The sequence below is a fragment of the Variovorax paradoxus genome, assembly GCF_024734665.1.
Classification (GTDB): domain Bacteria; phylum Pseudomonadota; class Gammaproteobacteria; order Burkholderiales; family Burkholderiaceae_C; genus Variovorax.
Genome location: NZ_CP102931.1, coordinates 5,871,548 through 5,985,452 on the forward strand (window position 1 = coordinate 5,871,548; position 113,905 = coordinate 5,985,452).

The 113,905-nt window shown below is 66.4% G+C and carries 103 protein-coding genes, 1 pseudogene and 2 riboswitches (2 of these 106 cut by a window edge); of the genes and pseudogenes, 42 read left to right on the plus strand and 62 right to left on the minus strand.

Features of this window, described 5'->3' with window-relative positions:
• The 5 genes from NWF24_RS27695 to NWF24_RS27715 form a co-directional block, all read right to left on the minus strand.
• A protein-coding gene (locus NWF24_RS27695; RefSeq protein WP_258351329.1) for a 3-hydroxyacyl-CoA dehydrogenase/enoyl-CoA hydratase family protein crosses the window boundary here: on the minus strand, positions 1-869 show its 5' portion. Its footprint begins 1,531 nt before the window's first position; the window shows 869 of its 2,400 coding nt (coding positions 1-869); it begins with the start codon at positions 867-869; its stop codon lies beyond the left edge, outside the window.
• Positions 870-908: 39 nt separating this feature from the next.
• Positions 909-1,343 carry a DUF2147 domain-containing protein gene (locus NWF24_RS27700; protein ID WP_093057294.1) on the minus strand — a complete coding sequence of 145 codons (435 nt, stop codon included), beginning with the start codon at positions 1,341-1,343 and terminating at the stop codon, positions 909-911.
• A gap of 43 nt (positions 1,344-1,386) precedes the next feature.
• The gene (locus NWF24_RS27705; protein WP_258351330.1) at positions 1,387-3,183 is read right to left on the minus strand and encodes an acyl-CoA dehydrogenase C-terminal domain-containing protein; all 1,797 of its coding nucleotides are present in this window, start codon (positions 3,181-3,183) and stop codon (positions 1,387-1,389) included.
• 75 nt (positions 3,184-3,258) lie between these two features.
• The gene (locus NWF24_RS27710; RefSeq protein ID WP_258351331.1) at positions 3,259-3,945 is read right to left on the minus strand and encodes a TetR/AcrR family transcriptional regulator; all 687 of its coding nucleotides are present in this window, start codon (positions 3,943-3,945) and stop codon (positions 3,259-3,261) included.
• A 146-nt stretch (positions 3,946-4,091) separates the two neighbouring features.
• A complete protein-coding gene (locus NWF24_RS27715) occupies positions 4,092-4,850 on the minus strand; it encodes an SDR family oxidoreductase (protein WP_093057291.1) in 759 nt (252 codons plus the stop codon).
• A gap of 114 nt (positions 4,851-4,964) precedes the next feature.
• Between NWF24_RS27715 and NWF24_RS27720 the strand changes: the two genes are divergently transcribed.
• Positions 4,965-5,852, plus strand: a complete 888-nt coding sequence (locus tag NWF24_RS27720) for a LysR family transcriptional regulator (RefSeq protein ID WP_258351332.1) — start codon at positions 4,965-4,967, stop codon at positions 5,850-5,852.
• Between the two features lie 3 nt (positions 5,853-5,855).
• Here NWF24_RS27720 and NWF24_RS27725 read toward each other — a convergent pair whose 3' ends face one another.
• The 4 genes from NWF24_RS27725 to NWF24_RS27740 are packed head-to-tail and all read right to left on the minus strand — an operon-like array spanning position 5,856 to position 9,089.
• On the minus strand, positions 5,856-6,686 hold the full coding sequence (locus NWF24_RS27725) for an AraC family transcriptional regulator (protein WP_258351333.1): 831 nt from the start codon (positions 6,684-6,686) through the stop codon (positions 5,856-5,858).
• A gap of 27 nt (positions 6,687-6,713) precedes the next feature.
• On the minus strand, positions 6,714-7,562 hold the full coding sequence (locus tag NWF24_RS27730; RefSeq protein ID WP_093057288.1) for a fumarylacetoacetate hydrolase family protein: 849 nt from the start codon (positions 7,560-7,562) through the stop codon (positions 6,714-6,716).
• A gap of 31 nt (positions 7,563-7,593) precedes the next feature.
• The gene (locus NWF24_RS27735) at positions 7,594-8,358 is read right to left on the minus strand and encodes an SDR family NAD(P)-dependent oxidoreductase (RefSeq protein ID WP_258351334.1); all 765 of its coding nucleotides are present in this window, start codon (positions 8,356-8,358) and stop codon (positions 7,594-7,596) included.
• On the minus strand, positions 8,355-9,089 hold the full coding sequence (locus NWF24_RS27740) for an SDR family oxidoreductase (RefSeq protein ID WP_258351335.1): 735 nt from the start codon (positions 9,087-9,089) through the stop codon (positions 8,355-8,357). The genes NWF24_RS27735 and NWF24_RS27740 overlap by 4 nt, the downstream gene beginning before the upstream one ends.
• Before the next feature lie 134 nt (positions 9,090-9,223).
• Between NWF24_RS27740 and NWF24_RS27745 the strand changes: the two genes are divergently transcribed.
• Genes NWF24_RS27745 through NWF24_RS27760 form a run of 4 tightly spaced genes read left to right on the plus strand, consistent with a single transcriptional unit; the run spans position 9,224 to position 13,521 of the window.
• Positions 9,224-9,940, plus strand: coding sequence for a FadR/GntR family transcriptional regulator (locus NWF24_RS27745; protein ID WP_258351336.1), 717 nt, complete (start codon positions 9,224-9,226; stop codon positions 9,938-9,940).
• A gap of 29 nt (positions 9,941-9,969) precedes the next feature.
• Positions 9,970-11,496 (plus strand): UxaA family hydrolase, encoded by a 1,527-nt coding sequence (locus NWF24_RS27750; protein WP_258351337.1) that lies wholly within the window; start codon positions 9,970-9,972, stop codon positions 11,494-11,496.
• Positions 11,497-11,526: 30 nt separating this feature from the next.
• Positions 11,527-12,459, plus strand: coding sequence for an SMP-30/gluconolactonase/LRE family protein (locus tag NWF24_RS27755; RefSeq protein WP_258351338.1), 933 nt, complete (start codon positions 11,527-11,529; stop codon positions 12,457-12,459).
• A gap of 3 nt (positions 12,460-12,462) precedes the next feature.
• Complete coding sequence (locus NWF24_RS27760) at positions 12,463-13,521, plus strand: malate/lactate/ureidoglycolate dehydrogenase (protein ID WP_258351339.1); 1,059 nt, start codon at positions 12,463-12,465, stop codon at positions 13,519-13,521.
• 17 nt (positions 13,522-13,538) lie between these two features.
• On the opposite strand, the gene NWF24_RS27765 is transcribed toward NWF24_RS27760, so the two are convergent.
• The 4 genes from NWF24_RS27765 to NWF24_RS27780 form a co-directional block, all read right to left on the minus strand.
• Entirely contained in the window at positions 13,539-14,426 is an 888-nt protein-coding gene (locus NWF24_RS27765) for a DMT family transporter (RefSeq protein WP_258351340.1), read from the minus strand.
• Between the two features lie 132 nt (positions 14,427-14,558).
• A complete protein-coding gene (gene slmA / locus NWF24_RS27770) occupies positions 14,559-15,209 on the minus strand; it encodes a nucleoid occlusion factor SlmA (protein WP_093057280.1) in 651 nt (216 codons plus the stop codon).
• Positions 15,210-15,274: 65 nt separating this feature from the next.
• Positions 15,275-16,168: an acetylglutamate kinase gene (gene argB, locus NWF24_RS27775; protein ID WP_258351341.1), complete on the minus strand. Its 894-nt coding sequence runs from the start codon at positions 16,166-16,168 to the stop codon at positions 15,275-15,277.
• 56 nt (positions 16,169-16,224) lie between these two features.
• The gene (locus tag NWF24_RS27780) at positions 16,225-17,322 is read right to left on the minus strand and encodes a glycosyltransferase family 4 protein (protein ID WP_258351342.1); all 1,098 of its coding nucleotides are present in this window, start codon (positions 17,320-17,322) and stop codon (positions 16,225-16,227) included.
• Positions 17,323-17,367: 45 nt separating this feature from the next.
• On the opposite strand from NWF24_RS27780, the gene NWF24_RS27785 reads away from it, so the two are divergent.
• Complete coding sequence (locus NWF24_RS27785) at positions 17,368-18,114, plus strand: glycosyltransferase (RefSeq protein ID WP_258351343.1); 747 nt, start codon at positions 17,368-17,370, stop codon at positions 18,112-18,114.
• A 1-nt stretch (position 18,115) separates the two neighbouring features.
• Here NWF24_RS27785 and NWF24_RS27790 read toward each other — a convergent pair whose 3' ends face one another.
• Together NWF24_RS27790 and NWF24_RS27795 are read right to left on the minus strand one after the other, a co-directional pair.
• Entirely contained in the window at positions 18,116-19,099 is a 984-nt protein-coding gene (locus NWF24_RS27790; RefSeq protein ID WP_258351344.1) for a glycosyltransferase family 2 protein, read from the minus strand.
• Positions 19,099-20,961, minus strand: coding sequence for a glycosyltransferase family 2 protein (locus NWF24_RS27795; protein ID WP_258351345.1), 1,863 nt, complete (start codon positions 20,959-20,961; stop codon positions 19,099-19,101). The genes NWF24_RS27790 and NWF24_RS27795 overlap by 1 nt, the downstream gene beginning before the upstream one ends.
• 209 nt (positions 20,962-21,170) lie before the next feature.
• Here NWF24_RS27795 and NWF24_RS27800 point away from each other — a divergent pair, with 209 nt between their 5' ends.
• Genes NWF24_RS27800 through NWF24_RS27810 form a run of 3 tightly spaced genes read left to right on the plus strand, consistent with a single transcriptional unit; the run spans position 21,171 to position 24,094 of the window.
• On the plus strand, positions 21,171-22,589 hold the full coding sequence (locus NWF24_RS27800; RefSeq protein ID WP_258351346.1) for a mannose-1-phosphate guanylyltransferase/mannose-6-phosphate isomerase: 1,419 nt from the start codon (positions 21,171-21,173) through the stop codon (positions 22,587-22,589).
• A 32-nt stretch (positions 22,590-22,621) separates the two neighbouring features.
• Entirely contained in the window at positions 22,622-23,389 is a 768-nt protein-coding gene (locus NWF24_RS27805) for an ABC transporter permease (RefSeq protein ID WP_258351347.1), read from the plus strand.
• 3 nt (positions 23,390-23,392) lie between these two features.
• Positions 23,393-24,094, plus strand: a complete 702-nt coding sequence (locus tag NWF24_RS27810) for an ABC transporter ATP-binding protein (RefSeq protein WP_258351348.1) — start codon at positions 23,393-23,395, stop codon at positions 24,092-24,094.
• A 3-nt stretch (positions 24,095-24,097) separates the two neighbouring features.
• On the opposite strand, the gene NWF24_RS27815 is transcribed toward NWF24_RS27810, so the two are convergent.
• A complete protein-coding gene (locus NWF24_RS27815) occupies positions 24,098-26,260 on the minus strand; it encodes a glycosyltransferase family 4 protein (protein ID WP_258351349.1) in 2,163 nt (720 codons plus the stop codon).
• Positions 26,261-26,423: 163 nt separating this feature from the next.
• On the opposite strand from NWF24_RS27815, the gene NWF24_RS27820 reads away from it, so the two are divergent.
• From NWF24_RS27820 to NWF24_RS27835, 4 genes are all read left to right on the plus strand, one after another.
• The gene (locus NWF24_RS27820; RefSeq protein WP_258351350.1) at positions 26,424-27,722 is read left to right on the plus strand and encodes an FkbM family methyltransferase; all 1,299 of its coding nucleotides are present in this window, start codon (positions 26,424-26,426) and stop codon (positions 27,720-27,722) included.
• Entirely contained in the window at positions 27,722-31,477 is a 3,756-nt protein-coding gene (locus tag NWF24_RS27825) for a glycosyltransferase (protein WP_258351351.1), read from the plus strand. Before NWF24_RS27820 ends, NWF24_RS27825 begins: the two co-directional genes overlap by 1 nt.
• Before the next feature lie 110 nt (positions 31,478-31,587).
• Positions 31,588-32,625 carry a GDP-mannose 4,6-dehydratase gene (gene gmd / locus NWF24_RS27830; RefSeq protein WP_258351352.1) on the plus strand — a complete coding sequence of 346 codons (1,038 nt, stop codon included), beginning with the start codon at positions 31,588-31,590 and terminating at the stop codon, positions 32,623-32,625.
• Complete coding sequence (locus NWF24_RS27835; RefSeq protein ID WP_258351353.1) at positions 32,622-33,500, plus strand: NAD-dependent epimerase/dehydratase family protein; 879 nt, start codon at positions 32,622-32,624, stop codon at positions 33,498-33,500. The genes gmd and NWF24_RS27835 overlap by 4 nt, the downstream gene beginning before the upstream one ends.
• Here the strand turns inward: NWF24_RS27835 and NWF24_RS27840 are convergent.
• The 19 genes from NWF24_RS27840 to rfbB are packed head-to-tail and all read right to left on the minus strand — an operon-like array spanning position 33,493 to position 52,870.
• On the minus strand, positions 33,493-33,882 hold the full coding sequence (locus NWF24_RS27840; RefSeq protein WP_258351354.1) for a GtrA family protein: 390 nt from the start codon (positions 33,880-33,882) through the stop codon (positions 33,493-33,495). The genes NWF24_RS27835 and NWF24_RS27840 overlap by 8 nt on opposite strands.
• A gap of 8 nt (positions 33,883-33,890) precedes the next feature.
• On the minus strand, positions 33,891-35,225 hold the full coding sequence (locus NWF24_RS27845) for an NAD(P)/FAD-dependent oxidoreductase (RefSeq protein ID WP_258351355.1): 1,335 nt from the start codon (positions 35,223-35,225) through the stop codon (positions 33,891-33,893).
• Between the two features lies 1 nt (position 35,226).
• Positions 35,227-36,156, minus strand: a complete 930-nt coding sequence (locus NWF24_RS27850; protein WP_258351356.1) for an NAD-dependent epimerase/dehydratase family protein — start codon at positions 36,154-36,156, stop codon at positions 35,227-35,229.
• 33 nt (positions 36,157-36,189) lie between these two features.
• A complete protein-coding gene (locus NWF24_RS27855) occupies positions 36,190-38,220 on the minus strand; it encodes a hypothetical protein (protein WP_258351357.1) in 2,031 nt (676 codons plus the stop codon).
• A 17-nt stretch (positions 38,221-38,237) separates the two neighbouring features.
• Entirely contained in the window at positions 38,238-38,987 is a 750-nt protein-coding gene (locus NWF24_RS27860) for an SDR family oxidoreductase (protein ID WP_258351358.1), read from the minus strand.
• 10 nt (positions 38,988-38,997) lie between these two features.
• Positions 38,998-40,320, minus strand: coding sequence for an FAD-binding oxidoreductase (locus NWF24_RS27865; protein WP_258351359.1), 1,323 nt, complete (start codon positions 40,318-40,320; stop codon positions 38,998-39,000).
• Complete coding sequence (locus NWF24_RS27870; protein WP_258351360.1) at positions 40,317-41,780, minus strand: UbiA family prenyltransferase; 1,464 nt, start codon at positions 41,778-41,780, stop codon at positions 40,317-40,319. Before NWF24_RS27870 ends, NWF24_RS27865 begins: the two co-directional genes overlap by 4 nt.
• A 17-nt stretch (positions 41,781-41,797) precedes the next feature.
• Positions 41,798-42,340 carry a dTDP-4-dehydrorhamnose 3,5-epimerase gene (rfbC, locus tag NWF24_RS27875; protein ID WP_258351361.1) on the minus strand — a complete coding sequence of 181 codons (543 nt, stop codon included), beginning with the start codon at positions 42,338-42,340 and terminating at the stop codon, positions 41,798-41,800.
• 23 nt (positions 42,341-42,363) lie between these two features.
• Positions 42,364-43,104, minus strand: coding sequence for a cephalosporin hydroxylase family protein (locus tag NWF24_RS27880; protein ID WP_258351362.1), 741 nt, complete (start codon positions 43,102-43,104; stop codon positions 42,364-42,366).
• Positions 43,101-44,162 (minus strand): class I SAM-dependent methyltransferase, encoded by a 1,062-nt coding sequence (locus NWF24_RS27885; protein ID WP_258351363.1) that lies wholly within the window; start codon positions 44,160-44,162, stop codon positions 43,101-43,103. Before NWF24_RS27885 ends, NWF24_RS27880 begins: the two co-directional genes overlap by 4 nt.
• Positions 44,152-45,006 carry an NAD-dependent epimerase/dehydratase family protein gene (locus NWF24_RS27890; RefSeq protein WP_258351364.1) on the minus strand — a complete coding sequence of 285 codons (855 nt, stop codon included), beginning with the start codon at positions 45,004-45,006 and terminating at the stop codon, positions 44,152-44,154. The genes NWF24_RS27885 and NWF24_RS27890 overlap by 11 nt, the downstream gene beginning before the upstream one ends.
• A complete protein-coding gene (locus tag NWF24_RS27895; protein ID WP_258355366.1) occupies positions 45,003-46,229 on the minus strand; it encodes a class I SAM-dependent methyltransferase in 1,227 nt (408 codons plus the stop codon). Before NWF24_RS27895 ends, NWF24_RS27890 begins: the two co-directional genes overlap by 4 nt.
• Before the next feature lies 1 nt (position 46,230).
• The gene (gene rfbC, locus NWF24_RS27900) at positions 46,231-46,785 is read right to left on the minus strand and encodes a dTDP-4-dehydrorhamnose 3,5-epimerase (protein WP_258351365.1); all 555 of its coding nucleotides are present in this window, start codon (positions 46,783-46,785) and stop codon (positions 46,231-46,233) included.
• Positions 46,772-47,842: a CDP-glucose 4,6-dehydratase gene (gene rfbG, locus NWF24_RS27905; RefSeq protein WP_258351366.1), complete on the minus strand. Its 1,071-nt coding sequence runs from the start codon at positions 47,840-47,842 to the stop codon at positions 46,772-46,774. The genes rfbC (NWF24_RS27900) and rfbG overlap by 14 nt, the downstream gene beginning before the upstream one ends.
• A complete protein-coding gene (rfbF, locus tag NWF24_RS27910) occupies positions 47,839-48,612 on the minus strand; it encodes a glucose-1-phosphate cytidylyltransferase (protein ID WP_258351367.1) in 774 nt (257 codons plus the stop codon). The genes rfbG and rfbF overlap by 4 nt, the downstream gene beginning before the upstream one ends.
• A 28-nt stretch (positions 48,613-48,640) precedes the next feature.
• Complete coding sequence (locus tag NWF24_RS27915) at positions 48,641-49,990, minus strand: glycosyltransferase family 2 protein (protein ID WP_258351368.1); 1,350 nt, start codon at positions 49,988-49,990, stop codon at positions 48,641-48,643.
• Complete coding sequence (gene rfbA, locus NWF24_RS27920; protein WP_258351369.1) at positions 49,987-50,883, minus strand: glucose-1-phosphate thymidylyltransferase RfbA; 897 nt, start codon at positions 50,881-50,883, stop codon at positions 49,987-49,989. The genes NWF24_RS27915 and rfbA overlap by 4 nt, the downstream gene beginning before the upstream one ends.
• 20 nt (positions 50,884-50,903) lie before the next feature.
• A complete protein-coding gene (gene rfbD / locus NWF24_RS27925) occupies positions 50,904-51,794 on the minus strand; it encodes a dTDP-4-dehydrorhamnose reductase (protein ID WP_258351370.1) in 891 nt (296 codons plus the stop codon).
• Positions 51,791-52,870: a dTDP-glucose 4,6-dehydratase gene (gene rfbB / locus NWF24_RS27930; protein ID WP_258351371.1), complete on the minus strand. Its 1,080-nt coding sequence runs from the start codon at positions 52,868-52,870 to the stop codon at positions 51,791-51,793. Before rfbB ends, rfbD begins: the two co-directional genes overlap by 4 nt.
• Positions 52,871-52,986: 116 nt before the next feature.
• Positions 52,987-53,087: riboswitch (glycine riboswitch) on the plus strand.
• Between the two features lie 3 nt (positions 53,088-53,090).
• A riboswitch (glycine riboswitch) is annotated at positions 53,091-53,207 on the plus strand.
• A gap of 92 nt (positions 53,208-53,299) precedes the next feature.
• Between rfbB and NWF24_RS27935 the strand changes: the two genes are divergently transcribed.
• Positions 53,300-54,601 carry a D-amino acid dehydrogenase gene (locus tag NWF24_RS27935; protein ID WP_258351372.1) on the plus strand — a complete coding sequence of 434 codons (1,302 nt, stop codon included), beginning with the start codon at positions 53,300-53,302 and terminating at the stop codon, positions 54,599-54,601.
• 6 nt (positions 54,602-54,607) lie between these two features.
• Here the strand turns inward: NWF24_RS27935 and NWF24_RS27940 are convergent, their stop codons facing one another.
• From NWF24_RS27940 to NWF24_RS27950, 3 genes are all read right to left on the minus strand, one after another.
• Positions 54,608-55,888: an FIST signal transduction protein gene (locus NWF24_RS27940; protein ID WP_258351373.1), complete on the minus strand. Its 1,281-nt coding sequence runs from the start codon at positions 55,886-55,888 to the stop codon at positions 54,608-54,610.
• Between the two features lie 45 nt (positions 55,889-55,933).
• Positions 55,934-56,683: a PhaM family polyhydroxyalkanoate granule multifunctional regulatory protein gene (locus tag NWF24_RS27945; RefSeq protein WP_258351374.1), complete on the minus strand. Its 750-nt coding sequence runs from the start codon at positions 56,681-56,683 to the stop codon at positions 55,934-55,936.
• A gap of 92 nt (positions 56,684-56,775) precedes the next feature.
• Complete coding sequence (locus tag NWF24_RS27950; protein ID WP_258351375.1) at positions 56,776-58,221, minus strand: aminotransferase-like domain-containing protein; 1,446 nt, start codon at positions 58,219-58,221, stop codon at positions 56,776-56,778.
• Positions 58,222-58,334: 113 nt separating this feature from the next.
• On the opposite strand from NWF24_RS27950, the gene NWF24_RS27955 reads away from it, so the two are divergent.
• Genes NWF24_RS27955 through NWF24_RS28000 form a run of 10 tightly spaced genes read left to right on the plus strand, consistent with a single transcriptional unit; the run spans position 58,335 to position 66,648 of the window.
• Positions 58,335-58,934 carry a LysE family translocator gene (locus tag NWF24_RS27955; protein WP_258351376.1) on the plus strand — a complete coding sequence of 200 codons (600 nt, stop codon included), beginning with the start codon at positions 58,335-58,337 and terminating at the stop codon, positions 58,932-58,934.
• A gap of 8 nt (positions 58,935-58,942) precedes the next feature.
• A complete protein-coding gene (locus tag NWF24_RS27960) occupies positions 58,943-59,881 on the plus strand; it encodes a DMT family transporter (protein WP_375338420.1) in 939 nt (312 codons plus the stop codon).
• A 60-nt stretch (positions 59,882-59,941) separates the two neighbouring features.
• Positions 59,942-61,144, plus strand: coding sequence for an aminotransferase-like domain-containing protein (locus NWF24_RS27965; protein WP_258351378.1), 1,203 nt, complete (start codon positions 59,942-59,944; stop codon positions 61,142-61,144).
• A 23-nt stretch (positions 61,145-61,167) separates the two neighbouring features.
• Positions 61,168-61,806 (plus strand): LysE family translocator, encoded by a 639-nt coding sequence (locus tag NWF24_RS27970; protein ID WP_258351379.1) that lies wholly within the window; start codon positions 61,168-61,170, stop codon positions 61,804-61,806.
• Between the two features lie 12 nt (positions 61,807-61,818).
• The gene (locus NWF24_RS27975) at positions 61,819-62,655 is read left to right on the plus strand and encodes a PhzF family phenazine biosynthesis protein (RefSeq protein ID WP_258351380.1); all 837 of its coding nucleotides are present in this window, start codon (positions 61,819-61,821) and stop codon (positions 62,653-62,655) included.
• A gap of 35 nt (positions 62,656-62,690) precedes the next feature.
• Complete coding sequence (locus tag NWF24_RS27980; RefSeq protein WP_258351381.1) at positions 62,691-63,332, plus strand: glutathione S-transferase family protein; 642 nt, start codon at positions 62,691-62,693, stop codon at positions 63,330-63,332.
• A gap of 5 nt (positions 63,333-63,337) precedes the next feature.
• The gene (locus tag NWF24_RS27985; protein WP_258351382.1) at positions 63,338-64,261 is read left to right on the plus strand and encodes a PhzF family phenazine biosynthesis protein; all 924 of its coding nucleotides are present in this window, start codon (positions 63,338-63,340) and stop codon (positions 64,259-64,261) included.
• 21 nt (positions 64,262-64,282) lie between these two features.
• Entirely contained in the window at positions 64,283-64,975 is a 693-nt protein-coding gene (locus NWF24_RS27990; protein ID WP_258351383.1) for a VOC family protein, read from the plus strand.
• An 8-nt stretch (positions 64,976-64,983) separates the two neighbouring features.
• Complete coding sequence (locus NWF24_RS27995) at positions 64,984-65,616, plus strand: LysE family translocator (protein WP_258351384.1); 633 nt, start codon at positions 64,984-64,986, stop codon at positions 65,614-65,616.
• Positions 65,617-65,625: 9 nt separating this feature from the next.
• Positions 65,626-66,648 carry a threonine dehydratase gene (locus NWF24_RS28000; protein WP_258351385.1) on the plus strand — a complete coding sequence of 341 codons (1,023 nt, stop codon included), beginning with the start codon at positions 65,626-65,628 and terminating at the stop codon, positions 66,646-66,648.
• Here NWF24_RS28000 and NWF24_RS28005 read toward each other — a convergent pair.
• The 8 genes from NWF24_RS28005 to NWF24_RS28040 all read right to left on the minus strand — a co-directional run bounded on the left by NWF24_RS28005 (position 66,609) and on the right by NWF24_RS28040 (position 75,568).
• Positions 66,609-68,225, minus strand: a complete 1,617-nt coding sequence (locus tag NWF24_RS28005; protein ID WP_258351386.1) for a phospholipase D family protein — start codon at positions 68,223-68,225, stop codon at positions 66,609-66,611. The two genes, NWF24_RS28000 and NWF24_RS28005, sit on opposite strands and share 40 nt — an antisense overlap.
• Positions 68,226-68,236: 11 nt before the next feature.
• Positions 68,237-70,465, minus strand: a complete 2,229-nt coding sequence (locus NWF24_RS28010; protein ID WP_258351387.1) for a xanthine dehydrogenase family protein molybdopterin-binding subunit — start codon at positions 70,463-70,465, stop codon at positions 68,237-68,239.
• Positions 70,466-70,479: 14 nt separating this feature from the next.
• Entirely contained in the window at positions 70,480-71,466 is a 987-nt protein-coding gene (locus NWF24_RS28015; RefSeq protein ID WP_258351388.1) for an FAD binding domain-containing protein, read from the minus strand.
• Positions 71,463-72,107 (minus strand): aldehyde dehydrogenase iron-sulfur subunit PaoA, encoded by a 645-nt coding sequence (gene paoA, locus NWF24_RS28020; RefSeq protein WP_258351389.1) that lies wholly within the window; start codon positions 72,105-72,107, stop codon positions 71,463-71,465. The genes NWF24_RS28015 and paoA overlap by 4 nt, the downstream gene beginning before the upstream one ends.
• A gap of 25 nt (positions 72,108-72,132) precedes the next feature.
• Complete coding sequence (locus tag NWF24_RS28025; RefSeq protein WP_258351390.1) at positions 72,133-72,480, minus strand: DUF4148 domain-containing protein; 348 nt, start codon at positions 72,478-72,480, stop codon at positions 72,133-72,135.
• 112 nt (positions 72,481-72,592) lie between these two features.
• Positions 72,593-73,978, minus strand: coding sequence for a sensor histidine kinase (locus tag NWF24_RS28030; RefSeq protein ID WP_258351391.1), 1,386 nt, complete (start codon positions 73,976-73,978; stop codon positions 72,593-72,595).
• A complete protein-coding gene (locus NWF24_RS28035; RefSeq protein ID WP_258351392.1) occupies positions 73,975-74,634 on the minus strand; it encodes a response regulator in 660 nt (219 codons plus the stop codon). The genes NWF24_RS28030 and NWF24_RS28035 overlap by 4 nt, the downstream gene beginning before the upstream one ends.
• A gap of 85 nt (positions 74,635-74,719) precedes the next feature.
• Positions 74,720-75,568, minus strand: coding sequence for a creatininase family protein (locus NWF24_RS28040; RefSeq protein ID WP_258351393.1), 849 nt, complete (start codon positions 75,566-75,568; stop codon positions 74,720-74,722).
• 291 nt (positions 75,569-75,859) lie between these two features.
• Between NWF24_RS28040 and pgaA the strand changes: the two genes are divergently transcribed.
• The 5 genes from pgaA (at position 75,860) to NWF24_RS28065 (ending at position 83,201) form a co-directional block, all read left to right on the plus strand.
• Positions 75,860-78,442, plus strand: coding sequence for a poly-beta-1,6 N-acetyl-D-glucosamine export porin PgaA (gene pgaA / locus NWF24_RS28045; protein WP_258351394.1), 2,583 nt, complete (start codon positions 75,860-75,862; stop codon positions 78,440-78,442).
• Positions 78,442-80,484 carry a poly-beta-1,6-N-acetyl-D-glucosamine N-deacetylase PgaB gene (gene pgaB / locus NWF24_RS28050; RefSeq protein ID WP_258351395.1) on the plus strand — a complete coding sequence of 681 codons (2,043 nt, stop codon included), beginning with the start codon at positions 78,442-78,444 and terminating at the stop codon, positions 80,482-80,484. The genes pgaA and pgaB overlap by 1 nt, the downstream gene beginning before the upstream one ends.
• Entirely contained in the window at positions 80,481-81,758 is a 1,278-nt protein-coding gene (gene pgaC / locus NWF24_RS28055; RefSeq protein ID WP_258351396.1) for a poly-beta-1,6-N-acetyl-D-glucosamine synthase, read from the plus strand. The genes pgaB and pgaC overlap by 4 nt, the downstream gene beginning before the upstream one ends.
• Positions 81,748-82,320: a poly-beta-1,6-N-acetyl-D-glucosamine biosynthesis protein PgaD gene (gene pgaD, locus NWF24_RS28060; protein ID WP_258351397.1), complete on the plus strand. Its 573-nt coding sequence runs from the start codon at positions 81,748-81,750 to the stop codon at positions 82,318-82,320. Before pgaC ends, pgaD begins: the two co-directional genes overlap by 11 nt.
• Before the next feature lie 83 nt (positions 82,321-82,403).
• Complete coding sequence (locus NWF24_RS28065) at positions 82,404-83,201, plus strand: SDR family oxidoreductase (protein ID WP_258351398.1); 798 nt, start codon at positions 82,404-82,406, stop codon at positions 83,199-83,201.
• Positions 83,202-83,472: 271 nt separating this feature from the next.
• On the opposite strand, the gene NWF24_RS28070 is transcribed toward NWF24_RS28065, so the two are convergent.
• A complete protein-coding gene (locus tag NWF24_RS28070; RefSeq protein ID WP_258351399.1) occupies positions 83,473-84,381 on the minus strand; it encodes a LysR family transcriptional regulator in 909 nt (302 codons plus the stop codon).
• Positions 84,382-84,466: 85 nt separating this feature from the next.
• Here NWF24_RS28070 and NWF24_RS28075 point away from each other — a divergent pair, with 85 nt between their 5' ends.
• Both NWF24_RS28075 and NWF24_RS28080 read left to right on the plus strand, forming a co-directional pair.
• A complete protein-coding gene (locus tag NWF24_RS28075; RefSeq protein ID WP_258351400.1) occupies positions 84,467-85,477 on the plus strand; it encodes a zinc-binding alcohol dehydrogenase family protein in 1,011 nt (336 codons plus the stop codon).
• 18 nt (positions 85,478-85,495) lie between these two features.
• Positions 85,496-86,065, plus strand: coding sequence for a GNAT family N-acetyltransferase (locus tag NWF24_RS28080; RefSeq protein ID WP_258351401.1), 570 nt, complete (start codon positions 85,496-85,498; stop codon positions 86,063-86,065).
• A gap of 7 nt (positions 86,066-86,072) precedes the next feature.
• Here NWF24_RS28080 and NWF24_RS28085 read toward each other — a convergent pair whose 3' ends face one another.
• Entirely contained in the window at positions 86,073-87,446 is a 1,374-nt protein-coding gene (locus tag NWF24_RS28085; protein ID WP_258351402.1) for a PQQ-dependent sugar dehydrogenase, read from the minus strand.
• 129 nt (positions 87,447-87,575) lie between these two features.
• Between NWF24_RS28085 and NWF24_RS28090 the strand changes: the two genes are divergently transcribed.
• From NWF24_RS28090 to tcuC, 4 genes are all read left to right on the plus strand, one after another.
• A complete protein-coding gene (locus NWF24_RS28090) occupies positions 87,576-88,349 on the plus strand; it encodes an alanyl-tRNA editing protein (RefSeq protein WP_258351403.1) in 774 nt (257 codons plus the stop codon).
• Positions 88,350-88,392: 43 nt separating this feature from the next.
• Positions 88,393-90,621, plus strand: coding sequence for a protein-disulfide reductase DsbD family protein (locus NWF24_RS28095; protein WP_375338421.1), 2,229 nt, complete (start codon positions 88,393-88,395; stop codon positions 90,619-90,621).
• Positions 90,622-90,715: 94 nt separating this feature from the next.
• Positions 90,716-91,408, plus strand: a complete 693-nt coding sequence (locus tag NWF24_RS28100; RefSeq protein ID WP_258351404.1) for a thioredoxin family protein — start codon at positions 90,716-90,718, stop codon at positions 91,406-91,408.
• A 134-nt stretch (positions 91,409-91,542) separates the two neighbouring features.
• On the plus strand, positions 91,543-92,880 hold the full coding sequence (tcuC, locus tag NWF24_RS28105; RefSeq protein WP_258351405.1) for an MFS transporter: 1,338 nt from the start codon (positions 91,543-91,545) through the stop codon (positions 92,878-92,880).
• A gap of 16 nt (positions 92,881-92,896) precedes the next feature.
• Here the strand turns inward: tcuC and NWF24_RS28110 are convergent, their stop codons facing one another.
• Positions 92,897-93,616 (minus strand): SDR family oxidoreductase, encoded by a 720-nt coding sequence (locus NWF24_RS28110; protein ID WP_258351406.1) that lies wholly within the window; start codon positions 93,614-93,616, stop codon positions 92,897-92,899.
• Between the two features lie 80 nt (positions 93,617-93,696).
• Here NWF24_RS28110 and NWF24_RS28115 point away from each other — a divergent pair, with 80 nt between their 5' ends.
• Together NWF24_RS28115 and NWF24_RS28120 are read left to right on the plus strand one after the other, a co-directional pair.
• A complete protein-coding gene (locus NWF24_RS28115; protein WP_258351407.1) occupies positions 93,697-94,632 on the plus strand; it encodes a LysR family transcriptional regulator in 936 nt (311 codons plus the stop codon).
• Positions 94,633-94,763: 131 nt separating this feature from the next.
• Positions 94,764-95,744: an AraC-like ligand-binding domain-containing protein gene (locus NWF24_RS28120; protein ID WP_258351408.1), complete on the plus strand. Its 981-nt coding sequence runs from the start codon at positions 94,764-94,766 to the stop codon at positions 95,742-95,744.
• A 161-nt stretch (positions 95,745-95,905) separates the two neighbouring features.
• Here the strand turns inward: NWF24_RS28120 and NWF24_RS28125 are convergent, their stop codons facing one another.
• Positions 95,906-96,355 (minus strand): hypothetical protein, encoded by a 450-nt coding sequence (locus NWF24_RS28125; RefSeq protein WP_258351409.1) that lies wholly within the window; start codon positions 96,353-96,355, stop codon positions 95,906-95,908.
• Positions 96,356-96,611: 256 nt separating this feature from the next.
• On the opposite strand from NWF24_RS28125, the gene NWF24_RS28130 reads away from it, so the two are divergent.
• Entirely contained in the window at positions 96,612-96,914 is a 303-nt protein-coding gene (locus NWF24_RS28130) for a hypothetical protein (protein WP_258351410.1), read from the plus strand.
• Between the two features lie 9 nt (positions 96,915-96,923).
• On the opposite strand, the gene NWF24_RS28135 is transcribed toward NWF24_RS28130, so the two are convergent.
• The 10 genes and pseudogenes from NWF24_RS28135 to NWF24_RS28180 form a co-directional block, all read right to left on the minus strand.
• Positions 96,924-97,631, minus strand: coding sequence for an ABC transporter ATP-binding protein (locus NWF24_RS28135; protein WP_258351411.1), 708 nt, complete (start codon positions 97,629-97,631; stop codon positions 96,924-96,926).
• 7 nt (positions 97,632-97,638) lie between these two features.
• Complete coding sequence (locus tag NWF24_RS28140; protein WP_258351412.1) at positions 97,639-98,346, minus strand: ABC transporter ATP-binding protein; 708 nt, start codon at positions 98,344-98,346, stop codon at positions 97,639-97,641.
• Positions 98,343-99,416, minus strand: coding sequence for a branched-chain amino acid ABC transporter permease (locus NWF24_RS28145; protein WP_309148846.1), 1,074 nt, complete (start codon positions 99,414-99,416; stop codon positions 98,343-98,345). The genes NWF24_RS28140 and NWF24_RS28145 overlap by 4 nt, the downstream gene beginning before the upstream one ends.
• Positions 99,413-100,282: a branched-chain amino acid ABC transporter permease gene (locus NWF24_RS28150; protein WP_093178267.1), complete on the minus strand. Its 870-nt coding sequence runs from the start codon at positions 100,280-100,282 to the stop codon at positions 99,413-99,415. Before NWF24_RS28150 ends, NWF24_RS28145 begins: the two co-directional genes overlap by 4 nt.
• Before the next feature lie 12 nt (positions 100,283-100,294).
• Positions 100,295-101,563 carry an ABC transporter substrate-binding protein gene (locus tag NWF24_RS28155; protein WP_375338422.1) on the minus strand — a complete coding sequence of 423 codons (1,269 nt, stop codon included), beginning with the start codon at positions 101,561-101,563 and terminating at the stop codon, positions 100,295-100,297.
• A 38-nt stretch (positions 101,564-101,601) separates the two neighbouring features.
• Positions 101,602-103,104 carry an aldehyde dehydrogenase family protein gene (locus tag NWF24_RS28160; protein WP_258351413.1) on the minus strand — a complete coding sequence of 501 codons (1,503 nt, stop codon included), beginning with the start codon at positions 103,102-103,104 and terminating at the stop codon, positions 101,602-101,604.
• 49 nt (positions 103,105-103,153) lie between these two features.
• On the minus strand, positions 103,154-103,543 hold the full coding sequence (locus tag NWF24_RS28165; RefSeq protein ID WP_093178263.1) for a nuclear transport factor 2 family protein: 390 nt from the start codon (positions 103,541-103,543) through the stop codon (positions 103,154-103,156).
• 40 nt (positions 103,544-103,583) lie between these two features.
• A complete protein-coding gene (locus NWF24_RS28170; protein ID WP_258351414.1) occupies positions 103,584-104,384 on the minus strand; it encodes a molybdenum cofactor biosynthesis F family protein in 801 nt (266 codons plus the stop codon).
• A gap of 18 nt (positions 104,385-104,402) precedes the next feature.
• On the minus strand, positions 104,403-105,212 hold the full coding sequence (locus NWF24_RS28175; protein WP_258351415.1) for an SDR family NAD(P)-dependent oxidoreductase: 810 nt from the start codon (positions 105,210-105,212) through the stop codon (positions 104,403-104,405).
• Positions 105,213-105,291: 79 nt separating this feature from the next.
• A pseudogene (locus NWF24_RS28180) lies at positions 105,292-106,884 on the minus strand (GMC family oxidoreductase); the annotation flags it as partial.
• 127 nt (positions 106,885-107,011) lie between these two features.
• Between NWF24_RS28180 and hemE the strand changes: the two are divergent.
• Positions 107,012-108,121: a uroporphyrinogen decarboxylase gene (gene hemE / locus NWF24_RS28185; RefSeq protein WP_258351417.1), complete on the plus strand. Its 1,110-nt coding sequence runs from the start codon at positions 107,012-107,014 to the stop codon at positions 108,119-108,121.
• Between the two features lie 453 nt (positions 108,122-108,574).
• The gene (gene priA, locus NWF24_RS28190) at positions 108,575-110,674 is read left to right on the plus strand and encodes a replication restart helicase PriA (protein ID WP_446001733.1); all 2,100 of its coding nucleotides are present in this window, start codon (positions 108,575-108,577) and stop codon (positions 110,672-110,674) included.
• Between the two features lie 39 nt (positions 110,675-110,713).
• Here the strand turns inward: priA and NWF24_RS28195 are convergent, their stop codons facing one another.
• A complete protein-coding gene (locus NWF24_RS28195) occupies positions 110,714-110,923 on the minus strand; it encodes a hypothetical protein (RefSeq protein WP_093057220.1) in 210 nt (69 codons plus the stop codon).
• Positions 110,924-111,163: 240 nt separating this feature from the next.
• On the opposite strand from NWF24_RS28195, the gene NWF24_RS28200 reads away from it, so the two are divergent.
• Positions 111,164-111,844, plus strand: coding sequence for a hypothetical protein (locus NWF24_RS28200; protein ID WP_258351419.1), 681 nt, complete (start codon positions 111,164-111,166; stop codon positions 111,842-111,844).
• Here NWF24_RS28200 and NWF24_RS28205 read toward each other — a convergent pair.
• Positions 111,833-112,858 (minus strand): AEC family transporter, encoded by a 1,026-nt coding sequence (locus NWF24_RS28205; RefSeq protein WP_258355369.1) that lies wholly within the window; start codon positions 112,856-112,858, stop codon positions 111,833-111,835. The genes NWF24_RS28200 and NWF24_RS28205 overlap by 12 nt on opposite strands.
• Before the next feature lie 147 nt (positions 112,859-113,005).
• On the opposite strand from NWF24_RS28205, the gene NWF24_RS28210 reads away from it, so the two are divergent.
• Positions 113,006-113,905: the 5' end (the start) of an ATP-dependent helicase gene (locus NWF24_RS28210; RefSeq protein ID WP_093057218.1), read on the plus strand. The gene runs 1,206 nt beyond the window's last position; only the first 900 of its 2,106 coding nucleotides appear in the window; it begins with the start codon at positions 113,006-113,008; the stop codon falls past the right edge of the window.

A 113,905-nucleotide genomic window follows, 5' to 3' on the forward strand; every position in this document is an offset into this window, starting at 1 on the left:
TTGGCCTTCTGCCCCAGGTTGCCCAGTTCGAGCAACTTTGCGAGCACCGGGGGCGTCGCGAAGTTGGCGTAGAACGGGTCGGTCTCGGCATTGAGGTTGTCCTGCAGCGTCTTCACGACGTGGGCCATTGTGTCGAGGCCCACCACGTCGGCGGTGCGGAAGGTGCCCGAGCTTGCGCGGCCCAGCTTCTTGCCGGTGAGGTCGTCCACCACGTCGGGCGTGAGACCGAACTTCTCGACTTCCTTCAGCGTGGCCAGCATGCCGGCGATGCCAACGCGGTTGGCAATGAAGTTGGGCGTGTCATGCGCGCGCACCACGCCCTTGCCCAGCGTGCTGGTGACGAAGGCTTCGAGGTCATCGAGCACCTGCGGCTGCGTGGTGGGCGTGTTGATCAGTTCCACCAGGAACATGTAGCGCGGCGGGTTGAAGAAGTGAATGCCGCAAAAGCGCGGCTTCAGTGCTTCAGGCAGCGCCTCACTGAGCTTGGTGATCGACAGGCCCGAGGTGTTCGAGGCCAGGATCGAATGCTTGGCCACATGGGGCGCGATCTTCTTGTACAGATCGAGCTTCCAGTCCATGCGCTCGGCAATGGCTTCGATGATGAGGTCGCACTCACCGAGCTTGGCGAGGTCGTCTTCGTAGTTGGCCTGTTCGATCAGGCCCGCGTCGGCCACGTCGCCGAGCGGCGCGGGCTTGAGCTTCTTGAGGTTGTCGATGGCGCGCGTGACGATGCCGTTCTTCGGGCCTTCTTTTGCGGCCAGATCGAACAGCACGACAGGCACGCGCACGTTGACGAGGTGGGCGGCAATTTGCGCGCCCATCACGCCGGCGCCGAGCACGGCGACCTTCTTCACTTGAAATCGGGACATGTTGCTTGGTATTTCTTGGATTGGTTGCGCGCAGGCTTGTTACTGCACGCGGTTCCAGGTTTGAGTGCGCCAGAAGGGGCCCAGATAGCCACGCACTTCGAGCTTCTTGCCGCCGTCGACGGGCGTGTAGCTCGCGCGGTATTCCTTGCCGTTCTCGGGGTCGAGGATCTTGCCGCCTTCCCAGACTTCCTTGCCTTCGGCCTTCTTGCCGCCGCGGATGATGTCCAGGCCCACCATGGGCTTGCCCTTGCGGTCGTCGCTGCATTCGTCGCAGGTGGCGCCGGGCTTGGCGTCCTTGCCCAGTGCCTTTTCGATGCGGCCGAGCAGTGCACCGTTGGTTTCATCGATGCGGATCTCGGCCTTGACCTCACCGGTCTTGTCGTCAACGTTGCGCCACAGGCCGACCGGCGTGACCTGGGCCATGGCCGAGGCTGCGGTGACTGCGAACAGAACGGCGGCGAATGTTTTCTTCATGCGTGTCTCCCGGCGAAGTGAAGGAAAAGGCAACGGGCTTGCTTCAGGCCAGTGCCGCGTCGGTGTCCATCAGCACCTTGCTGCCGGCGCGCGCGGTACGCATCAGCGTTGCAGTCTCGGGGAACAGCTTGGCGAAGTAGAAGCGCGCGGTCTGCAGCTTGGCGACGTAGAACGGGTCGGTGTTGCCGGCGGCGATTTCGCGCAGGGCCACTTGCGCCATGCGGGCGAACAGGTAGCCGAACACGAAGTGGCCGGCCACGCGCAGGTAGTCGACAGCAGCGGCGCCCACTTCGTCGGGGTTCTGGAAGCCCTTGAAACCGATCTCGGTCGTGAACTTGGTTAGCTGGTCGCCCAGCATCGCGATCGGGTTGATGAACTCGGCCATCTTCTCGTTGACGCCCTCTTCTTCCACCAGCTTCGCAACCAGCTTGCCGAACTTCTTCAGCGAGGCACCGTTGTTGCCCAGCACCTTGCGGCCCAGCAGGTCCAGCGACTGGATGGTGTTGGTACCTTCATAGATCATGTTGATGCGGTTGTCGCGCACGAACTGCTCCATGCCCCATTCCTTGATGAAGCCGTGGCCGCCGAACACCTGCATGCACGAGTTGGTCGCAATGTGGCCGTTGTCGGTGATGAAGGCCTTGACGATGGGGGTCAGCAGCGCGACCAGTTCGCCCGAGTCCTTGCGCACCTTTTCGTCGGGGTGGTTGTGTTCCTTGTCGAGCAGCAGCGTGCAGAAGATCTGCAGCGCGCGGCCGCCTTCGGCATACGCCTTGGCGGTGAGCAGCATCTTGCGCACGTCGGGGTGCACGATGATGGGGTCGGCTTCCTTGTCCTTGGCCTTCACGCCGGAGAGCGAGCGCATCTGGATGCGGTCCTTGGCGTAGGCCAGCGCGTTCTGGTAGGCCACTTCGGTCAGGCCCAGCGACTGGTTGCCCACGCCCAGGCGCGCGGCGTTCATCATCACGAACATCGCGGCCAGGCCCTTGTTGGGCTCGCCCACCAGCGTGCCGGTGGCGCCTTCGATCACGATCTGCGCGGTGGCGTTGCCGTGGATGCCCATCTTGTGCTCCAGGCCTGCACAGAAGATCGGGTTGCGCTCGCCGAGCGAGCCGTCGGCCTTGACCTTGAACTTCGGCACCACGAAGAGGCTGATGCCCTTGCTGCCCTTGGGCGCGTCGGGCAGGCGGGCCAGCACCAGGTGAATGATGTTGCTCGTCATGTCGTGCTCGCCAGCCGAGATGAAGATCTTGCTGCCGCTGATGCGGTAGGTGCCGTCCGCCTGCGGCTCGGCCTTGGTGCGCAGCAGGCCGAGGTCGGTGCCGCAATGGGGTTCGGTCAGGCACATGGTGCCGGTCCATTCGCCGCTCGTGAGCTTGGGCAGGTAGGTCTTCTTCTGCTCGTCGGTGCCGTGGGCCGCCAGCGCCTCGTAGGCGCCGTGCGAGAGGCCGGGGTACATGGTCCAGGCCTGGTTGGCGCTGTTGAGCATTTCGAACAGGCACTGGTTCACCACGAACGGCAGGCCCTGGCCGCCGAAGGCCGGGTCGCACGACAGCGCGGGCCAGCCGCCTTCGATGTACTTGGCGTAGGCGTCCTTGAAGCCCTTGGGCGTCTTGACTTCGTGCGTGGTCTTGTCGAGCGTGCAGCCCTCTTCGTCGCCGCTGATGTTCAGCGGGAAGGTCACTTCGGCGGCGAACTTGCCGGCCTCTTCGATCACCGCGTTGATGGTGTCGGCATCGGTCTCGGCATGGGCCGGAAGCGCCTTGAGTTCCTCGGCGACGTTGAGCACTTCGTGCAGCACGAACTGCATGTCGCGCACGGGTGGGTTGTAGGTAGGCATCCGGAACTCTCCTGGTCGAAGCTAGATAGAAAAAGAAAAAGGGGAAAACGAAAACGGGACGGGCCGCGCGCTTCTTCAGCGCACGGTCTTGAGGCGGCGGCCGGCCGGCGCAGCCGTGTCAGCCTTGGGCGCATCGGGCGTGGCGCTGCGCGCGAGGATGTTGTCGAAGCCGACGTTGGCGCGGCCGATGGAGCCGGGCACCTGCAGGAAGCGCGCTTCGTAGTGCAGCGCGAGGATCAGGCCGTGAATCTCGAACGCCACCTGGCGCTCGTCGGCATCGGCGCGCAGATGGCCTTCGCTCTGCGACTGCACGATGGCGCGCAGCACTGCCGCCTGCCAGATGCTGACCGACTCGACCAGCGCGTCGCGCACCGGGCCCGGGCGGTCGTCGAATTCGGAGGCGCCGCTGATGTAGATGCAGCCCGAGTCGATTTCGGTCGAGGTGCGCTTCATCCAGTTGGCGAACATGGCGCGCAGGCGCGGCAGGCCGCGCGGCGCCTTCAGGGCGGGAAAGAACACTTCCTGCTCGAAGCGCGCGTGGTATTCGCGCACCACCGAGATCTGCAGTTCTTCGCGCGAGCCGAAGTGAGCGAACACGCCCGATTTGCTCATCTTGGTGATTTCAGCCACCGCGCCGATCGACAGGCCCTCGAGCCCGATCTGCGCGGCCAGCGCCAGCGCGGCGTCGACGATGACGGCCTTGGTCTGCTGGCCCTTCTGGGCGGCACGAGCGGGCTTGGCGGGAACGGCTGCTGCGGTCATCGTGGAATTTCCATGCAAAAACGAACGGTCGTTCTATTTTGCAGGGCTTTACCACTTTCGCCCGCAAGAAACCTTCAGGTATTGAAGGTTAATTGATGCGGGACGGGGCGCAATCGGCCCCATCCCTACCCCTCCGGAAGCTCTCTTCAGAACTCCTGCGACACCGGCCGCAGCACGACTTCGTTGATGTCCACGTTGGCCGGCTGCTCCACCGCGTAGACGATGGCGCGCGCCACCGAATCGGACGGGATCTGGTTGGCGTCGTAGAACGCTTTCACGCCCGCAGCAGACTCGGCATCGCTGCTGCCGAACTTCAGCTCCGACTCGACCGCGCCGGGCGACACGATGGTCACGCGCACGCCGCTGTTGCCCACTTCCACGCGCAGGCCTTCGGAGATGGCGCGCACCGCGTGCTTGGTTGCGCTGTAGACGGTGCCGATGGGCGTGAACACCTTCAGCCCGGCAATGGATGCGACGTTGACGATGTGCCCGCTGCCCTGCGCCTGCATGCGCGGCAGCACGGCGGCAATGCCGTAGAGCACGCCCTTGATGTTGACGTCGATGGTGCGGTCCCACTCGTCGACCTTGAGCTTGTCGAGGGGCGACAGCGGCATCACGCCCGCGTTGTTGACCAGCACGTCGATGCGGCCGAAGGCCTCGACGGTGGCGGCGGCGAGCTTGTCGAGGTCGGCGCGCTTGGCCACGTCGGTGGCCACGGCGATGGCCTCGCCGCCGGCTTCGCGGATCTCGGCGACGACCTTGTCGAGCCGGTCGGTGCGGCGGGCGGCCAGCACTACCTTTGCACCGCGCGCGGCCAGGTGGCGCGCCGTCGATTCGCCGAGCCCGCTGCTCGCGCCGGTGACGATGGCGACCTTGCCTTTGATGTTGTCTTGAACGGATGTCATGGGAAATTCCTTTCGGGTGTGTGGAAGAAGTGCCTCCAGTGTGGAAAATCCTCGTGTTCCCGTAAATGAAACTCTGGCGACTTCAGAATTCCTGAAAGAGGAACCCTCAACACCATGTCCAACCGTCTCGAAGCCCTGCGCGTGTTCTGCGCCGCCGCCGATGCCGCCAACTTCCGCGACGCGGCGGCGCGGCTTTCGGTATCACCGCAGGTGGTGACGCGCGCGGTGCGCGAGCTGGAAGACGAGCTGGGCGAGCCCCTCTTCCACCGCAGCACGCGCGGCGTGCAGCTCACCGACTTCGGCCGGCAGCTCTCGGAGCGGGCGCGCACCGCCCTGAGCGGAGTCGACGAACTCTTCCATCGCACCGACCGCCGCGCACTGTCGCAGCACGAGGGCACGGTGCGGGTCACGGCGCCGGGCATCTTCGGGCGCCAGCTCATCCCGCGGGCACTGGCGCCGATGCTCGCCGCGCATCCGGGCCTGGTGCTCGACCTGCGCGTCTCGGAGTCGCATGCCGACGTGGTCGGCGAGCAGATCGACATCGGCGTGCGCGTGGGCCCGCTGCGCGATGCCCGCTTCGTCGCGCGGCCGGTCGGCCGGATGGCGCTGCACGTGGTGGCCGCGCCCTCGCTGATCGCGCGCACCGGCGTGCCGAAGAAGATCGAGGCGCTGGCCTCGCTGCCGCTCACCGCATTGATCGACCGCAAGTCGGGCCGTCCCTGGCCGATGATGTTCCGCAAGGAGCGCCAGCTGGCCGTGACCTCGCCAGCCTTCGTCACCGACGACTTCGACACCGAGTGCGCCGCGGTGCTCGCGGGCCTGGGCTTCGCCCAGCTGATCGGCTCGCTGGCCGAGCCCTGGATCGAGCGCGGCGCGCTGGTGTCGGTGCTGGAGGCCGAGGCGCCCGAGCCGTGGCCGATCTACGTGTACCGCTCGCAACGAGCGCCTGTGCCGGCGCGCGTGCGGCTGGTGTATGACGAGCTGATCCGCGTGTTGCGCTGAACGCTACGCCCGCTGCCAGGCGCCGGGCGTGAAACCGAAGTGGCGCGTGAAGATGCGCGTCATGTGGCTCTGGTCCGCGAAGCCGCTTGCAGCGGCGGTGTCCGCGAGGCTCGTGCCGCGGCGGATCAAGGCGCGTGCGCGTTCGGCACGCTGCAGCAACAGCCATGCGTGGGGCGGCACGCCGTAGGCCTTCTGGAAACGACGCAGCAGCTGGAACTTGCCGAGGCCGGCCATCGCGGCGAGTTCGTCGAGCGTGGGCGCAGCGAGCAGGTCGTCGGCGATGCGCTCGCGCACCAGCCGCACGTCGCCGTCGATCTCGGGCTGCGGCACGGCGGTGGAATGGCCTCCAAGCAGCAGGCCGCAGACTTCGACCAGCGACTCTTCGCAGGCGAGGGCTTCGGCGCTTGCAGAGGTGCTCGCGGCGCGGTTACGCCAATCGTCGAGATGGGTGAACAGACGGCGCAGTGTTTGGACCAGCCGCAAGTCCTTGAGCACGGGCCGTGTGAATTCAACGCTGCCGTCCATCGCAGCGCCGCCCAGCATGCCCGCCATCACTGACACATCGAAATACACCATGCGCCAACGCCGCGACGGGCCGCCGAGCGGTCGGCCGTCGTGCACTTCGCCAGGGTTGGTGGTGATCAGGTCGCCGGCATAGGCATCGACCTTGCCGCGACCGCTGGCCGAGCTTTGCGCGCCATGGTCGAGCAGGCCGACGCCGTAGGTCGAATGCCAGTGCCGGCCGTAGTGGCGGGCACTGTCCATCGCGGTGCCATGGACGCCCTCCCAGGGCGTTCCGAAAACCTGCGAGCGATGGTCCGGCGGCGTCTGCATCCGCCGGATGATCTCAGAGAACCGCGTTCAGAGCTTGAACGGAATCACTTCCTGGCGCTGCTCGCCCAGGCCTTCGATGCCCAGCGTCATCACGTCGCCCTTCTTGAGGAACAGCGGCGGCTTCATGCCCATGCCCACGCCGGGCGGCGTGCCGGTGGTGATGACATCGCCGGGCATCAGCGTCATGAACTGGCTCACGTAGCTCACGATCTTGGCCACGCTGAAGATCATGGTCTTGGTGCTGCCGGTCTGCACGCGCTGGCCGTTCAGGTCGAGCCACATCGAGAGCTTCTGCGGATTCTCGATTTCGTCGCGCGTCACCAGCCAGGGGCCGAGCGGGCCGAAGGTGTCGCAGCCCTTGCCCTTGTCCCAGGTGCCGCCGCGCTCGATCTGGTATTCGCGCTCGCTGATGTCGTTGATGGTGCAGTAGCCGGCCACGTAGTCGAGCGCGCTCTTTTGCGACACGTAGCGTGCGCGCGTGCCGATGACCACGCCGAGCTCGACTTCCCAGTCGGTCTTGACCGAGCCCTTGGGCAGCATCACCGGATCGTTCGGGCCCTGGATGCAGCTGTTGGCCTTGGTGAACACCACGGGCTCCTTGGGCACCGGCAGGCCGGATTCGGCCGCGTGGTCCGCATAGTTCAGGCCGATGGCGATGAACTTGCCGACGTTGGCCACGGGGCTGCCGAAGCGCGGCTTGCCCTTGACCAGCGGCAGCTTGTCGATCTTCTGCTTGCGCAGCTTGGCAATGGCAGCATCGCCCAGTTGCTCGGGGCCGATGTCCTTGACGACGGCGCTCAGGTCGCGCAGCTGGCCCTTGTCGTCGATGAGGCCGGGCTTTTCCTTGCCGGGGTTGCCATAGCGGACGAGTTTCATGCTTTCCTTTCAGTGCATTGAATTGAATTGATCAGTACGTGGAGCGGCCACCGGAGAGGTCGAACACAGCGCCGGTAGAGAACGAACAATCTTCGGTGCAGAGCCAGCCGACCATCGCAGCCACCTCCTCCACCGTGCCGAAGCGGCCCATGGGAATCTTCGAGAGCATGAAGGCGATGTGCTCGGGCGTCATCTGGTCGAAGATGGCCGTCTTCACCGCCGCGGGCGTCACGCAGTTCACGCGGATGCCGGTGTCGGCCAGTTCCTTGCCGAGCGACTTGGTCAAGCCGATGACGGCCGCCTTGCTCGCGCTGTAGGCGCTGGCGTTGGGGTTGCCGTCCTTGCCGGCCACCGAGGCGATGTTGACGATGCGGCCATAGCCACCGCTACCGCCGGTGCCCTGCTTGCGCATCTGCACAACCACCTCGCGGCAGCACAGGAACACGCCGTTGACGTTGACGTCCATCACCTGGCGCCAGTCGTCCACGGGGTAGTCCCACAGCTTGGTGTTGGGGCCTGTGATGCCGGCGCTGTTGATCAGCGCGTCGATGCGCGGCGCGTGCGCCAGCGTCGCGGCCACGGCCTTGGCGACAGAGGGCTGCTGCGACACGTCGACCTTCAGTGCAAAGGCCTTCTCGCCGAGTGACTCTGCCGCCTTCGCGGCGGCGTCTTCATCGCGGTCCCACAGCGTGACGCTGCCGCCCGAGGCCACGAGCCGCTGCGCAATGCCGAAGCCGAGCCCCGTGGCGCCGCCGGTGACGACCGCGTGGCGGCCCTTGAAGTCGAGCTGGTTCATATGGTAACGCCGCCGTCGACGGTGAAGGCCTGGCCCGTGGCGAAGACCGATTCGTCGCTGGCCAGGAACACCACCACCGGCGCGATTTCCTCGGCCTGCGCGAGCCGGCCCATGGGCTGGCGCGCGATGAAGGCCTTGCGCGCGGCTTCGGGGTCGGCATTGGCGTTGATGCGGTCGCCGAGCGAGGGCGTATCGACCGTGCCCGGGCACACGGCATTGCAGCGGATGCCCCGGGCCACGTAGTCGGCCGCCACGCTCTTGGTGAGGCCCAGCACCGCGGCCTTGGTGGTGCCGTAGACAAAGCGGTTGGGCAGGCCCTTCATGCTGGAGCACACGCTCGCCATGTTGATGATGCTGCCGCGCCCCGCCGCCAGCATGCCGGGCAGCACGGCCTGGATGGTCCACATCTGGGCGCGCACGTTGAGGCTGAAGGCGAAGAGCAGCTCGTCGTCGGTGGCCTGCTCGATGGTGCCGTTGTGCACCACGCCCGCGCAGTTGAAGAGGACGTCGAGCGCGGGCAGCTTCGCCACCACCGCGCCGATGGCGGCCTTGTCGAGCACGTCGAGCTTGAGCGCGGTGACGTTGGGCACGCCCGCGTAGCGTTCGAGCAGCTTCTCGTTGACGTCGGTGGCCCAGACCTGCGCGCCCTCGGCGGCCATGGCCAGCACGCTGGCGTAGCCGATGCCCTGGCCGGCGGCGGTGACCAGCGCGGTCTTTCCCTGCAATCTCATCGGTGTCTCCTCTGGTCGTGTCTTCGGGTTAGGCCCGATGATGGCGCGGGCGGTGTATCGTATTCTGAATTGGCCTTACCACTTGTCCAATTCAGGACAACCCTTAAGCCCCTCGACCTCCTTTTTTCGCTCCCGTGCCGATCCAGCCCCTCGAACCCCAGCGCCTCTACCGCCAGATTGCCGAACAGTTGCGCGAGCTCATCGGCAAGGGCGAGTTCGCGGTGGGCGCGCGCATTCCGGCCGAGCGCGATCTGGCCAAGCAGCTGGGCGTGAGCCGACCCTCGGTGCGCGAGGCGCTGATTGCGCTGGAGGTGGAAGGCTGGGTCGAGATCCGCACCGGCTCGGGCGTGTACGTGCTCGACCGCTCGCACCGCACGGCGCCGCCCGTCAACGGAGCGGCTGGCGCCGAGTGGGGGCCGCTCGAAATCATCCGCGCGCGCCGCCTGGTCGAAGGCGAGACCGCCGCCACGGCGGCCCAGTACGGCAAGCGCAAGGACGTGGACGCCATACGCCGCGCCATCCAGATGATGCGAGAGCTGGCCGCGCGCAGCGAAGTACCGCACGAGGGCGATCGCGCCTTCCACCTGGCCATCGTCAATGCCTGCGGCAACGTGGTGCTGACCGAGACGGTGCAGGGCTTCCTGGAGTCGCGCCACGGGCCGATCTTTGCGCGGATGATCGATTACTTCGAGACCATGGACTCGTGGCAGGCCGCCATCGGCGAGCACGAAGCCATCCTCGACGCCATCGCAGCGCGCGACCCGGCCGCGGCGCGCGAGGCAATGCACGAGCACATGGACAAGTTCCACCAGAGATTCAGCGCGAGCTGGCGCCGCGCGAAGACCTCCTGACAAACAAACAAGCGCCGACAGGCACCACGATGACCCCCTACATCCGACTCCACCCCGCCGATGACGTCGTCATCGCGCGCTCGCAACTGCTCGGCGGCACCGTCGTCGAAGGCGTGGCCGTGCGCGGCCTGATTCCGCCGGGCCACAAGATCGCGATGCGCGACATCGCCCAGGGCGAGCCGGTGCGGCGCTACAACCAGATCATCGGTTTCGCGAGCAAGCCCATCGCCGCCGGCGAGCACGTGCATACGCAGAACCTGAACATGGGCCCGGACAAGGGAGACTTCGAACGCGACTACGCCTTCGGCGCCGACGTGAAGCCCGCCCCCGCGAAGCGCGAAGCCACCTTCATGGGCATCAAGCGCGCCGACGGCCGCGTGGCCACGCGCAACTACATCGGCGTGCTGACCAGCGTGAACTGCTCGGCCACGGCCGCGCGCGCCATTGCGGACCACTTCTCGCGCAAGACCAATCCGCAAGCACTCGCGGCATTTCCGAACGTGGACGGCATCGTCGCGCTCACGCACGGCACCGGCTGCGGCATGGACACGCAGGGTATGGGCATGCAGATCCTGGAGCGCACGCTCACAGGTTACGCCACGCACCCCAACTTTGCGGGCGTGCTGGTGGTCGGGCTCGGCTGCGAGGCCAACCAGATCAACGCCTGGCTCGCGACCGGCCACCTGGCCGAGGGCGAGAACTTTCGCACCTTCAACATCCAGGACACGGGCGGCACCCGCAAGACGGTCGAAAAGGGCGTGGCACTCATCAACGAGATGCTGCCGCGCGCCAACGCGGCGAAGCGCGAGCCGTGCAGCGCGGCGCACATCACCATCGGGCTGCAGTGCGGCGGCTCCGACGGCTACTCGGGCATCAGCGCCAACCCGGCGCTTGGCGCAGCGGTCGACCTGCTGGTGGCGCATGGCGGCACGGCCATCCTCAGCGAGACGCCCGAGGTGTACGGTGCCGAGCACCTGCTGACGCGCCGCGCGGTGAAGCGCGAAGTGGGCCAGAAGCTGGTGGACCGCATCAAGTGGTGGGAGCACTACACCGCCATCAATGAAGGCGAGATGAACAACAACCCCTCGCCGGGCAACAAGGCGGGCGGGCTCACGACCATTCTCGAGAAGTCACTGGGCGCGGTGGCCAAGGGCGGCACCAGCAACCTCGAGGCGGTGTACGAATACGCAGAGCCCGTCACCGCGCATGGCTTCGTCTACATGGACACGCCGGGCTACGACCCGGTGAGCGCCACGGGCCAGGTGGCCGGCGGCGCCAACCTGATCTGCTTCACGACCGGGCGCGGCTCGGCGTATGGCTGCGCGCCCTCCCCCTCGCTCAAGCTCGCGACCAACTCCGCGCTGTGGCAGCGGCAGGAAGAAGACATGGACATCAACTGCGGCGAGATCGTGGACGGCACGGCGTCGATCCAGGAGATGGGCCAGCGCATCTTCGAGCTGGTGCTGGCCACCGCTTCGGGCGCGCAGTCGAAGAGCGAGCAGCATGGCTACGGGCAGAACGAGTTCGTGCCGTGGCAGGTCGGCGCGGTGATGTGACGTGATGTGAATCCATCGGCAAGGAACGACATGGCCAACCTCCCCTTCGGCTTTCTCGAGGGCACCGGCTTCGAGCACCGAGACCCTCGCTTCAAGTCTTGCATTCCCGGCCCCGAACGCGTGCAGCGGCTGTGGACCGGCGCGCGCTGGTGCGAAGGCCCCGCCTGGTTTGCGGCGCACCGCACGCTGGTGTGGTCGGACATTCCGAACAACCGCATGCTGCGCTACGACGAGGTCAACAGCACGGTCGGCGTGTTCCGCGAGCCGTCGAACAACACGAACGGCAACACGGTCGACCGCCAGGGCCGGCTCGTGAGCTGCGAGCACCTCACGCGACGCGTGACGCGCACCGAGCATGACGGCACGATCACCGTGCTGGCCTCGCAATGGCAGGGCAAGCGGCTCAATTCGCCAAACGACGTGGTCGTGCATTCGGACGGGGCCGTGTGGTTCACCGACCCGAGCTACGGCATCCTCTCCGACTACGAAGGTCTGAAGGCAGACAGCGAGATCGGTGCCTGCCATGTCTATCGCATCGACCCGGCGAGCGGCGAGGTCGAACGCATGGCCGACGATTTCGTGAAGCCCAACGGCCTGGCGTTCTCGCCCGACGAATCGACGCTGTACATCGCCGACACGGGTGCGAGCCACGCGGCGGACGGGCCGCGGCACATCCGCCGCTTCAGTGTCGGCCCCTATGCCAGGAGACTTGACGGCGGCGAGGTATTCGCCGAGTGCACCAACGGACTGTTCGACGGCTTCCGGCTCGACACCGAAGGCCGCATCTGGACCAGCGCGCTCGACGGCGTGCACGCCTACCACCCCGACGGCACGCTGCTCGGCAAGATCCTGATCCCCGAGCGCGTGGCCAACGTCTGCTTCGGCGGGCCCAAGCTCAACCGCCTTTTCATCTGCGCGACCACGTCGCTCTATGCCATCACGCTGAACGCGAAGGGAGTCTGATCCATGTCCAGAACACTGGAGGCCAACGGCCTGCAAGCCACCGTTGCCCGCATCCTCGAGGCCGCGGGCAGTTCGCCGGCCGAAGCGCAACAGGTGGCTGCCAACCTCGTGCTGGCGAACCTGAGCGGCCATGATTCGCACGGCGTGGGCATGTTGCCGCGCTACGTCGATGCAGTGGCCGAGGGCGGGCTGAAGCCGAATGCTGCCGTGCGCGTCAACCTCGACATCGGCACGCTGATGGGCCTGGACGGCCAGCACGGCTATGGGCAGATCGTCGGCGTGCAAGCGATGGAGCTCGGCATTGCGCGGGCGAAGCAGCACGGCAGCTGCATCTTCACGCTCTCGCACGCGCACCACCTGGGGCGCATCGGGCACTTCGCGGAAATGGCGACGGCCCAGGGGCTGGTGACCATGCACTTCGTCAACGTGCTGTCGCGCCCAGTGGTCGCGCCCTGGGGCGGCGGCGACGGGCGCTTTGGCACCAACCCGTGCTGCATCGGCATTCCACTGGCTGGCGCCGAACCCTTCGTGCTCGACTACGCAACCAGCCGCGTGGCACAGGGAAAGATGCGCGTGGCGCACAACAAGGGCGAGCGCGTGCCCGACGGCTACCTCATCGACGAGAACGGCGCGCCGACCAACGACCCGGGCGTGGTGGTGGTGCCGCAGGGCAACGGGCTCTTCGGCGCGCTCATGACTTTCGGTGAGCACAAGGGCTACGGGATGGCGGTGGCGTGCGAGCTGCTCGGCGGTGCGCTCACTGGCGGTGGCACGTGGCACCGGCCGGCGGACACGGCGCGCACGGTGTTGAACGGCATGCTGACTGTGCTGATCGACCCGGCGCGTCTGGGCACGCAGAAGTCCTTCGACGAAGAGGCGCGGGAGTTCGTCGACTGGCTGCGGCAGAGCCCGCCGATGCAAGGCTTCGACGAAGTGCAGATTGCCGGCGAACCGGAGCGCAAGGCGCGCGCGGCACGGCGCAAGGACGGGATCTGGGTGGACGACGCGACGTGGGGAGAAATCGTCGCGGCGGGAGCCAAGGTAGGCGTGGCCGTCGCGTAGGGCTTTGGCGCTGATAGCTATCGGCGGGCACTTCGCGACTTCTGGCTCAGCACCAGCGCGATGCCTCCCAGAATTGCCACCGAAGCAGCCGCCAGCCGCGGCGTGATCGCCTCCGACAGGAACAGCACGCCGCCGAACGCGGCCAGCAGCGGCACCGACAGCTGCACGGTGGCCGCGCGCATGGCCGAAAGGCGGCTCAGCGCCGCATACCAGACCACGTAGCCGAGGCCCGAAGTCAACGCGCCGGAAGCCACGGCAAGCACAAGGCCGGTCGCGTCCACGCGAGCGCTGGCAGCAAACACCAGGCTCAACGCCAAGGCAAGCGGTACGGCCCGCGTGAAGTTGCGTGCCGTGGCGGCCAGCGGGTCAGCCACCCCACGGCCACGCAAGGAATACACGCCCCACGCCACACCCGCGATCGCCATCAGCACGGCGCCGAGAAGCGGCGGCGCGGCGATGCCAGGAGACACCAGGTAGACGAGTCCGCTCGCCGCCAGGACGAAGCCGAACCACGCGAGAGCCCCGAAGCGCTCGCCGCCGGAGCGCAAGCCCACGCCGAACATCGTCAGCTGGACCGCGCTGAACAGGATCAGCGCGCCCGTGCCTGCGGGCAGGCTGAGGTAGGCGAAGGAAAAGAACGCGACATAGCCGAACAGCATGACGGCGGCCAGCCAGTCGACGCGGGCGGACGTGGCCGACGGCTGCGCCCTGAACCGCACGATGAGCCCCAGCATGAGCGCTCCCGCCACGAGCCTGACGCTGCCGAAGCTCGCTGCATCAATGCCTTTGTGCTGCAGCGCGAGCCGGCACAGCAGCGAATTGGCCGCGAACGCGAGCATGGCCACCGCCGTGAGGAGGATCGTCTGCAGCGTGGGCTGCCGGGTGTCGCGCGCGTCATCGGGCATGCGCCCTCCGTCGAGGAACTGCGCAAACATTGGCTTGCCACCGAGGCCCGGCGGCAAGGGGCGAGTTGATGCTACCCCGCTCGAAGACTCAAGGCGAGCCGGTCGACGCCCCCCGGAAGGGGCGAGGACGAATCAAACGATCAAGGCGATCGTGGCTTCGAGGTGTTCGGAAGGCGCGCGGCGGAAACCCGAGCGCGCAAAGCGCTGCAGCTGGCCCACCACGAAGGCCGTGAGCGCCGCTGCGCGCACCTGGGCGTCGACGCTGGGCGTGGCCGAGCCGTCGGCCGCGGCGGCCCCACGCAGCACCTGGCGCAGCGTGGCTTCGATCTTGTCGAAGAACTGGTTCATACGCTGCTGCAGGCGTTCGTTTTCGTAGACCAGCGCGTCGCCCACCATGACGCGGGTCATGCCGGGGTTGCGCTCGGCGAACTGGACCAGCAGCGTGAGGATCTTGGCGGCCTGCTGGGCACCGGTGGCGCCCTCGCGCTCGAGGATCTGGTTGACCAGCGTGAAGACGCTCTGCTCGATGAAATCGATCAGGCCCTCGAACATCTGGGCCTTGCTGGCGAAATGGCGATAAAGCGCGGCCTCGCTCACTTCGAGCCGGGCGGCCAGCGCGGCGGTGGTGACCCGCTCGGCACCGGGCTGCTCGAGCATGGCGGCGAGCGCCTGCAGGATCTGCACGCGCCGCTCACCCGGCTTCGGGCGCTTGCGCGCCGGGGGAGTGAGCGTGTCCGCGGGGGTCTCTACGCCGGAAGCACTGGTCGTCTCTTCGTTCTGCATGGGAGCGCGTGCAAAGATGTAATCAATTGATTCTCGCACAGCGCAGTGAGCACGCGCCCACCCGTTCAGCGGGCGCGGATCATCGTCCCGTAGGCCTGGTCGGTCAGGATCTCCAGCAGCATCGCGTGCGGCACCCGGCCGTCGATGATGTGCACCGCATTCACGCCGCTCTTGGCCGCGTCGAGCGCGCCTTCGATCTTGGGCAGCATGCCGCCTGAGATGGTGCCGTCGGCGAACAGGTCATCGATTTCTCGCGCGCTCAGGTTGGTGAGCAGCTTGCCGTTCTTGTCGAGCACGCCGGGCGTGTTGGTCAGGAGCATGAGCTTCTCGGCCTTGAGCACGGTGGCCAGCTTGCCAGCCACGACGTCGGCGTTGATGTTGTAGCTTTCGTTGTCCTCGCCGAAGCCGATGGGGCTTACGACGGGGATGAAGGCGTCGTCCTGCAGCGCCTTCACCACGCTGGGGTCGATGGAGACGATGTCGCCGACCTGGCCCACGTCATGGTGCACGTTGGGATCGGCGCGGTCGGCCAGCTTGAGCTTCTGCGCGCGGATCAGGCCGCCGTCGCGCCCCGTGAGGCCCACCGCCTTGCCGCCGGCCTGGTTGATCAGGCCCACGATGTCCTGCTGCACCTCACCGGCCAGCACCCATTCGACGACCTCCATGGTCTCGGCGTCGGTAACGCGCATGCCCTGGATGAAACTGCCCTTTTTGCCCAGGCGATTGAGCGCCGCCTCGATCTGCGGACCGCCGCCGTGCACCACCACCGGGTTCATGCCAACCAGCTTGAGCAGCACCACGTCTTCGGCAAAGTCGGCCTGCAGCGCCGGATCGGTCATGGCATTGCCGCCGTACTTGATGACGATGGTCTTGCCGTGGAACTTGCGGATGTACGGCAACGCCTGGGCCAGGATCTCGGCCTTGTCGCGCGGGGGGATGTTGAGGACGGGGTCGGTCATGGGCGGTCAGGCTCCAAAGCGAAGGACAGGGGAAATTCTCGCAAAGAAAGATGTCGTCAGGGGCGCAACCAGCGGGGCACCTTGAAGCGCACGATCATCAGGTATGCACCCACATAGGTGGTGACGAACAGCAGGCAGAAGAACATCAGCACGATCGTGTTGTTCCAGAACAGCACGGCCGGCACCACCGACAGCGCGGCAAACATCCAGAGGTACGGCGAGGTGCGGTTGTTGCGCGCCAGCAATTGCCGGGCCTCGTCGTCCGCGAAAGCCACGCGCACGATGCGGCGGAAGATCAGCTGGTGGAAATGCAGCGCATCGGCCGTGCCGGGCGACTGGCCACGCGCCAGCTTGCGGTAGATGGAGAACAGCGTTTCCCACACCGGGTAGATCAGCAGCAGCATCGGGAACCAGGGCGACACCACGCGGTGCCGCTGCACCAGCGTCACGCAGGCCACGGCAATCACCATGCCCCAGACGTAGGCCCCGCCGTCGCCGGCGAAGATCTTGCCGCGCGGGTAGTTCCAGACCAGGAAGCCGAAGGTGGCACCGACCAGGCAGATCACCATGGCCGCCAGTTGCCGGTCGCCCACCTGCAGCGCCACGTGGGAAATGGCCAGGCAGACCAGCACGGCGACCGTGCCCGCGAGCCCGTTGTAGCCGTCGATGATGTTGAAGGCATGCGGCAGGCCGCCGATGGCCAGGGCTGCGAACAGCACGGTGGCATAGGGAATCATCGCCAGCCAGCCGTCGACCGTCTCGAAGCCGGTGCGCGCCACGCCCAGCCCCAGCAGCCAGCACACGAGCAGCGCCGAGCCGATGGTGAGCCCCAGCCGGTAGCGCACCTTCACGTTCTGGGTGACGTCTTCGACAATGCCGCCCAGCACCGCCGGCGCGATGCACAGCAGCGTGAGCATCGAGGTCTTGACCGGCCACGACACGTTGAACGGATCGGTGCCGGTGATGCCGGCGGCCAGCCAGGCCACCCCCATGCCAAGCAGGATGCCCGCACCGCCCAGGCGCGGCACGTGGCCTTTGTGGAAGCGCTGGGGCATATCGGCGCCATAGAGGCGGGCATGCCTGCGCGCGCGGCGCATGAACAGCTGAACCGAGAAGGCAGCGACGAAGAAACTGATGACGATCAGAGCAATCATGTGTGGGGGTTGGGGAACCCTAGAATTCCCGAGCGAAATTAGACCATGCCCACGCCCCCCTCCCCCCGCCCCCCGATCACCATTTCAATCGTGAGCCACGGCCAGCTCGCGCTGGTGCTGCCGCTGCTCGAGCAGCTGGACCGGCACAGCCGCGAAGTCATCGACAAGGTTTTGCTCACATTGAACATTCCCGAGCCCGATGTGCTCGCTGGCCGCAACTGGGGCTTCGAGGTAGAGCGGATCGAGAACGCGAGCCCCAAGGGCTTCGGTGCCAATCACAACCAGGCCTTCGAGCGCTGCGGCACGCCGTGGTTCCTGGTGCTCAACCCGGACATCCGCTTCGACAGCGACGTGCTGACGCCGCTGCTCGCGCAGGCCGCGGCCGACGCCGGGCTGCTCACGCCGCGCATCCTGGAGCCCGGCAAGGCCGAGCCGGAGCCGCACCGGGCGATGCTCACGCCACTTGAAATCGTAGGAAGAAAGAAGCCCGGCTATGTGCGGCCGACGGTGCCGGCGTGGATTCCGGGGCTGTTCATGCTGTTTCGCAGCGAGGTCTACCGGCAGCTCGGGGGCTTCGACGAGAAATTCTTCATGTACGGCGAAGACTTCGACATCTGCGCCCGCACCCGGCTCGCGGGCTGGAAGCTGCAGGTCGGCGAAGACCTGGTCGCCCGGCACGACGCGCAACGAGAAAGCCACCGGAGCAAGAAATACCTGTACTGGCACGTGACCAGCCTGCTGAAGGTGTGGCTGTCGGGGTCGTTCTGGCGGTACTGGCGGCTTCGCAGCTGACTCAGCCGCGTTCGAGCAAGTCCTGCGCGATGGCGTGCCCGCCGCGGCCGAACCGCGCATAGCGGCCACGCGCCGCCTCGATCAGGATCGGCAGCAGACGCAGGGGGCGCGCCGCCGGAAGCTCGGCCCGGAACCGCTGGTGCGCGACCTTGGCGCGCTGCGCCTCCAGTAAAGCAGCCGGCACCCGGGCGCCGAGCTGCTGCAGGCGCTGCAGCAGCGCTTCGGCCCGGCGCAGCCGCGCTACGTGCTTGTCGCCGCGCTCGGCAAAGGCCTTGGCCATCTTCTCGGACAGCGAGAGCCGCCGTGCGCCGATCTGGTTGCTGGCGTGCTGGCGGTAGTCGATGGTCGGCTCGGGCAGCACATCCACGCGGCCGATGGCTGCCGCCACAGCGGCCAGCCATTCGTCGTGCACCCACTCCGGCGCGAACGGCAGCGCCGTGTCGAGCAGGGTCTTGCGGAACATCGTGGTGGCGCCGGTCACGAGGTTGCGGCGCAGCAGCACACCGAAGGCCTCGCCGTTCGCGATGGCTGCCAGTTCGGCCGGCTGCACTTCGAGCGCGTGGAAGAGCGTGGAGCCCAGGGGCTTGAGTTCGGCATCGACAAGGCGCGCGTCGGTGTGCAGCAGCAGCAAGTCGGGCCGCGCCTCGAACTGCGCCACCATTCGCGCGAGCCGGCCCGGGTGCCAGACGTCATCCTGGTCGCACAGTGCGATGAGGTCATGGCTGCAGGCACGCACGGCCTGCTCGAAGTTGCGCGTGACGCCCAGTGGAGGCGTGTTGTTGAACACGCGCAGCGCGACCTGGTCCGCCACGCCGCACTGCGCGAGGGTGTCGCGCACAACGGCCAGGGTGTTATCGGTGGAGCCGTCGTCGGACAGCACGATCTCCCGCGGCAACGGCGTCTGCGCGCAGATGCTTCTGACCTGCTCGGGGAGATAGCGCGCGCCATTGCGAGTGCAGAGCGCGACGGAAACGTCGAGGGCCATCAGACCGGAGGCAGGCGGGGCGGCCAGGCGTAGCTGAAGTCTTCGCGGGCCAGCATGAGATTGGGGCTGTAAGCCGGGTCGTTCTGGATGATGGCGCCCCAGCGTTGGTGCATGTAGGCGGCTTCTGCCTGGAACTGTGCCTGCTTCTGAGGCGAGACATCCTTGGCGCGGGTGGCGGACTCGTAGTGGAACAGCTCCGCGTAGGGCGTCCAGACGTTGCGCAGGCCCGCTTCGCGCAGCCGGAGGCAGAAGTCGATGTCGTTGAAGGATTCCTTCAGGTGCACCTCGTCGAGGCCGCCGACTTCGAGGTAATGACTCTTCTGAATCACGAGGCAGGCCGCGGTGACCGCGGAGAGCGTCTGGATCAGTGCCGCGCGGCCCGCGTAGCCTTCTCGACCCATCGGCATGCGGCGGTGCGAATGCGCGGCGATGCCCCCCACGCCCAGGATCACGCCGGCATGCTGCAGAGTCTTGTTGGGGAACCACAGCCGCGCCCCCACGGCGCCGACACCCGGCTGCAGCGCCAGGCTCACCATCTCGCTCAGCCAGTCCGGCGTGATGACTTCGATGTCGTTGTTGACCAGCGCCACCAGTTCACCGTTGGCCGAGGCAACCGCCCCGTTGTTCAGCGCCGCGTAGTTGAAATCGCGGTCGTCGCGGAGCACGCGGACATTCGGCTTCTCCGTGGCAATGCGCTTGAACCACGCCAGCGTGTCCGGATCGTCGGAGCCGTTGTCGACGATGATGATTTCGTAGTTCGAATAGCTGGTTTTCTCCAGGATCGATTCGACGCATTGCCGAGTCAGCCGCAAGGCATTGCGCGTCGGGATGATCACGGAAACCAACGGTAAGACATCGGGCAAGGCGTAATGCACGCGGTACCCGAAATCGAGGTGTTCGGCTGTGGCGCGCACGCCGGTGCGCATGAAATGCTCGTTCAGCGCGCGCTCGCCTGCGATGGCCGCATAGGGCTTGGCGCTCATCGAACGGGCCGTGCTCTCCACGTGCACGCGCCAGTGGTACAGCACGCGCGGAATGTGCTGGATCTGGCTGGGCTGTATCCGCTCCATGCAGCGCAGCACCAGGTCCCAGTCCTGCGAGCCTTCCATGCCCACGCGGAAGCCGTTGACTGAACGCATGAGTTCGGTCGAGAGCACGCCCAGATGGCTGAACATGTTCTGCGAGCGGAAGAGATCGACGTTCCAGTCGGACTTGAAGTAGGGCCCGAAACGGTGCCCCCCCTCGTCGACCTTGTCTTCGTCCGAGTAGATCAGCTTCACGTCAGGATGGGCCGCGATGCAATCGGCCACCCAGAAAAGCGCATGGCCCGGCAGCAGATCGTCGTGGTCCATGAGCGCAACCCAGGAGCCCGAGACCAGTTCCAGCGCACTGTTGGAAGCGGCCGAGATGTGACCATTTTTCGGGCGAAATACCACCTTGATGCGCGGGTCGCTCTCGCTGTACGACTTGAGGATCTCGCGCACCTCGGCCGAAGGCGATGCGTCGTCGGCGATGCAAAGCTCCCAGTTCGGATAGATCTGGCTGCGCACCGACTCGATAGCCTCGCGCAGCCACGCGGGGTTGGGGTTGTAGGTGGGCATCACGACCGAGATCAGCGGCCGGTCTTTCATGGCGGCCAGGCGCTGGGCGATCTTGTCGCGCAATTCGGGAGTAAGGGTGTCATAACGCTGCACCCACTTCGTATAGTCGTTGTAGCCGCCGAATCGCCTGCCCAGTTCCCAGCGAATGCCCGCCCAGCCCGACCTCTTGAACATTCGCCATGCCCGCTGCACGCGCCCCATCATTCCGGGGCCTTGCCAGAGTCCGGCCAGGCCGAGGATGAATCGATAGACAGATTTCATAGATTGCGCACCCGCGAGGCGGATGAGGCGGAGCTTGTGGGAGAAATGCCGGAAAAAGCGGCGCCGAAACAATGCGTCACCGGCCGCGCGGGAGGGGATTATCTTCGCAACCAGCCGCAACAAAGGACAGCGGCGCCCGTTTCACCTCCACGCCGGCCCTCGAAAGGCTGCCCGTAAAATTGACCGGTTAAAAAAGCTAAAGGAAAACAATGAGGCTACTCTCTGTGGTGCTCTCGGGAGGCGCCGGTTCCAGGCTCTGGCCTGCTTCGCGCCAGGCTTTCCCCAAGCCATTCATGAAGATCGGCAACTCCACGCTGCTCCAGCAGGCCGTCGAGCGCGGACAGGCTTGCGGGACCGGTGACCTGATGGTTGTGACCAACAAAGACCACCTGTTCCTCACGAAGGACGTGCTCGGGCAGATGAGCGACCCGCCAACCACTACCTTTCTCCTCGAGCCCAAAGGGCGCAACACCGGTCCGGCCATCGCGCTGGCAGCGCTTCAATGTGCGCGCCAGTTCAGCGGCGACACCGTCATGCTTGTTCTCTCGGCCGATCACTTGGTGCCTGACGTACATGCTTTCGTCGCCAGTGCGACCGAGGCCTTCCGCTTGGCGCAAGAGGGCAATCTCGTGGTTTTCGGCGTGAGCCCGACGAGCCCCGACACGGGCTTCGGCTACATCGAGGTCGAGCATGTCTCGCGCGAGAGCCAGGCAGTCAAGCGCTTCGTCGAGAAACCCGACCTCGAGACGGCGCAAAAGTACCTGGCCACCGGCCGCTACTACTGGAACAGCGGCATGTTCGCGTTCACTGCCGACACCATCATCGCGGCACTCGAAAAGCACGCCCCCGATGTGATCAGGGCGGCAAGGCATGCGCTCGAAACCGCCAAGACCTCCGGTGCCTCCGTCAACTTCGATCTGCATGCGTTCGGCCTCCAACCAGACATCAGCATCGACTATGCGGTGCTGGAGCGCGCCTCGAATGTCCATGTGGTGCCCGCCAAGTTCAGCTGGAGCGACGTGGGCTCGTGGCCCGCGGTGTCCAACGCGCTGACGCCAGACGCCAGCGGCAACACGCTTCCTGACGACGTCGTGGCCCTCGACACGACCGGCACCCACGTGCAGGTCGAAAGCTATGGCCCGAAGGTCGTTGCCACCGTTGGCGTTCACGACCTCGTGATCGTCGACACGCCCGACGCGCTGCTGGTCCTGCACAAGGACAGCGCACAAAAGGTGAAGAAGGTCGTCGACGTGCTCAAGGCCCGCAAGCACGACACGGTGCACCTGCCGCCGGTGGTCCACCGTCCCTGGGGCACATACGCCTCGCTCAAGGAAGAAGAAGGCTACAAGGTCAAGCGCATCACCGTGAGACCCGGCGAAGCGCTGTCCTTGCAATACCATCACCAGCGCGCAGAGCATTGGGTAGTCGTGCAGGGCCGCGGCATCGTGCAGATCGGAGAGACCGAGCATGAGACGCTTCCAGGCCAGTATCGCTACATTCCCCTGAAGGAAAAACACCGTCTGACCAATATTGGCGACGAGGAGCTCGTGCTCATCGAAGTCCAGTGCGGCGGCTACCTGGGCGAAGACGACATCGTCCGCCTCGCAGACACTTACGGCCGTACATGAGTCAAGTCCACTCCAATCTTCACCGAAGCGCCTTGTCCGACTGGTGGCAAGGCACCCGCCGCACCGATATCTGGTGGACCCTTGCCTGGTTCGACATCGTCCTGCGCTATCGCCGCTCCATGCTCGGCCCGATGTGGCTCACCCTGAGCATGGGCGTGATGATCGGTGGCATGGGGCCGCTGTACAGCTCGCTGTTCGGCACCGAGCTCTCGCGCTTCTTCCCGCACCTGGCACTGGGCATCATCTTCTGGGGCTTTTTCTCCAGCATCGTGACCGATGCCTGCAACGCCTTCGTCGGGTCGTCGAACTACCTCAAGCAGGGTTACTTCCCGATCAGCCTGTTCGTCTGGCGAAGCCTGGCGCGCAATCTGATCCAGTTTGCACACCAGATCGTGCTCTACATTCCAGTGGCGATCTGGGCCGGCATTTCGCTGTCCTGGTCGGTGCTGCTCGTGCTGCCGGCCTTCGCCATCCTGATCGTCAACGCGCATGCACTGGGCCTGTTGCTGGGGCTGATCTGCACCCGCTACCGCGACGTCACGCAGATCGTCACCAGTGTGATGCAGATGCTGATGTTCCTCACGCCAGTGTTTTGGCTACCCGAAAGTCTTCCTGGACGTGCCAAATACGTACTCTGGAACCCGTTTGCACAAATGCTGGACTTGCTTCGAACCCCATTGATGGGGGGAGTGGCGCACATCCACAGTTGGCTGGGCATCCTGTTCTGGACGGTCCTGTGCCTTGCCGCAGCCACACTCCTGTTCTCGAAGTACCGCCGTCGCGTCGTCTACTGGCTCTGATCCATGGCATTCATTTCACTCAAAAACGTCGCCGTCAACTTCCCGATCTATGGCGCTGGCGCCAACTCCCTAAAGAAAACGCTTGCAGCCTCCGTGACCGGTGGGCGCTTCGGCAAGGAAACCGGCGTGACAGTGGTGCAGGCGCTCAGCGGCATCAACCTCGAGCTCAAGAGCGGTGATCGGCTCGGTCTGGTGGGCCACAACGGCGCCGGCAAGTCGACATTGCTGCGTACGCTGGCCGGCGTCTATGAGCCGTCCTCGGGAGAGTTCGCGCGCCAAGGCTCGGTCGCCAGTCTGATCGACCCATCGCTGGGCATCGAGATGGACGCGACGGGCGTGGAGAACATCATGCTGCGCGGCCTTGTGATGGGCATGAGCAAAAGCCAGATCGACCGGCTCACACCTGACATCTGCGAGTTCAGCGGCCTGGGCGAGTATGTGAACATGCCCGTGCGCACCTACTCAACCGGCATGATGATGCGCTTGGCGTTCTCGATCTCGACCAGCGTCGAAGCCGATATCCTGCTGATGGACGAATGGCTGTCCGTCGGCGATGCCGCCTTTACAGAAAAGGCAGAAAAAAGGATGAAGGACGTGGTGGCCAAATCCGGCATTCTGGTGCTCGCCTCGCACTCGCCGGATCTGATCGCCAAGGAGTGCAACCGGGTGATCCACCTCGAGCATGGGCGGATAGTCGAACGATAGTCGTCACCCACGCGACGCACGCCGTCGAAGCGCCCCAATTTCATCAAGGCGCCCGGCAATACGACGTCCTGCCGCGTCGAGCGACAGATTGACTTCAGCGCTTTGCTTGCCGCGAGCCCCAATCTCGCGCGCCCATTGCTGATCATCGTACAAGCGGCGCATCAACCGGGCCGCATGTTCGACCGAAGGTTCGGCCCACTCCAGATCGGCGTCGTACGGTGGAATAGGCCGGCCGACCTTCACCCGCTCGTAGGGCACCAGAAGACTGTTCTCGTCGTTCATGAAGTCCATGTTTCCCGAGAAGGCCGTTGCAATTACGGGCTTTCCCATCAGCATCGCTTCAGCCATGGTCAACCCAAGTCCTTCGCTGCGATGGAGCGAAACATACGCATCACATGCATTCATGAGCGAAAGCACCTCGTCGGAACTCAAGACTTGGTCAATGATCTTGATCGTCGGGAAATCGGCGGCAGCATCGCACAACTCCTGAAACTGGACGGGATACCGATCCCCGAACGATGTCTTCAACACCAGCGTCACTGCCTCGTCGCCGCGAAACGCCATCTTGAATGCGCGAATGAGTCCGAGCGGGTTCTTGCGCTCCATCACACTCACCATGTGAAAAGTGAAGAGGAAGGTGAAGCGCCTCTCATCCAGGTTGAAGTACGCGCGATCACGAACCTGGAAGGGAGCCAGGGTCACGCCAGGAAAAAGTGTTCGCACGGGCACGGACAACTGCTCGCGCAGACCGCTTGCGATGAACTCCGTCGCAGTCCAGACCTCGTCGACCTGATCAGCGTGAGCACACCATGACTGCGGTATCGAATCGAATTCCCAGTACCAATAGGCGATGCGATAGGTGCGTGGCGTACGTTCAGCCAGGTCCGCCCTGGCGTAGGCTCGTGCAAAGAACGGCTCGGGCTGCACGTGGATGATCGTAATGTCGGCCGACTCAAGTCCAGTGAAGCGCACGTGGCGCGGATCATCGCGCGCATCCGTCCGGACATCGCGCAACGATGTCTGAATGCCCACCCGCGCCATAGCCTCGGTCATGGCCTCTACGGAAACACGCAACCCTGAGGGATAGCAGAAATGGCCAATGACATTGACTCCACCATGAACCAAGCCGGGGATCAGTGTGTCGATATCGAGCCCGGCACACCACGTGTGCGCCTCCGGCGCAATGGATCCCTCCGCGCCGGACGCGAGCCATTCGAGCAACGCCCGAGCGGCAGCGACGCTCGAAAATGCATCGGGATGTGCACGCTGCCATGCAGCTTGCGCCAAATACCCCATACGCACTTGCAGTGCTGGCTCCGGAAACCCAGAAATCTCGGTCGAGCCCGACGGAAACCGGTCAGCGCCATAGGTATTCGCAACCCAGGCCGAAAATCGGGTCCAGCCAAAAACTGTCAGTGCGTCAGGGAAGCGCTGCTGCCATCCCGGTGTAAACAGAAAGGCCCGCACCAACTCGGCTTGCGGGTTCTCCTGCGCCTGCAGGAACAGCCACCAGACTTCTTCGAGCGCCAAGTCACCAGTTTCCAACCCGTGCTGCATGAACCACCGAAAAAGACCACGTCGGCCCGACGGCATCAGCCCGTGTGGCATGACCGCGCGAACATCGTCATTCGACAGAAAAAACTGCCTCGCCCGCTCGGCAAAGTCGTCCGAAAGAAGTGCAACCAGATGCTGCATGCTCTCGGGGGTCAACTCCAGAGCCTGTTGTCCGTTGCGACTGTGCAGCCATTCGGCAAAGCCATTTCCGCCTGGGGCGGAGAACACGTAGGGAAAACGATCACGAAGATCCCCTCGCTGACGTAGCGTATCCATCAAGAAGCGCGCTGCACTCTTTCGATCTACGACTGACCGGGCGTTCGTCTGCGGCCAGAAAACCTGGTCTCGAGGCAAACCCGCGGCTTCGAGGACGTCGTCGGCACTATAAAGATCGAGGGCGGCAACGAAAGTCCCCCCTCCTTCCTGCTGCAGAGCCTTTTGGCGTGAGTGCTCCTCATCAAACAACAGCTTCAGAGACTGCGCTCTTGCCTCACGGATAGCGCGTTCCCGAAGAAACTGCAGTCGTTCCGGCATGCGCCAAGGCGTCATCAGCCAGTAAGCGGCCTTGGGAACCTTGCGCGCGGCTCGGCGCAGCACATCAAGCCTTCGCATAGCGGCACAGCAATTTCGCTAACAAACGTAACTTCATCATGGCGGGTCTTATTCGAGTGCGGTCATCATGCTAATGATCACCTGTTTCCGCCTCGTAAAATGGCGGTATGCGCGAAAGCATGCATTTCCCTGGGAGGACCATCGGCTCAGCCGCAAGTCGCACATGACTCAAAACAACAGTTCCAAGGTTTTTACTTCGTACGCACAGAACTTCGAGGACGTAATGCTCTGGCGGGCGCTGAAGCATGTGCCTGCGGGCGTCTACGTCGACATCGGTGCCCAGCACCCCGTGGTGGACTCCGTCAGCAAGGCTTTCTATGAGCAGGGGTGGCGCGGCGTGCACGTCGAACCTGTTCCGCGCTATGCGGAATTGCTGAGGCAGGACAGGCCCGACGAGGTCGTCCTGCAGGTTGCGCTTTCTGACGCGGCGGGCATCCTTGAACTCCACGTGATCGAGGATACGGGTCTCAGTACGGGTGTGAAGGCCTATGCCGACATCCATCAAGCCGAGCATGGCTTTGCATACAAGACAGTACCGACACCCATGCTGCCGATGAAGACCGCCTTGGCATCGCTGGACGGCCGTCCTGTGCATTGGCTGAAGATCGACGTCGAGGGGCTGGAGGAAGAGGTGCTTCGAGGTTGGGACAGCAAGACGCTGCGGCCCTGGATCATCGTGATCGAGGCCACCGTGCCGATGTCGACCGAACTCCGCTACGACGGCGCTGAACGTATTCTGGTCGACGCAGGCTATCAATTCGCCTACTTCGATGGGCTCAATCGCTTCTACGTGGCTGTGGAACATGCGAATCTGCTGCCAGCACTGAAGATCCCGCCCAACGTGTTCGATTACGCCGAACTCAGCGGGCAATCCGGAACGTGGTGCAACGGCCTCATCGCGCGCCACAAGGAAGAATTGCGCGTGTGTGCGGCTCAGCTCGAAGCCGAGCGTGCCGAACGGGTACAACTCGAACTGAGATTCCACGCCGAACTCCATAGCGCACGCACAGCGCTCGAGGATGCAAAGAATCGGGCCCACGAAGCAGCCATGCGCACCGTCAAGGCCGAGGCGCGGGCAACCATTGCTGAAGCAAGTGCCACCCATGCAAACGAGCGGGCCCTCGATGCCGAGGCGCGCGCGTCGCTAGCGGCGACGACACCGCTGCGGCGGCTGGCTTCCGCTGCGATGGAAGGCCGCATTACCAGTGGCATCAAGCGTCGCATCAAGACTGCCCTTCGCGTTGTGGCGATTACGGTAGGCCGCCACCCTCAGCTCAAGCGAGCGGCAATACTCACCTTAAGCTGTGTCCCACCGCTGAGGCGGCGCCTGCAAGCGATGCTCGCGCCCCCCCCTTCTTCTGCATCGCATAGCCCGTTGGAGAAACCTCTGTCCATGTCTCCCGACACCGCCCTGGTGTACCGGCAGCTGCGTCAAAGCCAGCAAAGTTCGGGGCACGCCTGATGCGGATCCTCATTGACCTTCAGGGCGCCCAATCCACCGGCAACAGACATCGCGGCATTGGACGTTACTCCCTGTCTCTGGCGCAGTCGATGGCGCGGCAAGCGGGAAAGCACGAGCTTCTGCTTGCGTTGAATGGACGTTTCCCAGAAGCGGTGGACGACATCCGAACCGCCTTCAACGGGCTGATCGATCCGGCGAACATCAAGGTTTGGTACCCAGCCGCGCAGTCAGGCGCCGGCGCCCGGGCGCCGAGCGAAGTACTTGCCGACGAGAAACTCTACGAAGCATTCCTGGCCAGCCTTAAGCCCGACGCGGTGCATGTGTCGAGCCTGTTCGAAGGCTTGGGCGATGCCACGGTCACCAGCGTAGGCCGCTTCACACGCACACCCACGGCCGTCACGCTCTACGACCTCATCCCGCTGATCAACCCGCAACCCTACCTCGACAATCCGGTCATGCGCGACTGGTACATGGGCAAGGTGGAGGCGATGCGCAAGGCGAACCTCTGGCTCGCCATTTCGGAGTCGTCGAGACAGGAAGGCCTTTCCCACCTGGACCTGGACGCGACACGCTGCGTCAATGTGTCCACGGCCGCGGGCGGCCATTTCAGGAAGCTCGACGTGGCTCCCGAGCGCGCACATGCATTACGTGCCCGGTACAACCTTCACAAGCCGTTCGTGATGTACACAGGCGGTATCGACCATCGCAAGAACATTGATGGGCTGATCCGGGCGTTCGCGTTGCTTCCTCCTGAATTGCGTTCTGAGCACCAACTCGCGGTGGTGTGTTCAGCGCGACCCGAGGACCGCGAGGCGTTGATGGCGCTGGCCCGCCAGCAAGGGCTGGCTAAAGAAGACGTCGCAGTCACGGGGTTTGTGCCGGAAGAAGACCTGGTCGGCCTCTACAACCTGTGCGCGCTGTTCGTTTTTCCATCGTGGCACGAAGGGTTCGGGCTGCCGGCGCTCGAAGCGATGTTATGCGGTGCCCCCGTGATCGGTGCCAACACGTCCAGCCTGCCTGAAGTCATCGGGTGGGAAGACGCGATGTTCGATCCGCGAGACGACAAATCCATTGCAGCAAAGATGTCGCAAGCGCTCAGTGATGACGCTTTCCGACGCACCCTGGTCGCGCACGGCGAGCAGCAAAGCAAGAAGTTCTCGTGGGATGAGTCGGGACGGCGCGCGCTGCGGGCCTTCGAGCAGTTGCACGATTCGACACACACTGCGAAGCCCGGTGCCATGGGCACTCCAGCCGGTGCAGCGCGCCCTCGTTTGGCGTATGTGTCGCCGTTGCCACCTGAGCGCAGTGGCATCTCGAACTACAGCGCCGAGCTGTTGCCGGAGCTTGCCAAGTTCTACGACATCGAACTGGTGACCGACCTCAAGGCCATCGACAGGCGCGAACTGAGCAAGTCGTTTCCGCTGCGCAGCGTCGAATGGTTCCGCCACAACGCATCCGCTTTCGATCGGGTCCTCTATCACTTCGGGAATTCCGAGTTTCACCAGCACATGTTTTCGCTGCTGGAAGAGATTCCCGGGACCGTTGTGCTGCATGATTTTTATCTGAGCGGAATCCAGGCACACAGAGAGAGCGTCGGCGGCGAAGCGTTTGCATGGACACGCGCACTCTACGAGTCCCACGGGTATGGTGCCGTCGCCGAGCGTGCAAAGGCAGCAGACACGGCGGACGTGATCTTCAAATACCCGTGCAACTTCGACGTGCTGCGGCTTGCGTCGGGTGTCATCGTTCATTCGCCCTACTCGCTGGAGCTTGCAAGGCAATGGTTCGGCAGCAAGAGCACGGACAACTGGACACTGATTCCCCTGCTGCGTGTGATGCCTGAATCGATCGACGAGGCAAGACGTCGCGCACGCACGGAATTGGGCCTGGACGACTACCAGTTCATGGTTTGCGCATTTGGCCTGCTCGGGCCGACCAAGTTGAACCACCGCCTGCTCGACGCATGGCTGCAATCGTCCCTGGCCACGGACCCAAAATGCCGGCTCGTGTTTGTCGGAGAGAACGACAAGGGACGCTACGGGGCGCAGCTCGAGCAGGTCGTTGCCCGTCGCGACCGAGCCGCGCAGGTGAGCATCACCGGCTGGGTTGACTCCGCAACATTCCAGCGCTACCTGAGTTCGACAGATGTCGCGGTTCAACTGCGAACACTTTCGCGCGGCGAAACCTCGGCCGCCGTCCTGGATGCCTTGGGTCGAGGCGTTGCCACGGTGGTCAACGCCAACGGATCGATGGCATATCTGCCGTCCGACGCAGTCGTGATGCTGCCTGAAGAGTTCAGCGACGAAGCGCTGATCAAGGCACTGGAAAATCTACGCCAATCGCCTCCCACCGCGCGCGCTCTTGGAGAGAAGGGCAAGGAGTTGATCAGCACGGCGCATGCGCCGGCCGATTGTGCTCGGCAGTATGCCCAGGCGATCGAGTTGTTCGCATCGCGCGCGAAGTATGCACGCACGGGGCTGATCAAGTCGATCGGGGCAGACACTTCGCTATCCGACGAAAGCTTGACCGAAGCCGCGCAGAGCATTGCACGGGCCCTGCCAATGCCAGCCGCGAAGCGCCAATTCTTTGTCGATGTGTCGGAGTTGGTGCAACGCGACTGGCAAAGCGGCATTCAACGGTTGGTTAGGTCATTGCTCCGATCGTTATTCGACAGCCCGCCGGAGGGCTATCGGATAGAACCGGTCTACGCCTTGAAGGGCGAACCAGGATACAACTACGCACGGAAATTCTCGTTGCGTTTTCTCGGTTGCTCGCCACAGGGCCTCGATGACGCGCCCATCGACGCGCGAGATGGCGACATCTTTGTAGGCTTGGATCTGCAACCACACATCGTCCCGGAGCAAGCCGATTTCTACAAGGCACTGAGGCAACAGGGAGTCCGTGTCGAATTCGTGGTGTACGACCTGTTACCGGTCTTGTTGAGTCATCGATTTTTCCAGGACGCAAAGGCTGTGCACGAGCGTTGGTTGAAAGTGATTGCCGAGAGCGATGGTGTTCTTGCGATCTCCAACGCAGTCGCGGACGAGTTCACGGCATGGGCTTCCGAGAACGCGCCAGAACGTATCGGGGCAGGTCTCAAGGTGCGTGCCTTCCACTTGGGCGCGGACATTTCGTACTCGTTGCCGACGAGCGGTCTGCCGCTCGCTGCCAAGTCAACGCTGGCCCAGATCGCGGCTGCGCCGGCCTTCCTGATGGTCGGCACAGTCGAGCCTCGCAAGGGGCATGCACAAACGCTCGATGCGTTCGAACAGCTCTGGCGCAACGGCATCAACGTCAATCTCGTGGTTGTAGGCAAGACAGGCTGGATGGTCGAGGAAGTCATCGAGCGGCTGCAACAACACCCGCAGCGGGGCCGACGGCTGTTCTGGCTCGAAGGGATCAGCGACGAATACCTGGAGCAGCTCTACGACGACAGCGCTTGCCTGATCCTGGCCTCCGAGGGCGAGGGCTTCGGACTACCGTTGATCGAAGCCGCTATCCACAAGCTGCCGATCCTCGCGAGGGATCTACCCGTCTTCAGGGAGGTCGCAGCAGACCACGCACTTTACTTCGACGGCATGAAGGGCGAAGACATTGCAGCAGCCGTGATGCGATGGCTCGAACTATTTAAGTTGGACCAGCATCCGCGCTCGGAGACAATGCCGTTCCTGACTTGGCAGCAGAGTGCAGAACAGTTCAAGGCTGCTCTTTTTGACCAGTCTTGCCCCCGGACTGCGCCACAACGGTCCAATTGATTTCAATCAGAGGTGCATTGCGCAGATCTTGAATCGGCATCCAAGAGATGTCGCCCCAGGCTGCTCATGCACAACCCAGTCATTCAGTTAGAAAAGGAAAGAGGACTTCGATGAAAAAGCGCGCTGTTGTAACAGGCATCACAGGCCAGGATGGTGCCTATCTGGCGGAATTGTTGTTGACCAAGGGCTACGTGGTCTACGGAACCTATCGCCGCACGAGTTCCGTCAACTTCTGGCGCATTGAAGAACTCGGAATTCAAGGCAATCCCGATCTTCACCTCGTGGAATACGACCTGACTGATTTGGGCAGTTCGATCACGCTGATCAAGGATGCGAATCCTGACGAGATCTACAACCTCGCCGCACAGAGCTTCGTTGGCGTGAGCTTCAACCAGCCTGCCGCAACCGCCCAGATCACCGGCGTCGGCGCACTCCATCTGCTTGAGGCCATTCGCCTAGTCAACCCGAAGATTCGTTTCTATCAGGCATCGACCTCCGAGATGTTCGGCAAGGTTCAGGCCATTCCACAGATCGAGAGCACGCCGTTCTATCCGCGCAGCCCCTACGGCGTGGCAAAGCTCTACGCTCACTGGATGACGATCAACTACCGCGAGAGCTACGACATCTTCGGCGCCAGCGGTATCCTGTTCAATCACGAGAGCCCGCTGCGCGGCCGCGAGTTCGTCACGCGCAAGATCACCGACAGCGTCGCCAAGATCAAGCTCGGCGAGCTCGACGTGCTTGAGCTCGGCAACCTCGACGCCAAGCGCGACTGGGGCTTTGCCAAAGAATACGTCGAAGGCATGTGGCGCATGCTGCAGGCCGACGAACCCGACACCTTCGTGCTGGCCACCAACCGCACCGAGACCGTGCGCGACTTCGTCAAGCTCGCGTTCAAGGGCGCGGGCATCGATGTCGAGTTCAAGGGCGCCGCGGAATCCGAGATCGCGGTCGACACCGCCTCCGGCAAGACCGTGATGCGCGTGAATCCCAAGTTCTACCGGCCGGCGGAGGTCGAGCTGCTCATCGGCGACCCCGCCAAGGCCAAGGCCAAGCTGGGCTGGGCGCCGGCCACCACGCTGGAACAACTGTGCCAGATGATGGTCGAGGCCGATCTGCGGCGCAACGCCCAAGGCTTCTCGTTTTGAAGATCCTGCTGACCGGGGCGGAAGGGTTTACCGGTCGCCTGTTTGCCGAGCATGCAACCGCGGCGGGCCACACCGTGGTCGCGCTGCAGGCCAACCTGACGAACGCGGACGCCCTGCGTGACGAAGTCCTGGCCACCGCGCCGGATGCCGTCGTGCATCTTGCCGCGATCAGTTTCGTCGGCCATGCCCACGACGAAGCGTTCTATGCCGTCAACGTGATCGGCACGACCAACCTGCTCAACGCGCTGGTGCAGCTACCGGTTCGCCCGCGGCGCGTGCTGCTAGCCAGCAGCGCCAACATCTACGGCAATACGGCCGAGTCGCCCATTGGCGAGACGCACGCACCGGCACCTGTCAACCACTACGGCATGAGCAAGCTCGCCATGGAGTACATGGCGCGAACGTATGCCGACCGGCTGGATCTCGTGATCACGCGCCCGTTCAATTACACGGGGCCCGGCCAGGACGACCATTTCCTGATTCCCAAGCTTGCGATGCACTTCGCGGCCCGCGAGCCTTCCATCGCGCTGGGCAACCTGGACGTGGAGCGCGAGTTCAACGATGTGCAAATGGTCTGCGACGCGTACCTGCTGCTGCTTTCGCACGGCGAGCCCGGCGAAACCTACAACATCTGCTCCGGCCAGCCCTACGCACTGCGTTTCGTCATCGACACCTTTGCGCGTCTGACGGGATATTCGCCGCGCATCGAGGTGAACCCCGCGTTCGTCCGGGCCAATGAGGTGCACCGGCTTTGCGGCAGTGCGACGAAGCTGCAGGCACTTTTTGCAACGCACGGCGTCACGCTGCTCAGTCCGCCGCTGGAGGAAACGCTGCAGCGAATGCTGCAGGCGGCCGGATCCGGCAAGGCTACTTGAACGTCAGCATCCGGTGGCCGAAGTAGCTCGTGACGACCGGCACGAGAACACCGATCAGGTGCGCCACGGCCTCGGCATGCTCGACGATGCCCAGCTTCGGAAACACCCAGCGGGCAAGAACGAGGCTGATAGCCAGCGTCTGCAGCACAGCGAGCACATTCACGCCGACGAACTTCATGATCTGCGGGCCGAGCGCGCTCTTCTTTGCGTCAAACACATGCTGGCGCATCAGCACGAAGGCGACCACCATCCCCACCAGGTAGGCCAGGACAATGGCCGTGCCGTAGCCCAGCCAAAAACTGAACAGGAAGCGCGACCCATAGTTTGCGGCGGCGGCAATGCCGCCGGCCATAAGAAACCGGAGGAACTGCGGCGTCAGCAACGCGCTATTCATCGGGTTTGCGCGGCCGCGGCCGACTTCGCCAGTTCGCGTCCGAATCCGATGCTCTCCGAGATGCCTCGGTCTTCGGGGTAGTAGTACGACGTATCCGCCACCCACAAACCCTGTACCGGCAAGGCGGCAGGCGGAAGGCGATCCAGATAGCCCGGGTCACAGATCGGCTGCGCGTAACGGTAGCGGCTGGCGCGCATGTCGATGAAGTCGTCTTCCGTCAGCGCCGGATTGATCTTCATGCAGTACCGGCGAACCTTGGCCAGGAAGACTTCGTCCGCGTCCTGGAACTTCGGATGCTCACCCGGCATGTAAAACGGAACGTACAAGACATGAGGGTCCAGGGGCCGCAAATTGCTGTACTCCACCAACCCCGGAATGTCCATCTCGGGGTCGTTAATGTTTAGCCAGAAATTCTCGGTCAGGGGCTTGCGCAGCTTGGCGATGACGCAGACCACGGCGATGTTCTTCAGTGCGGCAAAAGCTTGCAACGTCTGCGCCGGCAGCTCCGGCATCAGGCGCGGCACATAGGGCAAGGGAACGGTGCTGACGATCTTGTCGAAGACCTCCATCCCCGCCGCCGTTTGCACCCCCTTCACGGCGCCATCTTCGATCACCACCTTGGAGGCAGGAGACGCGAGACGGACCTCGCCGCCCTTGGCCTCGATCGCCGCCTTCAGCGCATCCAGCAACGTTTGCGATCCGCCGTCCAGGTAGCCGAGCTTTTCCTTGAACAGGCTGTAGCGGGAACGCCCGATGCGGCGAATGCGGCTCCAGATCCACGCGGCCGACAGGTTGGAGCTGTGCTCGTAGAACTTGTAGTCGAACAGACGCTTCCACAGCACCTCGTAGGCTTCGGCACCGACCCATCGCTTGATCCAGCCGGTGGCCTCGACGTGGTCGAGCGGCTTCCAGTCGTTTCGCTTGGTTGAAAGAAAAGCGTGCAGGCCGTAGCGGAACTTGGCGACCAACCCCAAGCCTTTGAACGTCAGCAAGGCCATCGGATTTCCCCATGGCTGAAGACGGTTCTGGTACCAGTAGCCCATCTTCGTGGCCACCCAGTGCATCTTCGAGGAGAGGCCGAGTTCTTCGAGCATCTGGAAAAAGGCCGTGTCCGAGGTGCAATGAAAATGGTAGTAGCGCTCGATCCGCAGCCCGCCGAAATCAAAGGCCGCGGTCATTCCGCCCACGCGGTCGTCGGCTTCGAACACGACGGGCCGATGCCCGTCGAGGGCCAGTTGGTAGGCGACAGCCAGACCCATAGGGCCGGCTCCCAGAACGGCGATGCGTTGCCCGTGCGGCGAGCCCGGAGCGACAAGGTTCGATTCCGCCACGTCAGAACTCCAGTGCGATCTTGCTGTAGACCGGATGATTGAACGTCTCCTCGACAGCCTCATTGAACGGCGTGCTGCGCACACCGAAGATTCCGGGCCAGTCGATCACCTCGAACTCGTCGCGCGCCACCAGAGCCTGGAGCTGCTGTGTGGTGAACGGCGGATTGCGATCGAACAACGACCAAGTCCACAGCAAGCCGTAGAACAAGCCATAAGGAATCTTGACGATCCGAGCCTTCGCCTTGGTGGCGCGCTTGATCTCGCGAATGATGTCGATGTAGTCGACCTGCTGATGCCCGGTGATGTTGAAGATTCCGGTGCGGACGGTGTTTTCGATGCAACTGATGATCACGTTGCAGAAGTCGCCGACGTACAGCGGCTGGCGCATGAACTTGCCGTTTCCCGGCACGGGAAACACGGGCACCTTCGCCATGAAACGCGACAGCCATCCGAGATGCTTTCGATCAAACCAGCCGAACATCAGGGTCGGTCGCAGGATCGGGCATTCGATGCCGCTGTCCAGGACCATGCGCTCCTGGTCCTTCTTGCTGCGGGTATAAAAATCGTCGGCCACGGACTCCACCACCGACGAGCTGATATGGACCAACTGGGGCACCCTGTTCTTCTTGACGGCCTCGAGGATGAGTTCCGTGGAAGTCACGTTGTTGTCCACGAATTCCTGGTAATCGATGCCGCCGATCTGCGCTTGCAGCATGACCACCACGTCAGCACCTTCGAAATGCGCAAGCCAGTCGCCGCGCTTGGAAACATCCGCGTATTCTGCAACCACGTCGGGATGCGCTCGCGCCAGCACCTCGAGGTTGGGACGGTGCTTGTCCAGCACGACGATCTGCGTGAATTTTTCGCGATTCAGGCGGGCAACCAGGTTTTGCCCGACGAGACCGGCCCCTCCAGGAAGAATTATTTTCATACCGAAACCCTAACAAACAAAATGAGGCACATGCTATTGCGCGTAGCGAACGCCAACGCCGAGCAATCCGATGGAGAGGCGCCGGTCGTCGCCGGAAAGACCCAGCTCTTTGGGAGACTGCTTTCCATCGAGCTTCAGCACGACCGTCGTGATGGGAGATCTGTTCCACAGCGACGGGGCGACGCTCACATGCACGACGCCCTGACCTGAAACTTCCTCGCTGCCGATTTCCTCGCCATTGACAAGTACACCCACGTGCTGCGACTTGATCTTTCCGTTGCCCAGATAAGGAAAGACCTCAAAGCTCAGGTCGACCGGCTTCGACGCGCTCTTTGACTTGAATTGCAACGCGATCATGTTGGTAGACAACCATTCCCATTCGTCCGGCTTGCCAGGACGCGGGGACGGTGCAGCAACGATTTCGCATTTCGCTTTCAGTGGATTGAATTTTTCGATCTCGCCGCGGGTGTCCAGGGTCGGCGAATCGTCACGGATCCGGCAATAGTCGCTTTCGGTGAACTCGGGAGGAAGATGGTCCACCTTCGCGGTCCAGATTTCCATCGAGTTGTTCTTGTTTATCAAGCGCTCTTCGGTGTAGCCGGTTCCCCAGCCGAAGACATAGGTCCAGTCGTTCGGGACGAAGTAGGGAACGTTCGATCGGGTCAAGCGCACGGCCAAGCCTGTATTGATGCCCCAATCCTGTCCGTCGATCTGGTTGATGGCGATCCGGCTGCCGGGATTCTCAAGATGAACCGACTCGCTGCCGCCCAGCATCGTCGAGTGCTTGCTGAAAACCTCGAAGTTCGCGTTGTACCGCGGCACGATGAAAAAGGCGGCCACGATCCAGAGAAGCGAAAAAACCAGCAACACCGGGCGAGGCAGCCGCGCGATGAGGCAGTAGACGACCAGCAATCCCAGCAGGCCGACGATCGAGTACACGAAGAAGGAGTTGAATTCGTAGAGCGGCCCCGTGATCCGAAGCGCCCACAGCGTCGAGAACGCCAAGGCCAGAATGCAGAACAGGGCCAGGCGCTGCAGTTCGACCCTCGACGCCCTCAGGTTCAGCAGCCACTTCGTCGGAAGCACGAGTGCGGCGGCCACCATGAGCAGTTCGAAAAGAACCTTGAGGCTGCCCAGCTTCACGTCTCGGGCAGTGTCCAGCCACTCCGGCTTTCTGTCGAAGATGAAATAAGAAGCGACGTAGTTCATCGCCTGGTTGAATTTGGGCGTCTGACCATGGTTCGACTTCATGTACGTCAGGACTCGCACCGCGTTGCAATCCGGGCAACGGGTCAGGTCGATGATGATGGGAATCAGGAAGATGCCCATGATCACGAACGAGGCAGCAAAAACCCCTGTGCGCTTGCGGCCGGAAGTCCACGCAGGATCGATCACCTGCCGCGCCTTCGCCGCCCATGCAAAGCTCAGGATTGCGGCAAGAAAAACCGGGAACGTGAGCACCGGCTGCGCGATGTGCCCGTGGCACAGGACGCAGACACAGAAGACGCACACGGGCAGGAAGCGGAACCAGCCCAGGCTCAGCGCCGCCGAAGAAATCAGGAGCAGCAGATACGGGCCGAACAGCACATGCGGCGCCCAGATGCTCGATACCGCGATGTAGCCAATGCCCGCGCCCAGGCACGCCACCAGAATCCAAGCGAGAAGAATTCTCTTGTCGCGCACCAGAAACAATGAAATGGCGACCGAACTCGCAATGAATCCGCTCTGGAGAATGATGCCGAAGAACACATGCGCCTGATGCGGCGAGGGAACGAAATGCAAGAGGTCGACCAGAACCATCTCGCCGAAGGCATACACATAGAAGAAGAACGGGCCCGGATGGTTGAACTGCCATCTCGAGTAGTTCCCGTAGATCTCATGGAAACTCTTGGCGCGGATGATGTTCAGTGCATTGGCCGCAAAATCGCCCGCCTCCAACCTGTAGGGGCCGAAGACGAAGCCAGCCGCAGTTGCCAGGACGATCGCAAAAACGGCAAGAAATACGATCCACCAATATCGCCATTCGACACGGGCTGCAGCATTGCTTCGAACTGACTCACTCATCAGGTTATCCCTCACCCTTACAGCCCAAGTTTCTTGAAAATGAATGTCGGAATCATCTTGATGATCGTCATGATGATTTGCCAGAACCAGGGCACGTAGATGACGGCCTTCCTTGCGCTCACCGCATCGACGATCGTGCGGGCCACGCGCTCCGGCGTCGCAGTCAACTTCTTGGGCAGATCGAGCCCGGCCGTCATGGGCGTGGCAACGAAGCCCGGCTTGATCAGCAACAGGTTGACGCCGCGCTTGAAAAGCCTTCCCCGCATGCCGGAAGCAAAAGCCTCCACGCTGCTCTTTGCGGCGCCATAAAGGAAGTTGCTCGGCCGGCCGCGATCTCCGGCCACGGAGCCGATCACCGCCAGCGTGCCCCTTCCTTGCGTTTCGAACCGAGGCGCCAGCGCGAGCATGCAGATGATCGCGCTTTCGCCGTTGGTACGGAACTGCTCGATGGCGTAGTCGAGGTCTACTGCCGCACGCGCCTGATCGGGCAGCGTGCCGTGGGCAATCAGCGCCACGTCGACCTCGCCGAGGTCGCGCCATGCGCGCTCGACGACATCGGGGAACTGCTTTGGCTCGGCCGCGTCCCACACATAGCTGAACATCCCCGTGGCGCCACGGGCGCTCAGGTCGCTTGCGACGACCTCGAGTTTGTCCTGTGCGCGCGCCACAAGCGCAAAGGTACAGCCTTCGGCGGCATATTGCCGCGCCACGGCCTCGGCGATACCGGAGGTCGCACCGACGATGAGGATCTTTTTTCTTGTTGACATGGAATGGGTCTCAGGGAGTTACACGGTTCCAGAACCGCGATTTCAGGTGCGGGTCGCGAAGCGCTTCGACTTGGGGCCAGGCCGGGTAGGCTTGCTGAAAATGCACCGCGCTCATGTGCGCGTCCTTCGCCGGGTAGAGGCGTCCTCCGGCCTCGTGAATCAATGCATCGAGCTTGGCGAACAACCGTGCGTTGGCAATGTCGCGCTGCGCAAAGTCGAGCGCCAGCGAGACGCCCGGCAAGGGGAAGGACAGAAGTCCGGGCGACGGAACATCGCCGCACCGCTTGAGCACCGCGAGGAAAGAGCCGCTGCCGCTGCGCGCGATCTCTGCGAGCACCGCACGAATCGCGTCCCGCGAACTGGCGAATGGCACAACGCACTGGTATTGCTGAAACCCGGCTCGCCCGTACATCCGGTTCCAGTGCAGCAGCTTGTCGAGCGGATAGAAGAACGGGTCATAGCCGACCGTCGCGTGGACCTGCCTGGCTTGCTGCCGGTGGTAGTAGAGCGTGTTGAAGACCCGCAGGCTGGCTGCATTGACGAGCGACACAGGAGGATCGACCGGCATGCTCTTGGGCTTTGCGGAAGAGACCTGCAAGCCACCTTCCTGTGCATGGTTGCCCACGATGTAGTGCCCTCGCCCCGCCTGCCGGCCGGTGGCGAGGCAGTCGACCCAGGCCACGGCATATTCGTGCTGCGCATCGAGCTGCTCGGACAGGTCGAAAAACTCGTCCAGTCCACCGAACTTGATTGAGCGCTGCGCCATGTAGGCAGAAGGCACGCGACGCAGCTGGATTTCAACCGACAGCACAATGCCGGTCAGGCCCAACCCCCCGACGCTCGCACGGAACAGCTCGGCGTTGTCCTGCGGCGAGCAGTCGACCACCCCGTCCTGCGTCCTGAACAGCGCCAGCCGCCTGATGTGGCAACCGAAGGTGCCCATCACATGGTGATTCTTGCCGTGCACGTCGTTGGCCACGGCGCCGCCGAGCGTGACGAACTTGGTTCCCGGTGTGACCGGCAGGAACCAGCCCCGAGGCAGCGCGATGTCGATGAGCGCTCCCAGGGTGAGGCCGGCTTGTGCGACGACCACGCCGGTTTCCCAGTCCGCTGCGATCACGCGGTCCATGCCTGCCATCGCCACGACATGGTCGGACGCCGCCATACAGGAGTCGCCGTAGCTGCGCCCCATGCCGAACGCGAGCGTGCCACCGCTGCCTTGCGCCAGCGCGGATGCGGCAGCGCCTTCGACCTCGGACGGCCAATGAACGGCGTGCGCCGTTTGCGGGTGGTGGGGATACCGCCCCCACGACAGGCGTGCGGACGAGTTCAAAATGCGGCTGCAACAAAAGTGGCGGCGAACGCAATGCCGATCCAGCGGCTGACACGGTCACGCAGTGCGAAGACGATCGGATCGTCATTCATGCGCCCCCGGTGCGCGATCAACCAGACCCGGCTCAACCAGAACAACAGCAACGGGCACGCCACCCACAGCACCTTCGGGTGTCCATACAGGTGCAGCGAGGCCACGTCGTTGATGTAGAGGGCGAGCACGAGCACCGACAGATACCCCGACGACCCGCCCAGGGACGCCAGAAGCTCGAAATCCTGGACCTCGTAGCCTCGCCCCGGTGCGGCGTCGTCCCGCCCTTGCTCCCTGGCTTCATAGAGTTCGGTGTACCGCTTGACGAAGGCCAGGCTCAGAAACATGAAAATGCAGAACGCCAGGATCCAGAACGTCAACGGCGCGACGATCGCGGCGGCGCCGGCGACGACGCGCACCGTGTACAGCATCGCCAGCGTAACCACGTCGAGCATGACCACGCGCTTGATCCAGAGCGAATACGCCAGCGTCAGGAGGTAGTACACCCCGAGGACCACCGCGAATCTCGCTGGCAGCCACAGCAGCGACGCACCGAACGCGAACACCAGCAGCGCGGGCATCCAGACCATGGCGTGGAAGACCGGAAATGTCCCGGCCGCCAGCGGCCGATTGCACTTCGTGCGGTGCCTTCGGTCGTCCTTGAGGTCGAGCAGGTCGTTCAGCAGGTACACGCTGGAGGCACAAGCACCGAAGCACAGGAACGCGAGCACACAATCGCCCAGCAGTTGCCAGTGGCTCAACTTGTGCGTTGCCAGCAATGGTACAAACACGAGAAGGTTCTTGGCCCATTGGTGCAGCCGCAGCGCCTTGCGCAACACACGCAGGTATCCCACGCGATCGTCGAACACCTCGCCCAAGCGTCCGAGACGGCGCGCGCGCGCCAACACATTGAACTCGGGGTTCACCACGTGGGCGACGTTCGCGGAACGCCAGACGTCCAGGTCGGCGGTCGAATTGCCGACATATTCGAAGCGCTGTTCGCCGTAGCGGGAAACCAGGGCATCCCGCTTGTGTGCAGAAGCAAGGTTCTTCGCCTCGGTGCCGAGCACCTCGTCGAAGATACCCAGATGGTCGGCCACCTGGCGTGCAAGCCGCGCGTCGGAAGCCGTTGCGAGCACCAGATGCACGTCGCCCAGGGTTTTCTGGCTCTCGAGCCAGGCCACCAGAGGCTTGTTGTAGGGAAGCGTGGCGATGACCGGCGTTGCCACGTCGGCGACGCGCCGCTTGAAATAGGCTTTTCCCTTCAACAGCCAGAACAGCGCCTTCAGGAACAGCAGGGGCTGGTAGCGCAGCATCAGGAAGACGCTCTCGACCAGCAGGTCCGATCGAATCAGCGTTCCGTCGAGGTCGACCGCGATAACCCGGCGGCCCGCAGTGGCGCGGCCCGATCGTGTATCGCCCAGGCTCATCGTTTGCTCAAACGCAGTCATGGGAACAGATCGGCCTTTTCCAGCGAAACGCCGGCGGCATCCTTGGCGGACAGTTGAGGGGACATGTCAGGCCAGGCGATGTTCAAGGTCGGATCATTCCACGCGATGCAGCGCTCGTATGCCGGCGCGTAGTAATCGGTGGTCTTGTAGAGAAACTCGGCCGTGTCGCTCAACACCAGGAACGCATGGGCAAACCCGGCAGGCACCCAGAGCTGCTTGTGGTTTTCGTCCGTCAACTCCACGCCCACCCAGCGCCCAAAGGTCGGAGACGACTTGCGGATGTCGACGGCGACATCGAACACCGCCCCGCGCACGACACGCACCAGCTTGCCCTGCGGCTGTTGGATCTGATAGTGAAGACCGCGCAGCACGCCCTTGGCCGAGCGCGAATGGTTGTCCTGGACGAACTCGACGTGCTTCCCGACGGCCTCGTCGAAGGCCTTGCCGTTGAAACTCTCGAAGAAGAAGCCGCGCGCGTCACCGAAGACCTTGGGCTCGATCACCAGCACGTCGGGTATGGCGGTCGGTGTTGCTTTCATGATTTGTCCAAAACTCAAATGGGTCAGGCCACGCGGCGAAGGTAGCCGTCCGGGGCCACGCTGACGAGAAGCTTGTTGTCGATGGCCCGGTCGATCTCGAACGCATGCGCATGCGTTTTGAGGAATTCGTGAACCGCTGTCTTCGGATTGTCGCCGGGGCCCCATGGGCGGTCGGGAAACAGGCTGTCGGGCAGATCTTCCACGATGGTGTCGAACACGACGCAGTAGCTGCCGACGCTCACCAGCGGCGCGTAGGCGCGTAGTTCGTCGAGCACGTGGGCATGGGTGTGGTTGCTGTCAAGGCAGACCAGGACGGACTGCTTGTCCGAAGCCGCGGCCTTGACCTTGTCGATCACGTCCTGCGCGATGCTCGAGCCTTCGATCATGGAAATGCGCTTCATCATGGGATGCGCCTCGATGGCCTTGCGATTGTGCGAACGGATGTCGATGTCGATACCCAGCACCCGTGCATCGGCCGGGCCGCCGCACGCCGCATTCAGCTCCAGCATCGCCGCGGAGAAGATCAGCGAGCCGCCGTGCGCGATGCCCGTCTCGATGATCAGGTCAGGCTGCACACGCCAGATGAGCTCCTGCATTGCCACGATGTCCTGCGGATACTGGATGATGGGGCGCCCCATCCAGGAGAAGTTGTAGGAATAGCCTGCGCGGATGGAGGAGCCGATCAGCGCCTTGGCGTCCGCCTGCAAGGTCGAATTGGTTTCGTTGGCCGCAACGCGTGCGGCCACTTCATCGTCAAACGTCATTTTTTGTCTACCTTTACGAGTCGAAATCTGCCGCAGGACTGTGCCACGATCTCTTCGAAATAATTGGAGTTCATCACGAACACGTGCGCGCCCGGCGGCAGCGACTCGAGCGCGCGATCGGGAGAGACGATGGCCAGCCCCGTGCCGGCCAAGTACTTGCCTTGCTTGACCGGGTTGATGTCGATCGCCACGTCGAATTTCACGCCTGCGGCGCGAAGGTGGTGCGAAAAGATGACGCCCTTGGAAGAGGCACCCCAGATCGCCATGGGCCCGGAATCGGCGAGCGCAAGGGCCTTGCACTGTTCGACACCGGCCATGAAGTCGGCCGGCAACGCGATCGACTCGCGCGGCGGCGCCACAGCCTGCCGCAACGATGCGAGGTCTGCGACGACATAGAGATACTGGCCGCCGAACACGTGTCCCGCCTCATGGATGCATTCGAACATCCTCTCGAAGTCCGTCGCGCGAAAGTAGTTGACGTGCTCGTAGAAGATGTCGAACCAGGCACCGTGCCGGCAGATCCAGTCGAAGCACGGCACCTCGATGTATATCTTGCCCTGCCCCCCATTGGCGTCGGCGATCTCCTTCAGGAATTCGAAGGGTCGCGGAATGTGCTCGAGCACGTGGCGAAGCACGATGGCGTCCGCGGACAGCCCGAGTGCTCGCGAGAAGGGAGCGGCAACGACATGCGGGCTCTCACCCTCGAAGGCGGGGTCGATGCCGGTCGCTTCGTAGCCGGCTTCGCGCAGGTGGTTCAGAAAGTAGCCCTTGCCGCAGCCGACCTCGATCAGCGACGGCGTCTGAAAGTGACGCCTGATGATGCTCAGCACGGCGTCCAGGTGCTCTCGGAAGACCGACGAGCATGCCTGCTCGTTCTGGTAGTCGGCGTCATAGGTCAGCAGCGCCGGGTCGAATGCCTCGTTGAAGACAAGCCCCGTGACCTCGTCCCGCACCAGGACCATGTCGCCCCGGGCCGAGCCGATGCCCGCCTCGACGCTGTCGAACACGCGGTTCTGCAGGACGGGCAGCCCCTCGATGCGCAAGAGTTCACGATGCATCGGCCACCTCCCGCGTCAGTCGAATCAGTTTTGCATTGCTGCCCCAGAACGCCATCGGCTCGTAACTCGGATAGGGAAAGTGTCCCAGGGCGAGCTCGATCGGCGAGCCAAGGGAATCGCGCCAGCCCTCGACGAGCGAGCGCACCGAGGTGGGCCGGCCCGAGCAGATATTGACGATCCCGTGCGCCGCGTGGCCGAGGGCCAGGGCCACGAGGTGCTGCGCCACGTCGGCCACGGGCAGGAAATCGCGCAACTGCTCGCCGCCAGACATCCGGAACTCGGCATCGCCACGCCCGGCGGCCGCCATGAACTGGGTGTACAACGCGCCCGGCGCCTGCCCTTCGCCGTACATGTAGAACAGCCGCGCCCACGTCAGGCGAACCTGGCTGTCCGCGGCCAGGAACTCGAGCTCCCGACGCAATGCATCCTTCGCGAAGCCGTAGGGGTTGCGAGGATCCGTCGGAAGCGATTCGTCGAGCTCGCCGGATTGCATGCCGTATTCGAAGCAGGTGCCGGCACACACCAGCGTTGACAGCCCGGCCTTCACGAGCTGTTCGAGAAAACGGTACTGCTCGCCCAGGTGCGTGTCGAAATGATGCCGCGATTGGTAGTTCGGCAAGCCGCTCCACGCCAGATGAATGAGTGCATCGGGCCGCCCCAGCCATTCGAAGGCGCCTTCGGAAGCCGCGCTCATGTCGGCCGCCACATGCGCGACGCCCTCCGGCAGCCAGGCACCCGCGCCGCGCCTCGACACGGCGACGACGTGGACGCCGGGCAGCAAGGACAACCGGCGAACCACGTGCCGGCCGATGAAACCGCTGGCACCGGTGACTGCGACCTTCATAGGACTTCCAGGCCGGGCACGGCGCAGACAAATTGCCCACCCCACTCGCGGATGTAGGCCAGCTGGCTCATCACTTCCGCCTTGAGGTTCCAGGGAAGGATCAGCACGTAGTCGGGCTTTTCGCGCTGAAGGCGCGCCTCGTCCACGATCGGAATGCGGCTGCCGGGCATGTACTGGCCCTGCTTGGCGGGATTCCTGTCGACGACCCAGGGCAGCAGGCCGGACCGAATGCCGGCGTAGTTGAGCAAGGTGTTGCCCTTGGCCGCGGCGCCATAGGCGCCGACGCGCTTGCCGGCCCTGCGGGCCTCGATCAGGAAGGTGACGAGGCCGTCGCGCACGTCGTCGGCCCGCGACTGGAAGCCTTCGTAGTAGGCCGGGGTCGTCAGTCCGGCATTCAATTCGACGGCCAGCAGGCGCGCCACGGTTGCCTCGACCGCATGCTCGCCCGTGTCGCGACGTTGCGCGAAGACCCGCAGGCTGCCGCCATGCGTGGCGAGTTCCTCGACGTCGAAGACGCACAAGCCATTGGCCTCGAACAGTCGATGCACCGCGCTCAGGGACAGGTAGGAAAAATGCTCGTGATAGATGGTGTCGAACTGACAGTCGGCCACCAGCCGCATCAGGTGCGGAAACTCGAAGGTGGCCACGCCATGCGGCTTCAGCAGCTCAGCAAAGCCGGCCACAAAGTCGTTGATGTCCGGCACGTGGGCCAGCACATTGTTGGCAGCGATTAGGTCCGCGGCCTTACCCTCGGCAACAAGTTGCCGGGCCAGTGCCACGCCGAAGAACGCCTCGACCACGCTCAGGCCCTTCTCGCGCGCAGCGCGTGCAGTGCTGGCCGTCGGTTCGATGCCTGTGCAGGGGATACCGGCCTGCTGCACATACTGGAGCAGGTAGCCGTCGTTGGCAGCCACCTCGACCACGTGCGATGCTGGTGACAGTGCAAAACGCCGCACGACCTCATCGACGTAGCGCTTGCTGTGCGCGAGCCAACTCGTCGAATACGAACTGAAGTAGGCGTAGTCACTGGAGAAGAGCTCCGCGTAGTGCGCGTAGTCCTCGGTCTGGACGAGCCAGCATTGGGAACAGGCAAGCACGCGCAACGGATACCACTTTTCGGGTGCTGCGAGTTGCGCGGCGCCCAGGTAGGCATTCGAAGGCGGGGATGAGCCCAGGTCCATGAGTTGCAGCGACAGTTCTGCGTGGCAATGGCGGCACTTCATGTCAGACACCGCGGAAGTCGGAAGGGATGAAAGGGTGCGCGGCATCGCGTGCGGACAGGTCTGCGAACGCGAGCGGCCAGGCGATAGCAAGCGCGGGGTCTGCGGGGTTCAGCCCGCCTTCGGCGCCTTGCACGTAGGGAGTGGTATGTAAATACAGCAATTCGGTGTCGTCGGCGAGTGTCTGGAAGCCGTGTGCGAATCCCTTGGGGATGAACAGGCTGCGCGCGTTCTCGGCGCTCAATTCTTCGGCGTGCCAGGCCAGGAAGGTCGGCGAATCCCTGCGCAGATCGACGGCAACGTCGAAGACCTTGCCGCGCAGGCAACTGACCAGCTTGTCCTCGGCATGCGGCGGGTACTGGAAATGCAGCCCGCGCACAGATCCGCGCCGGTGCGTCAAGGTGTGATTCATCTGGGCGACCGGCTGCGAAAACCCCGCAGAGGCCAGTTCCTCGGCACAGAAGAAGCGGCTGAAGAACCCGCGCGAGTCCTCCAGCTTGTGCCGCTGTATCAGCTTGAGCCCGCTGAGGCGGGTGGCGGTGACGTCAAACCGCGACATGCGCTGCCCCGCGTTCGTGCGCCGCGATCTGCCCCAGGCTGATCGCCTGCATGTCTTCACCCGCACGCCAGGCGCGATCCCATTCGACGATCCTGTCGAGCGCCTCGTCGAGCCTCCAGCGGGGATGCCATCCCAGTTCGCTGCGTGCCCTGCTGCTGTCGAGCTTGAGGTAGCCGGCCTCGTGCACGGTCTTGGCATGCGTTTCCCGCCACTGCGTGCCTGGCACCTTGCCGACCAGGCGGTCCAAGAGCTGGCGCACGGGGATGGCGTCCTCGTCGGCGGGGCCGAAGTTCCAGGCGGAGGCCGCCAGCGCGTCGCCCTGGACGAGGCGCTCGGCCAGCATCAGATAACCCGAGAGCGGCTCCAGCACATGCTGCCAGGGTCGGATGGCACCGGCATAACGCACATCGAGCGCACGTTGTGCCTGGAGAGCGCGGAAGAAATCGGGAACGAGTCGATCGTCGGCCCAGTCGCCGCCGCCGATCACGTTGCCGGCCCGTGCTGTGGCGACCGCCACGCCGGCCTGCGCGAGGAAAGAAGTCCGGTAGGCAGCTGTCACCAGCTCGGCGCACGCCTTGCTGCTCGAATAGGGGTCGGCCCCGCCAAGCGCTTCGCTTTCCCGGTAGCCCCAAAGCCACTCGCGGTTGTCGTAGCACTTGTCGGTCGTGACATTCAAGACCGCGCGCACGCCCTCGCAGGCGCGGACAGCCTCCAGCAGGTTGACGGTGCCCATCACGTTGGTGGCATAGGTCTCGGCCGGTTCCTGGTAGGAGTACCGAACCAGGGGCTGCGCGGCCAGATGAAAAACGATCTCCGGCATCGCCTCGCGAACGGCATGTTTGAGCGCTTGGCCGTCGCGCACGTCCGCAATCGCATGGCTCTGCAGCAGATCGGCGACGCGTGCCTGCGTGAACAGGTTGGTCGGCGTTGGCGGCGGCAGCGAGAAGCCGTGGACTTCGGCACCGAGCGCATGCAGCCACATCGCCAGCCAACTTCCCTTGAAGCCGGTATGCCCGGTTACCAACACGCGGCGGCCCTGCCAGAACGAGGGGGTCACGGCCACACCTTCCACGGCGCCGAATGGGTGGACCAGAGCTGCTCCAGGTGGTTCTTGTCGCGCAGCGTGTCCATCGGCTGCCAGAAGCCGGCGTGTTCGAAGGCCATCAGCTGGCCCTCCCCGGAGATGCGGGCCAGCGGTTGCCCTTCCCAACTGGACTGGTCACCTTCGATGTAGTCAAGGCATCGGGGCGACAGGACGAAGAACCCGCCGTTGATCCAGCCGCCGTCGCCGCGCGGCTTCTCGATGAACCCCCGCACGACATCGCCATCGCGTTCGATCGCGCCATAGCGCCCGGCGGGCTGCACCGCCGTGACCGTGGCCAGGCGCCCGTGGGCGCGATGAAAGTCGATCAGCTTGTCGATTCGCAGATCGGCCACGCCGTCGCCATAGGTGAAGCAGAAGGCATCGTCGTCCTTGAGGTATTCGCCGACGCGCTTAAGGCGTCCACCCGTCATAGTCTCGTCGCCGGTGTCGACGAGCGTGACTTTCCAGGGTTCGGCCTTGCGCTGGTGAACGTGCATTTCGTTGCTGCGCATGTCGAAGGTCACGTCGGACATGTGCAGGAAGTAGTTGGCGAAGTACTCCTTGATGACGTAGCCCTTGTAGCCGCAACAGATAATGAAGTCGTGGATGCCGTAGGCCGAGTACAGCTTCATGATGTGCCACAGCATGGGCTTGGCACCGATCTCGATCATGGGCTTCGGCTTGAGATGCGTCTCTTCGGAAATGCGCGTACCCAGGCCGCCCGCCAAAATGACTGCTTTCATGCGACTAAGACCCTTTGCGTTCTTGCAACTAAAGAAGCCTCAGCTTCTTTCCGATTTTTACGAAGATGCGTCCGTTTAGCTCGTTCAATTGCCGTTCAGCTGCCAAGCGCCCCTGCTCAGCCCCCTCGGACAACGAGAAAGCGGCGCGCTCCCGATTCCTTGATGCAGAAAGTTCCGCAACCAACTCATCATGCTGACGTGACAGTCGAAGGATCTCGTTAGAAAGCTCTGCATGCATATCCGATCTTTGCTGTGCAGCCACGCCGATCTCTCGCTCCAGAAGCTCTGCGTTCTGAGCGGCCGATTTCATCCAGGCAATGACCGATTCGATCAAGTCTGCTGGCTTGTCCGCCGTGCCAGCCAGTTGAGTTGGCATTTTGCGACCGGCAGCGGGAAACCGGAAAACATCGCTGCCCGTCGAGGTGAACTCAGTTCGCTCGGCGTCAATCAATGAAAAAGCCGTGTCCCAATCACCGAGTCGAAATCCAACGGCCGATGCAGCAGAGCTTCGCTCCTTGGCAGATAGCTCAATTTTTGCGGGTGCTCGCCAAGCACCCCGATACCGTTCCTCAAGCAGCTTTCGAAGTGGCAGATACTCCTCTAGCGTGAAGATCTTTCGCCGACTGATCTCTCGGTCCAGTCGTTGAAACAACAAAGCCCAGGAATGGATGTGAGAAACGTCAAAATCGTGACTAGCTTGGCCCGCGTGGATCAAATAAACAGCGCCTGGCCGTTTGCACAAGTAGACTGGATATTGACAAAAAATCTGAACCTGAAAATCAACATCGCTTGGCAGTCCCGTACATAGATACGGGTGCCCCACGCTGGCCAAGGCTTCTCTGCGCCATAGGACAGAACTCCATCCGTAGTGAAGATGAGTCATCCAATCGGTCAGATGCTCGCGCGGCTGCAACAAGCCAAAGTGCAACTTGTCGAGAGGCGCAGGATAGGTGTGAAGAAGCGCGCCAGTCCCATCCCGTGCCTCCGTCACGAATACGGCAGCCCCAGCCTCCCGATACTCCTCAAGGATTTGGTAGGCATCATGCAAAAAATCGGGCAGCAACCAGTCGTCGTCCGCCAAGGGTACGAAATAGGCCGTCGAAACATGCGCCAGCGCGTCCTGGTAGTTACCGGTGGAGCCGATATTCTCGGGCCGCCTCAGGTAGCGTACGCGAGGGTCCTGCGCCATGAGAGAACACACGTACGCCTCGGTTTCGTCCGTCGAGGCGTTGTCGAACACGTGCACCAGCACCGGCACACGGCGTTCCTGCAGGACGCTTTCAATTGCCTTCTGCAGCTGCACCCGCCGATTGAAGGTGGGAATGATGACCGTGATTGTGTGAGTTGACTCCTTGGTCAGCAACTCATGACCGCTCACGAACGCACCTTGTCCGTCAACAGGTGCCTCAGGTATTTGCCATACCCGCTCTTCTCAAGCGGCGCGGCGAGCTTCTCGAGCTGGGCACTATCAATGAATCCATTGCGCCACGCGATCTCTTCCGGGCAGGCAATCTTCAACCCCTGCCGATGCTCCAGCGTCGCAATGAACTGCCCCGCTTCCAGCAGACTGTCGTGCGTGCCTGTATCCAGCCATGCGTAGCCTCGCTGCATGATCTGCACATTCAACTGGTCGCGGTCGAGATAGGCTTGGTTCACTGCGGTGATCTCCAACTCGCCTCGCGCGCTGGGCTTCACGGCCTTGGCAATATCCACCACATGGTTGTCGTAGAAGTACAGCCCCGTGACAGCGTAGTTGCTCTTGGGCTTGAGTGGTTTTTCCTCGATGCTGCTGGCCTTGCCATTGGCATCGAACGCGACCACGCCATAGCGCTCAGGGTCCTGCACGTGGTACGCAAACACGGTGGCACCGCTCTGCTTGGTATCGGCGTCCGACAGCAGATGCGCGAAGTCGTGCCCGTAGAAGATGTTGTCCCCCAGCACGAGCGCACTGGGATCGTTGCCCACGAACTTGTCCCCGATGATGAACGCCTGCGCCAGGCCATCGGGGCTGGGCTGCACCGCGTACTGCAGGTTGATGCCCCACTGGCTCCCGTCCCCCAGCAGTTGCTGGAACCGCGGCGTGTCCTGCGGCGTGCTGATGATCAGGATGTCGCGCATGCCGCCCAGCATCAAGGTGCTCAGCGGGTAATAGATCATCGGCTTGTCGTACACCGGCAGCAGCTGCTTGCTGAGTGCCAGCGTGGCGGGGTGCAGGCGGGTGCCCGAGCCCCCAGCGAGGATGATGCCTTTGCGTTGCGTCGTCTTGGTCATGTTCTTTTTCTCGTGAAAGTTCAAAGAATCTCGCGCAGCATGCGCGCAACGCCTTCCTGCCAAGGCGGCAGGCGCAGGCCGAACGTGGCCTGCAGCTTGGTGGTGTCCAGGCGCGAGTTGTGCGGGCGCTTGGCCGGGGTCGGGAAGGCGCTGGTCGGCACGGCCTCGACGGCCTCCGGCCCGGCCTTGAGTTCGACACCCGCCGCCTTGGCTTGCTCGAGCACGAAGCGCGCGTAGCCATGCCATGTCGTTTCACCGCCGGCAATCGCGTGATACAGCCCCGCCTTCCCAGGGTCCCGCAGCGTCGCCCGGATGGCATGCGCCGTCACGTCAGCCAACAGCTCTGCACCCGTAGGCGCGCCGAACTGATCGTCGATGACGGTCAGCTTGTCGCGCTCCTTCGCCAGCCGCAGCATCGTCTTGGCGAAGTTGCCCCCGCGCGCGGCGTACACCCAGCTGGTGCGGAAGATCAGGTGCTTGGCGCAGTTCTGGGCCACCAGTTGCTCGCCTTCGAGCTTGGTGCGCCCGTACACGCTGAGCGGGCCGGTCGCATCGTCTTCCTTCCAGGGCTTCGTGCCGCTGCCGTCAAAGACGTAATCAGTCGAGTAGTGAACCATCAGCGCGCCGATCTGCTGGGCCGCCTCGGCCACGATTCCCGGCGAGGTGGCGTTGAGCTTGCGCGCAAACTCGGGCTCGCTCTCGGCCTTGTCGACGGCCGTATGCGCCGCCGCATTGACGATCACGTCGGGGCGAACCTTCAATACTGTCTCGGCCAGTTGCTCGGGGCGGCTGAAGTCGGCGTTGAAATCGGTGCTGTCGAAGTCGAGCGCGACCAGTTCACCCAGGGGCGCCAGGCTGCGCTGCAGCTCCCAGCCGACCTGTCCGCCCTTGCCCAGCAGCAGCAACTTCATGCCGCGGCCTTCGCAGGTGCTGCGTCGTATTGCTTCTCGACCCACTCGCGGTAGGCGCCGCTTTGCACATTGCGCACCCACTCGCCATTGGCCAGATACCACTCGACGGTCTTGCGGATGCCGGTGTCGAAGGTCTCGGCGGGCTTCCAGCCGAGCTCGGCCTCGAGCTTGCGCGCGTCGATGGCGTAGCGGCGGTCGTGGCCGGGGCGGTCGGTGACGTAGGTGATCTGTTCCTTGTAGGGCTTGCCGTCAGCCCTGGGGCGCAGCTCGTCGAGCAGCGCACACACGGTGTTGACGATCTCGATGTTGGGCTTCTCGTTCCAGCCGCCCACGTTGTAGGTCTCACCGAGCTTGCCGGCTTCGAGCACGCGGCGGATGGCGCTGCAGTGGTCCTTCACGTAGAGCCAGTCGCGCACCTGCATGCCGTCGCCGTACACGGGCAGGCTCTTGCCGGCCAGCGCGTTGACGATCATCAGCGGGATGAGCTTCTCGGGAAAGTGGAAGGGGCCGTAGTTGTTGGAGCAGTTGGTGGTCAGCACCGGCAGGCCGTAGGTGTGGTGCCAGGCGCGCACGAGGTGGTCGCTGGCGGCCTTGCTGGCCGAGTAGGGGCTGTTGGGTTCGTACTTGTTCTCTTCGGTGAAGGCGGGGTCGGTCTTGGAGAGCGAGCCGTAGACCTCGTCGGTGGACACGTGCAGGAAGCGGAAGGCGGTCTTCTGCTCGGCCGGCAGCGCGCTCCAGTGGCCGCGCACGGATTCGAGCAGGCGGAAGGTGCCCAGCACGTTGGTCTGCACGAAGTCTTCGGGGCCGTGGATGGAGCGGTCCACGTGCGATTCGGCGGCAAAGTTCACGACTGCACGCGGCTTGTGCTCGGCCAGCAGGCGGTCGACCAAAGCGCTGTCGCCGATGTCGCCCTGCACGAAGATGTGCCTCGGGTTGTTCTTGAGCGACGCGAGTGTCTCGAGGTTGCCTGCGTAGGTCAGCTTGTCGAGGTTCACGACCGGCTCGTCGCCGTTGGCGATCCAGTCGAGTACGAAATTGGCGCCGATGAAGCCGGCGCCGCCAGTAACCAGGATCATGAAGTCCCCTGCTGATATATGGAACGATCGCCTTGCGGCAAATCAACAGGCGATTATCCCATCGGGCCAGAGGAGAGAAATCAAAGGTTGGCGCCCGCGCAGGCCCCGCCTACAATCGCCCCACTGCAGGAGAGCGGGCCACCCCGGTGGCCCCACCGAAGGCGCAAACTCCCATAAACGCTCAGGTCGGTCCGAACAAGGGACCTGTACTGCACCAACTGAAACGCCGTCTGGAGAGCCATCACACCGCCCAACGTGGTCGTGATGCACCGAAGGAGCAAACCCTCTGCGGGCGCAGCGGGTGAATCTCTCAGGTACCGAGGACAGGGGGAGCGGCAACTTGGACTACGGTCGTCCGGTTGCTTTGCTATTCATTCAATAGCACACCACGCCCGTCGCTCAAGCGCTGCAACCTCAAAGGTACTTGAAATGCGCGTGATCGTTCTTGGCGCCGGCCTGCTCGGCGTGACCTCGGCTTACTACCTCCAGCAACTCGGCCACGAAGTGACCGTGATCGACCGGCAGGCCACCCCGGCCGCCGAAACCAGCTTCGCCAACGGTGGGCAGATCTCCGTCAGCCACGCCGAGCCCTGGGCCAACCCCAGCGCACCGCTCAAGGTGCTGCAATGGCTGGGCAAGGAAGACGCCCCGCTGCTCTTCCGCATCCGCGCCGACATGCGCCAATGGCTCTGGGGCCTTCAGTTCCTGCGCGAATGCACGCCAGCGCGCACCCGTCACAACATCGAGCAGATCGTGCGTCTCGGAACATACAGCCGCTCGATGTTGCAACAGTTGCGCCGCGACACCGGCCTCAACTACGACCAGCGCACGCAGGGCATCCTGCACTTCTACACGACGCAAAAAGAGTTCGACGGCGCCCTCGCGCCCGCCGAGCAGATGCGTGCCCTGGGCTGCGAGCGCCAGGTCATCTCGGCCGACGAGGCCGTAAAGATCGAGCCCGCCCTCGCCCACATCCGCCCGCAGCTGGCCGGCGCCACCTACACGGCCGAGGACGAGTCCGGCGACGCCAACCGCTTCGCGCGTGAGCTTGTGGGCCTGGCCACTGCGGCGGGCGTGAAGTTCCTGATGAGCCACACCGTGACCGCGCTGCGCGAGGCCGGCGGCAGCATCGACCACGTCGAAGCCACCGACAGCGAAGGCCGCTTCCAGCGTATTCGCGGCGATGCCTTCGTGCTGGCGATGGGTTCGCTGAGTCCGCTGTATGCGGCGCCGCTGGGCATCCGCCTGCCGATCTACCCGGCCAAGGGCTATTCGGTGACGCTGCCGGTCAAGGACGCATCGAAGGCCCACCAGGTCTCGCTGACCGACGACGAATTCAAGCTCGTGTTCTCGCGCTACACCTCGGAGTCGGGCGACCGCCTGCGCATTGCCGGCACGGCCGAACTCAACGGCTACGACCGCGACCTGAACCGCGTGCGTTGCGAAGCCATCGTGCGCCGCGTCGAAGAACTGTTCCCCGGCGCCGGCGACACCACGCAAGCCCAGTTCTGGACCGGCCTGCGCCCCGCCACGCCGAGCAACGTGCCCCTGATCGGCAAGACAAAACTGCCGAACCTGTTCCTCAATACGGGCCACGGCACGCTCGGCTGGACGCATGCCTGTGGCTCGGGCAAGTCGATTGCGCGGATCGTGAGCGGGCTGGCGCCGGAGGTCGATTTCACCTTTACGGGAATGCCGGCGCCCGCGCCGCGAACGCTGCAACCGGCCTGACCGCGTTCAATCGTTGGCAGTGAACACCGTCAACACCCCGGTATAGCCATACAGATGGTGTCGGGCAATCTCGCCCGCAGCGAAGAACCCGACCAGCGGCACATCGCCCAGCGCATGCCGCACGATCTGCAATTCGGCGCCCGGTGCGCCGAAGTGCGGCCCGCCGCGCCCGGAGCAGCTCACATACACCGCCCCTGCGATGCGCCGTGCCGGATGCGGCGCCGCCTCGGCCTCGCCCGCAGCCACGGCGCGCGCGGTGGCGAGCGTCTGCTCTTCGGGCTCCAGCTCCTCGCGGATTTCCGCGCAGATGCGCATCAGGTCGGCCCGCGCGGCCTGCGCGTTGCGGCGGCAGAAGGTCAGCCGCATGCCGGCTTCGGCCACGTCGGCAATGGCGATGCCGCGCCGCGTCGGGTCCAGCCCGATGATGTGGCGCACCAGCACGTCGGCGCCCAGGTCGCCGGTGCGGCGGATGCCGTCGCTACCGGCATCGGCCAGGCCGACCAGCGTGTTGCGCACGGCGTCGATGGCCTCCTGTGGGCGTTCGAGCGACACCTGCAGATCGGCCAGCAGCACGTCGAGCGCAGGCTCGCCGTCGAGCTTCAGCAGCAGATTGCCGTCGGCCTCGGTGATCTCGCGCTCGCGCACCGCCCCCGAGCGCAGCGGCTGGCAGCCCTGCGTGACGCGCGACACCAGCCGCACGCCTTCGCCGAACACCACGCCCGACAGGCCGCCCGAAAACACCCCGCCCGCCGCCCCGTGCCCGCGGATGTTGCCGTTACCGCCAACGGCGAACTGCAGCGCACTGCCGCGCCCCGAAGACAACCCGCCGAACAGATAGCCTGTATCGGTGCGCCCCGCCATCTCGGCGATCAGCTCGGCCAGGTCGGGCGTTGCCGGGTCGGCATGCACCAGCGCCGTGTGCGCCTCGAAGCCGCTCATTTCCGAATTGCCCAGCGGTGCCACGCCGGAGAACACGCGGTACTGGTCGCTCGGCAGCGCGCAGAGCATCAAGGTCATGCCGGGTTCGTCGAAATACTCGGCGTTGTTGGCCGACACGCCGATGCCGACGGTGCCCGACCAGTCGGTCACTTCGGGCAGCTCGGCGCTCAGGTGGTCGAGGATGTCCTGCGCCTCGCTCGCATAGTGGTCGGTGATGTAGAGCAGCCCCAGCGTCGGCGACGAGGCGTAGTCGGGCAGGGCCATCTGTGCGCGCAGCTGGGCCAGCACGAGGCCGGCCGCCATGCGCCATTGCGGATGGGTGGCATGACCGGAGGGAAACAACTTCATGATGCGTGCCAACCCGTTCTCTTCAACAAATGGATGTGTATGACGTCAACGCCGGGCGGAGGTTCGCTTGCGCGCGGCTGTCGATGTCTTCTTTTTGGCAGCCGGCGCTGCAGCCTTCTTGGCCGCAGCAGGCTTGCGGGCGGCCGTTGTTGCCGGCTTGCCCATGACCTTGCCGACCGCATCGGCCAGCGGCTGGGCCATGGCCGGCACCTTCAGCTGGGCCGCGTCCTGCAGCGCCGAGCTGGCGATCTGCTGGAACTGTTCGGTGAGCGAGCCCCACCACTGCATGGGATCGACCACGCCGGCGCCGTCGGCCGCCGCGGTCTTTGCCTTGGCCGAAGCCGGCCTGCTGCGCGGCTTCGTCGGTGCTGGAGCCTCTTCTTCGGGCATCTCGTCCTCTTCCTCGACCTCTTCGGGTTCGGGCTCCGGAGCTGCCGCGGCAGGCGCCGGCGCCATCGCGGCTGCCTGCTTGGTGAACGCGCTGGCGATGTCTTCCATCCGCACGTTCATGCCGCGCAGCGTCGACAACGTCATCTTCTGCACTTCGAGCGCCTGGATCGTGGCCTTGAGGGCATGGCCGTTCTGCTCGAGCCAGTACTGCACCGTCTTGAGCTCCTGGATGCGCTTGTCGACTTCTTCCACGCTCAGCGTGGGCGCCACCCAGCTCGCGAGGCTCGGGATTCCCGGCACAGAACCGGCTCCCGTGCCCGATGCGGCGCCACCGGCGAGGTTCTTCAGGAAGTCGAATCCGGGGACGAACTGGCTGAAGTCGAAGGGCTTGCTGGCGGTGCTCATGCGGGTGGTCTCCTGGGTGGGTTTTCTTGTGTTGCCAGCTTACTCCAAGCCTCCGGCCTTTTGGCCTGGACCTCCCCACCTTTTACCTGCCGTCAGAGCTCGTTTCGGACCTTGCTGAAGACCTTCCAGAAGGTCGCATCCTGCGACGTGGCGAAGTTGATCCGCATCATGGTGCTCGGCGGCCGGCGCGCATGGAACAGCGAGCCTGGCGCCAGCAGGTAGCCCTGGTCGAGCATGCGCTGCGTGAGCGCATCGGTGTCCACGCCCGTATCGACCCAGCCGAACAGCCCAGCCGGCTCCGAGGCGAAGGTGCAGCCGTGCGACATCGCCAGCTTCACCGCCCGCCCCCGCGCCCCGTCGAGGCGGATGCGCACGCGCTCCGAGTGCCGGCGCAGCTGCCCCTGGTCGATGCACCACGACAAAGCCCGCTCGAACAGCGTGGGCGAGGTGAGCGTGGCCAGCAGCTTGGTTTCCAGCAGCCGCTCCTTCAGCGCGGGCGGCGCCGCCAGGAAGCCGATTCGCCAGTTGGGCGCCAGGATCTTCGCGAAGCCGCTCACGTAGATGGTGCGCTGCAGCCCGTCGAGCGCGCTGAGCCGGGTGGCGTGCTCGGGCGCAAGGTGGCTGTAGGTGTCGTCCTCGACGATGTGGAAGTCGTATTCGTTGGCCAGCTTCAGCACGCGGTGCGCGCTGCCCGGCGTGAGGCTGTAGCCGGTCGGGTTGTGCAGCACGCTCACACTGACGAAAAGCTTTGGGCTGTGCAGCGCGCAGTACTGCGCCATCACCTCCAGGTCGGGCCCGTCGGCGCGCCGCGGCACCGGCAGGATGCGCATGCCCAGCGCCTCCAGCCGCGCGAACTCCAGCGCCCAGCCCGGCTCCTCGACCATCACCGGGTCGCCCGCGCGCAGCAGCGTGCGGCTCACGATGTCCAGCGCATGCGTGGCGCCGATGGTGGTCACTATCTGGTCGGGCGAGGCCGGCACGTTGATGCCCACCAGCTTCTGCGAGAGGCTGCGCCGCAGGCTCATGTCGCCGGCCGGCTCGCCGTACTGGAGCGACAGCTCCTGCAGGGCGGCTGTACTGGTCATGCGCCGCACGGCCGTGGGCATGAAGGTGGACGACATCCAGTCCGGCGGAAACACGCCCATGCCCGGCTGCGGCTTGTCGCTCGGGCGGTGGAACATGCTGCGTATCAGCGAGCTCGCGTCGGCCGGTATGCGCGAGGCCATCATCTGCACCGCCATCGCCGCTGGCATGCCGCTCGCGCCACCGGCGTCCGCGCCGTGGTTCGGGCGGCCGTCCTGTACCGGCGCCGAATCCCGCACATAGAAGCCGCGCTGCCGGCGGGCCTCGACCAGCCCCTGCGCCAGCAGCTGGTCGTACGCGGCAACGACGGTGTACGGGCTCACGCCCTGCTGCCGGGCGCATTCGCGCACCGAGGGCAGGCGGGCGCCGGGCGGCAGCAGGCGGGTGCGGATGCGCTCGGCCAGGCGGTCGGCCAGTTGCCCCGTCAGCGACTGTGTGGAGGTGCGTGTCAGCATGCGTTTTTTGGGCTGTGCCGGCTTCTGTGTCGAAGGAGTGACCAATACAGATTGCCCGATTGTTCGACCAACTGTACTGGAACTGTAATGGTCTCAAGTTTAGAGTGTGTGTCATGAACTGGCAAGAATTCACCGCGCTGCTGGTGCTGGCCACGGCGATGAGTTTCTCGCCCGGTCCCAACACCACGCTCTCCACCGCCCTGGCGGCCAATGGCGGCCTGCCGCGCGCCATGCGCTTCGTGGTCGCGGTGCCAGTCGGCTGGACGCTGCTGCTGGCGCTGTGCGCCGCCGGCATCGGCGCGCTGGTGGTGGCAATGCCTTCGCTGCGCCTGGCCATCAAGGCGCTGGGCATCGGCTACCTGCTGTGGCTCGCGTACAAGCTCAGCGGCAGCGCCACGCTCGGCAAGGCCGACGGCGCCAAGCTGTCAGTCGGCTTCGGCCAGGGCGTGATGCTGCAGTTCGTGAACATCAAGGCCTGGCTGCTGGCGCTCACGCTGGTGGCCGGCTGGATCGCCGGGCAGCCCGATGCGCTGCGCCGCTTCGCCATCGTGGCGCCGGTGATGCTGACCTATGCCTTCGTCAGCAACTTCGCCTATGCACTGGTCGGCGCGCTGCTGCGCGAATGGCTGGCCAAGGGTTCGCGGCTGCTGTGGTTCAACCGCGCGATGGGCCTGGTACTGGTGCTGACAGCCTGGTGGATGGTGAGCGTATGAAGCTCGCCATGAAAGACGAAACGCTGGGCATGTGGCTCGGCGTTGTCGGCGTGGCCATGTTCGCCGTCACGCTGCCGATGACGCGCCTGGCCACCGGCACGCAAGACGCACCGCAGCTGTCGCCGTGGTTCGTCACGCTCGGGCGCGCGGCGCTGGCGGGCGTGCTGTCGGCCATCTTCCTGCTGGTAACGCGCTCGCCGCGGCCTGCTGCGCACCAGTGGAAGCCGCTGGCCTTCGCGGTGCTGGGCAATGCCATCGGCTTTCCGCTGCTGCTGGCATATGCGCTGCGCGTGGTCACCGCCAGCCACGCGGCAGTGGTGACTGCCCTGCTGCCGCTGGTCACGGCCGCCGTCGCGGCCTGGGTGCTGCACCAGCGAGCGCGGCTCGGCTTCTGGCTCTGCGCCATCGCGGGCAGCCTGCTGGTGGTGGCTTTCTCGGTGCTGCGCGCGAGCCAGAGCGGCCATGGCTTCGGCTTCGAGTGGGCCGATCTGCTGCTGGTCGGCGCGGTCATCGCCGCCTCCATCGGCTACATCTACGGCGCGCAGGTCACGCCGTCGCTGGGCGCCGAGCGCGTGATCTGCTGGGTCTGCGTGATGGCGCTGCCCTTCACGCTGCCGGCCACGCTGGCGCTGTGGCCGCAACAGCCCGTTGCCACGGCCTCGTGGCTGGGCTTTGTCTACGTCGGCACGTTCTCTATGTGGATCGGCTTCTTCGCCTGGTATCGCGGCCTGGCCCTGGGCGGCGCGCTGCGCGTGAGTCAGACCCAATTGCTGCAGCCCTTTCTCTCGATCCTCGCGTCGATCCCGCTGCTGGGCGAGCCGCTCGACATGGTCACGCTGGGCTTTGCCGTCGCGGTGGTGGCCACTGTGGTCATCGGCAAGCGCCTCTCGCAGCCGCAAGACAACAAGGCCCGCGTCGTATACCGTGGCGACATCCAGCCGGATTGAGCGCCGCTGCGCCCGCCTGCATTATTCGAATCTCACCTCACCGCCTGAAAGAAGAAAGCCATGAACTGGAAACTCGCCGCCCGCGCCGCCAAGATGAATCCCTCGGTGCTGCGCGAAATCCTCAAGGTCACCGAGCGCCCCGGCATCATCAGCCTGGCCGGCGGCCTGCCCTCGCCCAAGACCTTCCCGATCCAGGCTTTTGCCGACGCCTGCGCCGAAGTGCTGCACAACGACGGCCAGGCCGCCCTGCAATACGCCGCCAGCGAAGGCTACGCGCCGCTGCGCCAGGCCGTGGCCGACATGCTGCCGTGGGACGTCGACGCCTCGCAGGTGCTCATCACCACCGGCTCGCAGCAGGGCCTCGACCTCGTGGCCAAGGTGCTGATCGATCCGGGCAGCAAGGTGCTGGTCGAAACGCCCACCTACCTCGGCGCGCTGCAGGCCTTCGGCCCGATGGAGCCGCACCCCGTGGGCGTGGCCAGCGACGACGACGGCGTGATCGTCGAAGACCTGGTGGCCAAGGCCAGGGACGCACGCTTCGTCTACCTGCTGCCCAACTTCCAGAACCCCACCGGCCGCACCATGACCGAAGAGCGACGCGCTGCCGTGTCGGCCGCCGCCGCTGCTGCCAACCTGCCCATCGTCGAGGACAACCCCTACGGCGAACTCTGGTTCGACGAAGCCCCGCCGCTGCCGCTGGCCGCGCGCAACCCCGAAGGCGTGATCTACCTGGGCTCGTTCTCGAAGGTGCTGGCCCCCGGCCTGCGCCTGGGCTTCCTGGTGGCGCCCAAGTCCATCTACCCGAAGCTGCTGCAGGCCAAGCAGGCGGTCGACCTGCACACGCCGATCTTCACGCAGCGCATGGTCTCGGCCGTGATGAAGGACAAGTTCCTCGACCGCCACGTGCCCACCATCCGCGCCCTCTACAAGCGCCAGCGCGACGCGATGATCGCCGCGCTCAAGCGCGAGATGGCCGGCCTGGACGTGAAGTTCAACGCGCCCAAGGGCGGCATGTTCCTGTGGGCGCGCCTGCCCGAGGGCATCGACACCGTGACGCTGCTGCCCAAGGCGGTGGAGCGCAACGTGGCCTTCGTGCCCGGCGCGCCGTTCTACGCGGGCGAAGGCGATCCGCGCACGCTGCGCCTGTCGTTCGTGACGGCCAGCGAGGACGAAATCGACACCGCCATCGCCGCGCTGGCGCAGACGCTGCGCGAAGAGCTGGTGCTGCTCGGCGACACAAAGCTGGCCGCCGCGCAGGTCTGAAAGCACAACCCAGGAGCCTTCCCTTGATCGGCCTCGCAACGCTGTCGCTCTTCCTGCTCGCGGTTCTGGCGCTGTTCCTGTCGCCCGGCCCGAACATGGCTTTCGTGCTCTCGCACGGCGTGGCCCACGGCCCGCGCGGCGGTTTTGCGGCGGCCATCGGCATCTCGGCGGCAGACCTGGTGCACACGCTGTTCGCGGCCACCGGCGTCACCGCGCTGGTGGCTGCGTGGCCGCCCTCGTTCGATGTGCTGCGCTATGCGGGCGCGCTGTACCTGATCTGGCTCGCTGCGCAGGCGCTGCGCAACGGTGGCGGACTTCGCATCAGTGCGCAGGCGCAGCCCGCCGGCTTTGGCCGCATCGTGCGCATGGCGCTGCTGAACAACCTCGTCAATCCGAAGGCGCTGCTGTTCTTCATGGTGTTCCTGCCGCAGTTCGTCGACCCCTCGTGCGGCAGCGTGCCGCTGCAGCTGGTGCAGCTCGGCGTGGTGCTGTCGATGGCCGCGCTGGCCTTCAACACGCTGCTGGGCGCATGCAGCGGCCAGGTCGGCCGCTGGCTGCACAACCGGCCCGGCGCGGCGCGCTTCCAGAGCGGCCTGCTGGCCGCCGTGATGCTGGGGCTGGCCGTGCGCCTGCTCTTCCTCGATCGTCCTTCACCTCGCTGAAGAAGGTTTTCTATGAACGTTCTGAAAATCGCGGCCTTCTCGGATGGCGAGACGGGCGGCAACCCCGCCGGCGTCGTCATCGCCGATGCGCTGCCGCCCGCGGGGCAGATGCAGCGCGTTGCCGCCGAAGTCGGCTTTTCGGAAACCGCGTTTGCCGCCCGCGCCGATGACGGCGGCTGGCGCGTGCGCTACTTCGCCCCGCAGTCCGAAGTGCCCTTCTGCGGCCACGCAACGATCGCGCTGGGTGCCGCGCTGGCAATGCAGCAAGGCGACGGCGTATTCCCGCTGACGCTCAACAATGCGCAGATCACCGTGGAAGGCCGGCGCAGCGGCGGCTTGGTCGAGGCCGCGCTGCAGTCGCCGCCCACGCGCAGCGCCGCTGCGTCGCCCGAGCTGCTGTCCGAGGCGCTGGCCCTGTTCGGCTACGCGCGGCAAGACCTGGATTCGCGCATCCCGCCGGCCGTCGCCCATGCGGGTGCCGACCATCTGGTGCTGGCCCTGAAAAGCCGCGCGGCGCTGTCGGCGATGCACTACGAGCTGGAGGTCGGCCGTGCCCTGATGGCCCGCGCCGGACTCACGACCATCGTGCTGGTCTTTGCCGAGACCGCGCAGCTGCTGCACACGCGCAATCCTTTCGCGTCCGGCGGCGTGTACGAAGACCCCGCCACCGGCGCCGCCACGGCCGCGCTGGCCGGCTACCTGCGCGACATCGACTGGCCACACGGCGGCGCCATCGACGTGGTGCAGGGCGAAGACATGGGCATGCTGTCACGCCTGCATGCCGACATTTCGCCCACGCCAGGCAGCTCTATCCGCGTGTCGGGCACCGCGCGCATCATGCGGGCCTGAGTCGCCGAAGAACCAAGGAAAGAAAGAACCAAACCATGCTCAACATCTGGGGCCGCATCAGTTCGATCAACGTCCGCAAGGTGGTGTGGTGCGCGCAGGAGCTCGGGCTCGACTTCCAGCGCACCGAGGCCGGCGGCAAGTTCGGCGTGGTGCAGACGCCCGAATACCTCGCGCTCAATCCGAATGCGATGGTGCCCACCATCGACGACGGCGAAGGCGCCGAGCGCGTGACGCTCTGGGAGTCGAACGTGATCGTGCGCTACCTCTGCGCCAGGCATTCGCACGGCAACTTCTACCCGAGCGAGCTGCCCGCGCGCTTCGACGCCGAGCGCTGGATGGACTGGCAGCAGACCACGCTCAACCGCACGAGCCGCGATGCCTTCATCCAGTGGGTGCGCACGCCGCCGTCGGAGCGCCAGAGCGCGCTCATCGAGGCGTCCGTCCGCGACAGCGAAGCGCTGTTCTCGATGCTCGACGCGCATCTTGCGAGCCAGCCGTACATGGCCGGCCAGCGCTTCACCATGGCCGACATTCCCGTTGGCTGCGAGGCGCACCGCTGGTTCAACCTGCCGGCTGCCGAATACCGCAGGCCGAACTGGCCGAACGTCGAACGCTGGTATTCAGAACTGCTTTCCCGCCTGGGCACGCGCGGCGTGCTCGACCTCCCCCTCGAATGAATCCGATGAAATCCCGCCCCTTCAAGCAAGTCGACGTCTTCACCGCCACCGCCTACTACGGCAACCCGCTCGCGGTGGTGATCGATGGCCAGGACCTCGACGACGCCGCCATGCAGCGCTTTGCGCAGTGGACCAACCTGTCCGAAACCACCTTCCTGCTGCCGCCCACCGATCCGGCCGCCGACTACCGCGTGCGCATCTTCACGCCCGGCGGCGAGCTGCCCTTTGCCGGCCACCCGACCATCGGCAGCTGCCATGCCTGGCTGCAGGCCGGCGGCAAGCCCAAGGTTGCGGGCCTGGTGGTGCAGCAATGCGGTGCCGGCCTCGTGCCGCTGCGCCGCGACGGCGAGCGCCTGGCATTCGCCGCGCCGCCCCTGAAGCGCAGCGCCCCGAGCCCCGCGCTGCTGGCCAAGGTCGCCGGCGCGCTGGGCCTGAAAGCGCAGCAGGTCATCGCGGCGCAGGTGCTCGACAACGGTCCGGTCTGGTTCGGCCTGCTGGTGAACGACGCCGACGCCGTGCTGGCGCTGCAGCCCGACCACCGCGCCCTGAAGGAGCTGGGCGTGAAGGCCGGCGTGGCGGGCGTGCCCGCGGCGCACGACACCTCGCTGCTCATCGGCCGCTCGAACCGCGAGGCGCGCGCCTTCGGCAACCGGCCCGCGACCCCGAACGAAGACGGCGCGAAGATCGACCTCGAAGTGCGCGCCTTCGCCGAGCCCATCGGCGTGCAGGAAGACCCGGTCACCGGCAGCCTCAACGCGAGCCTGGCCGAATGGCTGATCGCCGACGGCCACATGCCCGAGCGCTACCTTGCCGCGCAGGGCCAATGCCTGGGGCGCGCGGGCCGCGTCTACATCGAGCGCGATGCCGAAGGAAAGATCTGGGTCGGCGGCGATGCCGTGACCTGCGTCGACGGCCAGGTCACGCTGTAAGCACAACGCCCCAGGCCCGCCATGCACGCGCAGCTCGACCACCTCGTGATTGCCGCCGCCTCGCTCGCCGAGGGCGTGGCCTGGTGCGAGGCAACGCTCGGCGTCACGCCGGCCCCGGGCGGCTCGCATCCGCTGATGGGCACTCACAACCGCCTGCTGAACATCGCGAGCGACGCCTTTCCGGCGGCCTACGCGGAAATCATCGCGATCGAGCCGGGCAAGCAGCCCTCGCGCCCCAAGACGCACCGCTGGTTCGACCTCGACGACGCCGCGCTGCAGGCCGGGCTCGCACAGCATGGCCCGAAGCTGATTCACTTCGTCGCCCGCGTGCCCGACGCGCATGCCGCAATACGCGCGCTCGCACGCGAAGAGCATGCGCACATCGATCGCGGCCAGCTGCTCGAAGCCTCGCGCGACACGCCCGCCGGCCGGCTCGAATGGCAGATCACCGTGCGCGACGACGGCCAGCGGCTGTTCTACGGCGCACTGCCCACGCTGATCCAGTGGGGCCCCGTGCACCCGACCGACGCCATGCCGAAGTCGGGCCTCGCCATGCGCGCGCTGCGCGCCGTGCATCCGCGCGCGCCCACGCTGGCCGCCGCGCTGTCGGCCATCGGCATGACCGGCATGGAGGTCGATGCCGGCCCGCCCAATCTCATCGCCGTGCTCGACACGCCGCGCGGCCCCGTCACGCTCGAATCGCAAGGACTCTGACCCCGATCATGCTGAGCCTCACTGAAATCGCCTGGTTCGCCCTCGCCTCGCTGCTGCTGGCGCTCACGCCGGGGCCGAACATGATCTATTGCGTCTCGCGCACGCTGGTGCAGGGCCGACGCGCCGGGCTCATCTCGCTGGGCGGCGTGCTGCTGGCGTTTCTGGCGCACCTGTTCGCCGCGGCGCTCGGGCTCACCGCGCTGCTGCTGGCCGTGCCGCTGGCCTTCGACGCGATCCGCATCGCTGGCGCGGCCTACCTGCTGTGGCTCGCATGGCAGGCGGTCAGGCCTGGAGGCAATGCACCTTTCGAGGCGCGCGCACTGCCGGCCGACCCGCCGGGCAAGCTGTTCCGCATGGGCTTTCTCACGAACCTGCTGAACCCGAAGGTGGCGATGTTCTATCTCTCATTCTTTCCGCAGTTCATTCACCCAGAGCGCGGCTCGGTGCTGCTGCAGAGCCTGCAGCTGGGCATCGCGCAGATGGCAACCAGCGCCGTGGTCAACACGGTGATGATCGTCGGCGCCGCCAGCATCACGGCCGTGCTGTCGCAAAGCGCGGGCTGGCTGCGCGCGCAGCGCTACATCATGGGCAGCGTGCTGGCCGCGCTGGCCGTTCGCGTGGCACTCACCGAACGCAAGTAAGGACATCCCGTGAAGTTCACCCGCGAAGAAATCGAAGCCGCGCGGCGCACCGTGCATGCGGCCATGCCGCCCACTCCGCAGTACGCCTGGCCGTTGCTCTCGCAGCGCCTCGGTGCCACCGTGTGGGCCAAGCACGAGAACCACACTCCGGCCGGCGCCTTCAAGATCCGCAGCGGCCTGACCTACTTCGAAACCCTGGCGCGCGAGCAGCCCGGAGTGCGCCACGCCATCAGCGCCACGCGCGGCAACCACGGCCAGTCGGTCGGCTTCGCCACGCGGCGCCACGGGCTGGCCGCGACCATCGTGGTGCCGCACGGCAATTCGACCGAGAAGAACGCCGCGATGCGCGCGCTCGGCGTCACGCTGGTCGAGCATGGCGACGACTTCCAGGCGGCTTCAGAACACGCTGCCGTGCTGGCCGAGCGCGACGGCCTGCACCGGGTGCCTTCGTTCCATCGCGAACTGGTGCGCGGCGTTTCGACTGCGTATGTGGAGTTCTTCGACGCGTTGAAAGACACCCCGCCCGACGTGCTGTTCGTGCCCATCGGCCTGGGCTCCGGCTTTGCCGCCGCGGCGGCGGCGCGCGCGCATTGCGGCGTGTCGACCAAGCTCATCGGCGTGGTGTCGGCGCATGCCACGGCGTATCGCGATTCCTTCCGCGCCGGCAAGCCGGTCGAGTCGCCCGTCACCACGCGGCTGGCCGACGGCATGGCCTGCCGCGTCCCGGTGCCCGAATCGGTCCAGGTGATCCTGCGCGAAGCCGACGACGTGGTCACCGTCACCGACGACGAGATCGCCGAGGCCATGCGCATCCTGTTCAGCGACACGCACAACGTGGCCGAAGGCGCGGGTGCAGCCGCGCTGGCCGCCGCGCTCCAGCAGCAGGAACGCTGGCACGGCAAGACGGTGGGTGTGTGCGTGAGCGGCGGCAATGTCGACACCGGCATGTTCGCCAGCGTGCTCGGGCGCAACGCGTCCTGGCGCCCTCTTCCCTACAGCATCGACTCGGGAATCACGAGCGACTGCAGGTAGAGCTTCGCGCGCGTCGCCAGGTCGGCGCCGGGCTCCTCGTCGGTCACCTTGACCGGCTGGTCGCCGTCCACGCGCCACCATTCCAGCTCGCTGTCGCTGCCCGGCTTGAGGCGCACCTGGAAGGCCGAGTGCTGCATGAGTTCGCCGAAGAAGGCGCGCGCTTCCTCGGCCAGCGCGGGGCAATCGATGCGCAGGCCGAACTCGGTGTTCAGCGCGTCCGAGCGCGGGTCCATGTTGACCGAGCCCAGGAAGAGGGTCTTCCTGTCGATCACGAGCGCCTTGGTGTGCAGCCGCACCTGCGTGCCTGCTCCGATGCTGCCGACGAACAGCGCGCGGCCCGCGTTCGGGTGGATCTCGTAGATCTGCATGCCGTCGCCCAGCAGCCGGGCGCGGTAGCGGCGGTAGCCGGTGTGCACCACCGGCTCGTCGGTGGCGGCCAGCGAGTTGGTTATGAGCGTCTGGCGGATGCCCCGCGCCGCGTTGCGGCGCATGCCTTCGAGCGCCGCCGGGCCGGGCACGAAGTACGGCGACGAGGTGATGATCTCGGACTGCGCCTGCTGCGCCGCCTCGCCCAGCAGGCGGCGGCTGGTGTCGATGAGCGCGCCGCTCGGCAGGCGCTGCGTCTCCGCCTGGCCCCAGGCCTTGGCCGGCGAATCGGCAAAGGCCTGCGCGCGACCGAACGCGAGCTTCACATGGCCCGCCTGCAGCTCGTCGCCGAGGGTGACGCGGCCCAAGGGATCGACAGTGCGGAACGGCACCGGTTCGGGCGTGTCTGCCCCGTCCACCCGCGCGTCGAAGGCCCGGCGCACGGCTTCTATGTCGCCCGACGGGTGCAGCACTGACGCCGCGGTGCGCACCTGCGGCGCGTTCCAGTACTCGTCGAAGATGCTCGCCATCTGCGGCAGCACGGCGCCGGCCACCAGCACGTCGTAGTCGAAGAAGTTGTCGTCGGTGTCGCGCATGAAATAGACGTCGCCGAGGTTGCGTCCGCCAGCCACGGCCAGCATGCCGTCCGCCACGAACAGCTTGTTGTGCATGCGGCGGTTGACCCGCGAGAAGTCGAACAGCGCGAGGCCGAAGCGGGTGGCCATGCCGCCGCGCGTGGGAAAGGGATTGAAGATGCGCACTTCCACGTTCGGATAGGCGCCCAGGCCCTCGAGCAGCGGCCCGATGTCTTCCGTGTAGAGATCGTCCACGAGCAGCCGCACGCGCACGCCGCGCTGGGCCGCGTTGCGCAGCTCCCGCAGCACCAGCCGACCGGTCGCGTCGTCGTGCAGGTGGTAGTACTGCAGGTCGAGCGAGCGTTGCGCGCCGCGCAGCAGCACGAGGCGGGTGTCCATGCTGGCAAGGCCCAGCATCAGGCGAAAGCCGCTGGCTCCAGGCTCTGCCCCCTCCATCGACGCGGTGGCGATCCGGTCGAGCGGCGTGGCGGGGCCCTGCACGGGCAGCGAGGTGCTGGCGGTGCGCGGCCCTTCCTCGGAAAGCGTCGCGCATCCGGCGAGCGACAGGGCAACACAGGCCGCCGCGGCCAGAAGGAGCTTGCGGGTCAGTGCGACAAAAGAGACTGCGGCAGGCATGGCGGTGCCATTCAAGCACGCATCGGCAGCCCGGGCAGCAGTTTGTCGAGCGTGATCGGGTAGTTCCGCACGCGCACGCCGGTGGCGTTGTAGATCGCGTTCGCCACCGCCGCGCCCGAGCCGCAAGTGCCCAGCTCGCCGATGCCCTTCGACTTGATCGGACTCGCGAGATCGTCGGCGTCCTGCAGATACACGGCGTCGATGTCCGGAATGTCGGCGTGCACCGGCACCAGGTACTCGGCCATGTCGTGGTTGACGAAGTAGCCGTGGTGCACGTCGACCACTGCCTCTTCCGTGAGCGCCGCGCCCACGCCGAACACCATGCCGCCGATGGCCTGGCTGCGCGCGGTCTTCATGTTGAGGATGCGGCCCGCCGCGAACACGCCGAGCATGCGGCGCACGCGCGTCTCGCCGGTGTCGATGTCCACCCCCACCTCGCAGAAGTGGGCGCCGAACGCGGCCTGCGCGTAGCGGCGGTGCAGGTCGCCGGGCTCGACATTGCCGAGCACGCTGAGGCCTTCCGCGCCGGCCAGCGCGCCGAGCTCGTGCGAGCGGCGCCCAAGGGCGATGCGGCCGCGCTCGAAGCGCGCCTTCTGCGCGTCGAAGCCGGCACGCTCGGCGAGCAGGCGGCACAGCTGCTGGCAGCCATCGAAGACCGAGGCGCCGGCGCTCGACGCGCCTATCGAGGCGATCGAGCCCGCGCCCATGGGAAACGCGGTGTCGCCGAGCCGCACGCCGATACGGTCCATCGGAATGCCCGTCATCTCGGCCGCGATCTGCGCCAGCACGGTGTAGGTGCCGGTGCCGATGTCGGTCATCGACGTCTCGATCAACAGCCGGCCCTGCGCGTCGAGGCTCAGCTTCGCGCTCGACGGCCGCACCGAGTGGTGGTGGATGGCGCTGGCCACGCCCATGCCGACCAGCCAGCGGCCATCGCGCACCCGCCCCGGCATGGGGCTTCTCTTCGCCCAGCCGAAACGCTGCGCGCCTTCTCGCAGACACTCGACCAGCTTGCGCCCCGAGTAAGGGCGCGATGGCCCGCGTTCAGGGTCGTGCTGGCTGTCGTTGAGGATGCGCAGCTGCACCGGGTCGATGCGCAGCTTCTCGGCGAGTTCGTCGAGCGCCACCTCGAAGGCCAGCTGGCCGCTGGCAGTGGCGGGTGCGCGCATGGCCGCGGCCTCGGGCAGGTCGAGCGCGGCCAGGCGGTGCGCCGTCATGCGGTTGGGGGCGGCGTAGAGCAGGCGCGTCTGGCGCGATGCGCCCTCGTAGTAGTTGCGGCCCGGCAGGTTGCTGGTCCAGGTCTCGTGGCCGATGGCGGTGAGCCGGCCGTCGGGCGTGGCGCCGAGCCGCACGCGCTGGATGGTCGCTGCGCGGCGCGTCGTGTGGTTGAGCAGTTGCTCGCGCGCCAGCGCCGTCTTCACCGGCCGGCGCAGTTCGCGCGCCGCGAAGGCGGAGAGCACCGCGTCCGCATGCGTGCGCAGCTTGGAGCCGAAGCCGCCGCCGACGAAGGCCGAGACCACGCGCACCTGCGCGACCGGCACGTCCAGCATGGCAGCCACGTCGCCTGCGGCCCAGTTCGGCATCTGGTGCGATGTGTAGAGCGTGAGGCGGTCGCCGTCCCAGCGCGCGGTGGTGGCCTGCGGCTCCATCATCGCGGGATGCTGGTCGGGCGTGGTGTAGGTCGCATCGAGCGTGACGGGCGCGGCGTCGAATGCGCCCTGGAAGTCGCCCACCGCCGTGTCGGCCGCGCTCTCGCTGCCTGCGCTCGGGTCGTCGCCGGGCTTGGGGGCGCTCGCCTGCGCGGCCGCAAGATCGAAGCGCCCCGCGCTGCGCTCGTAGTCGATGCGGATCATGAACGCGGCCGCGCGCGCCTGTTCGAAGGTCTGCGCCACCACGAAAGCCACCGCCTGGCCGTGCTGCTGCACTTCGGGCCCTGAAAGCTGCGACACCACGTTGGCGCGCCCCTTCGGCACCATGCGCGGAACGTTCGCGTAGGTGTAGACCAGCAGCACGCCCGGCGCGCGCTGCGCCTCGGCGGTGTCGATGCGCGTGATGCGGCCCTTGGCGATGCCGGCGAGCACGACCCAGCCGTAGGCGGCATCGGGTACTTCGTCGTGGCACTCGTAGCTGTAGTGCGCGCGGCCGCTGACCTTGAGCGGCCCGTCGATGCGGTCCAGCGGGCGGCCAAGCACGCGCTCGCGGTCCAGGGCGCTCGGCCCTGCGGCTTCGGTGAATTGCATGGTGCCTGCTCCCTTCAGGTGGTTGCGATCGCCTGCGCCAGCGTGGCGTGCAGGGTGCGGCGCAACAGCGGAATCTTGAAATCGTTGTGCCCGTGGCCACGCGCGTCGGCCAGCAGCAGGTCGGCAACCGCATCGCTTGCCTGCGCGCCGCCGTCGGTGCCGATCAATCGCCGCTCGGCTTCCTCGTTGCGCCACGGCTTCGCGGCCAGGCCGCCGAAGGCCAGGCGTGCGGCGGTCACCGTGCGGCCCTCGCGCACCACCACGGCCGCGACCGAGACCAGCGCGAAGGCATAAGACGCGCGGTCGCGCACCTTGCGGTAGAGCTGCACGCCGCCCAGCGGTGGCGGCAGGGTCACGCCGGTGATCAGCTCGTCCGGTGCCAGCACGGTCTCGACCTCGGGCGTGCTGCCCGGCAGGCGATGCAGCTCGGCAATGGGTATGCGGCGCACGGCACCGCTGGCCGACACGGTCTCCACCTGCGCATCGAGCGCGCGCAGCGCCACCGCCATGTCGGACGAATGCACCGAGATGCACTGCGCGCTCGCGCCGAGGATCGCGTGGATGCGGTTGAAGCCTTCCATGGCCGCGCAACCGCTGCCCGGCGTGCGCTTGTTGCAGGGCTTGGTCGTGTCGTAGAAGTAGAAGCAGCGCGTGCGCTGCAGCAGGTTGCCGGCCGTGGTCGCCTTGTTGCGCAACTGCGCGCTGGCGCCGGACAGCAAGGCGCGCGACAGCAGCGGATGGCCGCGCCGCACGCGCGCATCGGCGGCGAGGTCGCTGTTGCGCACCAGCGCGCCGATCTTCAGCCCGCCGTCGGGCAGGGCCTCGATGCGGTCGAGCCCCAGGCGGTTGATGTCGATCAGGTGCGTGGGCTGCTCGATGTCGAGCTTCATCAGGTCCAGCAGGTTGGTGCCGCCCGCGATGAAGCGCGCGCCCGGATGCTGCTGCATTGCCAGCGCCGCGGCGGCCGGCGTGGCGGCGCGCTCAAAGGTGAAGGCTCTCATGTCCGTGCTCCCGCCACTTCGCGGATGGCCGCGATGATGTTCGGATAGCCCGCGCAGCGACAGATGTTGCCGCTCATGCGCTCGCGCATTTCCTCGCTGCTGAAGACCGTGGGCGCCGCGAGATCCCGTGTGACATGGCTCGGCATGCCGCCGCGCATCTCGCCAAGCATGCCTACCGCCGAACAGATCTGGCCCGGCGTGCAGTAGCCGCACTGGTAGCCGTCGTGCTTGACGAAGGCAGCCTGCATCGGGTGCAGCTTCTTCGGCTCGCCCAGGCCCTCGATGGTCGTCACCTCGTCGCCCTCGTGCAGCACCGCCAGCGTGAGGCAGCTGTTGATGCGCCGCCCGTTGACCAGCACCGTGCAGGCGCCGCACTGGCCGTGGTCGCAGCCTTTCTTGGAGCCTGTGAGGTGCAGCTGCTCGCGCAGCAGGTCGAGCAGCGTGACGCGTGGGTCGATGGAGATGGCGTGCAGTTGGCCGTTGATGCGCAAGCTCACATCCGTTGTCGGGCCCTGCACGGCGGCGTCATGCGTCACCGGCTCGGCATCCACCGCCAGCGGCAACGCGGCAGCCGCCACACCGGCCGCGCCGGTCACCAGCACCGTGCGGCGGGTGTAGCCGTCTGGGGTTTCGGGATTCATCGTGGGTTCCCCCGGTGTTTTTGCTTCAGAGTCGGCTGTCGTTCACGGCGCTTGCGGCCGACCGCGCGGGCGGCATCGTGGAGATGACGACGCTGTTGACGCGCGAGCCGCTGGTCACGTTCTGGTCGGGCGCATTGGCGGCCGCCACCGCGACCTGGCGCATGGCTTCGCGCGAGACGGTGGAGGTGAAGGGATCGGGCCCGCGCGAGCCGCGCGTCACGTTCTGGTCGGGGGCGTGGGCCGTGGCCACGGCCTGGGCCGCCACGTCATCGCGCGCGAGCAGGCCGGGGCCCTGGTGCACGCCGTCGTAGCTTTCTGCATGGGCTGCACCGGCCAGGGTCAGGATGGCCAGGAGGCCGAGGGTCTTTCGCATGTGAACTCCTTTTGAAGACTGGGTTGGCGCCTTGCGGCGCGACCGCTTTCGCGGCTGGAGTCACTGTAGGAAGCCCGCTTTATGCGACCTTTAAGCGAGAGTTACCTGAGCGTTAAGCCGCGCTGTGATCGCGCAGGTGGACGCGCGCCTGCAGCCCCGCAGGCCGGCCCTGCGCGTCATGGCGGTTGGCCAGCACGATGCGCAGGCCGTTGCGCAGCGCGGCCATGCGCGCGATGGCAAGGCCCAGGCCGCTGCCTTCGGTCGGGTTGCCCGGCACCCGGAAGAAACGGTCGAAGGCGCGGTCGATCAGCTCGGGCGGAATGCCCGGCCCGTTGTCCAGCACATCGACCACCGGCCGCCCTTCCACCTCGTGCAGCCGCACGTCGACCACACCGCCCTCGGGCGAATGGCGCAACGCGTTGTCGATCAGGTTGTCGAAGACGCTGCGCAGCTCGGCCGGGGGCGCGGTCACCGTCGCGGAGGTCTCGCCCTCGAAGCCGATGTCGATGCGGCGGCGGTCGGCCACGACCATCAGCTGGGCCACGCTGTCGCGCAGCACCGAGGCCACATCGAGCGGCACTGGCGCCTCGGGCTCGGTGCTGCTTTCCTGGCGCGACAGGCGCAGCAGCTGCTCGATCAGGTGCTGGGCACGCGTCACGCCGCCCTTGAGGTGCGTGTAGTGCTCGGCGATGCTCTCGGCCGGCACTTCGGCGCGCATGTTGTCCAGCTGCAGGCCGATGGCGGCGATGGGCGTGCGCAGCTCGTGCGCGGCGTCCTGCACGAATCGGCGCTGCGCGGCAAAGGCCTGGCGCAGCCGCCCGAGCAGGCTGTTGAAGGCCTCCACCAGCGGCGCGATCTCGTCGGGCACGCGCGACACCGACAGCTCCAAGAGGCTGCGCTCGTCCTGCGCCGCGACGTCGAGCACCACGCTGCGCAGCTTGCGCGACGAGGCCCACACCACCAGCCACAGCACGGCCAGCGACAGGGGCAGCAGCAGCGCGATGGGCGCCGTCGAGGACAGCGCGCGCTTGGCCACCAGCCGGCGCACGAAGCCGCCGTTCTGGATCACCTGCACCTGGAAGCGGTCGGCGTCGGCCACCGGCGCAGTGGAATAGATGCGCCAAACACCGTCGTCGCCGGCGCCCATGCGCACGGTGCTCAGCCCCTCCGCCGGCTGGCGGGCCACGGCCAGCGCGGGCCATGAACTGACCAGCAGCTCGCCCCGCCCGTTCCAGATCTGGATGACGAAAGCGCCGCGACCAAAGATGCTGCGTTCGTCCGCTGGCCTGAGTTCGGGCACGGCCACGTTGCTGGCGTAGGAGTCGGCCAGCATCTGCATCTGGTCGTCCTTGAAGGTGACGATGAGCCTGTCGTAGCTGGCGTAGGTGAACCACGCGACGCCAGCCGCAGCAAGAAGATGCACCACCACCAGCCACATCAGCAGCTTGTTGCGCAGCGAACTCGGCGAGTACCAGGGCCGGCCTGCTGCAGTGCTCATGAATCCACCACGCGCCAGCCCAGCCCGCGCACGTTGCGGATGGTGTCGGCACCGAGCTTGCGCCGCATGTTGTGGATGATCACGTCGACCGCGTTGCTCATCACTTCCTCGCCCCATCCGTAGATGCGGTTCTCCAACTGCTCGCGCGACAGGATGGCGCCCGGGCGCTCGAGCATGGCGTGCATCAGCGCGAACTCGCGGGCCGAGAGCGTTTCGCGCGTGCCCTGGTAGAGCACCTCGCGCGTGGTGAGGTCGAGTTGCACCTTGCCGCTGCCGATGATGGAGTTGGAGGCGCCGTGGCGGCGGCGCACCACCGCGCGCATGCGCGCCAGCAGCTCGGGCAGCTCGAAGGGCTTGAGCAGGTAGTCGTCGGCGCCGAGGTCGAGCCCCTCCACGCGCTGGCCGAGGCCGTCGCGCGCGGTGAGGATCAGGATGGGCGTGTCGTTCTTCAGGCCGCGCGCGTGGCGCAGCACCTCGATGCCGTCCATTCCGGGCAGGCCCAGGTCCAGCAGCACGCAGGTGTAGTCGCCATCGGCCAGTGCGCTGCGCGCGAGCAGGCCGTCGCGCACCCAGTCCACCGCCCAGCCCGATCGCTCGAGGCCGCGAACCAGGCTCTTCCCGATCATTTCGTCGTCTTCGACAAGCAGCACGCGCACGCCGTCTCCCGTTGTTTGGTTGGTGCGCCGCGAAGGTAGCGCAGAACCGTTAGGTCAACGTTAACGCCGCGGGGGCGCCATCAACTCAGGGCAGCGGGCCGGTGTTGGCCGTGCCCAGCGGCAGCCGCGACACCTCCGCCAGCAGCAGCGCCAGTTGCCGCGCTGCCGCATCGATCACCGCCTGGCCATGCTCTGCCGTGGCCGCAGCCGCGTTGCCGGCGGCGCCATGGGCGTTGTAGTCCTCCATGGCCCAGCCCAGCTTGGCGCTCTTGCCGTTGCCAAGGATGGCGTAGTCGGCCGCGCGCTGCTCGGAGGTCGAGCGGAAGTCCTGCGCCTGGCCCATGCGCACGAGTTGCGGCGTCAGCGCCAGCATCATCGAAGTCTCGATCTCGCCTGCGTGCACGCCGAAGCGGTGCTCCTGCGCGCTGAACTGCTCGCCCGCGTCGCCCAGCGGCAGGTTGAACCAGCTCACGCTGTAGACGATGAGCCCGTGCGCCGCGCGCAGCTCGCGCGCCACGATGTCCATCGCGCCCACATGGCCGCCGTGCGCATTGAACAGCACCAGCTTCTTCACGCCCGCGCGCGCCACGCCCGCGCCAATCTCGTTCCACAGGCGGATCAAGGTCTCGGCCGACAGCGTGAGCGTGCCCGCGAAGCGCGCGTGCTCGGGGCTCAGGCCAATCTGCTGGGTCGGCAGGAACAGCACTGGCAGTTCGGCCGGTAACAGGGGCAGCGAGGCGGCGACGATGCCGTCTGCCAGCACTGTATCGACGCCCAGCGGCAGGTGCGGCCCGTGCTGCTCGGTCGCTCCCAACGGCAGCACCGCGACGGTGGTCGCCGCATCGAGCGACGCGAAGTCGCGCGTGGTGAGGCGGGACCAGAAGCGGGGAAGTAGCGAAGGCAAAGGCGAAGAGGCCTGGGTAACAGCGTTCATCGTGCGATCTTAGGCCGGTCGCAAGCCGGCATCGATGGCTTCCGGACCACAAAAGTAAACGACGGGGATGCCAAAAACGCGAATCTGTTCACACATACAACCAGTTCGTGACACTTTGGTTTGCCATTGTTAATGATCCTCTCTAGAGTGATTCCCAAGTGAGTTTTTAAGGTTGCCGGCCTGTCACATACGCCGGCAGCCCGGTTTTCGCTGCGGCTTCGGTCGCCGGAAACCGCAGTCCGAATTCAAGGGAGCAGAGTGTTCATCCAGAAAAAAGCTGGAGGCACGGTCATGGCCGGGCGCAAAGCTGCGCTCGCCTGCTCGTTGTCTCATCACCTTGCATATGCATCACAAGGATTTCCACCTCTAGCAGCCTGCGCACTGGCCCTCGTCACGCCCGCAGTGCTGGCGCAGCCGTCTGCCGCTATCGCCGCCACGACCTACGACGTCCGGCAGCACGATGCGCTGATCGTCGCGCAGCGCGAAGGCCGAGTTACCGCGGCCCAGGCGCTCCAGCAATTGAAGGCCTGGCTCGCGGCACCCATCGGCGACGACGCCCGCCGGCGCGTGGCTTCCGATGCCATCGCGATCGCCGCCGCCGATGGCCAGTTCGCCGAAGCCGTGGCGCTGGGCCACCAGCTCGCACCGTCGAAGCTGAGCGACTACGCCCTGGGCCCGCTCGCGCTGGCCGCACGGCGCACCCATGACCTGGCCCTGCAGGGCGAGGCCGTAGCCCTATGGCGCGCCCGGCAACCCGCGGCGCGCGAGCCGCGCCTGCACGAAGCCTGGTGGCGCATCGACAGCGGCGACGTCACGGGCGCGCAGGCGCTGTACCGCGCGCTGTCGCAGCCGGCGCCCATGCAGATCGAAGACCGCGTCGCGCTGCTGGAGCTGCGTGCCGCCCTGGCGCGCGCCGCGAAAGACCCGCTGCAGGCGCTCGCTGCCTACACCAAGGCTGGCGCGCTGCGGCCCGAACGCCGCGACATCCGCCGCGAGGCCGACTTCCTGCTCGCGAGCGCCGGTGCCGCATCGAGCGCCTTCGAAGACGCCGAGGCGGCGGAGCGCACCGCGCCGGGCAGCTTCTCGCCGCTGGCGCTCTCGACACTGCAGCAGGAGGCGTTGGCACAGCGGCTGCGCTGGGCGATCCAGGCGCGCGACCAGCGACTGGGCGCGGAGCGCCTCGTCGCGCTCGACCGCGTGCTCGCCGACCAGGAGACCGCGATGGCGCGGGCCGATGCCGCGGCCCTGCAAGCTGACGCCAGCGATGCCGATGCATGGCGCACCGTGCGCGTGCGCCTGCTGTCCGACCGCCTGCTGGCGCTGGTCGAAAGCGGCCGCCCGGCCGACGCCATCGCGCTCTACGACACGGCGCGTGCCACTGGCATGGAGCTGCCCTTCTACGGTCTCGGGGCCGCGGCACGCGCCTTCGCGCAGGAACGCCGCTCCGCCGAAGCCGTGCCGATCTACGAGGCGGCCGTGGCACGCGGCGGCGCCGACCTGCCGACGCCCGACCCGCTCTACTTCGGCCTGCTCTACGCCTACCAGGACACCGGCCGCTTCGAGGACGCCGAGGCGCTGCTGCAGCGGCTGGAGCACGGCACGCCCGCCCTGCTGCGCCTCACGCCCGAAGCCGGCCGCCCCAACGGCGAGTACACCGACGTGAGCGGCCTGCGCGGCCTGACGCAGCTCTACACCGATCGGCCGGCACTCGCGCAGCAAAGCTTCTCGGTGCTGACGCGCGAAGCGCCGCTCAACCCGGGCTATGCCTACGGCGCGGCCCTCACCGAGCGCCTGCGCGAACACCCTGAAGCCGCGCTCGCGCGCTTCGAGGCGCTGGCGGCCGACTCGCCCTACGACATCGGCGCGCGCACCGGCCATGTCGAGGCCCTGCTCGATGCCGGCGAATTCGCCGAAGCCCGCCAGCGCGCCGAATCGCTCGCGGCCGACCTGCCGGACTCGGTGCAAGTGCGCGACATGGAGCGCAAGCGCCGCGCCCAGATCGGCCCGCGGCTCGACGTGGACGCCGAAGCCTCCTCCGGCGGCGCGGCCATCGCCAGCCGCGAATGGCGCATCGACAGTCGGCTCAGCTCCGGCCTCATCGACGACCAGTGGCGCGTGTTCTACGACCAGTCGCTGGGCCGCGGCGTCACCGACATCGGCAACGCGAACTGGGCGCGCGGCGGCCTCGGCCTGGGCTGGCAGCGCGGCCGCTGGCTGGCCGAAGGCGCGCTGCAGCATGCCAACAGCGGCCCCTACCGCAGCAGCGTGGCCGGCCGGCTCGACTACCGCGCGGGCGACGCATGGCGGCTGTCGGCCACCTACGACGGCGACAGCAAGGAGCTGCCATGGAAGGCGCGCGTGGCCGGCATCGGCGCGCGCGAAGCCGGCGCGAGCGTGGGCTACGTGGTGAACGAGTCGCGCCGCTTCGACCTGAAATGGCAGCAACTTGACTTCAGCGACGGCAACCTGCGCAACGGCTTCGACATCGGCTGGAGCGAACGCTGGATCAGCACGCCGCGCTTCCAGCTCGAGACGAAGCTCGCTGCCGACGCGAGCCGCGGCCGCGCCATCGACACCACGCCCTACTTCAACCCCTCGAGCGACAGCAGCGTGCAACTCAGCGTACGCGCGCAATGGCTCAACTGGAAGAGCGACGACCGCCAGTTCTTCCAGGCCGTGGAGCTCGGCGCAGGCAGCTACCGGCAGGCCGGCTTCGGCAGCGGACCGATGTGGAACCTGCGCTACGAGCATCGCTGGAACCTCGGGCCGAAGCTCGCGCTGCGCTACGGCCTGAGCATTTCCGGCCATCCCTACGACGGCGTGCGCGAACGACAGCGCGGCGTCTTCCTGAACCTCTCGACGCCCCTGCCGTGATGCGAAGAACGACGAAGAACCCTTTCACCTTCCTGCGCGCAGCCCTGCCATGGCTGCTGCTGGCGCTCTGCCTGCCGGCCCTCGCACAGCCGCTGCCGAGCGCCGACCCCGACGACGGCCTGAGCTTTCGCGTGATCTCCTTCCACGACGTGCGCACCAACGTGCGTGCGAGCTTCGAGACCTCACCCGACGAGACTGCCGTGGACGAGCGCACCTTCGCCGAAGTGTTCGCCTGGCTGCAATACAACGGCTACCACCCGGTGAGCCTGCAGCAGATCGTCGACGCGCGCGCCGGCGGCAAGCCGCTGCCACCCAAACCCGTGCTGCTGACCTTCGACGACGGCTACCGCAGTGCCTACACCAAGGTGTTTCCGCTGCTCAAGCGCTACAACTACCCCGCGCTGATGGCGCTGGTGACGAGCTGGCTCGAAGTGCCCCAAGGCCAGCAGGTGCACTGGGGCGACAAGCCCGCGCCGCGCGAAGACTTCCTGCTGTGGAGCGAAGCCGCCGAGATGGCGCGCTCAGGCCTCGTCGAGTTCGCGAGCCACAGCGACGCGATGCACACCGGCATCCTCGCCAACCCGCAAGGCAACATGCTGCCGGCCGCCGCAACGCACCGCTACGACCCGAAGACCGGCCGCTACGAGGACGACGCCGCCTACGCGCGGCGCATCGAGACCGACCTGCGCCGCAGCCGCGAGCTCATCGAGAAGCGCACCGGCGCGAAGGTGCGCTCCATGGTGTGGCCCTACGGCGCCTACAACGACGCAGCGCTGAAAGCCTCCGCGCGCGCGGGCATGCCCATCACATTCACGCTCGACGACGGCTCGAACACGCCCGCCTTGCCGCTCACGCGCATCCGACGCGCGCTCGCGGCCTACGACAACGAGGCGCCCGAATACGCGCAGCTGCTTCGCAGCCCCGTGGGCGGCGAGGTGCGGCCCATCAACCGCGTGATGCACGTCGACCTCGACTACGTGTACGACCCCGACCCGGCCCAGCAGGAGCGCAATCTCTCGGCGCTGATCGACCGCGTTGCCGCCGTGCGCCCGCGCGCGGTGTTCCTGCAGGCCTATGCCGACCCCGACGGCGACGGCGTGGCTGACGCGCTGTACTTTCCCAACCGCCACCTGCCGATGCGCGCCGACCTGTTCGGCCGCGCCGCCTGGCAACTGCGCAGCCGCACCGGCGTGAAGGTCTACGCGTGGATGCCGGTAACGGCTTTCCGGCTGCCGGCCTCGAACCCGCTCGCCGCGCACACGGTGACGGCGCAAGGCGGCGCGATGCCGGCCGATCGCTACCACCGGCTCACGCCCTTCGACCCCGCAGTGCGCACGCTGGTCGGCGACATCTACGAAGACCTGGGCAGCCACGCCTTCTTCGAAGGCCTGCTGTTCCACGACGACGCGACCTTGTCGGACGACGAGGACGCGAGCCCCGCCGCGCTGGCCACCTATGCACAGTGGGGCCTGCCGCCCGACGTGGCCGCGATCCGAGCGAACCCCGAGCTGATGGCGCGCTGGACCACCGCCAAGACCCGCTACCTGATCGCCTTCACGCAGGAACTCGCCGCGCGCGTGGGAGCCTGGCGGCCCGCACTGGAAACTGCGCGCAACCTCTACGCGCGCCCGGTGCTGGAGCCGCAGGCCGAGCAGTGGTTCGCGCAGAACTACGAAGCCTCGCTCGCCGCCTACGACTACGTCGCGCTGATGGCGATGCCGCGCATGGAACGCGAGACCGATGCGCACGCGTGGCTGGGCCGGCTCGCACGTCGCGCCGCCGACACGCCGCGCGGCCTCGACGGCACGGTGTTCGAGCTGCAGGCGCGCGACTGGCGCACCGGCAAGCCCGTGCCCGACGCGGAGCTCGCGCGCCAGTGGACGCTGCTGCAGCGCGCCGGCGTGCGCCACCTGGGCTACTACCCCGACGACTTCCTCGACAACCAGCCATCGCTGGAGACCGTGCGCCGCGCGATCTCGGTGCGCACGCTGCTGCCGCGTGCATTGCGCGCGCAAGCCACGCCAGGAGAACGGTCGCCATGACCACCACACAGTTTCTCGCGCAGACGCTGCCCACGCTGCTGTTCGGCTTCGTCTTCTACTACCCGTTCTTCATGGCCTATGTGTGGATGGCGGGCGGCCTCTCGCATGCATGGGTGTTCGAGCGCAAGCGCGATGTCGACGTGAACCCGCTCACCCTGCTGCCCTCGCACCCGCTGGTCACGGTGGTGGTGCCCTGCTTCAACGAAGTGCCGCACCTGCGCGAGGTGATCGAGCAGCTGATGCGCACGCGCTACCCGCACTACGAGGTCATCGCCGTGAACGACGGCAGCACCGACGGCACCGGCGAGCTGCTCGACGAGATGACGAAGGAGTACGGCCGCCTGCGCGTGATCCACAACGCCAGCAACCAGGGCAAGGCCGTCGGGCTCAACACCGCCTGCCAGCTCGCGCGCGGCGAATACATCCTGGGCATCGACGGCGACGCGCTGATCGACGAGGACGCCATTGCGTGGATGCTGCAGCCGATGCTGGCGTCGGAGCGCATCGGCGCGGTCACGGGCAACCCGCGCATCCGCACCCGCACCACGCTGCTGGGGCGCATGCAGGTGGGCGAGTTCTCTTCGATCATCGGGCTCATCAAGCGATCGCAGCAGCTGGTGGGCACGCTGTTCACGGTGTCGGGCGTGATTGCCATGTTCCGCCGCCGCGCCGTGCTGGAAGTGGGCTTCTGGAGCCCCGACGTGCTCACCGAGGACATCGACATGAGCTGGAAGCTCCAGCTCGGCGGCTGGCAGCTGCGCTTCGAGCCGCGCGCGCTGTGCTGGATTCTGATGCCCGAGACCTTGCGCGGTCTCTGGAAGCAGCGCCTGCGCTGGGCCGTCGGCGGCATCCAGACCATGCTGCGCTACACCTCGAAGATCCTGCGGCCGCGCCACTGGCGCATGTGGCTCATCTACTTCGAGTACATGACGAGCGTGGTCTGGGCCTATGCGATGGCCGGGGTGCTGCTCGTCAGCCTGGTGCGGCCGTTCCTGCCGGCCGACTCGTCGTGGCATTCGGCATTGCTGCCGCACTGGCAGGGCACGCTGCTGGCCATGACCTGCATCCTGCAGATGCTGCTGAGCCTGTGGATCGACCGCCGCTACGACCGCGACCTGATGCGCTATTTCGCTGGAACGATCTGGTATCCGATCGCTTTCTGGACCATCACGATGGCGAGCACCGTCGTCGCCCTTCCCAACGCCCTGATACGCCGCCGCGGCAAGCGCGCGGTGTGGACGAGCCCTGACCGAGGAGTTTCCGATGCACCTTGAGACCCATGCCCACAGCCGCCCGCACGACGACAAACCGCCGCCGAGCCGCCAGCGCTCCTGGGGGCAGCCCGCGGTGGACGAGCCGATCATCGATGCCGCGCGCATCTCGCTGCGCGCGTTCGGCAGCGGCCGCTCGCCGCAACGCACGCTGGCCATGTACCTGTGGCTGCGCGTGCTGCGACCGGCCATCACCATCGCCATCTGGTTCTGCGCGGTCTGGTATGCGTGGCCCTATGTGCTTGGCGCGCGCTCGCAGCCCGAGGTGCTGCACCTGCTGGGCCTGTATGCGGTGGTGATCGGCGTGATCCTGGTGTCGATGCTGATGATGGCGCCGTGGCGCCGCCGTCAGCACCGGCGCGAGGCCCCGCCGGAGCAGGAGCAGTCGTCGCTGTTCGCGCTGGCTTCGTACATCGAGGTGCCGCCCGCGCGGCTGTCGGCCTGGCAGCGCACGCGGCAGCTGCTGGTGCACCACGACAACAACGGCCACCTGCGCGACGCCACCGACACCACGCCGGGCATGCTGGAGCCCGAGCCGCTGCAGCGCGCGGCCGCGCGGCGCTGAGGGTACAGCCGCGTCCGTGCAGGGGTTTCGCGGCGGTGCTTCAATCGCCGCCTCACACCACTCATCACGGCAAGGACTCTTTCATGGACCTCCAGCTCCAGGACCAGCACGTACTCATCACCGGCGGCAGCAAGGGCATCGGCCTGGCCTGCGCGCTGGGCTTTTTGCGCGAAGGCGCGCGCGTGAGCCTCGTGTCGCGCGACCTCGCCAACCTGGAGCAGGGCCGCAAGACGCTGATCGGGGCCTTCGCGCAGGCCGAAGGCCGGGTCTCCGTGCATGCGGCCGACCTCAAGGACCCGGCCAGCGCCGTGGCCGCGCTCGATGCGGCAGAGAAGGCCTTCGGTGCGGTCGACGTGCTAGTCAATTCGGCCGGCGCCGCGCGCCGCACCCCGCCCGACGATCTGACCGCCGCGTCATGGCACGACGCGATGGACGCGAAGTACTTCACCTACATCCACATGATCGACCCGGCCGTCAAGCGCATGGGCCAGCGCGGCTGCGGCGCCATCGTCAACGTGATCGGCCAGGGCGGCAAGGTCGCGAGCCCCGTGCACATGGCCGGCGGCGCAGCCAATGCGGCGCTGATGCTGGTGAGCGCCGGCATGGCCGCCGCCTACGCCGGCAAAGGCGTGCGCGTGAACGCAGTGAACCCAGGACTCACACTGACCGAGCGGCTGCAGGAAGGCATGAAGGCCGACGCGAAGCTGCAAGGCATCGGCACCGACGAAGCACTGGAGCGCGCCAAGGCAAGACTGCCACTCGGCCGCATCGCGACCCCGGAGGAAATCGCCAACACGGTGGTATTCCTGGCATCGCCAAAGGCAAGCTACGTGACCGGCGCCATAGTGGCAATGGACGGCGCCGTCACCCCAATGATCTAAGGCTAGGGCCGAGCGAAGCAAAGGCCCGTTCCGTCTCCCCTCCCCTCTGGCTGCGCCGAGGAGCGCAGCGTTTCGCGGATCAGGGCTCGCCCTTGTCTGAGCGAAGCGAGTTTGGGCGAGACCCCGCGAAACGCGAGCACCGCAGGTTGCCCCTTCGCTACGCGAAGGGGTCGCAGACAGTGGGGTCGCCTTTCTTTTGCCTACTTTTCTTTGGCGAAGCAAAGAAAAGTAGGTCGCCCGCCGGGGCGAGTCCCGGCCCCGGGAAAAAACCTCACCCCACCGCCAACAACCCCTCAAACTTCAACCCAAGAAAATCAACAAACGCCCTTACCCGCGCCGGCACAAAGCGCCCACTCGGCAGCAACGCGTGCAGCGGATAAGGCTCGGTCTCCCAATCAGGCAGCAGCCGCACCAGCCGGCCTTCGCGAATGTCGTTCCGCACATCAAGCGCCGACTTGAGCGTCACGCCATACCCCGCCACAGCCCATTCACGCGCCAGCGAGGCATCGTCCACGCTGCGGTTGCCATTCACCCGCACCTCGGTCCACTGCCCGTTCTGCGCAAACCGCCACACGCGATGCCGCCGCCCCGAGCGATTGAAGGTCAGGCAGTTGTGATGCACCAGGTCTTGCGGCACCTTCGGCGCAGGATGACGGCGCAGGTAATCGGGCGAGGCGGTGAGCACCGGGTTGGTCAGGGCAAAGGGCCGCGCCACCAGCCGCGAATCGGCCAGCGCGCCGTAGCGCAGCGCCACGTCGACCTCGTCTCGCATCACGTCCAGCGGACGGTCGCCCACCGACAGCGACAGCTGCACACCGGGGTGCAGCGCCAGGAATTCGTCGAACCACGGCAGCAGCGTGCTGCGCGTGAGGTCGGACGGCGAGGCCACGCGCAGCGTGCCGACCAGCTCGCCGCGGTCGGCCGTGACCAGTGATTCGCCCTCGTCCAGCAGCTCGAAGGCGCGCACCGCGTAGTCGAGCAGCGTCTGGCCCTGCGGCGTGAGGCGCATGGCACGGGTGGAGCGCTCGAACAGGCGCGCGCCGAGTTGGGCCTCCAGCCTCTTGAGCGTGGCGCTGGCGGCCGCGGGCGTGATGCCCAGCGCATGCGCTGCCGCCGTGAGCGTGCCGCCGCGCGCCGTGTGCACCAGCACCTGCAGGTCGGAGAGATTTTCAATCTTCATTTGAAAGTGTTGCTGGTTTGAGCCACCTTATCAAACCGGTCTTGCGATCCTACATTCGGAGCATCGTTACTGAAAGGTTCCCGTCATGAAAGCCGTCGGCTATTACCAGCCCCTCCCCATCGACAACCCCGAATCGCTGCAGGACATCGAGCTGCCCGCCCCCGTGGCGGGCCCCCGCGACCTGCTGGTGCGCGTGAAGGCGGTGTCGGTCAACCCGGTGGACACCAAGGTCCGCAAGAACGCCGCGCCCGAGGCCGGCCAGGCCAAGGTGCTGGGCTGGGACGCCGTCGGCACGGTCGAGGCCATCGGCAGCGGCGTGAAGAACTTCAAGGTGGGCGACCGCGTGTACTACGCGGGCTCGATCACCCGGCCGGGCGCGAATGCCGAGCTGCACGCGGTGGACGAGCGCATTGCCGCCCTCGCGCCGAAGAGCCTCGACGACGCACAGGCCGCCGCGCTGCCGCTGACCACCATCACCGCTTACGAGCTGCTGTTCGATCGCCTGCAGGTGCCGAAGGATAGCGGCGAGGGCCAGACGCTGCTGATCACCGGTGGCGCGGGCGGAGTCGGCTCCATCCTCATCCAGCTGGCGCGCCAGCTCACCAAGCTGCGCATCGTCGCCACCGCCTCGCGCGCCGAAACCCGCGCATGGTGCCTGGAGTTGGGCGCACACGTGGTCATCGACCACTCGAAGCCGCTCGCGGCCGAACTCAAGGCCGCCGGCATCGGCGAAGTCGACATGGTCGCCAGCCTCACGCAGACCGAGCAGCACTACGCGCAGATCATCGAAAGCCTCAAGCCCCAGGGCCAGCTGGCGGTGATCGACGACATGAAGGTGTTCGACGCGATGCCGCTGAAGACCAAGTGCATCTCGCTGCACTGGGAAATGATGTTCACGCGCTCGCGCTTCGAGACGCCGGACATCGCCGAGCAGGGCGCGCTGCTGGCCGAGGTGGCCGCGCTGGTCGACGCGGGCCGCATCCGCACGACGGCGAACGCGAGCTTCGGCACCATCAATGCGGCAAACCTGAAGCGTGCGCATGCGCTCATCGAGAGCGGCAAGGCGCAGGGCAAGGTGGTGCTGGCGGGGTTCTGAGTCAGCACAATCGGTCGCATGACCGATAACGCTGCCCATCCTCATCTCATCGAATTCGAAACCGAGCGCCTGCGGATGCGCCAATGGCGCGAGAGCGATCTCGCGCCATTTTTTGCGCTGGCCTGCGACCCGCAGGTGATGGAATTTCTGCTGCCGCTGCACACGCGGGCCGACAGCGACGCGCTGGTCGAGCGCATCAAGACGCGCATTGCCGAGAACGGCTGGGGCTTCTGGGCCGTGGAGCACAAGGCGTCCGGCGAGTTCATGGGCTTTACCGGGCTGAACTCGCCGCTGGCCGACCTGCCGTTCTCGCCGTGCGTCGAGATCGGCTGGCGCTTCGCTCGCAAGTGGTGGGGCCAGGGGTTTGCGAGCGAAGCTGCTCGCGGCGCCATCCAGGTTGGGTTCGATCAGTTGGCGCTGGACGAGGTCGTCGCGTTCACTGCGTGGAACAACACCCGCTCGGCAGCGGTGATGGAACGCATCGGCATGAAGGAAGACGTGGCCGGCGCCTTCGATCATCCGCTGGTACCCGAAGGCCACCCGCTACGCCGGCACAAGCTCTACCGCATCGCCAAGCCGCAGCGCTGAAAAAGCGCTACTTCACCTTCGACACGCGCCACACGGCGTTGCCCACGTCGTCCGCCACGATCAGCGCGCCGCCCTTGTCGAGCGCCACGCCCACCGGACGACCCTGCGCCTTTTCGTCGGCCGTCAAAAAGCCCGTCAGCACATCGACCGGCGGTCCGCTCGGCTTGCCGCCGATGAAGGGCACGAACACCACCTTGTAGCCCGACTTGGGCTTGCGGTTCCACGAGCCGTGCTCGCCGATGAAGACGCCGCTGGCGAACTGCTCGGGCATGCCGCCCGCGCGCGAGAACGCCAGGCCCAGCGGCGCGACGTGCGAACCCAGCGCGTAGTCGGGCGCGATGGCCTTGGCCGCCATCTCGGGGTTCTGCGGCGTCACGCGCGCATCGACGATGCCGCCGTAGTAGCTCCAGGGCCAGCCGTAGAAGGCGCCGTCTTTCACCGAGGTGAGGTAGTCGGGCACGAGGTCGCTGCCGATCTCGTCGCGCTCGTTCACCACGGTCCACAGCGCCTTGGTGTCCGGGTCCCAGCCCATGCCGTTGGGGTTGCGCAGGCCGCTGGCGAACAGGCGCTTCTCGCCGGTCTTCGTGTCGACTTCCCAGATGGCGGCGCGGCCTTCTTCGGCCGCGAGGCCGTTCTCGCCGATGTTGCTGTTGGAGCCGACCGTCACATAGAGCTTGCTGCCGTCGGCATTGGCAATCACGTTCTTGGTCCAGTGATGGTTGATGCCGGCGGGCAGCGGTGTCACCAGCGTGGGGTTGGCGCTGATGGAGGTCTGGCCCTCGGTGTACGGCACCTTCACCAGCGCATCGGCATTGGCGATGAAGAGTTCGTTGCCGACCAGCGCCATGCCGTAGGGCGACATCAGGTTGGTCATGAACACCTGCCTGACCTCGGCGAGGCCGTCGCCGTTGGCGTCGCGCAGCAGGGTGATGCGATTGGCGCTGGGCACGCCAGCGCCGGCGCGGCCCATGACCTTGCCCATGACCCAGTTGCGGATCCTGGCGACGAGGCCGTCACCGCCATCGGTGGCGCCGCCGCCGGGCTTGGGCGGCTTGTTGCTCTCGGCCACGAGGATGTCGCCGTTGGGCAGGGTGTAGACCCAGCGCGGATGGTCGAGCCCGCGAGCCAGCGCCGTCACCTGCAGGCCTTCTGCCGGAGTGGGCGAGGCGGTGTCGGTCCAGCCGACCGCGGGAGCCACGTTGACGGTGGGAATCAGGGTCTTGTTCGGCTCGGCCAGCTGCGGGCGGGGGCCGGTGGTCAGCTCGGGCGCCAGCTTGGCGGCCTCGCCGCAGCCGGCGACGAGCAGCGCGGCGGCCAGCGCCAGGGCGGTCGTCTGCCAGGGAAACGTTGTGCGGGTGGGTGCTTGCTGCGGTTCATTCATGCGTGGTCCTTGCGCGGCCGGGGCCGCATGCACCGGATCATCCACAGGCGGGCGGCCCGGGGGTTGTCGGTCGTGGGCGCTTTCTGGCGTGGGCGCACCTCATTTGCGCATCGCCGCTACCATCGCCGGATGACCGACGACCTGTTCCGTGCCGACGCCTACCTGCGCACCTGCGAAGCCCGCGTGCTGCGCATCGACGACACCGGCATCGTGCTGGACCGCACCGTGTTCTATCCACTGGGCGGCGGGCAGGCTGGAGACAGCGGCGTGCTGGCCCTGGCCGACGGGCGCGAGCTGGTCATTGCCGACACCCGCAAGGCCAAGGATGCGGAGGGCCTGCCGACCAATGAATTCGTCCACGTGCCGGCCCCCGAGCAAGCCGACCTGCTGGCCGCGCTGAAGCCCGGCGACACCGTCACCGCCCGCCTCGACTGGGAGCGCCGCCACCGGCTCATGCGCTTCCACACCGCCACCCATCTCCTGTGCCATCTGGTGCCGCAGCCGGTGAACGGCTGCTCCATCACCCCCGAGTACGCACGGCTCGACTTTCACATGACCGACCCGCTGGACAAGGAAGCGCTGACCGCCGGCCTCGCCAGGCTGGTCGAAGCCGCCCACCCGCTGATCGTGGGCGCCATCACCGACGAAGAACTCGACGCCAACCCCGCGCTGGTCAAGAGCATGAGCGTGCAGCCGCCGCGCGGCACAGGCACGGTGCGCACCATCCGCATCGGCGGAACGGGCGCAGGCGACGCGCAGATCGACTTCCAGCCATGCGGCGGCACGCATGTTGCAAACACTTCCGAAATCGGGGCGGTAGTGGTCACCAAGATCGAGAAGAAGAGCGCCAACAGCCGGCGCGTGGTGCTGGGCTGGGCCCCAGCAACTGCTTTGGCCGCCTGAAACGGCCGGAACTTCGCCCCCATCGAATGCTCCGACTGACGGCATGATCTTTTCGCGCATCCATTTCGCTACGCTTCTGATAGCAACCGCCGCAGCCAGCATGCCGGCTGCGGCGCAATCGACGGCCAGCCTGCCATCCAAGCCGGGCGCGGTTGTAACCACTCCCCACGTACGCGCCGAACTGATCGCACACGCCCCCGACGGCGTGACGCCCGGCGCCCCGGTGTGGGTCGGCCTGCAGATCACGCACCAGCCCGAGTGGCACACCTATTGGAAGAACGCCGGCGATTCGGGCCTGCCCACCGAAATGACGTGGACGCTGCCAGCCGGCGTGTCCACCGGCGAAATCGCCTGGCCCGTGCCGAAGAAGATCCCGGTCGGCAGCCTCGCCAACTACGGCTACGAAAACACCGTGCTGCTGCCGGTGCCGCTGGAGGTGTCCACGCTCTACAAGCCGCCGGTGGCGCTGGGCGGCACGCCGGCGATGGACATCCAGCTCAAGGCCTCCTGGCTGGTCTGCCGCAAGGAATGCATTCCCGAAGAAGGCACGTTCACGCTGCCCCTGCCGCTGCAGGGTTCGACCGCGCTGCACAAGGCCGAGTTCGACGCCGCCGCAGCGGCCCAGCCTCAGCCGCTGGCCAAGCCCGGTGCCGTCGAAGTCGACGGCCACAATCTGAAGGTGCGGCTCGAAGGCCTGCCGGCCGCCGTGCAGGGCAAGACGCTGGGCTTCTTCCCCGAGACTCCCGAGGTGATCCGCACCGCGGCCGTCTCCGGCAAGGACTGGACCCAATCCTGGCAAGGCGGCACCTGGACCGCCACGATGCCGCTGGCCGACCAGCGCAGCGCCAGCCCCACGGTGATGCCGTTGGTGGTGGCGCTGCCCGAGGCCGACCGGCAAGCGGGCCAGCCGGTGGCCTGGCGCGCCGAGGCACCGGTCACGGGCTCTTGGCCGGCGGGCGCCGCGCCGCGCGCCGAGGTGTCGCCGGCGCTGCAGGCCGCGCTCACCGCCAATGCAGCCAACGCGGCAACCTCGCCCACCGAGCTGCCCGCCCCGTCCTCGACCACTTTCATGGCCGCGCTGCTTGGCGCCCTGCTCGGCGGCCTGCTGCTCAACCTCATGCCCTGCGTGTTCCCGATCCTCGCGATCAAGGTGCTGGGCTTCGCGCGGCAGGCGGGCAACGCCAGCGCGCACCGCAAGGCCGGACTGGCCTACACGGGGGGCGTGATACTGTCCTTCCTCGCGCTGGGCGGCGGCATGCTCGCGCTGCGCGCGGCCGGCGCCGGGCTGGGCTGGGGCTTCCAACTGCAGTCGCCGGGCGTGGTGGCGGCGCTGGCGGCGCTGTTCACGCTGATCGGGCTCAACCTCGTGGGCGTGTTCGAGTTCGGCCGGGCCGCACCTTCGTCAGTGTGCAGCGCGCAGGCCAAGCATCCGCTGGCCAACGATTTCCTCTCCGGCGTGCTCGCCGTGGTCATCGCCTCGCCCTGCTCCGCGCCGTTCATGGGCGCGTCGATGGGTTTCGCCATCGGCCTGCCGGCCGCCCAGGCGCTGCTGCTGTTCGTTGCGCTGGGCTTCGGGCTGGCGCTGCCTTATCTGCTGGCCGGCTTCGTGCCCGCCGTCGCGCACCTGCTGCCCAAGCCCGGCCCGTGGATGCACACGCTGCGCCGCCTGCTCGCTTTCCCGATGTTCGCTACCGTCGCGTGGCTGGTGTGGGTGCTGGGCCAGCAAAGCGGCATCGACGGCGCGGGCACGCTGCTCGCGCTGCTGGTGTGCCTGGCCGCCATCGTCTGGGCGTTCACGCTGCGCGGGCGCACGCGGGTCGTGATCGCGACGGTGCTGATCGGCTTCACCGCCGTGCTCACCGCCACCATCGGCCGCAATGTGTTGCAGGTGGTGGAGCCGGCCAAGCTTGCATCTGCCCAGGGCACCGCCGGCCAGCGCTGGCAGCCGTGGTCCGCCGAGCGCGTGGCCGAGCTGTCGGGCGCCGGCCAGCCGGTGTTCATCGACTTCACCGCCGCCTGGTGCGTGACCTGCCAGTACAACAAGAAGAGCACCCTGGCCGACACGCAAGTGCTGGCCGACTTCGACGCCAAGAAGGTCGCCATGCTGCGCGCCGACTGGACCCGGCGCGACCCCGCCATCACCGCCGCGCTCACCGCGCTGGGCCGCAGCGGCGTGCCGGTGTACGTGCTGCAGGCGCCGGGCAAGCCGCCGGTCGTGCTGACCGAAATCCTCGGTAAAGACGAGGTCCGCGCCGCGCTCGCCGCGCTTTGACCACCGCCGTGACATGGGTTGTCACATGCACTTGAAGAAACCGTTCTAAGCTGCAGTTGTTGTTTGGAATTTTGTTTTGGAGTTCAAGCTGGCCATGTCTCTTTCGCCATCCACAGACTCGCGTTCCCGTCGTGCCGCGCGTCATGCCCGCGCCGCCCTGAGCCGGGCTTCCCGCCGTGCCGTAGTCGCAGCCGCCGTAGCGCTCGGCGCCACTTTCCTGATGGGCAGCAATGCCGCTGCGGCCCCCGCCGTGGGCCAGCAGGCGCCCGATTTCGTTGCCGTGGACACCAGCGGCGCCAAGCACAAGCTTTCGGATTTCGCCGGCAAATTCGTGGTGCTCGAATGGACCAACCCCGGCTGCCCCTTCGTGCGCAAGCACTACGGCAGCGGCAACATGCCCGCCACGCAGAAGGCCGCGACCGACAAGGGCGTGGTGTGGCTGGCCATCAATTCCACCGAGCGCGCCGCCACCGACTACCTGAAGCCCGATGCGCTCGACGCGTGGATGAAGTCTCAAAAAGGCGCGCCCACCGCCGTGCTGATGGACGAAGACGGCCTGATCGGCCAGGTCTACGGCGCGCGCACCACGCCGCACATCTTCATCATCGACCCCAAGGGCACGCTGGTGTACGCGGGCGGCATCGACAGCATCGCCTCGGCGCGGTCGGACGACATCAAGACCGCCACCAACTACGTGAACCAGGCGCTGGGCGAGGCCTTCGGCGGCAAGCCGATATCGGCCGCAACGACGCGGCCCTACGGCTGTTCGATCAAGTACAAAACCTGAAGTCCGTCCGCGCGACACAACGTAACGCAATGCGCGCGTGACAGCTACCTGACCTGCGCAGTCAGGTAGCGGTCGGGGAGTCCGGCCTACCCTAGGGCGAGCACATCGCCAATACAGCCCTAGGGGACAACTAGATGAATCCTGCGCCCAACGCTGCGCAATCGGGCACGGCCGCCCACGCCTCCACTGCCTCGTCCTCCAAGGTCGCCACCGTCCTGCGCGTGACGGGCGGCAACTTCATGGAGATGTTCGACTTCTTCCTGTTCGGCTTCTATGCCACGCAGATCTCGAAGGCGTTCTTCCCCGCGGGCAACGAATTCGCCTCGCTGATGCTGACCTTCATGACCTTCGGCGCGGGCTTCCTGATGCGGCCGCTGGGCGCGATCTTTCTCGGCGCGTACGTCGACCGCGTCGGTCGCCGCAAGGGGCTGATCGTCACGCTCGCGCTGATGGCCGTGGGCACGCTGCTCATCGCGTGCGTGCCGTCGTACGCCACCATCGGCCTGGCCGCGCCGCTGCTGGTGCTGATCGGCCGGTTGCTGCAGGGCTTCTCGGCCGGGGTGGAACTGGGCGGCGTGTCGGTGTACCTGTCGGAAATGGCGACGCCGGGCCACAAGGGCTTCTACGTGAGCTGGCAGTCGGCCAGCCAGCAGGTAGCCATCGTCGTCGCGGCCGCGCTCGGCTACTGGCTCAACGTGACCTTCACGTCGCAGGAAATCGGCGACTTCTACTGGCGCATTCCCTTCTTCGTGGGCTGCCTGATCGTGCCAGTGCTGTTCATCATCCGCCGCTCGCTGCAGGAAACCGAAGAGTTCATGGCGCGCAAGCACCGCCCCGACGCGCGCGAGATCTTCCAGTCGATGGTCGCAAACTGGGGCCTCGTGGTCGCCGGGATGATGCTGGTGTCGATGACCACGGTGTCGTTCTACCTGATCACCGTCTACACGCCCACCTTCGGCAAGGCCGTGCTGCACCTGAGCACCACCGACGCGCTGATCGTCACGCTGTGCGTGGCCATCTCCAACTTCATCTGGCTGCCGATCATGGGCTCGCTGTCGGACCGCGTGGGCCGCAAGCCGCTGCTGATTCTGTTCACGGTGCTGACCATCCTCACGGCATATCCGTCGCTCAAGTGGCTGGTGGGCGCGCCGAGCTTCGCGCGCATGCTCGAAGTGGAGCTGTGGCTGTCGTTCCTCTATGCGAGCTACAACGGCGCGATGGTCGTGGCCCTCACCGAAGTGATGCCGGTGAACGTGCGCACCGCCGGGTTCTCGCTGGCCTACAGCCTGGCGACGGCGCTGTTCGGCGGCTTCACGCCGGCCATTGCAACCGGGCTGATCGAGATGACAGGCGACAAGGGCGCGCCGGGCCTGTGGATGACGGCGGCCGCGATCTGCGGGCTGATCGCGACGCTGGTGCTCTACCGGCGCAACGTGAGTCCGGCGGACGCACGGCGCGTGCCGGCGGTCTGAACCCCCGTCTTCTCCTTCACACCAGCCGCAAGCCGCCGTCGCACTCGATCACCGTGCCCGTGGTGTAGCCGTTCTCGATCAGGAACTGGATGGCATGCGCCACGTCCTGCGGCTGCCCCACGCGGCCGACGGGCAGCGTCTCGACCTGCTGGCGGAACAGGTCGTCCTTCATCGCGGTGGGCACGCGGTTCCACCAGGGCGTGTCGATGAGGCCGGGTGACACGGCATTCACCCGGCTCGGCTTCAGCTCGCGCGCCAGGCTGCCCACCATCGCTTCGAGCGCGCCGTTGATCGCGGCCAGCCCCGCTGTGCCGGGCAGCGAATTGCGCGCGGAAATCGCCGTCACGAAGGTCAGGCTGCCGCCCTTGCGCAGCACGCGCGCGCCGGCTTGCGCCGCTTCGAGCTGCGGCCAGAACTTGGCCTCGAAGCCGCGGCGCAGCGACTGAAGATCGAGCTGCGCGAATTCGCCCGCGCCCTCGCCGCCGCTGAGCGTGAGCACCAGGTGATCGACGGGCCCGGTCTTCTCGAAGAAAGCATCGAGCGCACCGCGATCGCAGGCGTCGAAGGCCGCGCCGCTCACGTTCTTGCCCAAGCCGCCGATCGCTTCCTGCAGCTTGCCGCTGTCGCGCCCAGTCGCGATCACGCGGGCACCGGTTGCCGCAAGGCGCCGCACGGTTTCGAGCCCCACGCCCGACGAGCCGCCGACCACCACCACTGTCTGTTGTTCCAAAGCCATGTCGACTCCTTTGAATGCCTGATGAAGAAAGTGCCTTCAGGTTAGGGAGCGGCGCCCTATCATTCAAATCGTTTGAAACCATGGAATACATCAACGAAAGTGATTTCAGGCGGCTCGACCTGAACCTGCTGCTGGTGTTCCACGCGCTGCTGCACGAACGCAGCGTCACGCGTGCGGCGCAGCGCCTGTTCATTGGCCAGCCGGCCCTGAGCGGCGCGCTCAAGCGCCTGCGCGCGGCCCTGGGCGACGAGCTGTTCGTGCGCACCTCGCACGGCATGACGCCGACGCCGCGCGCGCTCGAACTCGCGCGCGTCATCGAGCCGCTGCTGCTGTCGCTGCAGCAGGCGCTGCATGCACAGCCGGCGTTCGACCCCGCCACGGCCGAGCGCGTGTTCCGCATCGGCCTGAGCGATGCGCTCGAGGTGGCGCTGATGCCGCAGCTCATGCAGCGGCTTTCCGAACAGGCGCCGGGCGTGCGGCTCGTCGCGCGCGCGGCCGACCGCACCAACGCGCCCGGCATGCTCGACGCGGCCGAGATCGAACTGGCGGTGGGCGTGTTCATCGAGTGCGCCGCATGGCACCGGCAGCGCGCGCTGTTCGGCTGGCACTTCGTCTGCGTCTACAACGCCGCGCTCGTGAAGACACGCGGCAAGCGGATCACGCTCCAGGAATACCTGCACCACCCGCACCTGCTGACCTCGTTCAGCGCCGACCTGAGCGGGCTCGTCGACGATCTGCTGCGCGAGCAGGGGCATGCGCGCCAGGTCGTGTTCTCCAGCCGCAACTTCGCGACCAGCCCTTTCATCGTGCGGCAGATGCCCGCCATCACCACCGTACCCACCTTCGCCGCCGCCACGTGGCGCGACGCGCTCGGGCTGGCCGTGAGCCCGTTGCCTTTCGAAACACCGGCCTACGAAGTGTCGCTGCTGTGGGCGGCGGCGCGCGACGGCGATCCAGGCCTGCAGTGGCTGATCGGCCTCATGGCCGAGGTGTTCGGCGAGAAGCCCGTGTGTTGATCCAGCGCGCACCGTACGTTGACCGGGAGCGCAGCATCCACGGTGTCCCGGGTGGAAACACCGATGATGTCGCGCCCCCGCGTGCCTATCCTGCGGAAGCGCTTCCGGGCGCCCTCCACGGAACCCACGGCATGAACGCACACCATTTCAGCACGCTGCTCGAACACCCCGCCGACCGGCAGGCCTGCTGGGGCCGGATCAACACCACCTACTTCGGCGCGCTGAACGTGCAGTGCCTGGACACAGGCACCTTCGACGCGCGCATGGACGCCTACGAACTCGGCCCGCTGGGCATGTTCATGATCGAGGCGCCCTCGCACCGCGTGGCGCGGCCCGACATGCGCAGCGAGATCGCGCTCGACGAGCACTACAAGCTGGTGCTGCAGCTCGAAGGCCACGGCCACATCTCGCAGCGCGACCGCGAGTTCCACCTGCACCCCGGCGACTGGAGCCTGTACGACCCACGCGTGCCCTACGCCATCACCAACCCCGAGCGCTCGCGCCTGCTGGCCATCACCATCCCGCGCCAGCAGTTCAAGGGCATGAAGATCCCCGACCTGCACACCTGCGAGGCGCACACGCCGGCCATGCAGGGGCTCTACGCGGTGCTCGGCTCGTTCCTCACCTCGCTGGCCGACCAGCTGCCCTCGCTGCCCAACGCAGTCGGCCGCTCGGTCAGCGACACGGTGCTGGGCCTGCTGGCCTCCACGCTGGCCACTCACTCCGACGAGCAGTTCGGCGCGCACCCGGTGCCTGGCGTGCTGAAGGTGCGCGTGAAACAGTTCGTGCACGCGCACCTCGCGGACCCGACCCTGTCGCTCGACCTCATCGCGCAGCAGCTGCGTTGCTCCAAACGCTACCTGCACCGCGTGTTCGAGGACGAGGAGCAGACGCTCGACCGCTTCATCTGGCAGATGCGGCTCGAGCGCTGCAGCGAGGCGCTGCGCAACGCGGCGGGCGGTCGCACGTCGGTGTCGGAGATTGCCTTTGCCTGGGGCTTCAACAGCAGTGCGCATTTCTGCCGAGTGTTCAAGGCGCAATACGGCGTGTCGCCGCGCGAGTTCCAGCGGCGCGGGGCGGAAAAGGCTCCTTCACCCGCACTCACACACTAGGTCTGATCCTAGTTTTCCCCGCTCGATCGAGTTCCTGCCATTCCCGTGCAAGGCAAGCATCAGATGAATTGAACGATGCGGCTTCACTTGAGTCGCAGCGATCAGCCAACTAGCCGATTGCAAGGATGATCGTAGATGCTGCAGTCATCGCACCATCTACGTCACCAGTCCCGAGTCGCATCGCCAACAACTCGGCCCGTCTCAAATCCCTTATCTGCAATCTGCGTTCCACCGACGAACAACAGAGACGACATGAAGAAGAAACACGTTTGCAACCAAAGAGGCAGCGTGCTTCGCAAGGCGGGCAATACAGCAAGCACCAACAAGATAAAGATGGCACACCCCATAACCAAGGAAGCTACAAAGTAGAGGCGATGTTCGGTAGCAATGACAATGGGGAGACGCTGCGGATTCGCCTTTAATGCTGCGACCCGTTCTTCGAATCTCGCTCGACGCTTCGCGCTCCGGCTACGAATAAGGCCAAGGCCCTTGACCGGGAGCACTGCCAAGCGTGGATAGAGAAATTGGCTCAGGAAATTCACCAATATTCCGACCACCACTACCGATCCCCACCAACCCACATTGGTGAGATTACTCAACAGCTCGTTCATCTTTTTCCTCCGTCAATTTTTCCTTGTTAAGCATGGTAGCTATGTCGCTGCCGAATTGACATCGCGAATTTTTTTCGAGGAGCAGTACAGGACAAACGAAGAAGCTGTCCAACCTGCACCCTTCATGCGCCATGACAAAACCGTAATCGCCGCGTAGTCCGATGGGCAGTTGGTCTTTCTAGAGTGGATCACCGATGCGCTCCCTTGAGGAAACGTCCGCATCACATGGCTATCCCAACACAGAAAGGACCTCTACATGAAACGCACCCTGCTCGCCCTCGGCGCCCTCGCATTCTTCTCCACCGCCTTCGCGCAACAGCCGCACGCCCACAGCGCGGAAGCCGAGGCCGACTTCGACAGCAAGCCGCAGGCCGCCGCCGAAGCGAAGAAGAACAGCAAGCAACCCGGCGCGGTGCGCATCAAGGACGGCGGCACCGCGCGCGGCGAAGGTTCCGCCGTACCGACGGCCAGCAAGACGGAGAAGGCCGGTGAAGCCCGCGCCGAGGCGCGCGAGGCCAAGCCCCACAGCCTGCCCAAGCCGAGCGGCACGCCGAAGTAAGGCGACCCTTCAGGCCGCCGCGAGATAGCTGCTGTGCAGTATCTCCGGCCGGCTTCTCAGCTCCTCCGACGAGCCCGCGAAGGCCATGCGACCACGCTCCAGCACATAGGCGCGGCTCGACACCGCGAGCGCCACCGTGGTGAACTGTTCGATCAGCAGCACGCCCACGCCTTCGCGCGCGACCTGTTGCACCACCTCCACCAGCCGCTTGACCACCGTGGGCGCGAGCCCCAGCGAGAGCTCGTCGATGGCCAGGTAGCGCGGCTTGCCGATCAGCGCCTGCGCGATGCAGACCATCTGCTTCTGGCCGCCCGAGAGCGAACGCGCGGGCAGCGCGAGCTTCACGCGCAATTCCGGAAACACCGCGAGCACCTGCTCCACCGCATCGGCCACGCGCGCAGCGGGCAACGCGGTAGCGGCGGCACGCAGGTTGTCGAGCACCGAGAGATCGCCCAGCACGCGGTGGCCCTCAGGCACCACCGCCACGCCGAGCGCACGCACGCGCTCGGGCCGCTGGCCGTGCAGCGCATGGCCCTCGACCTCGATGCGTCCGCCCGCAATCGGCAGCACGCCGCCGATGGCCATCACCGTGCTCGACTTGCCCGCGCCGTTCGCACCCAGCAGCGCCGTCACTTCGCCGGGAGGCACCTGCAGGTCGATGCCGTGCAGCACGGCCTTGCCGCCGCGCTGCAGGCGCAGATCGTTCACGCTCAGCATGTGCTTGTCACTCCGTTCCGAGGTAGGCCTTGCGCACGGCCGGGTCGTCGAGCACCTGGCGCGTCGGGCCGAGCGCGAGTCGGCGGCCGAAATCGAGCACCAGGGTCTGCGTGCAGGTGGCCGCGATCAGGTCTACGTCATGGTCGATCAGCAGCACCTGCGCGCCGCAGAAAGCGTGCACCGAGCCGATCACGCGGCGCAGCGCGCCGGCCTCCTGTTCGGTGAGGCCCGCGCCGGGTTCGTCGAGCAGGAGCAGCTTGGGCGCGCCGACCAGCGACTTGGCGATCTCCAGCATGCGGCGCTGGAACAGGTTGAGCCGATGGCCCGGCACCGTTGCCGCATCGAGCAGGCCGGTGTGCGCCAGCGCGCGCGCGACCTGCGCCACCGCATCGCTGCGCGCATGCGGCACGTGGTCGAGCAGGGCGCGCACGTTGTCCCACACACTGAGGTCCTCCACCACCTGCTCGGTCTGGAACGACCGGCGCAGGCCGAAGCGCACGCGCTCGATGGGCTTCAGGCCCAGCAGGTCAGCGCCGTCCACCGCGACGGTGCCGCCGCGCGGCAGCACGAGGCCGCTGAGCACGTTGACCAGCGTGGTCTTGCCCGCGCCGTTGGGGCCGATGAGGCCGCACACCGGCGCATCGAGTTCGGCGCTCAGCGCGTCGATGGCCTTGACACCGCCGAAGGCGACGGTGAGATCGCTGATGCGGATCATGGCGCGGCATCCTTGCCGCCAGACAGCCGCTGGCGCACTGCTGCGAAGGCGCCGGCCAGTTGTCCGGCGATGCCGCTGGGCGCGGTGATGAGGGCATGCAGCAACGCGACGCCGAAGAAGATCATCGCCAGATAGCCATTCACCCCGAAGTCCGTCAGCAGCGCCGGCACCGCGCGAAGCAGCAAGCCGGCAATCAGCGCGCCCGCCCAGTTGTAGGCCCCTCCCACCACCGTGAGCGCGAACAGCATCACCGAGTCGCCCGCGGTGAAGGCGCGCCCGTCGAGCTGCCCCACGCCGCCCGCAAGCAATGCGCCCGCCACGCCGGCGCAGAAGCCCGCGAGGCCGAAGGCCCAGGTCTGGTAGCGCAGGATGTTGACGCCGGCCGCCACGGCCGCCGCCTCGCCGCGCCGGATCAGCGCCCACGAGCGCCCGGCGCGCGTGCGTCGGTGAAGCTCGATCAACGCCAGCACCGCCGCCAGCCACACGGCCACGTAGCGGAAGTACGCCGCGTCGGACAGCGCCAGCGCGGGCCGGGGCATCATCAGCCGCTCGCTGCCGAACACGCGGCCCAGCCATCCCGCGCCGCCGTCGGGAAAACCCGTGACGTTGATGAGCACCTGGAAGCCGCCCGCCATCATCATCGTGACGAGCGCCAGGTACAGCCCCTTGAGCCGCAGCGCCGGCAGCCCCGCGAGCATGCCCACCACGCACGACAGCAACCCGCCCACGAGCACCGACAGCTCGAAGGGCCAGCCCAGCCCGTGCCCCGCGCGCAATGCGATCCAGCCGCCCACGCCGAGCAGCGCGTACTGGCACAGCGATACCAGCCCCAGCTGCCCGTAGAGCAGCGCCACGCCGGCCGCCGCGATCGACAGCGCGAGCGAGGAGGTCAGCGTCTTGATCCAGTAGGCATTGGCCAGCCACGGTACAACGAGGCCGATGAGCAGCACGCAGCCCACCATCACCGCCAGCGAGATGCGCGCGCGGCGCGATGCTTGCGCGAGCGAAGCCGGCGGCCCCTGCACGTCGTGCGCCGGCACAGCCCCGACGATGGTCGAAGAGGCGCTCATGCCTGCCGCGTCCCGGTGCGATAGAACACGATCATCGCCAGCGCGATCAGAAACGGCGTGGCAGTGCGGAACGCTGCGAAGCCCGGCACGGTGATCGCCAGCGCCTCCAGTACGCCGATGGCGATGCCGCCCGCCACCGTGGCCGGCAGCGAGTGCAGGCGGCCGATGATGGCGGCGGCAAAGGCCGGAATCACCAGGAAGGTCAGCAGCGTGGCCTGCAGCCGCACGATGTTCGCGAGCAGCAGGCCGCACACGCCGGCGAAGGCTCCGCTGAGCACCCAGGCCACTGTGTCGACGCCCAGCACGCGGATGCCGAGCAGCGCGCTCAGGTCGCGGTCGTTGGCCAGCGCGCGCATCTTCAGGCCCACGCGCGTCTTCGACAGCAGCAGGCCCACGCCGCCCATCATCAGCACGGCCAGCGCGAGCCCCAGGGCGCGGGTATGGGTAAGCCGCACCTCGACCTCGCCCAGCACGAAGTCGATGGCGCCCGCGTCGGTAGGCAGCACCAGCCGGCGCGGCTGTTCGCCCCAGTACCACTCGGTGAAGCCCACCACCACCAGCGCGAAGCCCAGCGTCGCGATGCTGCGGATGGTCGGATCGCGGTGCGACAGCCGCGGCGCCAGCAGCCGTCCGTAGGCCAGCGACAGCAGCATCGAAGTGACGATGGCCGCGCACCACGCCAGCCCCTGCGGCCAGTCCGCCTCGAGCATCGACCAGGCCACGTAGGCGCCGATCGCGCCGATGGCACCGAAGGCGAAGTTCAGCACGCCCGACGAGCGGTAGAGCACCACCAGCCCCACGCCGGAGAGCGCATACACCGCGCCCAGGCCCAGGCCCGAGATGACGAAAGGCAGGTATTCGTCCATGGCCGGGCGCGCTTACTTCAGGCCCATCTTCTGCTCGTCGGCGCGGATGTCGACCAGCTCCGGGTCGTCCGCCGTCAGGCAGCCGCCGGGGGCGAAGCGCCAGCCGTTGCCGTCGGGGCTGGCGACCGGGCCGCTGTTGTTGGCGTTGTGGCGGTTGCCGTTGCCCACGTAGAAGGGCTTGCACAGGATGTCGCTCCTGAAGTCGCTCACCTTGCGCAGCGCATCGGTCACGCCTGCACGGTCGATCTTCTTCGGGTCCATCTTCAGCAGCGCCTGCGTCACGATGCGCGCTGCCACGTAGCCGCCTTGCGAGAAGGTGTCGCGCGGATCGCTCTTCGCGCCGTACTTGTCCATCACCGCAAGCCAGTTCTTGTTGTCGGGGCCTGCCGATTCGAGCGGGTTGAATTCGAGGTTGACGTCGAAGTTGCCCTTCCAGTAGGGCCCGATGGCCTTGGGCACGTCGGTGTTGTAGGCCGGCGCGGACGACACGAAGTGGATCTTCTTGCCGATGTTCTGCTGCTCGGCGGCCGCCAGCATCGGCACCAGGATGCCCTTGGGCACGTTCATGATGATGGTGTCGGGCTTCTTCGCGGCCGCCTGCAGCATGGTGGAGGTGGCGTCGGCCGAGCCGGGGTCGATGGCGATGGTCTCGACCTCCACGCCGTTCTTCCTGCCCCACTCCTTCGGCCCCTCGCAGGCCCAGTTGCCCAGGCTGGGGATGTTCGGAATGATGCAGACCATCTTCTTCGACTTGTACTTCTGCGCGGCGTACATGGCGGCGATGGTGGCCGACACGCGCGGCCCCGCGTTCACCGGCACGTAGTTGCGCGCGTTGAAGCACTCGCGCGGCACGCCGGTGCCGGCGATGACCATCACGCCCTCGTCGGCGTACATCTTGGCGTTGGCGCCGCACTCCACGAAGCTGGTGCTGCCCGCGAGCGCCACCACCTTGCGGTCCTTCACGAGCTTGGAGGCGACCTGCGCGGCGGTTTCCGGGTTCCACTGGTCGTCGACCACGACGTAGTCGACCGGGCGGCCGTTGATGCCGCCGTTGGCGTTCACGCACTTGAAGTACGCGGCCGCCGCCTGGCCCGAGGCGCTGAAGTCGTCGGGGCCGGTCTTGCCGACCACCGCGCCGATGGGAATGGGCTCGCCCGTTGCGGGCTTGCCGGTGTTGAGGCCGCAGTCGGGGCCCGACTGTGCCCATGCACCGCCCGCACCCGCGATACCCATGGCGCCGACCGCGAAGGACAGCGCAATCTTCTTCTGGATCTTCTTCATGATGGATGTCTCCTTTTCTGGTGATCGAAACCCGGCGGCTACACCGCCATGCACACGCTCTTGAGCTCGGTGAAGCTCTCGACCGCCGCACGCCCCAGGTCGCGCCCGTAGCCCGACTGCTTCACGCCGCCCAGCGGCAGTGCGTTGTCGAGCACGTTGTGCGCGTTGACCCAGACCACACCCGCCTGCAGGCGCGGCACGATGCGGTGCACGGCCGAGAGGCTGTTCGACCACACGCTGGCGGCCAGGCCGTAGGCGCTGTCGTTGGCCATGCGGATCGCGTCTTCCACGTCGTCGAAGGGCACGACCGTCGCGACCGGGCCGAACACCTCCTCGCGCACGATGCGCATCGAGGGCTTCGCGTCGACGAACACGGTGGGCTTCACGAAGCAGCCGCCATCGAAGGCTCGGCTACCGCCGGTGACCAGCGTCGCGCCCTCGGCCACCGCACCGTCGATGTGCGCCATCACGCGGTCCATGTGGCGCCTGGAGACGAGCGGGCCGAACTGCGCCTGCGGGTCGAAGCCCGAGCCGATGTGCAGCCCCTCGGCCGCCTGCGCCAGTTGCGCCACCACCTTGTCGAAGATGCCGCGCTGCACATACACGCGCGAGCCCGCGGTGCACACCTGCCCCTGGTGGAAGAAGATGCCGTTGGCCGCACCCTGCGCCGCCGCGGCCGGGTCGGCGTCGTCGAGCACGATCAGCGGCGACTTGCCGCCCAGCTCCAGCGTGAAGCGCGCCATGTTGTCGACGGCGGCATGGCCGATCTGCCGGCCCACGCCGGTCGATCCGGTGAAGCTGATCTTGCGGATGTCCGGATGCTGCGCGAGCGCCGCGCCGGCCGTAGCGCCACGCCCGCACACCACGTTGAGCGCGCCCGGCGGAAAGCCCGCCTCGATGGCCAGTTCGGCCAGCCGCAGCGCGGTGAGCGGTGTTTCTTCCGAAGGCTTGAGCACCACGGTGCAGCCTGCCGCGAGCGCGGGCGCGACCTTCCACAGCGCGATGGCCAGCGGGAAGTTCCACGGCACGATCGCGCCCACCACGCCGACCGGTTCGCGCCGCGTGTAGGTCACCCACTGCGGACCCGGAATACCGATGGAGTTGTCCAGCGTCTGGCCTTCGAGCTTGGTGGCCCAGCCCGCCATGTAGCGCACAAACTCGGCGCCCGCGCCCACGTCGACCATGCGGGCGATGCCGCGCAGCTTGCCGCTTTGCAGCGTCTCGAGCGCACTGAGTTCGTCGGCGTGCGCTTCGATCAGCGTCGACAGCGTGTAGAGCATGCGCTCGCGGTCGGCAGGGCGCAGCGACCTCCATGCGGCGCTCTCGAAAGTGCGGCGCGCGCTGGCGACGGCGGTGTTCACGTCAGCCGCGTCGCTGTCGGGTGCCTCGGCCACGGTCATCTCGGTGGCGGGGTCGACCACCGGGAGGTAGCTGCCGCTGGCGGGGGGCGCCTCGCGGCCGTCGATGTGGTTGCCACGCCGGCGCTGTGCCAGCAGGCCCACCTGGCCGAGGTGTTCGATCGACAGGTCTCGCAGATTCATGAAGGGGCTCCGGGGCGATGCGTTGAAGAAGAGAAAGAAGAAAGTGCTGTCACTGCATGGCGCGCGCCACGAGCAGCGTGTCTGTGAACTGCTCGAAGCGCCGCACCTTGCCGCCCTGCACCTGCCACACATGGGTGACGCGCGCGTGCATGGTCTTGCCGGTGGCGCGGTTGCGGCCGTGGTAGTCGCCGATGCCGACCACGGTGTCGCCGCCGTCGACCAGCCGCTCCAGCACGAAGCGGTAGCCCTCCCACTCGGCGCCCAGCGCCTTGAAGACCTTCTCGATCACCTGCGCCGGGCCGACGTGCGTGCCGGCGCAGGGAAAGCCGGCCATCTCGGTCCACTGCACGTCGTCGGACACGTCGGCGAACATGGCGTCGAGGTCCTGCCGGTCGGAGGCGGCGTAGTGATCGGCAACGATCTGGTGGGGCGTGCGCATGAAGTGAAGCTCCTGGTGTGACAGCAAAAAATGGAAGGAATCAGACCGGCCCGAACTCGGGCGGATAGACGGTCTGCGAGGCCTTGCGCATGAAGGCGCCCGCGGGGTTGTTGGCGACTTCGCCGGCACCGGTGACGCCGAGGAACTTGCCGGTCGAGCGGCCGCGCGCAAAGTCGAAGAAGAACACCGACGCCACCGGAATCAGGAACTCGCGGAAGGTGAAGACGTACTGCTCGTCGTCGAACTTCCAGTAGCTCGCCAGGTCGACGTCCCCGTGGCCGCGCTGCACGCCGACCAGGCACTGCCAGGCGTAGCGCTCCGAGCTCAGGTAGGTGTGCTCGTAGGTGTGGTTGGGGCTGTAGGTCTGCCAGGTGCGCAGGCCGATGAGGTCGCGCGTGGCGTGCGGGACAAGGCCGGTGGCATCACCGCCCTCGAGCGTGCCGACCCAGAAGTCCTGCGGCACACGCGGCTGGCCGGCGGCCTCCTCGGCACCGACGATGCGGCAGCGGATGGCGAGCACGCGGCGCGTGCGCGTGTTGAGCACCACGGTCAGTGCCTCGGTGGGCCGGCCGGCCTGCGTGATATCGAGGAAGAAGGTGTCTGGCGCGACCTCGATGGCCTCGTACCAGTCGCCCTGCGCCTGCCCGCCGCGTGCCCCCTCTTCCTGCCAGTCGATCGTGTGCTGCGTGCGCGGCTTCAATGTGAGGCGGAAGTCGGGCAGGGCCAGCACCAGCGTCCGGCCCGCAAGCGCGTCGGTGGGCGGCAGGCGGTTGGTGGCAATGCCGAGTGCGAACTGGTCGTAGGTCTTCCAGTCGGCAGGCTTGGTGGTGTCTGTGCTCATGGCGTCGTTGTTCCTTGCTCAGGCGTCGTGCGCAAAGGCGATGGTGGGAAGGTCCACGGCGCAGGCGCCGCCATCGACCATCAGCGAGCTGCCGGTGACCATCGCGGCCAGCGGCGAGGCGAGGAACATCACGGCATTCGCCACGTCCCCGGGGCTGGCGGCGCGGCCCATGGGCACGTCGCGCGTGACGAGGTCGTAGGCCGCATCGGTGCCGGCCAGGCGGTACTTGTCGACGAGCACCTGCATCTGTTCGTCGGCCATCTCGGTGCGCACCCAGCCCGGGCACACCGCGTTCACGCGCACGCCCTGCCTGCCGTAGTCACGCGCCAGCGAACGCACCAGGCCGATGAGCGCATGCTTCATCGTCACGTAGCCGACCACGCCCGGCCCTGCGAAGTGGCCTGCGAGGGAAGACAGCACGACGATGTTGCCGCGCCGCTCGATCAGCTCGGGCAGCAGTTCGCGTGCGCAGACGAAGGCGGTGTCGAGGTTCAGGCGCGTCGAGAGCGCCCACGAGGCGTCGTCGGTGGACAGCGCATCTCCCACGCCGTGGCCGCCCGCGTTGGCGACGAGCACGTCGACACGGCCGAACTTCTCGCGTGCCTGGGTCAGTGCCCGGCGCACGTCTTCTGTGCTGGCGGCGTCGCCTGCCACCGCGAGGCCGTCGAGCTTCGAAGCGACGGCCTCGAGCTGCGCAAGGCGCCGCCCCATCAGCACGACACGGCCGCCCGCCGCGGCGAACTGCGCAGCGACCGCCGCACCGATGCCGGTGCCGCCGCCCGTAATGAACGCGACCTTGCCGGCCATGGAATCTCTCGTGGAACTCATTTGCTCTGTCTCCTTGTCGGGATCGACTCTAGGTTTCGGCGCGCATCGGCGATTGACCGAACGCGCAGAGTTAGTTGCCCGACAGCGCGAAGTCGGCGCAGCGCTCAGCCAGCATCACCGTGGGCGCGTTGGTGTTGCCGCTGACCAGCGATGGCATTACCGAGGCGTCGCACACGCGCAGCCTCGCCACGCCGTGCACGCGCATGCGCGCATCGACCACGGCCAACTCATCGCGGCCCATACGGCAGGTGCCGCTCGGGTGGTAGACGGTCTTGGCGCGCTGGCGCACGTAGGCCTCGATGGCATCGTCGGCCAGGTCCTCGGCGGCGGACGGCGCGAGCTCCTCCGACACCAGCTCGCGCAGCGCCGGCGCGCGCAGGATGCGGCGTGCCAGCTTCACGCCGCGCACCAGCGTGGCGACGTCTTCCGGCGCCTGCAGGTAGCCGCCGTCGAACAGGATCGGTGCCATCGGGTCGGCGCTGCGCAGCCGCACGCTGCCGCGCGATCGGGGCCGCAGGAAACAGGGGTTGATCGAGATGCCGTGGCCGGCCAGCGGCTCGCGGTCGACGTCGCCCACCAGCACCGGCAGCACGTGGAACTGCAGGTCAGGCCGACCTTCGCCGGTGGTGTCGACAAAGCCGCCGCTCTCGACCACGTTGGAGGTGAGAAGGCCGGTGTTGAAGAGCGTCCATTGCAGGCCGTGCTTCAGCGCGGCCAGGCCGCGGTCGTTGCCCAGCAGGCTGATCGGCTCGCGCGTGCGGCCGTAGACCGACACCTCCAGGTGGTCCTGGAAGTTCTCGCCCACGCCGGGCAGGTCACGCGCCACGGGAATGCCAAGCGCCTGCAGCTGCGCGCCGGGGCCGATGCCCGACAGCATCAGCAGCTTGGGCGATGCCAGCGCGCCGGCCGAGAGGATCACTTCCTGGCTTGCCGTGGCCACGATGTCCTCGCCGGTGCCGCCCTGGCCGGTGCGGTAGACCACGCCCGTGGCGGCGCCGTCCTGCGTCAGCACACGCATCACATGGGCGCCGGTGACCACCGTGAGCTTCGGGTTGCCGCGCACGGCCGCGAGGTAGGTGGCCGCGGTGCTCGCGCGCCGGCCTTCGAAGGTGGTCGTCTGGTAGAAGCCCACGCCGGCCTGGTCGGCGCCGTTGAAGTCGTCGTTGTAGGCCAGACCGCTTTGCTGCGCCGCGCGCAGGAAAGCCAGGCTCAGCGGGTGCCGGAAGCGCGTGTCGCTCACCTTCAGCGGCCCGCTGGTGCCGTGCAGCTCGCAGGCGAAGCGCGCGTTCGACTCGGCCTTGCGGAACCACGGCAGCACGTCGCTCCAGCTCCAGCCTTCGCAGCCCTGTGCCTGCCAGCCGTCGTAGTCGGCCGGCGTGCCCCGGATGTAGACCATGGCGTTGACCGAGCTGCCGCCGCCCAGCGTGCGGCCCTGCGGCACGAACATCCTGCGGCCGCCCGCCGCGGGTTGCGGCTCGCTCTCGTAGGCCCAGGTGCGCTCGGTGCCGATCACGCGCACGAAGGTGGCGGGCATGTGGATGAAGCGGTCGTTGTCGGGCGGGCCGGCCTCCAGCAGCAGCACGCTGCGCCCCGCCAGCGCCAGCCGGTGCGCGAGCACGCAGCCCGCCGAGCCGGCCCCCACCACCACGAAATCGAAAACCTGTTGCGCCATGTTCGTCCGGAGTTGTTGTTCCGCCCGGATGCTCGGCGCTGCGGCGCGCCATGGATCACCGAGGCGGGTTGGTGCAACTCAAAATGCGCTGTCGGTCAATGCCGGGGTGCCCTGCGACAATCGGGAAATGCCTTTCGCCCCATTGCAAAACGACACTTTCCTGCGAGCCTGCTGGCGCCAGGCCACCGACCACACGCCCGTCTGGCTCATGCGCCAGGCCGGCCGCTACCTGCCGGAGTACGTTGCCACCCGCGCCAAGGCGGGCAGCTTCATGGGACTGGCCACCAACACCGACTACGCCACCGAGGTCACGCTGCAGCCGCTGGAGCGCTACCCGCTCGACGCAGCCATCCTGTTTTCCGACATCCTGACAGTGCCCGACGCCATGGGCCTGGGCCTGTCGTTCGAGGCCGGCGAGGGCCCGCGCTTCGCGCGCCCGGTGCGCGATGAAGCGGCGGTGGCCGCGCTCGAAGTGCCCGACATGGACAAGCTGCGCTACGTGTTCGATGCCGTGGCCTCGATCCGCAAGGCGCTGGACGGCCGCGTGCCGCTGATCGGCTTCTCGGGCAGCCCGTGGACGCTGGCCTGCTACATGGTGGAAGGCGCGGGCTCCAGCGACTACCGCCTCGTGAAGAGCATGCTCTACAGCCGCCCCGACCTCATGCACCGCCTGCTGGCCGTGAATGCCGACTCGGTGGCCACGTATCTCAATGCCCAGATCGACGCCGGCGCGCAGGCCGTGATGGTGTTCGACAGCTGGGGCGGCGTGCTGGCCGACGGCGCGTTCCAGGAGTTCAGCCTCGCCTACACGGCCCGCGTGCTGGCCGGCCTCAAACGCACCGGCGCCGACGGCCAGCCCGTGCCGCGCATCGTGTTCACCAAGGGCGGCGGCCTGTGGCTCGACGCCATGCGCGAGCTCGACTGCGAAGTGCTGGGCGTCGACTGGACCGTGAACCTGGCCTCGGCGCGAAAGCAGATCGCCGAAGGCTCGGACGGCAAGGCCAAGGCCCTGCAGGGCAACATCGACCCCAACGTGCTGTTCGCGCCGCCCGCGCAGATCGAGGCCGAGGTGGCGAAAGTGCTGCAGGCTTTCGGCAAGCCCCACGCCGACCGCAACGCCCAGGGCCCCACGCACATCTTCAACCTGGGCCATGGCATCAGCCAGTTCACGCCGCCAGAGCATGTGGCGGCGCTGGTGCAGGCGGTGCACGCCCAGTCGCGCGCGCTGCGCGGTTAACACTGCAGTCTTCGGGAGCGGGCCGGCGGGGCGCTGAGCCGCCCCGTAAAGTTGGTACGAAGCCGTTTGTCAAGCGCAAAAACGGCATATCGGTCTGACTTATGCACAAAACCCGTGTTGCACTGCGCAAGATTTTCCGGGGGACCTCCCTCTTTGCTCCTAAAGAGATAGCGACGCTAAGTTATTGATTTATATAGGATTTGAACTTTGCTTTTTTTCCGGGCATTCCAGCCAGAGCCTTGATTTTCAAGGCCCCGCGGCGAATCGAGCTGGCTTGTCAACAAAGTTATCCACAGAAACTCTGGACGGCCTCCAAAGCTCTGAAAAATCAACAACTTAAGCGCTCTTGCTCAAAGTCTCCTTAACAAACCTTTCCAAGAAGGACCGCTCATCTCCACAGCCGGCCTCCCCTCAGACAGCGCTTCCCAGCCGACGAACGGTGCGCCACCGGCCCTGCCGTGGCGGCTCGACATCGCGGTGCAGACGCCCGCGCACGCCGCGCTCGGCGACCTGCTGAGCTACGCCAGCGCCGAGCCCATGCCGCCCGGCACGCTGGTGCGCGTACCGCTGGGCAAGCGCGAAGTGCTGGGCGTGGTCTGGAACGAGCCGGTTTCGCTGGTGGATGCCGAACCCGACATGGCACTGAAGCCCGTGGGCGCGGCGCTCGACGCGCTGGCCCCGCTGGGCGAGGCCTGGCGCGACCTCGTGGCCTTTGCAGCGCGCTACTACCAGCGCTCGATCGGCGAGATCGCGCTGGCCGCCCTGCCGCCGCAGCTGCGCGACCTGTCGACGACGCAGCTGGCGCGCCGCCTCAAGCGCAAGACGACGGCCGGGCCAGTGGCCGAGACAGCCGAATCGGCGAACCTGATCGCGCTGAGCGCGGAGCAGACGGCCGCCCTGGCGCGCATCGAAGCCGAAGCAGGTACTTTTTTGCTGGTCGGCAGCACAGGCAGCGGCAAGACCGAGGTCTACCTGCGCTGCGTGGCCGACCTGCTGGCGCGCGACCCCGAGGCGCAGGCGCTGGTGATGGTGCCCGAGATCAACCTCACGCCGCAGCTCGAAGCCCGCTTCAAGGCCCGCTTCGGCGAAGAGGCTGTGGTGTCGCTGCACAGCGGCATGACCAATCCGCAGCGGCTGGCGAGCTGGCTGGCGGCGCACGGCGGCGCGGCGCGCATCGTGCTGGGCACGCGCATGGCGGTGTTCGCATCGATCCCGGAGCTGAAGCTCATCGTGGTCGACGAAGAGCATGACCCGAGCTACAAGCAGCAGGAAGGCGCGCGCTATTCCGCCCGCGACCTCGCCGTGTGGCGCGGCCAGCGCGAAAAGGCCAAGGTAATCCTGGGCTCGGCCACGCCTTCGCTCGAGAGCTGGCACCAGAGCCGGCCCGCCGAAGGCGAAGACCCGGGCGGGCGCTATGTGCGTCTGGCGATGCCATCGCGTATTGGCGCGGGCGAGTTACCGGCCGTGCGCTTGGTCGACATGAATTTGCAGCCGCCAAAGACGGTGATTTCGGGCGCGCTGCTCGACGCCATCGGCCAGCGCATCGCGCGCGGCGAGCAGAGCATGATCTTCTTGAACCGGCGCGGCTACGCACCGGTGCTGGCCTGCGGCGACTGCGGCTGGAAAAGCGAATGCCCGCACTGCAGCGCCTACCGCGTGTTCCACAAGATCGACCGCACCCTGCGCTGCCACCACTGCGGCTTTACCGAGCGCGTGCCGCGCGCCTGCCCGGCCTGCGGCAACCCCGACATCGCGCCCGTGGGCCGCGGCACCGAGCGGCTCGAAGAGCACCTGGCCGAGCTGTTCTCGGCTGTGAAGCACCCGGATGGCAGCGCGGTGCGCATTGCGCGCATCGACGCCGACAGCACCAAGAAGCAGGGCGCGCTCGAATCGCAGCTCGCGGCCGTGCACGCGGGCGAGGTCGACGTGCTGGTCGGCACGCAGATGATCGCCAAGGGCCACGACTTCCGCCGCATCACGCTGGTGGCGGCGGTGAACCCCGACGGCGCGCTGTTCTCCAGTGACTTCCGCGCGCCCGAGCGGCTGTTCAGCCTGCTGATGCAGTCGGCCGGCCGCGCGGGCCGCGATGCCGCGTATCTCGCAGCGCAGGGCGCGAAGGCCGAGATGTGGATCCAGACGCACCATGCGCAGCACCCGCTGTTCATGGCGCTGCGCAAGCACGACTACGCCAGCTTCGCGCAGCAGCAGCTCGACGAGCGCCGCGCGGCCGGCATGCCTCCCTTCGCGTTCCAGGCACTGCTGCGGGCCGACGCGAGAGAGCAGTCGGTGGCGCAGGGCTTCCTGAACATGGCGGCAGACCAGGCCGAGGCACTGCCGGGCTCCGACCTCGTCACGCGCTACCCGGCAGTGCCGCTGGCGATCCAGCGCGTGGCCAATGTGGAGCGTGCGCAGATGCTGATCGAAAGCCCCTCGCGCGCCGCGCTGCAGCGGCTGCTTGCGGGCTGGCAGCCGCTATTGCACGAGTTGCGGCGCACGCCGGAGGGCAAGGGCGTGATCCGCTGGCTCGTCGACGTCGATCCGCACAGCATCTGAGCCGATGGATCGGCGACTGGTCAACCTGAGACCGCGGTTTCAGTGGTAGCCAGTGGGCTCCTTGCCCATGTCCACATAACGCAGCTCGTTGTGCCTGCGCCGCGCGATGCTCACGGGCCACGCGAACACCACGAGGCTCAGCGCGGCGAGCGCGAGCCCGGTGGCGGTGCCGAACTTGCCGGCATGCCAGAACCAGCCGACGCCGGCGAGACATACCAACCACAGCAGGATGCGAAAAAGAATTGCCATTGCGCGCCCCTTCACACCTTTGACTTGCAAGCACTGTAGCAGCGCATCTGCAAACTCAAGCATTCATCTGAAGTCATAGCGATATCTATGCCTTACGGCCTGCCTTGGCCTACCCGAAAATTTGTGAAAAAAGAGTTGACGACATGCCCCGGGGCTGTTCAAGCTGTAACAGCGCGCGAACTCCTCGCGGGTTTCGCGTTCCAAGCAAGCTCGTCTATTGAAGGCAAAGGGTAGGTCGCCGTGAAACCGCCGTCTTTCGCAGGTTGGGTTCTCTCGCTCGCGTCGTGCTTCGCCTGCGTTCTTGCCGCACCCATTGCTTCGGCGGCCGAGCTCGATCTGCAGGGCAGCCGCCTGGTGGTGTCGGGCATGCTCGACGGCACCGCAATCAAGGAATTCACCGACCAGCTGGGCAGTGGAACGGTCCATACCGTGGTCTTCGAGGACTCGTTCGGCGGCACCGCCGAAGCAGCGGGCGCATACGCCGACGCCATCCGCGCGAGCGGCGTGCAGACCGAAATACGAGGCCAGTGCATGGCCGCCTGCGCATACGCCTTCCTGGCCGGCAAGACGCACCGCTTCGGCTATGGCCTGCAGGTCAACGGCATCCTGCTGCCGGTCGCGTCGCGCCCCACGGCCGCCGAACTGGCAATACGTTGGCGCGGCGACGAGGCCCACAAGACGCTGGCCGACTTCACGCCCACCGCCGCTCCCTCCGCAGCCAAGCCGGTGGAAGCCAGCGCCCCGCCCGTCTTCAAGGACAACTGGCAGCCTGACCACGGCGTGCTCTTCACCGCGAGCCCGACGCTCTTCGGCCGCATCTACAACACCTACTACTGCGACGGCACGCAGGGCCGCGACTTCTCGAAGTGCGAGCGCCTTGCCGATGCCGACCCGTACAAGCTCGGCGTCCTAACCCCGTAGCACGCTCACCGCGAGCGGAAAGCTGAAGAAGGCAATCGCCGTCGTCCACAGGATGATGCGCGCGATGCGCCCGTTGTCCGCGCCGAAGCGCTCGGCCAGCATCGACACGTTGCTCGCGCTCGGCAGCGCCGCGACCAGCACGATCACCACCAGCGCCGCATGCGACAGCGGCAGCCCGAGCGCAATGGCGCCGAGCCCCAGGCCCCACACCAGCAGCGGATGCGCGAGCAGCTTCACCGCCACCACCGGCAGCACGTCGCTCCATGCCGCCTTGGTCGCAGGGCTGCGCGCCGTGGTGCCCATGGCCTCCGCTACGGCCGCGCTGGCGCCATGCTCGCGCGCCAGCAGCGCCGAGCGGGCCAGCACCGCCCCGATGGTGAAAAGCGCCACCGGCGAGGCCGCATCGGCCAGCATGGCGATGGTGCGCTCGATGGGCCCCGGCAGCGGCCAGCGCGCAGCCGACAGCATCACGCCCAGCAGGATCGACCACGGCATCGGGTTGACCAGAATCCCGCGCAGCGCCTTGCGCGCCGCCTGCGTGGCACCGCGCCGCCCCGCGCCACCCGCACCGTCGAGGCGCGACAGCGCAATGCACAGCGACGAAGTCACCACGAGGTCGAACGCGATCGTGATGATCATCGGCCCCGCTGCCTGAGCCCCAAGAATGGCCACCAGCAGCGGCACGCCCATGAAGCCGGTGTTCGGAAACGCCGCCACCAGCGCGCCGAAGGCCGCGTCGTTCCAGCCGATGCGCGCATTGCGCGTGAACGTCACCACACCCGCCACCACGGCCAGCGCGCTGATGCCCCAGACCAGTGCGACGCTGCCGTCCAGCAACTGGCCGATCGGCGTGCCTGCGCCGAAGCGCAGCAGCATGCACGGCAGCGCGAAATACAGCACGAAGGTGTTGAGGCCGGGAATGGCGTCCAGCGGCAGGATGCGGGCGCGGGCCGCGCCGTAGCCGGCCGCGATTAACGCGAAGAAAGGGAAGGTAACAAGGAATACAGGCAGCACCAGACCATTGTCGTTGCCCACCAGCAGGCTGCATCGGCGTGTCTGGCCTACAACCCCGCGGGGGCCGGCCCCGTATCATTGCCCGCTTTGCGCCTGCCGTTCCCCACGGCGTTCTTCACGGCCTTTTTCCGGTTCTCTTTTTCTCCAATGTCTCACGGTCTCAATCCCGCGCAGCTCGAAGCTGTCAACTACATGTACGGTCCCTGCCTGGTGCTTGCCGGTGCGGGCTCGGGCAAGACGCGGGTGATCACTCACAAGATCGGCCGCCTCATCCAGTCGGGCATCGCGCCCCAGCGCATCGCGGCCATCACCTTCACCAACAAGGCAGCTGCAGAAATGCGCGAGCGCGCAAAGGATCTGATCGGCAAGGACGCGCGCAAGGTCGTGGTCTGCACCTTCCACGCGCTGGGCGTGCGCATGATGCGCGAGGACGGCGCCGTGCTCGGCCTGAAGAAGGCCTTCAGCATCCTCGACAGCGACGACGTCACCAAGATCCTGAAAGACGCCGGCGGCACCACCGACGCGGCCACCGCCCGCATCTGGCAGTGGACCATCAGCAAGTGGAAGAACATGGGCCTGAACGCCGCGCAGGCCGAGGCCCAGGCCGCGGACGACAACGAGCGCATCACCGCGAAGATCATGGGCCGCTACGAAGAGCGCCTGGCGGCCTACCAGAGCGTGGACTTCGACGACCTGATCGGCATGCCGCTGAAGCTGCTCTACGAATTTCCCGAGGTGCGCGCCAAGTGGCAGGCCGCGCTCGGCCACATCCTGGTGGACGAATACCAGGACACCAACGCCACGCAGTACGAAGTGCTCAAGGCCCTGGCCGGCGAGCGCGGCCACTTCACCGCGGTGGGCGACGACGACCAGTCCATCTACGGCTGGCGCGGCGCCACGCTCGACAACCTGCGCAAGCTGCCGGTCGACTACCCCAAGCTCAAGGTCATCAAGCTGGAGCAGAACTACCGCTCCACCAGCGCCATCCTGCGCGCGGCCAACAACGTGATCGGCCCCAACCCCAAGCTGTTTCCGAAGACGCTGTTC

Bases quoted from the DNA above. Each gene is read 5' to 3' on its own strand.
- NWF24_RS27700 (WP_093057294.1), bottom strand. From the start codon at position 1,343: ATGAAGAAAACATTCGCCGCCGTTCTGTTCGCAGTCACCGCAGCCTCG.
- NWF24_RS27705 (WP_258351330.1), bottom strand. From the start codon at position 3,183: ATGCCTACCTACAACCCACCCGTGCGCGACATGCAGTTCGTGCTGCAC.
- NWF24_RS27710 (WP_258351331.1), bottom strand. From the start codon at position 3,945: ATGACCGCAGCAGCCGTTCCCGCCAAGCCCGCTCGTGCCGCCCAGAAG.
- NWF24_RS27715 (WP_093057291.1), bottom strand. From the start codon at position 4,850: ATGACATCCGTTCAAGACAACATCAAAGGCAAGGTCGCCATCGTCACC.
- NWF24_RS27720 (WP_258351332.1), top strand. From the start codon at position 4,965: ATGTCCAACCGTCTCGAAGCCCTGCGCGTGTTCTGCGCCGCCGCCGAT.
- NWF24_RS27725 (WP_258351333.1), bottom strand. From the start codon at position 6,686: ATGCAGACGCCGCCGGACCATCGCTCGCAGGTTTTCGGAACGCCCTGG.
- NWF24_RS27730 (WP_093057288.1), bottom strand. From the start codon at position 7,562: ATGAAACTCGTCCGCTATGGCAACCCCGGCAAGGAAAAGCCCGGCCTC.
- NWF24_RS27735 (WP_258351334.1), bottom strand. From the start codon at position 8,358: ATGAACCAGCTCGACTTCAAGGGCCGCCACGCGGTCGTCACCGGCGGC.
- NWF24_RS27740 (WP_258351335.1), bottom strand. From the start codon at position 9,089: ATGAGATTGCAGGGAAAGACCGCGCTGGTCACCGCCGCCGGCCAGGGC.
- NWF24_RS27750 (WP_258351337.1), top strand. From the start codon at position 9,970: ATGACCCCCTACATCCGACTCCACCCCGCCGATGACGTCGTCATCGCG.
- NWF24_RS27755 (WP_258351338.1), top strand. From the start codon at position 11,527: ATGGCCAACCTCCCCTTCGGCTTTCTCGAGGGCACCGGCTTCGAGCAC.
- NWF24_RS27760 (WP_258351339.1), top strand. From the start codon at position 12,463: ATGTCCAGAACACTGGAGGCCAACGGCCTGCAAGCCACCGTTGCCCGC.
- NWF24_RS27765 (WP_258351340.1), bottom strand. From the start codon at position 14,426: ATGCCCGATGACGCGCGCGACACCCGGCAGCCCACGCTGCAGACGATC.
- slmA (WP_093057280.1), bottom strand. From the start codon at position 15,209: ATGCAGAACGAAGAGACGACCAGTGCTTCCGGCGTAGAGACCCCCGCG.
- argB (WP_258351341.1), bottom strand. From the start codon at position 16,168: ATGACCGACCCCGTCCTCAACATCCCCCCGCGCGACAAGGCCGAGATC.
- NWF24_RS27780 (WP_258351342.1), bottom strand. From the start codon at position 17,322: ATGATTGCTCTGATCGTCATCAGTTTCTTCGTCGCTGCCTTCTCGGTT.
- NWF24_RS27785 (WP_258351343.1), top strand. From the start codon at position 17,368: ATGCCCACGCCCCCCTCCCCCCGCCCCCCGATCACCATTTCAATCGTG.
- NWF24_RS27790 (WP_258351344.1), bottom strand. From the start codon at position 19,099: ATGGCCCTCGACGTTTCCGTCGCGCTCTGCACTCGCAATGGCGCGCGC.
- NWF24_RS27795 (WP_258351345.1), bottom strand. From the start codon at position 20,961: ATGAAATCTGTCTATCGATTCATCCTCGGCCTGGCCGGACTCTGGCAA.
- NWF24_RS27800 (WP_258351346.1), top strand. From the start codon at position 21,171: ATGAGGCTACTCTCTGTGGTGCTCTCGGGAGGCGCCGGTTCCAGGCTC.
- NWF24_RS27810 (WP_258351348.1), top strand. From the start codon at position 23,393: ATGGCATTCATTTCACTCAAAAACGTCGCCGTCAACTTCCCGATCTAT.
- NWF24_RS27815 (WP_258351349.1), bottom strand. From the start codon at position 26,260: ATGCGAAGGCTTGATGTGCTGCGCCGAGCCGCGCGCAAGGTTCCCAAG.
- NWF24_RS27820 (WP_258351350.1), top strand. From the start codon at position 26,424: ATGACTCAAAACAACAGTTCCAAGGTTTTTACTTCGTACGCACAGAAC.
- NWF24_RS27825 (WP_258351351.1), top strand. From the start codon at position 27,722: ATGCGGATCCTCATTGACCTTCAGGGCGCCCAATCCACCGGCAACAGA.
- gmd (WP_258351352.1), top strand. From the start codon at position 31,588: ATGAAAAAGCGCGCTGTTGTAACAGGCATCACAGGCCAGGATGGTGCC.
- NWF24_RS27850 (WP_258351356.1), bottom strand. From the start codon at position 36,156: ATGAAAATAATTCTTCCTGGAGGGGCCGGTCTCGTCGGGCAAAACCTG.
- NWF24_RS27855 (WP_258351357.1), bottom strand. From the start codon at position 38,220: ATGAGTGAGTCAGTTCGAAGCAATGCTGCAGCCCGTGTCGAATGGCGA.
- NWF24_RS27860 (WP_258351358.1), bottom strand. From the start codon at position 38,987: ATGTCAACAAGAAAAAAGATCCTCATCGTCGGTGCGACCTCCGGTATC.
- NWF24_RS27870 (WP_258351360.1), bottom strand. From the start codon at position 41,780: ATGAGCCTGGGCGATACACGATCGGGCCGCGCCACTGCGGGCCGCCGG.
- rfbC (WP_258351361.1), bottom strand. From the start codon at position 42,340: ATGAAAGCAACACCGACCGCCATACCCGACGTGCTGGTGATCGAGCCC.
- NWF24_RS27880 (WP_258351362.1), bottom strand. From the start codon at position 43,104: ATGACGTTTGACGATGAAGTGGCCGCACGCGTTGCGGCCAACGAAACC.
- NWF24_RS27885 (WP_258351363.1), bottom strand. From the start codon at position 44,162: ATGCATCGTGAACTCTTGCGCATCGAGGGGCTGCCCGTCCTGCAGAAC.
- NWF24_RS27890 (WP_258351364.1), bottom strand. From the start codon at position 45,006: ATGAAGGTCGCAGTCACCGGTGCCAGCGGTTTCATCGGCCGGCACGTG.
- NWF24_RS27895 (WP_258355366.1), bottom strand. From the start codon at position 46,229: ATGAAGTGCCGCCATTGCCACGCAGAACTGTCGCTGCAACTCATGGAC.
- rfbC (WP_258351365.1), bottom strand. From the start codon at position 46,785: ATGTCGCGGTTTGACGTCACCGCCACCCGCCTCAGCGGGCTCAAGCTG.
- rfbF (WP_258351367.1), bottom strand. From the start codon at position 48,612: ATGAAAGCAGTCATTTTGGCGGGCGGCCTGGGTACGCGCATTTCCGAA.
- rfbA (WP_258351369.1), bottom strand. From the start codon at position 50,883: ATGACCAAGACGACGCAACGCAAAGGCATCATCCTCGCTGGGGGCTCG.
- rfbD (WP_258351370.1), bottom strand. From the start codon at position 51,794: ATGAAGTTGCTGCTGCTGGGCAAGGGCGGACAGGTCGGCTGGGAGCTG.
- rfbB (WP_258351371.1), bottom strand. From the start codon at position 52,870: ATGATCCTGGTTACTGGCGGCGCCGGCTTCATCGGCGCCAATTTCGTA.
- NWF24_RS27935 (WP_258351372.1), top strand. From the start codon at position 53,300: ATGCGCGTGATCGTTCTTGGCGCCGGCCTGCTCGGCGTGACCTCGGCT.
- NWF24_RS27940 (WP_258351373.1), bottom strand. From the start codon at position 55,888: ATGAAGTTGTTTCCCTCCGGTCATGCCACCCATCCGCAATGGCGCATG.
- NWF24_RS27945 (WP_258351374.1), bottom strand. From the start codon at position 56,683: ATGAGCACCGCCAGCAAGCCCTTCGACTTCAGCCAGTTCGTCCCCGGA.
- NWF24_RS27950 (WP_258351375.1), bottom strand. From the start codon at position 58,221: ATGCTGACACGCACCTCCACACAGTCGCTGACGGGGCAACTGGCCGAC.
- NWF24_RS27955 (WP_258351376.1), top strand. From the start codon at position 58,335: ATGAACTGGCAAGAATTCACCGCGCTGCTGGTGCTGGCCACGGCGATG.
- NWF24_RS27960 (WP_375338420.1), top strand. From the start codon at position 58,943: ATGAAAGACGAAACGCTGGGCATGTGGCTCGGCGTTGTCGGCGTGGCC.
- NWF24_RS27965 (WP_258351378.1), top strand. From the start codon at position 59,942: ATGAACTGGAAACTCGCCGCCCGCGCCGCCAAGATGAATCCCTCGGTG.
- NWF24_RS27975 (WP_258351380.1), top strand. From the start codon at position 61,819: ATGAACGTTCTGAAAATCGCGGCCTTCTCGGATGGCGAGACGGGCGGC.
- NWF24_RS27980 (WP_258351381.1), top strand. From the start codon at position 62,691: ATGCTCAACATCTGGGGCCGCATCAGTTCGATCAACGTCCGCAAGGTG.
- NWF24_RS27985 (WP_258351382.1), top strand. From the start codon at position 63,338: ATGAAATCCCGCCCCTTCAAGCAAGTCGACGTCTTCACCGCCACCGCC.
- NWF24_RS27990 (WP_258351383.1), top strand. From the start codon at position 64,283: ATGCACGCGCAGCTCGACCACCTCGTGATTGCCGCCGCCTCGCTCGCC.
- NWF24_RS27995 (WP_258351384.1), top strand. From the start codon at position 64,984: ATGCTGAGCCTCACTGAAATCGCCTGGTTCGCCCTCGCCTCGCTGCTG.
- NWF24_RS28005 (WP_258351386.1), bottom strand. From the start codon at position 68,225: ATGCCTGCCGCAGTCTCTTTTGTCGCACTGACCCGCAAGCTCCTTCTG.
- NWF24_RS28010 (WP_258351387.1), bottom strand. From the start codon at position 70,465: ATGCAATTCACCGAAGCCGCAGGGCCGAGCGCCCTGGACCGCGAGCGC.
- NWF24_RS28015 (WP_258351388.1), bottom strand. From the start codon at position 71,466: ATGAGAGCCTTCACCTTTGAGCGCGCCGCCACGCCGGCCGCCGCGGCG.
- paoA (WP_258351389.1), bottom strand. From the start codon at position 72,107: ATGAATCCCGAAACCCCAGACGGCTACACCCGCCGCACGGTGCTGGTG.
- NWF24_RS28025 (WP_258351390.1), bottom strand. From the start codon at position 72,480: ATGCGAAAGACCCTCGGCCTCCTGGCCATCCTGACCCTGGCCGGTGCA.
- NWF24_RS28030 (WP_258351391.1), bottom strand. From the start codon at position 73,978: ATGAGCACTGCAGCAGGCCGGCCCTGGTACTCGCCGAGTTCGCTGCGC.
- NWF24_RS28040 (WP_258351393.1), bottom strand. From the start codon at position 75,568: ATGAACGCTGTTACCCAGGCCTCTTCGCCTTTGCCTTCGCTACTTCCC.
- pgaA (WP_258351394.1), top strand. From the start codon at position 75,860: ATGGCCGGGCGCAAAGCTGCGCTCGCCTGCTCGTTGTCTCATCACCTT.
- pgaB (WP_258351395.1), top strand. From the start codon at position 78,442: ATGCGAAGAACGACGAAGAACCCTTTCACCTTCCTGCGCGCAGCCCTG.
- pgaC (WP_258351396.1), top strand. From the start codon at position 80,481: ATGACCACCACACAGTTTCTCGCGCAGACGCTGCCCACGCTGCTGTTC.
- pgaD (WP_258351397.1), top strand. From the start codon at position 81,748: ATGCACCTTGAGACCCATGCCCACAGCCGCCCGCACGACGACAAACCG.
- NWF24_RS28065 (WP_258351398.1), top strand. From the start codon at position 82,404: ATGGACCTCCAGCTCCAGGACCAGCACGTACTCATCACCGGCGGCAGC.
- NWF24_RS28070 (WP_258351399.1), bottom strand. From the start codon at position 84,381: ATGAAGATTGAAAATCTCTCCGACCTGCAGGTGCTGGTGCACACGGCG.
- NWF24_RS28075 (WP_258351400.1), top strand. From the start codon at position 84,467: ATGAAAGCCGTCGGCTATTACCAGCCCCTCCCCATCGACAACCCCGAA.
- NWF24_RS28080 (WP_258351401.1), top strand. From the start codon at position 85,496: ATGACCGATAACGCTGCCCATCCTCATCTCATCGAATTCGAAACCGAG.
- NWF24_RS28085 (WP_258351402.1), bottom strand. From the start codon at position 87,446: ATGAATGAACCGCAGCAAGCACCCACCCGCACAACGTTTCCCTGGCAG.
- NWF24_RS28090 (WP_258351403.1), top strand. From the start codon at position 87,576: ATGACCGACGACCTGTTCCGTGCCGACGCCTACCTGCGCACCTGCGAA.
- NWF24_RS28095 (WP_375338421.1), top strand. From the start codon at position 88,393: ATGATCTTTTCGCGCATCCATTTCGCTACGCTTCTGATAGCAACCGCC.
- NWF24_RS28100 (WP_258351404.1), top strand. From the start codon at position 90,716: ATGTCTCTTTCGCCATCCACAGACTCGCGTTCCCGTCGTGCCGCGCGT.
- tcuC (WP_258351405.1), top strand. From the start codon at position 91,543: ATGAATCCTGCGCCCAACGCTGCGCAATCGGGCACGGCCGCCCACGCC.
- NWF24_RS28110 (WP_258351406.1), bottom strand. From the start codon at position 93,616: ATGGCTTTGGAACAACAGACAGTGGTGGTGGTCGGCGGCTCGTCGGGC.
- NWF24_RS28115 (WP_258351407.1), top strand. From the start codon at position 93,697: ATGGAATACATCAACGAAAGTGATTTCAGGCGGCTCGACCTGAACCTG.
- NWF24_RS28120 (WP_258351408.1), top strand. From the start codon at position 94,764: ATGAACGCACACCATTTCAGCACGCTGCTCGAACACCCCGCCGACCGG.
- NWF24_RS28125 (WP_258351409.1), bottom strand. From the start codon at position 96,355: ATGAACGAGCTGTTGAGTAATCTCACCAATGTGGGTTGGTGGGGATCG.
- NWF24_RS28130 (WP_258351410.1), top strand. From the start codon at position 96,612: ATGAAACGCACCCTGCTCGCCCTCGGCGCCCTCGCATTCTTCTCCACC.
- NWF24_RS28135 (WP_258351411.1), bottom strand. From the start codon at position 97,631: ATGCTGAGCGTGAACGATCTGCGCCTGCAGCGCGGCGGCAAGGCCGTG.
- NWF24_RS28140 (WP_258351412.1), bottom strand. From the start codon at position 98,346: ATGATCCGCATCAGCGATCTCACCGTCGCCTTCGGCGGTGTCAAGGCC.
- NWF24_RS28145 (WP_309148846.1), bottom strand. From the start codon at position 99,416: ATGAGCGCCTCTTCGACCATCGTCGGGGCTGTGCCGGCGCACGACGTG.
- NWF24_RS28150 (WP_093178267.1), bottom strand. From the start codon at position 100,282: ATGGACGAATACCTGCCTTTCGTCATCTCGGGCCTGGGCCTGGGCGCG.
- NWF24_RS28155 (WP_375338422.1), bottom strand. From the start codon at position 101,563: ATGAAGAAGATCCAGAAGAAGATTGCGCTGTCCTTCGCGGTCGGCGCC.
- NWF24_RS28160 (WP_258351413.1), bottom strand. From the start codon at position 103,104: ATGAATCTGCGAGACCTGTCGATCGAACACCTCGGCCAGGTGGGCCTG.
- NWF24_RS28165 (WP_093178263.1), bottom strand. From the start codon at position 103,543: ATGCGCACGCCCCACCAGATCGTTGCCGATCACTACGCCGCCTCCGAC.
- NWF24_RS28170 (WP_258351414.1), bottom strand. From the start codon at position 104,384: ATGAGCACAGACACCACCAAGCCTGCCGACTGGAAGACCTACGACCAG.
- NWF24_RS28175 (WP_258351415.1), bottom strand. From the start codon at position 105,212: ATGAGTTCCACGAGAGATTCCATGGCCGGCAAGGTCGCGTTCATTACG.
- hemE (WP_258351417.1), top strand. From the start codon at position 107,012: ATGCCTTTCGCCCCATTGCAAAACGACACTTTCCTGCGAGCCTGCTGG.
- NWF24_RS28195 (WP_093057220.1), bottom strand. From the start codon at position 110,923: ATGGCAATTCTTTTTCGCATCCTGCTGTGGTTGGTATGTCTCGCCGGC.